Source organism: Dehalobacter restrictus DSM 9455, from assembly GCF_000512895.1.
Lineage (GTDB): Bacteria > Bacillota > Desulfitobacteriia > Desulfitobacteriales > Syntrophobotulaceae > Dehalobacter > Dehalobacter restrictus.
On the sequence record NZ_CP007033.1, the window covers coordinates 511981 to 627323 of the forward strand.

107 protein-coding genes, 2 pseudogenes and 3 other annotated features (2 of these 112 only partly in view) are annotated in these 115343 nt (G+C 46.1%); of the genes and pseudogenes, 91 read left to right on the forward strand and 18 right to left on the reverse strand.

The window, feature by feature from the left end; all coding sequences use genetic code 11:
* The 24 genes from secY to DEHRE_RS02600 form a co-directional block, all read left to right on the forward strand.
* A protein-coding gene (secY, locus tag DEHRE_RS02490) for a preprotein translocase subunit SecY (RefSeq protein ID WP_025205208.1) crosses the window boundary here: on the forward strand, positions 1-289 show its 3' portion. 1001 nt of this gene lie to the left of the window's left edge; 289 of the gene's 1290 nt are visible here — the last part of the coding sequence; the start codon falls outside the window, past its left edge; the stop codon is at positions 287-289.
* Between the two features lie 12 nt (positions 290-301).
* Positions 302-943, forward strand: coding sequence for an adenylate kinase (locus DEHRE_RS02495; protein ID WP_019225215.1), 642 nt, complete (start codon positions 302-304; stop codon positions 941-943).
* A 6-nt stretch (positions 944-949) separates the two neighbouring features.
* Complete coding sequence (map, locus tag DEHRE_RS02500; protein WP_019225216.1) at positions 950-1702, forward strand: type I methionyl aminopeptidase; 753 nt, start codon at positions 950-952, stop codon at positions 1700-1702.
* Between the two features lie 38 nt (positions 1703-1740).
* A complete protein-coding gene (gene infA / locus DEHRE_RS02505) occupies positions 1741-1959 on the forward strand; it encodes a translation initiation factor IF-1 (RefSeq protein WP_015043920.1) in 219 nt (72 codons plus the stop codon).
* 20 nt (positions 1960-1979) lie between these two features.
* Positions 1980-2093, forward strand: a complete 114-nt coding sequence (rpmJ, locus tag DEHRE_RS14300) for a 50S ribosomal protein L36 (RefSeq protein WP_021315208.1) — start codon at positions 1980-1982, stop codon at positions 2091-2093.
* 205 nt (positions 2094-2298) lie between these two features.
* Positions 2299-2670 carry a 30S ribosomal protein S13 gene (gene rpsM / locus DEHRE_RS02510; protein ID WP_015043919.1) on the forward strand — a complete coding sequence of 124 codons (372 nt, stop codon included), beginning with the start codon at positions 2299-2301 and terminating at the stop codon, positions 2668-2670.
* Positions 2671-2686: 16 nt separating this feature from the next.
* Positions 2687-3076, forward strand: a complete 390-nt coding sequence (rpsK, locus tag DEHRE_RS02515) for a 30S ribosomal protein S11 (protein WP_015043918.1) — start codon at positions 2687-2689, stop codon at positions 3074-3076.
* Between the two features lie 12 nt (positions 3077-3088).
* Positions 3089-3718 carry a 30S ribosomal protein S4 gene (rpsD, locus tag DEHRE_RS02520; RefSeq protein WP_019225217.1) on the forward strand — a complete coding sequence of 210 codons (630 nt, stop codon included), beginning with the start codon at positions 3089-3091 and terminating at the stop codon, positions 3716-3718.
* Positions 3719-3748: 30 nt separating this feature from the next.
* Entirely contained in the window at positions 3749-4696 is a 948-nt protein-coding gene (locus DEHRE_RS02525; RefSeq protein WP_019225218.1) for a DNA-directed RNA polymerase subunit alpha, read from the forward strand.
* Between the two features lie 20 nt (positions 4697-4716).
* Entirely contained in the window at positions 4717-5058 is a 342-nt protein-coding gene (gene rplQ / locus DEHRE_RS02530; protein WP_025205209.1) for a 50S ribosomal protein L17, read from the forward strand.
* Positions 5059-5303: 245 nt separating this feature from the next.
* On the forward strand, positions 5304-6080 hold the full coding sequence (truA, locus tag DEHRE_RS02535; RefSeq protein ID WP_242837015.1) for a tRNA pseudouridine(38-40) synthase TruA: 777 nt from the start codon (positions 5304-5306) through the stop codon (positions 6078-6080).
* A 164-nt stretch (positions 6081-6244) separates the two neighbouring features.
* On the forward strand, positions 6245-6679 hold the full coding sequence (gene rplM / locus DEHRE_RS02540; RefSeq protein WP_015043913.1) for a 50S ribosomal protein L13: 435 nt from the start codon (positions 6245-6247) through the stop codon (positions 6677-6679).
* 18 nt (positions 6680-6697) lie between these two features.
* Complete coding sequence (gene rpsI / locus DEHRE_RS02545) at positions 6698-7093, forward strand: 30S ribosomal protein S9 (RefSeq protein WP_015043912.1); 396 nt, start codon at positions 6698-6700, stop codon at positions 7091-7093.
* Positions 7094-7372: 279 nt separating this feature from the next.
* On the forward strand, positions 7373-8152 hold the full coding sequence (locus DEHRE_RS02550; RefSeq protein WP_019225221.1) for an N-acetylmuramoyl-L-alanine amidase: 780 nt from the start codon (positions 7373-7375) through the stop codon (positions 8150-8152).
* Between the two features lie 313 nt (positions 8153-8465).
* Positions 8466-9719, forward strand: a complete 1254-nt coding sequence (locus DEHRE_RS02555) for a hypothetical protein (protein WP_019225222.1) — start codon at positions 8466-8468, stop codon at positions 9717-9719.
* Positions 9720-9855: 136 nt separating this feature from the next.
* Complete coding sequence (locus DEHRE_RS02560) at positions 9856-10581, forward strand: ABC transporter ATP-binding protein (protein WP_019225223.1); 726 nt, start codon at positions 9856-9858, stop codon at positions 10579-10581.
* Entirely contained in the window at positions 10568-11320 is a 753-nt protein-coding gene (locus DEHRE_RS02565; protein WP_019225224.1) for an ABC transporter permease, read from the forward strand. Before DEHRE_RS02560 ends, DEHRE_RS02565 begins: the two co-directional genes overlap by 14 nt.
* Positions 11321-11372: 52 nt before the next feature.
* The gene (locus DEHRE_RS02570) at positions 11373-12821 is read left to right on the forward strand and encodes a sensor histidine kinase (RefSeq protein WP_026071833.1); all 1449 of its coding nucleotides are present in this window, start codon (positions 11373-11375) and stop codon (positions 12819-12821) included.
* A gap of 54 nt (positions 12822-12875) precedes the next feature.
* The gene (locus DEHRE_RS02575; protein ID WP_019225225.1) at positions 12876-13574 is read left to right on the forward strand and encodes a response regulator transcription factor; all 699 of its coding nucleotides are present in this window, start codon (positions 12876-12878) and stop codon (positions 13572-13574) included.
* A gap of 49 nt (positions 13575-13623) precedes the next feature.
* Entirely contained in the window at positions 13624-14316 is a 693-nt protein-coding gene (locus DEHRE_RS02580) for a L,D-transpeptidase (RefSeq protein WP_019225226.1), read from the forward strand.
* Positions 14317-14549: 233 nt separating this feature from the next.
* Entirely contained in the window at positions 14550-15578 is a 1029-nt protein-coding gene (gene argC, locus DEHRE_RS02585; protein ID WP_019225228.1) for an N-acetyl-gamma-glutamyl-phosphate reductase, read from the forward strand.
* Between the two features lie 67 nt (positions 15579-15645).
* Positions 15646-16893 carry a bifunctional glutamate N-acetyltransferase/amino-acid acetyltransferase ArgJ gene (gene argJ, locus DEHRE_RS02590; protein WP_019225229.1) on the forward strand — a complete coding sequence of 416 codons (1248 nt, stop codon included), beginning with the start codon at positions 15646-15648 and terminating at the stop codon, positions 16891-16893.
* A gap of 119 nt (positions 16894-17012) precedes the next feature.
* Entirely contained in the window at positions 17013-17915 is a 903-nt protein-coding gene (gene argB / locus DEHRE_RS02595) for an acetylglutamate kinase (RefSeq protein WP_019225230.1), read from the forward strand.
* Between the two features lie 52 nt (positions 17916-17967).
* On the forward strand, positions 17968-19182 hold the full coding sequence (locus DEHRE_RS02600; protein WP_025205212.1) for an aspartate aminotransferase family protein: 1215 nt from the start codon (positions 17968-17970) through the stop codon (positions 19180-19182).
* A gap of 100 nt (positions 19183-19282) precedes the next feature.
* Here the strand turns inward: DEHRE_RS02600 and amrB are convergent, their stop codons facing one another.
* Positions 19283-20164, reverse strand: coding sequence for an AmmeMemoRadiSam system protein B (gene amrB / locus DEHRE_RS02605; protein WP_019225232.1), 882 nt, complete (start codon positions 20162-20164; stop codon positions 19283-19285).
* 62 nt (positions 20165-20226) lie between these two features.
* Complete coding sequence (locus tag DEHRE_RS02610; protein ID WP_019225233.1) at positions 20227-25194, reverse strand: Ig-like domain-containing alpha-2-macroglobulin family protein; 4968 nt, start codon at positions 25192-25194, stop codon at positions 20227-20229.
* A 349-nt stretch (positions 25195-25543) separates the two neighbouring features.
* On the opposite strand from DEHRE_RS02610, the gene DEHRE_RS02615 reads away from it, so the two are divergent.
* Together DEHRE_RS02615 and DEHRE_RS02620 are read left to right on the forward strand one after the other, a co-directional pair.
* The gene (locus tag DEHRE_RS02615; RefSeq protein ID WP_019225234.1) at positions 25544-25924 is read left to right on the forward strand and encodes an iron-sulfur cluster assembly scaffold protein; all 381 of its coding nucleotides are present in this window, start codon (positions 25544-25546) and stop codon (positions 25922-25924) included.
* Positions 25925-26071: 147 nt separating this feature from the next.
* Positions 26072-27262: a pyridoxal phosphate-dependent aminotransferase gene (locus tag DEHRE_RS02620; RefSeq protein ID WP_019225235.1), complete on the forward strand. Its 1191-nt coding sequence runs from the start codon at positions 26072-26074 to the stop codon at positions 27260-27262.
* A gap of 106 nt (positions 27263-27368) precedes the next feature.
* Here the strand turns inward: DEHRE_RS02620 and DEHRE_RS02625 are convergent, their stop codons facing one another.
* From DEHRE_RS02625 to DEHRE_RS02640, 4 genes are all read right to left on the reverse strand, one after another.
* A complete protein-coding gene (locus tag DEHRE_RS02625; RefSeq protein ID WP_019225236.1) occupies positions 27369-27869 on the reverse strand; it encodes a HyaD/HybD family hydrogenase maturation endopeptidase in 501 nt (166 codons plus the stop codon).
* A 116-nt stretch (positions 27870-27985) separates the two neighbouring features.
* The gene (gene cybH / locus DEHRE_RS02630) at positions 27986-28609 is read right to left on the reverse strand and encodes a Ni/Fe-hydrogenase, b-type cytochrome subunit (protein ID WP_019225237.1); all 624 of its coding nucleotides are present in this window, start codon (positions 28607-28609) and stop codon (positions 27986-27988) included.
* Between the two features lie 20 nt (positions 28610-28629).
* Positions 28630-30195: a nickel-dependent hydrogenase large subunit gene (locus DEHRE_RS02635; RefSeq protein ID WP_025205213.1), complete on the reverse strand. Its 1566-nt coding sequence runs from the start codon at positions 30193-30195 to the stop codon at positions 28630-28632.
* Between the two features lie 3 nt (positions 30196-30198).
* Positions 30199-31278: a hydrogenase small subunit gene (locus DEHRE_RS02640; RefSeq protein ID WP_019225239.1), complete on the reverse strand. Its 1080-nt coding sequence runs from the start codon at positions 31276-31278 to the stop codon at positions 30199-30201.
* Between the two features lie 153 nt (positions 31279-31431).
* Between DEHRE_RS02640 and DEHRE_RS02645 the strand changes: the two genes are divergently transcribed.
* On the forward strand, positions 31432-32421 hold the full coding sequence (locus DEHRE_RS02645; RefSeq protein ID WP_019226936.1) for an IS5 family transposase: 990 nt from the start codon (positions 31432-31434) through the stop codon (positions 32419-32421).
* Positions 32422-32838: 417 nt separating this feature from the next.
* Here the strand turns inward: DEHRE_RS02645 and DEHRE_RS02650 are convergent, their stop codons facing one another.
* Positions 32839-33135 (reverse strand): LiaI-LiaF-like domain-containing protein, encoded by a 297-nt coding sequence (locus DEHRE_RS02650; protein ID WP_019225240.1) that lies wholly within the window; start codon positions 33133-33135, stop codon positions 32839-32841.
* Positions 33132-33548 carry a PspC domain-containing protein gene (locus DEHRE_RS02655; protein ID WP_019225241.1) on the reverse strand — a complete coding sequence of 139 codons (417 nt, stop codon included), beginning with the start codon at positions 33546-33548 and terminating at the stop codon, positions 33132-33134. Before DEHRE_RS02655 ends, DEHRE_RS02650 begins: the two co-directional genes overlap by 4 nt.
* A 529-nt stretch (positions 33549-34077) precedes the next feature.
* Here DEHRE_RS02655 and DEHRE_RS15605 point away from each other — a divergent pair.
* The 9 genes and pseudogenes from DEHRE_RS15605 to DEHRE_RS02700 all read left to right on the forward strand — a co-directional run bounded on the left by DEHRE_RS15605 (position 34078) and on the right by DEHRE_RS02700 (position 47691).
* Positions 34078-35788: pseudogene (locus DEHRE_RS15605) on the forward strand (IS1634 family transposase).
* Between the two features lie 219 nt (positions 35789-36007).
* The gene (locus DEHRE_RS02665; RefSeq protein ID WP_025205214.1) at positions 36008-40282 is read left to right on the forward strand and encodes a 2-hydroxyacyl-CoA dehydratase; all 4275 of its coding nucleotides are present in this window, start codon (positions 36008-36010) and stop codon (positions 40280-40282) included.
* Between the two features lie 132 nt (positions 40283-40414).
* Positions 40415-41032, forward strand: coding sequence for a DUF47 domain-containing protein (locus DEHRE_RS02670; RefSeq protein WP_019226820.1), 618 nt, complete (start codon positions 40415-40417; stop codon positions 41030-41032).
* Positions 41025-42035, forward strand: a complete 1011-nt coding sequence (locus tag DEHRE_RS02675; RefSeq protein ID WP_019226819.1) for an inorganic phosphate transporter — start codon at positions 41025-41027, stop codon at positions 42033-42035. The genes DEHRE_RS02670 and DEHRE_RS02675 overlap by 8 nt, the downstream gene beginning before the upstream one ends.
* A gap of 246 nt (positions 42036-42281) precedes the next feature.
* Positions 42282-43226, forward strand: coding sequence for an ornithine carbamoyltransferase (gene argF, locus DEHRE_RS02680; protein ID WP_019226818.1), 945 nt, complete (start codon positions 42282-42284; stop codon positions 43224-43226).
* Between the two features lie 26 nt (positions 43227-43252).
* On the forward strand, positions 43253-44458 hold the full coding sequence (locus tag DEHRE_RS02685) for an argininosuccinate synthase (protein ID WP_019226817.1): 1206 nt from the start codon (positions 43253-43255) through the stop codon (positions 44456-44458).
* A gap of 144 nt (positions 44459-44602) precedes the next feature.
* Positions 44603-45985 (forward strand): argininosuccinate lyase, encoded by a 1383-nt coding sequence (gene argH / locus DEHRE_RS02690; protein ID WP_019226816.1) that lies wholly within the window; start codon positions 44603-44605, stop codon positions 45983-45985.
* A 353-nt stretch (positions 45986-46338) separates the two neighbouring features.
* Positions 46339-47112 (forward strand): NAD(+) synthase, encoded by a 774-nt coding sequence (nadE, locus tag DEHRE_RS02695; protein WP_019226815.1) that lies wholly within the window; start codon positions 46339-46341, stop codon positions 47110-47112.
* On the forward strand, positions 47113-47691 hold the full coding sequence (locus DEHRE_RS02700) for a 5' nucleotidase, NT5C type (protein WP_015043883.1): 579 nt from the start codon (positions 47113-47115) through the stop codon (positions 47689-47691).
* 59 nt (positions 47692-47750) lie between these two features.
* Here the strand turns inward: DEHRE_RS02700 and DEHRE_RS02705 are convergent, their stop codons facing one another.
* Together DEHRE_RS02705 and murC are read right to left on the reverse strand one after the other, a co-directional pair.
* Positions 47751-48518 carry a M15 family metallopeptidase gene (locus tag DEHRE_RS02705; RefSeq protein ID WP_019226814.1) on the reverse strand — a complete coding sequence of 256 codons (768 nt, stop codon included), beginning with the start codon at positions 48516-48518 and terminating at the stop codon, positions 47751-47753.
* Positions 48519-48569: 51 nt separating this feature from the next.
* Complete coding sequence (murC, locus tag DEHRE_RS02710) at positions 48570-49925, reverse strand: UDP-N-acetylmuramate--L-alanine ligase (protein ID WP_025205215.1); 1356 nt, start codon at positions 49923-49925, stop codon at positions 48570-48572.
* Positions 49926-50206: 281 nt separating this feature from the next.
* Between murC and DEHRE_RS02715 the strand changes: the two genes are divergently transcribed.
* On the forward strand, positions 50207-50572 hold the full coding sequence (locus DEHRE_RS02715; protein WP_019226812.1) for an AMP-binding enzyme: 366 nt from the start codon (positions 50207-50209) through the stop codon (positions 50570-50572).
* 475 nt (positions 50573-51047) lie between these two features.
* Here DEHRE_RS02715 and DEHRE_RS02720 read toward each other — a convergent pair whose 3' ends face one another.
* Positions 51048-52463, reverse strand: coding sequence for an MFS transporter (locus tag DEHRE_RS02720; RefSeq protein ID WP_019226811.1), 1416 nt, complete (start codon positions 52461-52463; stop codon positions 51048-51050).
* A gap of 184 nt (positions 52464-52647) precedes the next feature.
* Between DEHRE_RS02720 and DEHRE_RS02725 the strand changes: the two genes are divergently transcribed.
* Positions 52648-52881, forward strand: coding sequence for a DUF378 domain-containing protein (locus tag DEHRE_RS02725; protein ID WP_019226810.1), 234 nt, complete (start codon positions 52648-52650; stop codon positions 52879-52881).
* 123 nt (positions 52882-53004) lie between these two features.
* On the opposite strand, the gene DEHRE_RS02730 is transcribed toward DEHRE_RS02725, so the two are convergent.
* Complete coding sequence (locus tag DEHRE_RS02730) at positions 53005-53724, reverse strand: PrsW family intramembrane metalloprotease (RefSeq protein WP_019226809.1); 720 nt, start codon at positions 53722-53724, stop codon at positions 53005-53007.
* 445 nt (positions 53725-54169) lie between these two features.
* Entirely contained in the window at positions 54170-55465 is a 1296-nt protein-coding gene (locus DEHRE_RS02735) for a helix-turn-helix domain-containing protein (RefSeq protein WP_025205216.1), read from the reverse strand.
* A gap of 394 nt (positions 55466-55859) precedes the next feature.
* On the opposite strand from DEHRE_RS02735, the gene rplU reads away from it, so the two are divergent.
* The 10 genes from rplU to leuS all read left to right on the forward strand — a co-directional run bounded on the left by rplU (position 55860) and on the right by leuS (position 63848).
* The gene (rplU, locus tag DEHRE_RS02740) at positions 55860-56171 is read left to right on the forward strand and encodes a 50S ribosomal protein L21 (RefSeq protein WP_019226555.1); all 312 of its coding nucleotides are present in this window, start codon (positions 55860-55862) and stop codon (positions 56169-56171) included.
* Between the two features lie 51 nt (positions 56172-56222).
* The gene (rpmA, locus tag DEHRE_RS02745; RefSeq protein WP_015044630.1) at positions 56223-56498 is read left to right on the forward strand and encodes a 50S ribosomal protein L27; all 276 of its coding nucleotides are present in this window, start codon (positions 56223-56225) and stop codon (positions 56496-56498) included.
* Between the two features lie 76 nt (positions 56499-56574).
* Positions 56575-57087, forward strand: a complete 513-nt coding sequence (locus tag DEHRE_RS02750; RefSeq protein ID WP_019226556.1) for a Spo0B domain-containing protein — start codon at positions 56575-56577, stop codon at positions 57085-57087.
* Between the two features lie 98 nt (positions 57088-57185).
* Complete coding sequence (gene obgE, locus DEHRE_RS02755) at positions 57186-58463, forward strand: GTPase ObgE (RefSeq protein WP_019226557.1); 1278 nt, start codon at positions 57186-57188, stop codon at positions 58461-58463.
* 1 nt (position 58464) lies between these two features.
* Positions 58465-58755, forward strand: coding sequence for a ribosome assembly RNA-binding protein YhbY (gene yhbY / locus DEHRE_RS02760; protein ID WP_019226558.1), 291 nt, complete (start codon positions 58465-58467; stop codon positions 58753-58755).
* Between the two features lie 141 nt (positions 58756-58896).
* Positions 58897-59538, forward strand: a complete 642-nt coding sequence (nadD, locus tag DEHRE_RS02765; protein WP_019226559.1) for a nicotinate-nucleotide adenylyltransferase — start codon at positions 58897-58899, stop codon at positions 59536-59538.
* A gap of 81 nt (positions 59539-59619) precedes the next feature.
* Positions 59620-59874, forward strand: a complete 255-nt coding sequence (locus tag DEHRE_RS02770; RefSeq protein WP_019226560.1) for an RNA recognition motif domain-containing protein — start codon at positions 59620-59622, stop codon at positions 59872-59874.
* Between the two features lie 203 nt (positions 59875-60077).
* Positions 60078-60662, forward strand: coding sequence for a bis(5'-nucleosyl)-tetraphosphatase (symmetrical) YqeK (yqeK, locus tag DEHRE_RS02775; protein WP_019226561.1), 585 nt, complete (start codon positions 60078-60080; stop codon positions 60660-60662).
* A gap of 3 nt (positions 60663-60665) precedes the next feature.
* Positions 60666-61013: a ribosome silencing factor gene (rsfS, locus tag DEHRE_RS02780; protein ID WP_019226562.1), complete on the forward strand. Its 348-nt coding sequence runs from the start codon at positions 60666-60668 to the stop codon at positions 61011-61013.
* A 28-nt stretch (positions 61014-61041) separates the two neighbouring features.
* Positions 61042-61236, forward strand: a binding site (T-box leader).
* Between the two features lie 119 nt (positions 61237-61355).
* Positions 61356-63848, forward strand: a complete 2493-nt coding sequence (gene leuS, locus DEHRE_RS02785; RefSeq protein WP_019226563.1) for a leucine--tRNA ligase — start codon at positions 61356-61358, stop codon at positions 63846-63848.
* A gap of 6 nt (positions 63849-63854) precedes the next feature.
* Here leuS and DEHRE_RS02790 read toward each other — a convergent pair whose 3' ends face one another.
* Both DEHRE_RS02790 and DEHRE_RS02795 read right to left on the reverse strand, forming a co-directional pair.
* Complete coding sequence (locus DEHRE_RS02790) at positions 63855-64574, reverse strand: type II toxin-antitoxin system Phd/YefM family antitoxin (protein ID WP_019226564.1); 720 nt, start codon at positions 64572-64574, stop codon at positions 63855-63857.
* A 233-nt stretch (positions 64575-64807) separates the two neighbouring features.
* Complete coding sequence (locus DEHRE_RS02795; RefSeq protein WP_025205217.1) at positions 64808-65104, reverse strand: hypothetical protein; 297 nt, start codon at positions 65102-65104, stop codon at positions 64808-64810.
* Between the two features lie 200 nt (positions 65105-65304).
* Here DEHRE_RS02795 and DEHRE_RS02800 point away from each other — a divergent pair, with 200 nt between their 5' ends.
* From DEHRE_RS02800 to holA, 6 genes are all read left to right on the forward strand, one after another.
* On the forward strand, positions 65305-65877 hold the full coding sequence (locus tag DEHRE_RS02800) for a helix-hairpin-helix domain-containing protein (RefSeq protein ID WP_019226566.1): 573 nt from the start codon (positions 65305-65307) through the stop codon (positions 65875-65877).
* Between the two features lie 189 nt (positions 65878-66066).
* Positions 66067-66672, forward strand: coding sequence for a DUF4131 domain-containing protein (locus DEHRE_RS02805; protein ID WP_242837016.1), 606 nt, complete (start codon positions 66067-66069; stop codon positions 66670-66672).
* A 114-nt stretch (positions 66673-66786) separates the two neighbouring features.
* On the forward strand, positions 66787-68595 hold the full coding sequence (locus tag DEHRE_RS02810; RefSeq protein WP_242837017.1) for a ComEC/Rec2 family competence protein: 1809 nt from the start codon (positions 66787-66789) through the stop codon (positions 68593-68595).
* 86 nt (positions 68596-68681) lie between these two features.
* A complete protein-coding gene (locus tag DEHRE_RS02815; RefSeq protein WP_019226569.1) occupies positions 68682-69200 on the forward strand; it encodes a peptidylprolyl isomerase in 519 nt (172 codons plus the stop codon).
* A 288-nt stretch (positions 69201-69488) separates the two neighbouring features.
* Positions 69489-70349: a methyl-accepting chemotaxis protein gene (locus DEHRE_RS02820; RefSeq protein ID WP_019226570.1), complete on the forward strand. Its 861-nt coding sequence runs from the start codon at positions 69489-69491 to the stop codon at positions 70347-70349.
* A gap of 36 nt (positions 70350-70385) precedes the next feature.
* Positions 70386-71450, forward strand: coding sequence for a DNA polymerase III subunit delta (holA, locus tag DEHRE_RS02825; protein ID WP_019226571.1), 1065 nt, complete (start codon positions 70386-70388; stop codon positions 71448-71450).
* 124 nt (positions 71451-71574) lie between these two features.
* Here the strand turns inward: holA and rpsT are convergent, their stop codons facing one another.
* Entirely contained in the window at positions 71575-71847 is a 273-nt protein-coding gene (gene rpsT / locus DEHRE_RS02830) for a 30S ribosomal protein S20 (protein WP_019226572.1), read from the reverse strand.
* A 269-nt stretch (positions 71848-72116) separates the two neighbouring features.
* Positions 72117-72380 (forward strand) — a binding site (T-box leader).
* Between the two features lie 239 nt (positions 72381-72619).
* Between rpsT and DEHRE_RS02835 the strand changes: the two genes are divergently transcribed.
* The 6 genes from DEHRE_RS02835 to DEHRE_RS14750 all read left to right on the forward strand — a co-directional run bounded on the left by DEHRE_RS02835 (position 72620) and on the right by DEHRE_RS14750 (position 77737).
* Entirely contained in the window at positions 72620-73810 is a 1191-nt protein-coding gene (locus DEHRE_RS02835; protein ID WP_019226573.1) for an ABC transporter substrate-binding protein, read from the forward strand.
* A gap of 34 nt (positions 73811-73844) precedes the next feature.
* Positions 73845-74720, forward strand: coding sequence for a branched-chain amino acid ABC transporter permease (locus DEHRE_RS02840; RefSeq protein WP_019226574.1), 876 nt, complete (start codon positions 73845-73847; stop codon positions 74718-74720).
* 85 nt (positions 74721-74805) lie between these two features.
* Positions 74806-75801, forward strand: coding sequence for a branched-chain amino acid ABC transporter permease (locus DEHRE_RS02845; RefSeq protein WP_025205218.1), 996 nt, complete (start codon positions 74806-74808; stop codon positions 75799-75801).
* A gap of 80 nt (positions 75802-75881) precedes the next feature.
* On the forward strand, positions 75882-76649 hold the full coding sequence (locus tag DEHRE_RS02850) for an ABC transporter ATP-binding protein (RefSeq protein ID WP_019226576.1): 768 nt from the start codon (positions 75882-75884) through the stop codon (positions 76647-76649).
* Positions 76642-77361 carry an ABC transporter ATP-binding protein gene (locus DEHRE_RS02855; protein WP_019226577.1) on the forward strand — a complete coding sequence of 240 codons (720 nt, stop codon included), beginning with the start codon at positions 76642-76644 and terminating at the stop codon, positions 77359-77361. The genes DEHRE_RS02850 and DEHRE_RS02855 overlap by 8 nt, the downstream gene beginning before the upstream one ends.
* A 193-nt stretch (positions 77362-77554) precedes the next feature.
* Complete coding sequence (locus DEHRE_RS14750) at positions 77555-77737, forward strand: hypothetical protein (protein ID WP_156804699.1); 183 nt, start codon at positions 77555-77557, stop codon at positions 77735-77737.
* Positions 77738-77828: 91 nt separating this feature from the next.
* Here the strand turns inward: DEHRE_RS14750 and ileS are convergent, their stop codons facing one another.
* Positions 77829-80930 carry an isoleucine--tRNA ligase gene (gene ileS / locus DEHRE_RS02860; RefSeq protein ID WP_019226578.1) on the reverse strand — a complete coding sequence of 1034 codons (3102 nt, stop codon included), beginning with the start codon at positions 80928-80930 and terminating at the stop codon, positions 77829-77831.
* Between the two features lie 97 nt (positions 80931-81027).
* Positions 81028-81296, reverse strand: a binding site (T-box leader).
* Positions 81297-81598: 302 nt separating this feature from the next.
* Between ileS and spoIIP the strand changes: the two genes are divergently transcribed.
* The 13 genes from spoIIP (at position 81599) to DEHRE_RS02925 (ending at position 97371) form a co-directional block, all read left to right on the forward strand.
* Positions 81599-82498 carry a stage II sporulation protein P gene (spoIIP, locus tag DEHRE_RS02865; protein WP_242837018.1) on the forward strand — a complete coding sequence of 300 codons (900 nt, stop codon included), beginning with the start codon at positions 81599-81601 and terminating at the stop codon, positions 82496-82498.
* A gap of 55 nt (positions 82499-82553) precedes the next feature.
* A complete protein-coding gene (gene murJ / locus DEHRE_RS02870; RefSeq protein ID WP_025205219.1) occupies positions 82554-84113 on the forward strand; it encodes a murein biosynthesis integral membrane protein MurJ in 1560 nt (519 codons plus the stop codon).
* Between the two features lie 123 nt (positions 84114-84236).
* Positions 84237-86042, forward strand: a complete 1806-nt coding sequence (gene lepA, locus DEHRE_RS02875) for a translation elongation factor 4 (RefSeq protein ID WP_019226581.1) — start codon at positions 84237-84239, stop codon at positions 86040-86042.
* A gap of 135 nt (positions 86043-86177) precedes the next feature.
* A complete protein-coding gene (gene hemW, locus DEHRE_RS02880) occupies positions 86178-87515 on the forward strand; it encodes a radical SAM family heme chaperone HemW (protein ID WP_019226582.1) in 1338 nt (445 codons plus the stop codon).
* Between the two features lie 158 nt (positions 87516-87673).
* A complete protein-coding gene (gene hrcA, locus DEHRE_RS02885) occupies positions 87674-88723 on the forward strand; it encodes a heat-inducible transcriptional repressor HrcA (protein ID WP_019226583.1) in 1050 nt (349 codons plus the stop codon).
* Positions 88724-88744: 21 nt separating this feature from the next.
* Complete coding sequence (gene grpE / locus DEHRE_RS02890; RefSeq protein WP_019226584.1) at positions 88745-89320, forward strand: nucleotide exchange factor GrpE; 576 nt, start codon at positions 88745-88747, stop codon at positions 89318-89320.
* Between the two features lie 91 nt (positions 89321-89411).
* Entirely contained in the window at positions 89412-91271 is a 1860-nt protein-coding gene (dnaK, locus tag DEHRE_RS02895; protein ID WP_019226585.1) for a molecular chaperone DnaK, read from the forward strand.
* A gap of 315 nt (positions 91272-91586) precedes the next feature.
* Positions 91587-92729: a molecular chaperone DnaJ gene (gene dnaJ, locus DEHRE_RS02900; RefSeq protein WP_019226586.1), complete on the forward strand. Its 1143-nt coding sequence runs from the start codon at positions 91587-91589 to the stop codon at positions 92727-92729.
* A 44-nt stretch (positions 92730-92773) separates the two neighbouring features.
* Positions 92774-93700 carry a 50S ribosomal protein L11 methyltransferase gene (gene prmA / locus DEHRE_RS02905; RefSeq protein ID WP_019226587.1) on the forward strand — a complete coding sequence of 309 codons (927 nt, stop codon included), beginning with the start codon at positions 92774-92776 and terminating at the stop codon, positions 93698-93700.
* Between the two features lie 22 nt (positions 93701-93722).
* Positions 93723-94460: an RsmE family RNA methyltransferase gene (locus DEHRE_RS02910; protein ID WP_015044595.1), complete on the forward strand. Its 738-nt coding sequence runs from the start codon at positions 93723-93725 to the stop codon at positions 94458-94460.
* A gap of 82 nt (positions 94461-94542) precedes the next feature.
* On the forward strand, positions 94543-95991 hold the full coding sequence (gene mtaB / locus DEHRE_RS02915; protein WP_034362362.1) for a tRNA (N(6)-L-threonylcarbamoyladenosine(37)-C(2))-methylthiotransferase MtaB: 1449 nt from the start codon (positions 94543-94545) through the stop codon (positions 95989-95991).
* An 86-nt stretch (positions 95992-96077) separates the two neighbouring features.
* Entirely contained in the window at positions 96078-96935 is an 858-nt protein-coding gene (locus tag DEHRE_RS02920) for a hypothetical protein (protein WP_019226589.1), read from the forward strand.
* 91 nt (positions 96936-97026) lie between these two features.
* Complete coding sequence (locus tag DEHRE_RS02925) at positions 97027-97371, forward strand: histidine triad nucleotide-binding protein (protein ID WP_019226590.1); 345 nt, start codon at positions 97027-97029, stop codon at positions 97369-97371.
* Positions 97372-97570: 199 nt separating this feature from the next.
* Here the strand turns inward: DEHRE_RS02925 and DEHRE_RS15610 are convergent.
* Positions 97571-99282: pseudogene (locus tag DEHRE_RS15610) on the reverse strand (IS1634 family transposase).
* A 279-nt stretch (positions 99283-99561) separates the two neighbouring features.
* Here DEHRE_RS15610 and rpsU point away from each other — a divergent pair.
* The 18 genes from rpsU to ppdK all read left to right on the forward strand — a co-directional run.
* Positions 99562-99738, forward strand: a complete 177-nt coding sequence (rpsU, locus tag DEHRE_RS02935) for a 30S ribosomal protein S21 (RefSeq protein ID WP_015044591.1) — start codon at positions 99562-99564, stop codon at positions 99736-99738.
* A gap of 15 nt (positions 99739-99753) precedes the next feature.
* Entirely contained in the window at positions 99754-100209 is a 456-nt protein-coding gene (locus DEHRE_RS02940) for a GatB/YqeY domain-containing protein (protein ID WP_015044590.1), read from the forward strand.
* Positions 100210-100427: 218 nt separating this feature from the next.
* The gene (locus tag DEHRE_RS02945) at positions 100428-100700 is read left to right on the forward strand and encodes a YabP/YqfC family sporulation protein (RefSeq protein WP_019225745.1); all 273 of its coding nucleotides are present in this window, start codon (positions 100428-100430) and stop codon (positions 100698-100700) included.
* Positions 100701-100702: 2 nt separating this feature from the next.
* Entirely contained in the window at positions 100703-101905 is a 1203-nt protein-coding gene (gene yqfD / locus DEHRE_RS02950) for a sporulation protein YqfD (protein WP_019225744.1), read from the forward strand.
* A gap of 32 nt (positions 101906-101937) precedes the next feature.
* Complete coding sequence (locus DEHRE_RS02955) at positions 101938-102918, forward strand: PhoH family protein (RefSeq protein WP_019225743.1); 981 nt, start codon at positions 101938-101940, stop codon at positions 102916-102918.
* A 27-nt stretch (positions 102919-102945) separates the two neighbouring features.
* Positions 102946-105180: an HD family phosphohydrolase gene (locus tag DEHRE_RS02960; RefSeq protein WP_242837072.1), complete on the forward strand. Its 2235-nt coding sequence runs from the start codon at positions 102946-102948 to the stop codon at positions 105178-105180.
* A gap of 9 nt (positions 105181-105189) precedes the next feature.
* Entirely contained in the window at positions 105190-105801 is a 612-nt protein-coding gene (gene ybeY / locus DEHRE_RS02965; protein WP_019225741.1) for an rRNA maturation RNase YbeY, read from the forward strand.
* Between the two features lie 15 nt (positions 105802-105816).
* The gene (locus tag DEHRE_RS02970; protein WP_019225740.1) at positions 105817-106182 is read left to right on the forward strand and encodes a diacylglycerol kinase family protein; all 366 of its coding nucleotides are present in this window, start codon (positions 105817-105819) and stop codon (positions 106180-106182) included.
* A gap of 232 nt (positions 106183-106414) precedes the next feature.
* A complete protein-coding gene (locus tag DEHRE_RS02975; RefSeq protein WP_019225739.1) occupies positions 106415-106840 on the forward strand; it encodes a cytidine deaminase in 426 nt (141 codons plus the stop codon).
* Between the two features lie 96 nt (positions 106841-106936).
* A complete protein-coding gene (gene era, locus DEHRE_RS02980; protein ID WP_025205220.1) occupies positions 106937-107854 on the forward strand; it encodes a GTPase Era in 918 nt (305 codons plus the stop codon).
* 96 nt (positions 107855-107950) lie between these two features.
* Positions 107951-108592 (forward strand): deoxyribose-phosphate aldolase, encoded by a 642-nt coding sequence (gene deoC, locus DEHRE_RS02985; RefSeq protein WP_025205221.1) that lies wholly within the window; start codon positions 107951-107953, stop codon positions 108590-108592.
* Between the two features lie 129 nt (positions 108593-108721).
* Positions 108722-109465: a DNA repair protein RecO gene (gene recO, locus DEHRE_RS02990; RefSeq protein ID WP_025205222.1), complete on the forward strand. Its 744-nt coding sequence runs from the start codon at positions 108722-108724 to the stop codon at positions 109463-109465.
* Positions 109466-109572: 107 nt separating this feature from the next.
* Positions 109573-109704 (forward strand): hypothetical protein, encoded by a 132-nt coding sequence (locus tag DEHRE_RS15460; protein WP_282432039.1) that lies wholly within the window; start codon positions 109573-109575, stop codon positions 109702-109704.
* A gap of 105 nt (positions 109705-109809) precedes the next feature.
* On the forward strand, positions 109810-110688 hold the full coding sequence (glyQ, locus tag DEHRE_RS03000; RefSeq protein ID WP_015044578.1) for a glycine--tRNA ligase subunit alpha: 879 nt from the start codon (positions 109810-109812) through the stop codon (positions 110686-110688).
* A gap of 2 nt (positions 110689-110690) precedes the next feature.
* The gene (glyS, locus tag DEHRE_RS03005; RefSeq protein ID WP_025205224.1) at positions 110691-112763 is read left to right on the forward strand and encodes a glycine--tRNA ligase subunit beta; all 2073 of its coding nucleotides are present in this window, start codon (positions 110691-110693) and stop codon (positions 112761-112763) included.
* Between the two features lie 277 nt (positions 112764-113040).
* Positions 113041-113703, forward strand: a complete 663-nt coding sequence (gene ccpN, locus DEHRE_RS03010; protein ID WP_025205225.1) for a transcriptional regulator CcpN — start codon at positions 113041-113043, stop codon at positions 113701-113703.
* Positions 113704-113727: 24 nt separating this feature from the next.
* On the forward strand, positions 113728-114558 hold the full coding sequence (locus DEHRE_RS03015; protein WP_025205226.1) for a pyruvate, water dikinase regulatory protein: 831 nt from the start codon (positions 113728-113730) through the stop codon (positions 114556-114558).
* On the forward strand, positions 114551-115343 hold the start of the coding sequence (ppdK, locus tag DEHRE_RS03020) for a pyruvate, phosphate dikinase (protein WP_025205227.1). Its footprint extends 1871 nt past the window's final position; only the first 793 of its 2664 coding nucleotides appear in the window; the start codon lies at positions 114551-114553; its stop codon lies beyond the right edge, outside the window. The genes DEHRE_RS03015 and ppdK overlap by 8 nt, the downstream gene beginning before the upstream one ends.

Consider the following 115343-nt stretch of genomic DNA (forward strand, 5'->3'; position numbering starts at 1 on the left):
AGATGTCGCGGATAATCTTAAAAAGTACGGCGGTTTTATTCCCGGAATTCGTCCGGGTCGTCCGACTTCAGATTATTTGTTTAAAATCCTGAGCAGAGTGACTTTGGCAGGTGGGATATTCCTGGCACTAATTGCTGTTCTCCCCAGTCTGATCATGGGATTCACCGGAATAGATAACATCTATTTAGGTGGAACATCCCTGCTGATTGTGGTCAGCGTTGCTCTTGATACGATGAAACAGATGGAGAATCAGCTGATGCAGCGTCACTATCAAGGATTTTTAAAGTAGGAGGCTATCGAGATGAGAATGATACTCATGGGTCCTCCTGGAGCAGGAAAAGGAACACAAGCCGATTTGCTCATTGAGCATTATCATATACCCCACATTTCAACTGGGGACATGTTCAGAGCCGCAATCAAGGAACAGACTGCCCTGGGAATGAAGGCCAAAGAATACATGGATGCCGGCGGCCTTGTCCCGGATGAAGTAACGATTGGGATTGTAGCCGACAGATTGGCTCAGGCTGATTGTCAAAATGGTTTCCTTCTGGACGGGTTTCCCCGTACGGCTGCCCAGGCGGATGCATTGGCGAAAATCTTAAGCGACATGAAAATTGCCCTGGATGGAGTTATCAACATTGAACTGGGCGAAGCAGATCTCTTGGAACGGCTCACCGGAAGAAGAGTCTGCAAACAGTGCGGTGCAACCTTCCATACTGTCTTCAACGCTCCTAAACAACAGGACGTTTGTGACAAGTGCGGTGGTGCACTCTACCAGAGAAGCGATGACACACTTGAAACAGCACAAAATCGGCTGAAGGTATATAATACACAGACTGAACCCCTGATTGCATATTATAACAACCAAGGCTTGCTCAAGAGAATTCAAGGGGATAAAGAAATTAAGCAGGTTTTCAGCAATGTTCTCAGCGTGTTGGAGTAAGAAGCCATGATTGAACTGAAGAGTAAGGAACAGCTTGGCCGCATGCGGAAAGCTGGCCGGATCGTGGCAGAAACTCTGGAACTGATGCGGGAAATGGTTGCCCCGGGAGTAACTACGGAACAACTGGACAGAGCAGCGGAAGATTACATTGGCAAATGCAATGCGATTCCTGCCTTCAAAGGGTATAACGGCTTCCCCGCAACACTATGTACTTCGATTAATGAAGAAGTGGTGCATGGGATCCCGGGTTTAAGGGCCCTGAAAACTGGAGATATTATCAGTATTGATTGCGGGGCAATCATTGACGGATACGTCGGTGATTCTGCGATCACACTGCCGGTAGGAGAAATCAGCAGGGAACTTCAGAATCTGCTGGCAGTGACTGAAGAATCTCTCAGGTGTGGAATTGCCCAGGCGCTGAAAGGTAATCGGCTGTTTGATATATCCTACGCTATTCAGACGTATGTAGAAGAGAATACAATGTCGGTCGTTCGGGACTATGTAGGTCACGGAATCGGCAGAAAAATGCATGAAGAACCTCAAGTACCCAATTTTGGCAAACCCGGCAGGGGGCCGAGACTCGAGGTAGGAATGGTCCTGGCGATAGAACCAATGGTCAACTTAGGAGGCTATCAGGTTGAGACTCTTGAGAACCAGTGGACTGTAGTAACGAAAGATCGCCGAGCATCGGCGCATTTTGAACACACAGTGGCCATCACTGAAAATGGCCCGGAAATACTAACTCGAATTGAAGGCTGAAGACCGGTAAATAAATGTCAAAGGAGGGATAGGCGCAAATGTCAAAAGAAGATGTGATTGAGGTCGAAGGCAAAGTACTGGAACCATTGCCGAACGCAATGTTTACGGTAGAATTAAACAATGGTCATAAGGTACTGGCGCATGTCTCCGGCAAGATTCGGATGCATTTTATCAGAATTTTGCCTGGAGATCGGGTCACGGTGGAGCTTTCTCCCTATGACTTGACCAGAGGAAGAATTGTGTACAGATTTAAGTAAGGACAAGGGAGGAATCACAGGTGAAAGTAAGACCTTCTGTGAAACCGATTTGTGAAAAGTGTAAAATTATTAGACGGCACGGAAAAGTAATGGTTATTTGCGAAAATCCGAAACATAAGCAACGCCAGGGCTAAATCGAGGATGAAGTTCGAGGTTCGAAGGTCGATGATTAAGCATCAAAGATCTAGCAGACAATACCGGACAACGAACTTAGAATATCGATTAGCAATATGTGCGGGTTGTCGCCTTTGGACCGGATTAACACTAACAAAGTCGGACGCTAAATATGAAAATCAAGTAACTGGAACTAATTATCGAACATGGGGGTGTGAAATTTAGATGGCACGTATCGCAGGGGTGGATATACCTCGGGACAAACGTGTTGAGGTTGCACTTACCTACATCTATGGTATCGGCAATTCTCAATCCAAAAAAATCCTGACAAAAACACAGATTAACCCTGACACCAGGGTCAAAGATCTTACAGACGACGAAGTCGCCAAGATCAGGGAAACAATTGATAAAGAATACAAGGTCGAAGGCGATCTGCGTCGGGAAGTGTCCCTTAACATTAAAAGACTGATGGAAATCGGCAGTTATCGTGGCCTTCGCCATCGTCGTGGACTACCTGTGCGCGGACAGCGGACCAAAACCAATGCCCGTACACGCAAAGGTCCCGCAAGAGCAATTGGCGGAAAGAAGAAAAAGTAAAGGGGGGCATTGAAGCATGGCTCGTAAAGTTGTTCGTACCAGAAAAAGAGAACGTAAAAATGTTGAAAGCGGCATAGCACATATTAAGTCGACTTTTAATAATACGATTGTCACCATAACAGACACGACCGGAAACGCACTTTCCTGGTCCAGTTCCGGTTCTTTGGGTTTCAAAGGATCACGTAAAAGCACACCTTTTGCTGCGCAGATGGCTGCAGAGACAGCTGCCAAAGCAGCAATGGAGCATGGGCTCAAAATTGTTGAATGTTTTGTCAAAGGTCCAGGATCAGGCCGTGAAGCCGCAATCAGAGCATTGCAGGCGGCAGGTCTGGAAGTGAACCTTATTCGGGACGTAACTCCGGTACCGCATAACGGATGTCGGCCGCCCAAACGCAGAAGAGTATAGGGGGTGTAAAACATGGCTAAATATACAGAATCAGTATGTCGTCTGTGCCGGCGTGAGGGTCAGAAGTTATTCCTGAAGGGGGATCGCTGCTATACCAATAAATGTGCTGTGGACCGTCGGGCGTATGCTCCGGGCATGCACGGACAGGCTAGAGGCAAAAAACCGACTGAGTACGGCATTCAGCTCAGAGAAAAGCAGAAAGTCCGGAGGATCTACGGCGTTCTTGAGAAACAGTTCCGTGGATATTTCGACAAAGCTGCCCGTCAAAAAGGTATGACCGGGGAAAATCTTCTCCGTTTATTGGAACGCCGTTTGGATAATGTTGTTTTCAGACTTGGCTTTGCTTCATCCAGACCCGAAGCACGTCAGCTTGTGACACATGGTCATATCACAATCAATGGCAAACGCGTCGATATTGCATCTTATCTCGTCAGCACTGGCGAAGCAATTTCGATTAAAGAAAGCAGCAAAGACAACAATAGAATCAAGGAAATGGCCGAATCCTTAAAGGATCGTGCTGTTCCTGCATGGTTAAGCCTGGATATCAACAGCATCACAGGGACTGTAATCAACATGCCAACCCGTGAAGATATTCAGATTCCGATTGAAGAACATCTTATCGTAGAGAAATATTCTCGTTAAACTTTTCCGGGAAAGAAGGGGTGCATTCCGATGCTTGAAATCGAAAAGCCCAATATTGAATGTGTTGAGAGATCTGAAGATAATACCTATGCCAAATTCATTATTGAACCCTTAGAGAGAGGCTATGGCATTACCTTGGGGAATTCCCTGCGTCGTATCCTGCTTTCTTCTCTACCCGGGTCCGCGGTTACTTCAGTAAAAATAGAAGGCGTACTACACGAATTCTCAACCATTCCAGGAGTCTTGGAAGACGTAACTGAGATCATTCTCAATATTAAATCCCTCGCTCTCAAAGGCCATACGGATGAACCGCGCGTTCTGCGTTTGGAATGTGAAGGGGAACGGGTTGTTACCGCAAGAGACATTATCACCGGTCCCGATATTGAGATTCTCAATCCAGATTTGAAGATCGCCACGTTGGATAAAGACGGACGTCTCTTCATGGAAATGAACGTCGAACGTTCCCGCGGCTATGTCTCAGCTGAGAAGAATAAAAAAGCAGATCAGGTAATCGGCGTTATTCCTGTCGATTCCATTTTTACCCCAATTTATAAAGTCAACTATGCTGTAGAAGATACCCGGGTCGGTATGATGACTGACTTTGACAAGCTTACCCTGGAAGTATGGTCTAACGGCAGTATTACCCCGAAAGAGGCAACGAGTCTCGCAGCCAAGATTTTGAGCGAACATTTGAGGCTCTTTATCGGACTGAACGATAATCTGGGTAATGTTGAAATCATGGTGGAAAAAGAAGAAGAGGCCAAAGATAAGATTCTGGAAATGACCATTGAAGAACTGGATCTTTCCGTAAGATCTTATAATTGCCTGAAACGCGCCGGCATAAACAGCGTTGAAGAACTGACACAAAGAACTGAAGAAGATATGATTAAAGTACGCAATCTTGGGCGCAAATCTCTGGAAGAAGTCGAACACAAGCTCAGAGAACTTGAGCTGGGATTCCGTACTCCGGAAGATTAAACCTAAAGGGGGGATCACAGTTGGCATACCGTAAGCTTGGAGTTAACATGAGCCGCAGAAGGGCTATGTTAAGAAATATTGTAACTTCCTTGCTGAAGCATGGAAAGATTGAGACAACAGAAGCAAGAGCAAAAGAACTGAATTCCCTGGCAGAGAAAATGATTACCCTAGGCAAAAGGGGTGACCTGGCTGCCAGACGTCAGGCGATGGAATTTTTGCTGGATGAGACGGTAGTAAAAGAGCTTTTTGATACAATAGCTCCGAAATATGCCGATAGGCAGGGTGGCTACACCAGAATCATGAAAAACGGCTATCGTCGTGGAGATGCTGCCGAAATGGTTTTAGTTGAGCTTGTGGACTAAGATGAAGGCCTAATTTCGAAGTTCGAAGTTCGAGGTTCGGTGTTCGATCGCAGATAACGGAAACCGGATACCAGGAATTGATTGATACCGGGTAACGAAACCAAATAAGCTATCGATAACCATTAATCACACACATGAATCGTACCTCTGAACATTGACACATGTTCAGCTTCGAACTTCCTGTTGGCTCTTTTGAAAACAAGCATACCGTCCAGTTCAATATTATAAGATTGCTGGAGAAAAAAATGCGCAACATCCTTCTGCGATTAGCCTATGATGGTACAAACTACCACGGATTCCAGCGCCAGCCAGAGGAACATGGACAAACTATCCAGGGAGAACTGGAAAAGGTCTGGAAGAAGCTTTTTGCCGAAGAAATAAAAATCACAACAGCGGGCAGGACGGATACTGGTGTACACGCTGCCGGCCAAGTGGTTAATTTCTGCTCAGAAGCGCGTATTCCGCAGGAGAAGATTCCTAAGGCCATGAACAGTATTCTGCCGTATGATATCAGAATACGTGAGGCCAGGGATATGCCTGAAGATTTTAGTGCCAGGAAAAGCGCCAAGTGGAAGAGATACGATTACAGAATCGATAACGGACGAATTCCTGACGTATTCAGAAGACTGTATTCTCTCCATGAGCCGTTGCAGCTGAATGTCAGCGCCATGCAAATGGCTGCTTCCCAGCTTGAAGGGAAACATGACTTCAGTGCATTTGCCGCTGCTGGGTCTTCGGCTAAAAGTTTTGTCCGGACACTGTACCGCTGCAAAGTATGTTGGCTGGATGAACAAATCGTTGTTACCTGTATTGGTGACGGGTTTCTATATAACATGGTAAGAATTATTGCCGGTACCTTGATGGATGCGGGTAAAGGCCGAACACAGCCGGAAGAAATCCCTGAAGTACTAGCGTCCAGGGATCGAACCAAAGCAGGTGAAACTGCTCCGGCCAGAGGACTCACCTTGACCTATGTCAATTATGACGCATCCAGTCCCGGTGAAATCTTTCCGGAACTTTAAGAAACAGGAAACCATAGGTTGACGAAAGACGTTATTTTAGTTAAACTTTTTAAGTAGTCTTTTACCGAACGTGAATGAGCCCTTCACGTCCGGTGATGATATAACGAACTCAAAAATCGTACATGAGAACATGATGGACGCGATTAAAAATGGAGGGAACCAACATGACCACCACGCAATTTGCGAAAGCCCATGAGGTGGACCGTAAATGGTTAGTCATTGACGCAGCCGGTGTTTCTTTGGGAAGAGTGGCAGCTGAAGCCGCCCGCTTGCTCAGAGGAAAACATAAGCCGATATTTACCCCGAACGTTGACACAGGTGATTTTGTCATTATCGTCAATGCAGATAAAACATTGATTACCGGCAATAAACTGGATAAGAAAATGTATCGCTGGCACACCGGTTATCCAGGCGGACTGAAAGAAATGACCTACCGAGTGCTGATGAGCAAAGCCCCCGAAAAAGCTATGGAACATGCTGTAAAAGGAATGCTTCCTCACAACAAACTTGGTGCACAGATGTATAAGAAACTTAAAGTATACTCGGGACCGGAACATCCGCATCAGGCCCAAAAAGCAGAAGTATGGAATATGAAATAGTTGGAAGGAGGTAAAAGCATGTCAGCACAGCTTCAGTATCAAGGCACAGGCAGAAGGAAAAATGCAGTTGCCCGGGTCAGACTTCTGGCCGGTAACGGAAAATATACGATTAACGACAGAGACCTAAGTGAATACTTCGGCAAGAAAACTTTAGAGATGATTGTTCAGCAGCCCTTAGAAGTTACTGAAACTTTAGGGAAATACGATTTAATTGCCAGAGTTCACGGCGGCGGTACAACCGGCCAGGCCGGTGCCCTCAGAATGGGTATTGCCAGAGCTTTGCTTAAAGCAGATGAAAGTCTTCGTCCGGCTTTAAAACGCGCAGGTTTTCTTACCCGTGACCCGCGTATGAAAGAGCGCCGCAAATACGGACTCAAAAAGGCCCGCAAAGCGCCTCAATTCTCGAAACGTTAATATCCAAGAAACAGCGAATCCCTCAACTAAAGGTTGGGGGATTTTTCTCTTTTTCTCATTTTTTACCTTTCTATACTTTATTAATTGAATAAAAAAATTGCTGATATCATTTTGACCATAAAAATGCGGGTATTATGTTGAAAACAGGTGAAGTAATTGGCAAAACAAAATCACTGCATGCAGACAGGCAAACCTTATCCGATCAAAGGTCGCTGAAATCATTCCCTTTTGAATAATTCACTGCCCTTCACCATAGATATAGGTGAGAGGGGGAAAACCATGGCCAAACACCTGAATTATTCACGGATCAGTGGACTGATGCACGGACAGATAATGCCAAGACCAAAGATTATACTGGCATCAAGCATTCTCATTCTTCTGGCCGTAACCGGTATTTTTCTCAGCCAGAAAACAGCAGTGCATACCGCCAAGGATGTTCCCGGATGGAGCTGGATACTTGGCGGAGTAACCATTTCGATCGATGCCGGTCATGGCGGGGTTGACCCTGGGGCTGTTGGTGTCAATAAAACCCTGGAGAAGGATGTGAATCTGCAAGTTTCTAAAAGGCTGCAGGTACTTTTCACCCAGGCCGGAAGCAAAGTTGTGATGCTAAGGGAGCAGGACCGGGATTTTGGGACTTCTTTAAGCTTGCTTCAACGCAAAAGAGAGGACTTGGCCTACCGGATTCAGACCGCTATGGAATCCCAGGCTAAAATATATCTGAGTATTCATGCCAATAGTTTTTCCGATCAAAGACAGCATGGCCCGCAAGTGTTTTATCATCCGGAATCCGATGGAGGAAAACTGCTGGCTGAAAGTATCCAGCAAAGTTTGAATAAAGTCGGAACAAAAGAACGGGAAGCAAAGGCAAACCAAAGCTATTTTATCCTCAAGAATACGGATATGGTGGCCGTGACAATTGAAGTCGGGTTCCTGTCCAATCCGGAGGAAGAAAAGAAATTAAACGAAAGTGCTTATCAGCAGCAGCTGGCCATGGCTATTTTCGAAGGAGTGGGCAATTATCTGGCCAAGGAACAGCCGGTGGCGGCAGCCGATTAATTTTGAAATTACCATCCTAGTAATAAATAAAGGAAGATACGCAATTAATCCCGAATATATCAGATAATCCCGAATATATCAGATAATCGCTTTGGAAGCTGCAACGCACCTGACCTTTCAAAGACTCGTGCTTAATTCCATTTCAAATTAATTTCAAAGAGTAAAAAAGAGTAAAAAACTAAAAAGAAGAATTGTCCATTTTGCCCAGAAGCATTGTTTATAAATTGTTTAGATTCTGTTTACAGATATTCAAGATATTGGGAGTAAAATAAGATCAGGAAGCTTTCCAATATTTGAAAAGGAGTAAGTGAAGATGAGAATATCTAAAAAAGCGGCGCTGCCGTTAGTCTTTACTGTCGGGATTCTGTTGTTTGCGACGACTGCACTGGCGGACATTGTCAGCAAGAGCGGCTATGATACGCTTAAGGACGGCTTGAAGCAAAGCGCCGCGAGCTGTTCAGAGAAATTTAACAACTTTACCCTGGATTATTCATTTGCCATAAAGTATAACGGTGAAATCATCAGTTCCCAGAACGATGTCAAAAAGTTTGACCGGCTGAATGGTGCGACCGAAGACAGCTCCCACAGTCTGAGTCAAGACGGAAAAGTTTCCGATTCTTATTACTATACGGATAAGAATACCTGGATCAATGGCACGGATATCGGCACCAGCAATGAAGCTTATTACTATACCGAATATACCCAGGAGCGCGAAACGGATGTATTTGACAATCCTTTTAAACAGGATGAAGCGGAAGATGTTGAGAAGATTGTGGATGCGGTTGTCGGCAGTTTGAAGGACCATGTGGTTGTTCAGGAAAATGCCGATGGCAGCAAAGGGCTTTCGGGTTCCCTGTCTGAAGTACAGATTCCGGCTTTAGTCAACGCGGTGGCTTCCCTTCAGGTCAAACAGGCTTTTTCGGGACAAAACAGCTATCGTGCCAGAATCCCTGTACTAACGCAGGATATCTATGTGAAACAAATTGAAGGGTCGGCCACAGTTAATTCGGACGGTCTCTTGGATTATATTCTGGCGACAGTGATATTATCCGGAAAGGACGCACAGGAACAGGTCCATGAAATTACGATGGAAACGCTTGTAAAATTGACGGATATCAACGAAACGGTTGTTCAGAAGCCGGATCTTAGCGGCAAAGAAGTTCAGAGAACAACAGAAAGAAACAGTGCCGGACCTCAGATCTCCAATCCTGAAAAATTTATCGGGACATTTAAAAACGATATTATCATTGAGCAAGACGGTAAATTTATCAAGATTGGCGAGCGCATTCTGCAAATCGCCCATGTTGAGAGCGCAAATATTGCCGGAAAATATTCCGAGGAATACAGAGAAGGCTTTGAAACGTATGCTCAGAATGCCTTGGCCTTTACGTTTGACGCCACAACTTCCAATCAGGCAAAATCGGATGCCATGTTTGAATTCAGAGATAATGATGGATCGAACCGGTCCGGAAGTATCTATCTGGATGAAGCAAATGCCAAGGTGTATTTCAACTTGAACATGTCTAATGGGTCTTACGATTCCGTCTTCTCGCCTGTCCTGGAATGAACAGATGCTGTTAGATGACAGATAACGAATAACAAGTAACAAAACGAATAACAAATAGCAAATAGCAAATAGCTTAAAATTGGAGCTGCCGGGGTATCCCGGCAGGCTCCTTGCAGTGCGCAATGGGGGCAATTAAATGGAAAAAGTGATTGAAATATGCAGCCTGACCAAACTGTATAAAAATGGCCGGGGCATTGACGATATTAACCTGGAAATTAATCAGGGGGATATTTTTGGTTTTCTTGGGCCAAACGGTGCAGGAAAAACAACGGCAATGAAGATCATGACCGGATTAATCCGGCCGGACCGCGGTGACGTCAGGATTTTCGGGCATAGTATTACCGAATCGTACGAGAAGGCCATGGCGGAAGTTGGCTGTATTATTGAAATTGCTGACTCTTATCCGTTTTTGACCGCTTATGAGAACTTAAGGCAGCGTGCCCGGTATTATCAGGGAGTCGATGACTGCAGAATTGATGAGGTTCTGGAGCTTACCGGTATGATCAAATACAAACAGGAAAAACCTAGGAAGTTTTCCCTGGGCATGAAGCAGCGTTTGGGTTTAGCTGCAGCTATTCTGGCCAGGCCCAAAGTTTTGATCCTGGATGAGCCATTGAACGGACTCGATGTCGAGGGGATGATCGATGTCCGTAATCTCATTAAGCAGATGGCTGAACAGGAAGGAACCACCTTTTTTATTTCAAGCCATCTGATCCATGATGTCGAACTTACCTGCAGCAGGATCGGGGTCATCGTCAATGGAAAGATGCTCAATGTGGACAGCACGGAAGAGATTCTGCAAAATTACGCCACGTTGGAGAATTACTTTGTCAGTGAGGTGGAACGCAATGGCCGCGTATAAAGCTGCTTTGATCAATGAAATTGAAAAGCTGTACAAAAAGAAAAAAGCCCTGGTTGCGCTGATTATTTCACTGGTTGTGATTGTACTGGGGCAGCTGGCTGTCGTTGGTGTCAGAAGCGGCTTTGGCGTAAGAGGCGCCGGCAGCGTAGAATTTCCCGTACTGGTTTTGTCGGTCGTCGTCAATACGATTCTGCCGCTGTTTACAGCGCTCATTGCCATTGACTGTTTTTCCGGGGAGTTCTCCCATAACCTGATGCGCGTCACGCTGACCAGGCCGGTCAGCAGGCTAAAAATCTATACGGCCAAAGTCACAGCTATTGCAGTCTTTATTCTGGCCAACCTGCTGATCTTAATGGTCTTCTCCATGCTTGCCGGTTTTCTGTTTAATGCCAATTCCGCTACGATTACCGCTGTAGCGAGAACCGTGCTCGTTTATGTGATCAGCCTGTTTCCGCTGTTTACATTGGCCCTAGGGATTGTGTTTTTGGCCAATATTCTAAAGAGCGGCACGTCGGTATTTTTTGTTGCAATTATTGTCTTTCTGGCCATCAAGGCTTTTGGTATTTTCTTTTCTGAGTACGCAAGCCTGTTGATTACCACACAGCTCGACTGGTACAATTTGTGGCTGGCCAATTCTTTGCCGCTGGCGAAGATTGGCCGGGAGTTTTGTCTGATGCTTGGCTACGCATTGATGTTTTTTGCAGCGGGGTTTTATTTGTTTGATAAAAAAGAGTTCTAGATTTCAGAATTTGCTTAAAATGATGCTAAATGACTGAATAAGAGGACCGGCAATGAATCTTAAGAAGCGTTTAATTGCAGCAAATGCAGCTACCGTGGCGATTCCGGTACTGATTACAGCACTGGTCGCCATAGCGTATCTGTTTATATACAGCAAACTATATGGCAATATATATTCCTGGGAAAGCTACCAGCGGGCCTCTAAGATTGAAGCAGCACTGATGGATACAGAAAGACTGATCCAGCAGGAGAGCCCCGACGCGATTGCTGATGAAAAGTTTCAGCGGCTGTTGCGCCAGAAAATAGCCGAAATCGGAGGCGAACTGATCATCCTGAAGGATGATAGCGTGATCTATACCTCGCTGGATGCACCGGGAATTGGCAAGATTGAGCTGGCTAAGGCCCTGGAAGCAGGGCAAAACAAGCCTGGCAAGGAAACCATTGTGATCAGCAGTCAGTCCTTTACGGTTCAAATTATTGAGCAGGATCCCGCAGATGCCGCCGGAGGAACCGTGCTGCTGCTCGTTCCGCCGGATCAGGAAGCTAACGGCCTGATTCAATTTCTCATTGTGATCGGCCTGACGTTTCTTTGCACTTTTATTGCTACGAACATCCTGATCTCCTATCAGTTTTCGCGGGCGGTTTTGCAGCCCCTAAATCACCTGCAGCATGCTGCAGATGAGATTCGGACCGGCAACCTGGACTGCCAGATTGCCGAAGAAGGTGACCGGGAGATTGAAGCATTGTGCCGGGACCTCGAGCTTATGCGCCTTAAGCTCAAGGAATCGATCCATACCCAGCTGAAATATGAAGACAACAGAAAAATGCTGATATCCAGCATATCCCATGATTTAAAGACTCCCGTTACGTCGATTAAGGGTTATGTTGAAGGCATTTTGGATGGCGTCGCAAATACCCCGGAAAAAACGGAGAAATATTTAAAAACCATCTATGTAAAGGCTGAGCAGGTTGATAAGATGATTGATGATTTGCTGCTCTACGCCAAACTTGATCTAAACCAGATTCCGTTTAATTTTGAAAGGACCGATGTTCAGGAATTTATTAGAAGCTGTTTGCTGGAAAGTGAACCTGAACTCGAAAACAATAGAATACACACGGAAATGTTCAGTGACCTGACCCAAAAGCGCTGCGTTTTTCTTGATCGGGAACGAATGAAAAGAATTGTAATGAACATTCTGGATAACTCCCGTAAGTATATGGACAAAGATGAGGCAGTGATAAGGGTTCTGCTCAGGGAGACTCCTTCCAGTATTATTATGGAGTTTCAGGACAATGGGTGTGGAGTCAGTGAAAAGGATCTGCCGTATATTTTTGACCGGTTTTACCGTTCCGATCAGGCCAGAACAGGGATTGAGGGAAGCGGCCTCGGACTTGCGATTGCCCAACAGGTTGTCGAGGGGCATCAGGGGATTATCTGGGCAATGTCCCACGGCAAGGAAGGAATGAGTATTCTGATTTCACTGGCCTATCTTAAAGACTAGTACCACGTCAACTCTAAATCTACATGAAGAACACCATCCAAAACGAGGACTGTTATGAAAAAAATTCTGATTATTGAAGATGATCTGAATATTGCGGAACTGCAACAAGATTACCTGGAAGTGGAAGGTTTTGCAGCCGACATTTGTGCGGATGGTTCTGCCGGTCTGAAGCAGTTCCAGGAAAACGGCTATGATCTTCTAATCCTTGATATCATGCTTCCGGGTCTGGATGGTCTGGAGATTCTGCGCAGTCTAAGAGATGAAAAAGAGGTCCCTGTGATTTTGGTATCTGCTAAAAAAGAGGAAATCGACAAAATCAAAGGCTTTAATCTCGGAGCGGATGATTATATCACGAAACCCTTCAGCCCCGGTGAACTTGTCGCCAGGGTCAAAGCTCATCTGCAGAATTATGAAAAACTGAAGAAGAAATTCAGCGAAAAGCAGATAAGCAACAACGCTGTTGTGATCCGTGGACTCAGGATCGAGAAAGAAGCCCGCAGGGTCTATATCCATAACCGGGAAGCAAATCTCGCCCAGAAAGAATTTGAGCTGCTTTTATATCTGGCCAAGCATCCCAACCGGGTATTCGGCAGAGACGAATTATTCGAAAAGGTCTGGGGACTTGAGGCACTCGGTGATTCCGCTACGGTCACGGTTCATATCGCCCGGCTGCGCGATAAAATTGAAAGCGACCCTTCCAACCCGCAATATATCGAAACGGTATGGGGAGCGGGCTATCGGTTCAGGGTTTAATAAGAACATCAGAAATGAACCCATTACGCAGCAAAGGAAGAAGATCATTTTGAAAAGAAAACAATCTAAAATCGCAATTGCCACGGTAGTTATATTATTTATTGTTGCCGGGTTAATGAGCTTTCTGGGCGGATCTGAAGTAGTCAGTGTGTTTTCTCGGTACAATTCTAATCAGGACCAGACAACCCCGCAAGATAACCAGACTTCTTATCATAACCAACAGAATGGAACGGCTGAAAACAGCGGTGGGAATAACCAGGGTACAGAAAACAATCAGAATGCTGAAGTACAACAGCAGGAATCCGCGAATAGACAGCAGGAAACGGCCAACTCTCAGGAAACACAGCAAAGCCACTACCGGATTGATGTTGATGTGACCGAACAAATTGTCCGGATCTATTATCGGGACTCTGAAATCAAACAATTTACAGCGTCGACAGGCGTCAATAATTTGACTCCGCTGGGGGATTTTGAAATTCAAAACCGTGGCGAATGGTTTTTCTCGGAAAAATACCAGCAGGGCGCCAAATACTGGGTCTCTTTCAAAGACTGGGGTGTATACCTTTTCCATTCCGTCCCGATGGATGAACAGAAAAAAATGATTGCCGAAGAAGCGACTAAACTTGGCACACCGGCTTCTCATGGCTGTATCAGGCTCGAAGTGGAAAACGCCAAATGGATTTATGACAACATTCCGCAGGAACGAAGGTGCATATTCATTAATGTTATTAATGATGCCTAAAGACGTGTTGTAAGGTCTCATGAAAAATACTTTTCGCATAACGGAGAGTATTTTTTTTTGGAAAAAGACGGAATGTATAGTAAGATAAACTTTAGAGAACTTGATCAGAATAATTTAAAAGAAGTATTGGAGAAAAGTAAAAATAAATGGCTTAAGTATTGAATAATTATTCGTCCGTGTGTATAATTATTAAATAGACTAAACGCTGCATTACCGTTACAGGAGGGATATAGATGATTAAAGTTGGAATTCTTGGAGCAACCGGCTATACAGGGCAGGAACTGCTTCGTTTATTAAATAACCATCCAGAGGTCACGCTGGCGCATTTGGGCTCTTCTACATCTGCGGGAAAGCGTATTTCAGATATTTGCCCTCACCTTCAGGAAAGTCTGGAGAATGTGCTGGAGACAGAGGAGCTACCTGATGTCGACGTGGTGTTTATGGCGCTTCCGCATGGCATAGCAGCGGCTAGAGCTAGGGAATTGATGGAACACGGCATAAAAATCGTGGATCTTGGAGCCGACTTCAGACTTAAAGACGCCCAGGAGTATGAAAATTGGTATAAGGTTAAGCATGCTGATCCGGCTTTACTGCCAAAGGCTGTTTACGGACTGCCTGAACTATACAGAAATGAAATTGCGGGGAAAGCCCTTGTGGCGAATCCGGGCTGTTATCCCACAGCATCCCAGCTAGCGCTGGTACCGCTACTCCGGGCAGGGCTGCTTGATCCGAACAGTATCATCATCGATGCCAAGTCGGGGGTCTCAGGAGCAGGCCGCGGGATTGTTCAGAACCTTCATTATTCCGAAGTGAATGAGAATTTTAAAGCTTACGGTGTTGGTGTGCATCGCCACACACCGGAGATCGAGCAGCAGTTAAGCGGTGCGGCGGATGCGAAAGTCGTGATTAGTTTTACCCCACATCTCGTACCAATGACCCGAGGCATACTGGCTACCATCTATGCCGGTGTCAAGAGCGGAATAACGGAGCAGGAACTGCGGGATTGCTGGCAGCAAGATTACGAGAAGGAACCGTTTATTCATGTGATGCCGGAAAGAGAGTGGCCCCAGACGAAATATACGAATGGGAGCAACCACGCATTCCTTCAGCTAAGATATGACCAGCGGACCGGCAGGGTCGTCCTGGTTTCCGTTATTGACAATTTGGTCAAAGGAGCATCCGGCCAAGCCATCCAGAATATGAACATCCTGTTTGATCTGCCGGAAACGACTGGGCTTCAAACCACCGCGCTCTGGCCATAGGGAGACAAATGGACGTTTTTTTGTCCCCAAACATACAGACACAGAAACGATCTAAGGAGGAATAGAAATGATGGATAAATTGTATCCCTGGAAAGAAATAAATGGCGGGATTTCCGCGCCGCTTGGATTTTATGCCTGCGGGGTCAAAGCAGGAATCAAATATAAAGACAAATACGATCTGGCGCTGATCTTATCTGAAACCCCGGCCAGTGCGGCAGGGACGTTCACGCGCAATGTCGTGAAGGCCCACCCGCTGGTACTCACCGAGAAACATCTTGCAGACGGCAAAGCGCAGGCTGTTATTGTCAACAGTGGTAATGCCAATGCCTGTATGGGCGAGATTGGTGACAACGCTGCCTCGGAGATGGCCAAGGTGACCGCAGAAGAGCTCGCTCTTGCTCCGGAAGATATCCTGGTATCGTCCACAGGGGTAATCGGACAGGAACTGCCGCTGGCTAAAGTCATCGCAGGAATCAGGACGGCCGCAAAGGAAGTTCAGGCACTTAAGGGAAAAGTCTCCGAAAGTGAAAAAACCGAATACGCCCACCAGGCGGCGTCGGCTATAATGACCACAGACATGGTTTGCAAAGAACTTGCTTTGGAACTGCAGTGCGCCCAGGGCACTATAAAACTTGGTATCATGGCCAAAGGCTCGGGCATGATCCATCCTAATATGGGAACGATGCTTTGTTTTATCACGACGGATGCGCAGGTTGCACAGGATAAGCTGAAAGGACTGCTGAAGGCGGCAACGGATGAAAGCTTTAATATGGTAACCGTGGATGGCGACACCAGTACGAACGATATGGTCGTGATCTTGGCCAACGGATTATCGGGAGTTGCGCCGGAAGGTCAGGAATGGGAGAATTTTTCTGCCATGGTCCGGGAAGCCTGCTGTACGATGGCCAAAGCGATTGCAAGAGACGGCGAAGGGGCCAGCAAGTTCCTGGAAGTGAAAGTTGCAGGGGCCGCATCATTGGAAGCAGCTAGAATGATTGCCCGCAGTGTCTGTTCCTCTAATTTGGTGAAATCGGCTATGTATGGCGAAGATGCCAACTGGGGAAGGATCCTGGCTGCAGCGGGATACTCCGGAGCCAGCTTTGATCCGAATAAAGCGGATATCTACCTGAACGGACTGCAGGTCGCTGCACACGGACAGGGCCTGCCATTTTCCGAGACGGAAGCTTCGGTTTTGCTGAAGAATACAGATATTAAGGTCGACGTCGTTCTGGGTGACGGAAAAGAACAGGCTGTGGCCTGGGGTTGTGATCTTACACATAAGTATATTGACATCAACGCTGATTACCGGACGTAATAATGTCAGCGTAATTGAGTGACTATTAAATATAAGTGTTAGTTACTGGTAATTATCTGTTTAAAACACTTGAGTCTTTTGAGACACCTTATGAAGAGGAGTAAAGGAGGCGCATCAAAATGGAAGATTTCAGTGTGAAGATCAGCAATCTGGATAAGGCCAATATTCTGATCGAAGCCTTGCCGTATATTCAAAAGTTCTCCGGGTCTACCGTTGTGATCAAATACGGCGGGCATGCCATGATTGATCAGGAGCTTAAAGAAAAAGTCATGCTCGATATCCTGCTGCTGCATACGGTTGGTATCCGTCCGGTTATTGTTCACGGCGGAGGACCGGAAATCAATACGATGCTGAAACGTGTCGGTAAAGAAAGCACGTTTGTGCGGGGCTTAAGGGTTACGGATAAAGAGACCATGGAAATTGCAGCGATGGTCCTGGTCGGAAAGCTGAACACGGAGATTGTTTCGATGCTAAACAGCTTTGGAGGAAAGGCAGTAGGGCTGAACGGCCAGGATGCTAAACTGCTCGTCGCCGAGAAGAAACCGATGCAATTGGCAAATGAACAAGGATTGGTCGAGGAAATCGATCTTGGGTATGTCGGTGAGATCAAGAGGGTTACGCCGGGGATCATTACCAGCCTTTTGGATCAGGGATATATTCCGATTATTTCACCGCTGGCCGGTGGAGATGATGGGGAAAGCTATAATGTAAATGCCGATACGGCTGCCGGAACCATCGCCGGATCCTTAAAAGCTGACAAATTCCTGCTTTTGACCGATGTTAAGGGGATTATGAAAGATATCAATGATCCGGAGTCTCTTATTTCCGTTATCCCGAAGGAAGATGTACCGGCAATGATGACGGAAGGGATCTTTAAAGGCGGAATGATACCGAAAGTAGAATGTGCAGTAAACGCGCTGGAACAGGGAACAGGTACCGTTCATATCCTGGACGGCAGACAGCCGCATGCGATTTTGCTGGAGTTGTTTACTGACGGCGGGATCGGGACGATGATTAAATAAACGGAGAATATTCAATAAATTGTATTATAGAGAAGAAAGGTCGATAGTCGATATGAATATAGAGCTGAATACGGAACAAATGATCGCGATGGGCAAAGAAAATGTCATGAATACGTATGGCCGTTTGCCAATGGCGTTAGTCAAAGGATCCGGATCGCTGGTCTGGGACAGTGACGGCAAGCAATATCTGGACTTTGTCGCAGGTCTGGCTGTAACCTCACTGGGGCATGCCAATCCGGAGATCGTGGAAATCATCTGCGAACAGGCCGGAGAGATCCTGCATACCTCAAATCTGTACTGGATCCCTGGGCAGGTCAAACTCGCGAAGCTGCTAACGGACAATTCGTTTGCGAATAAAGTATTCTTCTGCAACAGCGGAGCGGAGGCCAATGAAGCTGCCATCAAACTGGCGAGGAAGTATGCCAAGGAACATTTTGGGGCTGAGAAAATTCAGATCGTATCCCTGAAGAATTCGTTCCATGGCAGGACGCTAGCAACGATAACAGCCACAGGCCAGGCCAAGTACCAGAAGGGATATGAGCCGCTGCCGGAAGGATTCTCCTATACCACGATGAATGATTTGAGTGAACTGGAAGGCGTCATCAATGAGGAGACTGCGGCTGTAATGATCGAACCTGTGCAAGGGGAAGGCGGTGTGCACCCTGTTTCACGTGAGTTTCTGCAAAAAGCCAGAGAATTATGCGACAAGTATGGGGCGCTGCTGATCTTTGACGAAGTCCAGTGTGGGCTGGGCAGGACCGGGAAACTGTTTGCCTACGAGTGGTCCGGCGTAAAGCCGGATATCCTGACGCTGGCCAAAGCGCTGGGCAACGGTGTGCCAATTGGCGCGATGCTAGCAACAGACAACGCAGCAGCTTCTTTCCAGCCGGGAGACCATGCTTCGACTTTCGGAGGCAACCACCTGGTTTCGGCTGTCGGCTGCAAAGTAATGGAGATCATGACTCGGGAAGATTTTCTGACCGGGATTGAGAACAAGGGGTATTATTTCCAGGATAAGCTGCAGAAGTTAGCTGAAAAATTTGATTTGCCCGGTAAGGTCAGGGGACTCGGGCTGATGGTCGGCCTGCCTGTTGAAGAAAACGGCCCCGAGATTGTCAACAACTGCTGTGCAAACGGATTGCTAATTAACTGCGTCGGCGGCAAGACCCTGCGTTTCCTACCGCCGCTTACAGTCACATTTGACGAAATTGACAAGGCAATGGAGATTCTGGAGCAGGCCTTTCAAAGGAGCTTTAACGTAAAGTAAGAACAGATAAGATAATAATAACCAACAGATTAAAATGAATAAAAAGGGAGGGCGTAGCCAAACTCTATCAGAGTGCCGTTACGCCCCCCTTTTATGATTTTCAGATATCAGCGTAGAACACTAGCGTGAAATAGCTGGTTGTCTGAGTCATATCGTTTTGCAGGAGTATACCGGAATTTGTGTTGCCCAAAACGTGAAAAGCCCGGATTCCTTGTTTCTCAGCAAGACGGAAAGATGCAGTGAGCGATGCGGGGGAATCCAGGTAATCATTGCCCAGCCTGAAGAGGGCAGGATAATTAAATTCCTGCATATATTTCAAGGTTTCGCGGTCTTTGCCTTGGGCCTCGACCCGGGTCAGATAATGCGAAAAGTCAACCGACGAGATCAGAACCGTATGTTCATTCAGACAGGGCTCTAGTCCGGCAAGCAGCGTATTGACTTCCTGAAGGGTTACATCATGATGCAGAATGAGCGGTACAATCTTTGCTTTGGGAAGATAATGCTTAAGAAGCGGTGCCAGGGATCCAATGGAATGTTCCAAAGAGAGGGTTTCCTCATCTCTGCTTGCTAGGTTGTTTTTAAGCAGAAGGTTGACGGTCGGCTGATCCGTTTCGACAAGGCCTTCAGGAGTCTCCCAGTTAGCCAGGCCTGTAATGATTCGGTTCCCTTTGTTAAGATGGTTTGGGCCCACCAGGATGATTAGGCCTGGCTCCTGCGCGGCAAGTATTTGCATCAGATTGTTAATTAGGCGGGCGGCTGTCAGATGATGAGGCATCACGGCACTTACGATTCTTTTATCGGCCGTTGATGGTACAGCAAGCTGGTCCGCCAGGATAGCATTTAATTCCTCCCGGGTGATAAAACCGGGATGGGAGGAAACGGATATCCCGCCGTCTTCGCCGGAGGATTTTTCCGTTAGGCTTGTTCCGCCGCATCCGGACAGGAGTAAGAAAGAAAAGCATAATAATAGTAGGACAGTCATGCTTAAGAAGGTTTTACATAAAACGAAGCAGCGATTATTCGTAATAGGTCATGCCCCCATTTTTATTTGATCACAATCCTGGATTGGCTGCCGCTTGTATAAACGATACTGTTCTTAATGTTGCTCAAAACGGGTGCTTCACAGTTAAATTCACCAGGTGAGATGACTCGTGCCAGATACGTAATCGCGCCTTTGTCCTTGCCGACGTGGAAGACCAACTTTTGTCCATTAACCTCTGTCGGATAATCCCAGTGATTTTTGGCAGTCGGGTCTTCATTGTAATTTTCGGGACGAGGGATAAGAGCAAGACCAGCAGGAAGTACATCCACAATTTCATAAAGCCCCTGGGGTGCTTTATCGCCGATGTTATAGCTTAACACGACCTGGACGAGGTCCTGGCGATGGAAGGTATTTGTCTCCGTACTACCGGTGCGATAGGTGCGGCTGATCTTAAGATCTGTATTTTCTGATCCTTCTCCGGCTTGAACCGGAACACTGTAGTAGCTTATTATGCCAACCTTGCCTTTAATCCTGGTAAATGATATTTTCGTCAAATCCTTAGGAAGAATGGTCAGTTTAAAGAAGTCCATATTTTTTAAGGTTTTGGTCTCTTTTTTCCCGTTTAGTTCATAGGTAAAGCTTACCGGCGAAGAGGCCATATACTGAAGATTGTAGCGGAGTATCTCCAGCTGCTCGAGCGTATTCAAGATATCTTTGCCGGGATTCTCAAGCAGGTACTGGTAAAGCTTGTTTTTCTCCGGCTGGTCCAGGCGCGCTGCCAGAAGTGCCATCCGGGTTGTAGCCAGAATCATATCATCCTGATCGCTTCCTACGTTGATTCGCAGCACAGAACCGAGGTCCTGCTGATAAGTGCTGAGCAGTTCCTGATAAACCTGTTTGGCGTAGGCTCCATCCCCGGTTTCCAACAGAGCCAGAGCCAGGTTGATTTTTTCTTCCGCAGACAGATCTTCCTTCTGCATATAGTTGTCAATTTGCAGAAGAACAGGCTCTCCCAGGGAAGCAAGTCCGAGAAGAATCATACTTTCATCGTCTGCTGCAGGTGTCTGACTTCCCTGATTCCCTTGATCTTCCTCTTTTCCTGATTCTCCTGCGTCTTCAGCTTCCAGAATTCTGTAAAAATAGCGGATTAAGGCCTGATCATCAAAGACACCTGGGGCAGCGGAGGCGACCATTGCGGACAAGGCCGGATCACTTTCTCCATAAGAAAGAATGCTGATTCCACCGTCGGACCGCTGGTAAAGGAGCAGAGAATCCCGATCCTCCCTATCTTCAACCAGAGGGATATTAGATTCGGGACTGTCGGAGAAATACTTTTCCAAAAGCCTGGCGGCTTCCTGGGCGGCAAGCTTTTGCTCGAGGCGGCTTCCATTATTCCAGATAAGCTGGTAAAGCCCCCGGAGGTATTGGCTCTTCTCAGAATCACTGAAGATTACTGTCGTTGGTTCTTCAGAAGAACCTTTGAATCCCTGGCCTTCCGTTAAAAGATTTTGGTCCGATATAATCCTTTGCTGAAACGATTTTACTGCGGTAAATTCCTTGGCCAGCGTGTCGGTAAGGCCATTCTGACTGCCGGATACGGTCAGCCGGTAAGTACCTGCTTCGAGGGTCGGAAGTTTCCAATCTGTAGCAGAAAATGCGGCATCGCTTTGACGCCACGTCTGCTCCTTCCCACTGGGACTGGTTAGTTTCACGGTATAAGAAACATTTTGGCTGCTTCTGAGTTTTTCTCCATAAGAACGTGTAAGGACAATCGGAGAGTCTCCTATGAGATAATTGCTGTTTAATGTCACTTCGACAAAGAACGGCAAACGTACCGGAAGCTGCGAGGTGCCACTGCCAGCATGAAGATTCTGAGTAAAAGCCTGATAGGTAACCCGCCAGGATGTCAGATTGTCCGGCAGGGTAAAGTCCGTTGAGGCATTCCCGCCACTGTCGGTTTGCAGCGTGGTGAAGAGTACGGTATCCCGAAAATCACTGCGTTCCGAACCGCCCTCCCCTCCGGACTCAGCAAAACCATAGAAACCAGGGTGATAATGGGACTTTCTGGTTATCAGTGTCAGATACTGATTATCGCCATAGAGGCTGTTCAAAAGATCTACACGCTGGTTTTGCAGGCTGAATAAGGCTTCATCGACAAGATTAAGATTAATCTGAGCCCTTTTAACCGGGGCATTGTTGCTGTCGGTCACCTTAAGGCTTAAGTGAACTTTATCGCCGGGCCGATATTCAGTCTTATCCGATTGTACCGCGACATTCAGTTTTTTTGTTTGGCATGCAAATGGTATCATGACGCTGCTCGCTTCATAGTAGCTGTTCCCGTCGAAGTAGACCCCGCCTACGGTAACATTCGGAATATATAAATCGGTAAACAAAAAGCTGTACTTAGGGGTAGTGCTTACCTGATAGGCATCAATGACTTTTTGACCGTGGTAGAATAAAATATTTCTTCCGGCAGGATTTAAAACTTGGCTATTGACCATCATGGACACCTGAACTTGGTCCCCAGGATTATAACCGTGAATACCAGGTGTTCCCTGCAGGAAGTAATAAGCGTTATCCGGCTGAGGATCCTGTTTGCTGATAGATAATTGTCTTGTAAAGGATCGGCCGTCACTGTCGTGTGCTGTAAGATAGAGATTGTAGGATTCCTTCGGATCAACTTGACCTGTATATTTCAGCGTTCCGTCAGCATCTGTCGTTAGTGTAAACTCACTGACCAGTTTTGTGGCATAGTCATAATTATAAGATTTGACTACTTTTTTACTGATGAAATCATAGTACTGACCTGTTTCGGTTCTTGTAACGACTTCCTGGTAGAGCTTAGCTTTCACCGGGGCATTGGCAACCGGCCCCTGAAGATAGTTCTCTTCAGAAGCAAATTCTCCATTGTTTAGCTTGGTTAAATCAACAGATGACAATTTGGCGGAGAGGGTATAGGTATCTTTCTGGCGGACTGCTTGGCCGTTGATGTAGACTTTGCTTTTAAAGACAAGCAATTCAGCGTAATTGTAGATTTCACCTGCTTCCGGAAGGGTGGCGTTGGCCGCACATGTCTGGAAATCGTAGTCCGTATAATTCTCTGCGTGAGCCTTGCCGGTATAGGAAAGTACCGCCGTTCCTTTTGCATCGGTGGTCAGGTCACCTTCCTGATCAGACAAAAAGTAATGCAAAGACAGATTTGGGACAGGCGTGCTTTCAAAGAAGGAGGCCGAGAACTGAAAATTCACCTTCTCTCCAGCGAAGATGGCTTTCTTATCTTGAGTCAATGTTACTTGATAGGCCGGTTTTTGGTAGTTTTCTACGGAAAAGCTTCGTGAGAGCAGCTGAACATCGCCAGATTTAACCTGCAGTTCATAGTAACCGGGTTTTAGAACGGGAAGTTTGATTTGACCCTGAAAACAATCATCTTTTACTGCGGTCTCCTGGGTCAGGACCGGAGAAATCTCACCCCCCGGGTAGTAGGCGCCGTCATAACCATACACTTCAATCGTGAGATCACGAAGCGATTCAATCTGACTGCCCTGCGCACTGTTCCCGGACCGCGGTGCAGCGATTCCCCAAAAGTTCACCGTATCCCCAGGCTTATAAAGTCCTCGGTCCAAATAGAGATACTTCCAGTAATCCGACGGATTGATCTGGTCGGTATTACTTTCTTCATACCAAGCCTCTATAGGGACAAGGATTTCTTTGCCTCCCTGCCGGATCCAGGCATAGTTTCTCTGCTCGCCGGACAGCTTTTGCTTGATCAGAACCGTACCGGATTTATCCGTACTGGCGGTAATCTTCTTATTTTCAAGACTGACAGTGGCTTCAGCAACGGATGTTTTGGTCTGCAGGTCATTAACCCAAAAGAGGCTTTCATCCTGTCCCTGGGCAAGATAGACGGCAAGATCAGTTACCTGGAACCAGACTTGCCTGACGGATTCGTCTGCCTGGAATTCTGCGGAATAGTACCCTGCTTCCAGGGTTTCTGGTAGCATGATGTATTGATTATAAGGGTCTGTCTTCAGAAATTTGGTGTCATATTCAGCCAGTATGTAGGCTGACGGTAATTTTTCGAGATAATGGTTCAAAGTATAGTACGACCAATCAGGCAGCACATCCCGTTTCGCCAGAGAGGCTTGAAAGATTTGGTGATCCGGATAGCGGTAAAGGTTGATATGAAGCGGAGGTGTGTCTATAATTTGGCCTCCCGAATACGTATTGTTGGTGAAATATACGGAAAATGCAGGCTGCTCACTGGTACTGAATTCGGTCAGACTTGTGTTCAGATCAAACGTAAAAGGAGGATTGTTCTGTTCAACCGTCCCGGTCTCAAAGCTGAAACGATAGTCTTCGAACAGGGTTTCCGTCGTACCGGGGAGTACAAAGCCTTTTTTGAGCGTGACCGTATAGACGGTGGCCGGTTGCAGTGCTTCCGGCGTAAATACCAGCGTTTTTTTGTGCTTTTCGAAAGCCCCCTTCAACTCGGGTGAGATACTGAAATAATCCTTCAGGCTGCTAATTTCATAGTTGTCGGAAGAGAAAGTCAATTCGATTCCCGTGTCTACCGGAACAGAGGTGCTTTTATCTCCAGGAAGGGAACGAAGCACCTGAAAGGCTGATTTGGTCTGGAAGGCCCAGCTAAGGTTTTCCTTTCCCGATGCTTCCGGATCAAAGGCCAAACGATAAATCGTATTCGGTGCTAATTTTTCCTTGGGAATAATTTTATAGCTCTTGCCGTTATTCTGTTTATCCAAGGTGTAGGAAAATTCCGGACGAAGCTTGAGTGATGCTTTCACCATTTTTTCAGTCAGGCTTTCTTTACTGGTCAGTAAAAAAGTTGTCGTAGTATCAATCCCGAGCTGATCCAAGTCAACCGCAGTAATAGCGATATCCGAGGCCAAAATTGTTGTGTCATTTAGACGAAAAAAGTCAAATCCGTAGAAAATGCTGATAGCCATTACAAGAACTAAGGCGATGCCGATTGACTTTTTCCAACTCATCAAGTTCCTGAAATTCTTTGCCATAAATTAACCATCCTTTCGACACAATACGATGGTATTGTCAGTTTAATATTATATTTAGAAGCATCTGATAACAGATTAGCGTGTTTAACAACATATTAGACGTAATTAATCGATAATTCTATACATCTGACAAATATCCTTTTTATGGATGAAGCACTTTGTTCACGGATTTGCAGCTGCGTGTGCCGCTGCACGCCATACTATGTTTATGCAAAAACACTCTTTTTTAGACCACACTGGTTTAGATTTGAGAAAAAAGAATTTTGGTTGTAGACTATTAAAGAGAATAGGTCAAAAGGGTTGGAACGATTCTGGAAAAACAGATTGGGATTAGACCGGAGGAAGAAACGTGGATTATTCGGATAAAGTTATTGAACATTTTATGTGCCCGCAAAATGTGGGCAGCATGCCTGATGCAGATGCCGAGGGAATCTTTGGAGATGTGACCTGCGGAGATTCGCTGACGATCTATCTGAAAGTAAAGGATGGTATCCTGACGGATATCAGTTATCTGGTGTTTGGCTGTGCCGCGGCGGTGGCAGCAAGCAGCATGTTTACGGTTTTAGTGAAAGGGAAAAGTATTGAGGAGGCTTTAAACATAGGCGGCAGAGATGTTTTCGACGCGCTGGATGGCCTGCCGGCAAGTAAAGTTCATTGTTCCGTGCTGGGTCCCCAGGCCCTGAAAAAAGCTATCGAAGATTATGAATCCAAAAGAAAAGATCAGAGCTAAAAGTGTCGAAAATCTTGCCAAAATGGCAGAAATATGATGAAATTTTTGATTATTTACGATATGATAATAAATAGTTTCAATAATAATGCCTGCAATCATGATGTCTGCAACATATACAGAACGCCATAGGTGAAAGGATTTGAAAGTATGAAGCTGTCCCAGCGCATTCTGGGCATGAAGCCGTCTGCTACGTTGGCTGTTGACGCCAAAGCCAAAGAATTAAAGAGCCAGGGAAAGAATGTTATTTCGTTTGGATCCGGGGAACCAGATTTCGTGTCCCCACCGTCCGCTTTCAAGTATGCGGCGGAAGCGATGGAAAAAGGGAAAACTCATTACACATCAACACCTGGGGTTCCTGAACTTCGTCAAGAAATTTGTGCTTATTACCAAAAGGAATTTGGTCTGAAGTTTGATCCGGGACAGGTAGTCGTTGGCCCGGGAGCCAAACCTTGCATATATGAAGCGCTGGCAGCGATCGTTGATCCAGGGGATGAGATTGTCCTGCTTGCGCCGGCTTGGGTAAGCTATATCGAACAGATCCATCTTGTAGATGGGAAACCGATGATCGTGGAAACAGAAGATAGTGGTTTTATACCAAGATTGGACCGCGTGGAAGCCGCAATTACGGACAGAACCATCGCACTTTTGCTGAACTCCCCATCCAATCCGACAGGGGTCCTATTTGACGAGAAGACCGTTAGAGGCCTGGCTGAGATCGCCCAGAAGCATGATCTCTGGCTGATCTGGGATGAGATTTATGAGAAGCTGGTTTACGGTCAGAACAAACATGTTAATCCGCTGCAGCTTATGCCGGAGCTGGCTTCCCGGACAATTATCATTAACGGGGTGAGCAAAGCCTATGCGATGACAGGCTGGCGGATCGGTTATTCGATTGCCCCACTCGAGTTATCTTCCAAGATCAATTCGTTTCAAAGTCATCTTACCTCCAATGCCTGCTCCATTGCCCAATGGGCCGCAGTCGGGGCGATGCGGGAAAGCAGGGAAGATGTGCTGAGAATGAAGGCAGCTTTTAGTGACAGACGGGACCTGATCTGCGGACTTTTGCGTAAAATGCCGCATATCTCCTTTCCGGAACCTGAAGGTGCCTTTTATGTTTTTGTAAACATTAAGAACTGTATCGGCATGTCCTTTGAAGGACAGAAGATCAAGGATGATATCGGATTCTGCAATATGCTGTTGGATTCCGAACTGGTTGCCGTCGTACCCGGCAGTGCCTTCCTGGCGCCGGGGTATTTACGGATTTCTTATGCAAGTTCTCCGGAACAGATAACGGAGGGTATGAGAAGACTGCATTGTTTTCTGGATAAGCTGAAATAGTGAGGTTTGTTGTAAAATCCTAAGTTTACAAAAAGATACTGCCAATAGTATAAAACTATCAGCAGTATCTTTTTAGATTTAAAGTTACGCTTGAAGCACTTTATGCCTATTCGGCATGCGGAATAGCCAGGAAGCTGGATGCGGCATTGATTTGGCCGAATTCCTTAAACATTTGTTCCTTGAGTCGCGGGAAAACCGCCTTAATCTCCTCGGACAGGTCCATGCCCCATTCAAGACTCTTCGGCTGAACACCGTAGATCAGGGTTTGGGGAGTATTTCCCAGAATGTCTGCCAGTGCGAGAACTTCCAGAATGCCCACCTGATGAAACGATACTTGGTACTTCTCCGGGAAAACCCGGATATCTTCTGGACAGAACCGGAAGACACTGCCGGGCTCTGTCTGGGCATTGATTGCATCCACAATGATCAGGAAATCGGTTTCCTTGATCAGATGGACCAGTTCCAGACCGGCTGTTCCGCCTTCTAACAGCTCGACGTTGTCAGGAAGTTCTTCAGGCTTAAATTCATTTAAAAACTGAACGCCTAAGCCTTCGTCACTTAGTAAAACGTTCCCTACGCCCATCAGCATAATTTTTGGTGGAGTCATACGTGAAGTCCTTTCCTAAAAAGTTTCGTAAAGTAAAGCTAGTAATACGATGATACTAGCTTTACTTTCAATATTATACTCAATATGATGGAATTGAATCTTTCAGCCTGTAAATATCAGCTTTTTATGACCGATTGATTTGCTTTGTTAGCGCCACCCTTTTCTTTCTTACCGGTTTTACCGAAGAACATCAGAAAAAACTCATCCTTAGCTTCAGTAAAGACAAGGTAAACATGAACAAGGATGATCGCAATAAACAACCACATCACAACATAGTGGATCCCTCTGACTGCAGCCAGGCTGCCAAGTGCTTGAGCAGCTCCTGAGAACTTCAACGGCAGATATAGAATGATCCCGGTGATGGCCTGAAAGACAGCCAGGACTGGTAATGCAATATAGGCACATTTCTGCAGTCCATTGTATTTGTTGGTCTTTGGATGTTCCTTACTGATAAACAGATAATATTTAATCTGGGGGATAAAAGTCTTCAGATCTAGTTTGTTCAGGAAAAACTCCTTATAATCTTTATTTTTCCCGAAAAAGGAGACATAGAAACGTACAATCCCATTGATCACCAGAATGTACATGAAGATAAAGTGGAGATTTCTGGCGACATTCATATTGGCTCCCTGGAAAGGAGCATGGATGATAAAACCGGTCGAGATCAGGACCGCAAAGGTGATTAAGTTTATCCAGTGAGAGATTCGCTGGGTAAACGGATGATCAGATGCTTTAGCCATTTTTCGTTCCCTCTCTTTCCTTAGAAGCCGATATTGTATTTCTTGATTTCGTTGCTTTGCGGATCGATTAGGTGAATTGCACAAGCCAGACATGGGTCGTAGGAACGGATGACACGGACGACATTGATCGGATTGTCCGGATCTGGTACCGGTACCCCAATCATGGATTTGTCAACCGGGCCTAAAACGCCGTTTCCATCTGTCGGTGAAAAGTTCCAAGTCGAGGGGACGACCATTTGGTAATTTGCTGTTTTATGGTCTTCAACTTTAATCCAGTGGCCAAGCGATCCGCGGGCAACTTCAATCAAGCCTGCGCCCTGACCGCTTGCGGGGATTTCCCAATGATCGGTATCATGGATCTTAAAGTTCGGCTTGCCCATTTCGGCAATGAGGGAATCGACCCATTCGAGCATTTTCTTAGCCATAAGAATGGTTTCCACCGCCCGGGCGGCATGACGGGCGACAGCGCCGGGTTTGATGTTATATTTCGTAATAACGTCCATAAGCACTTTCGGCTGCATGACGAGCATACGGGCGAGCGGTCCGACTTCCATCGGTTTGCCTTCATAGCGCGGTGCTTTGACATAGGTATAGGCGTCCTTCTTATCCAAGTCAATAACTGTGTCTTCCTCATAAGGAGTTCTGCCTTTGTCGCTCTTGTACCAGGCATGCGTGATATCTTCCGTGATTTTGTCGATGCTGAACGGATGAACGGTCGCCAGGTTATTGTCGAGAATGATACCCGATGTAAATAACAAGTCTTTTCCTTCTGCATCTCCGGCAAAGCCACCATAAGACATGTAATTGCCATGACTACCGCCAACGCCGGCCTGAGCCAAAGGCAGAAGCGGCCCGGTCCCGAAGGTCAGGACATCCTGGAGGTAGACATTTTCAACGAAGGCGATCTGCTCCATCAGCATGGAACGGTATTGGAAGACTTGCTCCAAAGTAGGCAGTATCGTGACGCCGCCGACTACGATCGAGGATTGGTGTGGTTGTTTGCCGGCGAATATCGCAGACATTTTCTTGGCTTTTGCTTGCATTTCCAAGGCTTTCAGGTAGTGCGCAACAGCCATCGTAACGAGTTCAGGATCGCTGACACAATATTGATCAGGATTGTAACGTGGCGTCAGAGGCGCTGTATCGTTAGCTGCAACCAGTTTCAAAATTTTGTCCTTAACGCCGTTTAAACCAGCGTCATTGCCTTTGTACTGGGCAATCGCCATGACATCCAGATAGTCCAAGGCAGATAGATGATAAAAATGGAGCGGGTGGTTATGCAAGAGCGTTGCGCCGTAAATCAGATTGCGAATAAGACGGCCGCCATAGGGGACTTCGGCACCAAAAGCAGCGTCCAAAGCCAGCGCGGAAGCTAAACCATGTACTGTCGAGCAGACGCCGCAGGCACGTTCCGTAACATAACTGGCATCTCTGGGATCACGACCGATAACCAAGTTTTCAAGGCCCCTGTACATGGTGCCTATGACACGGGAGTTAGAGACGACACCATTTTCGATCTCTACTTCTATTTTCAAGTGGCCTTCAATACGGGTAATGGGATCAATGACAATTTTCTGTGCAGACATTCCTTACTCCTCCTTATGTCCGTGGTCTTTTTTGCCTAAACGGCCGGTTGCTGCCGTAGCTGCAAGATGAACGGCAAGGCCTGCTACGGCAACGCCTCCGATAATCTTGCCGGTAGCATCGGCATTAATTTGGCCGATGCCGGGAAGTTCAAAGCCTTCTTGTTTGTCATAAAGAGGACTGAAGGTTTTAAAGAATCCTGCCTCTGAACAACCGGAACATGGTGAACCGGCGTTGATACAGAAGTTGGTATTGTCGTTGTACCAAACCTGTGCGCAGTCGGTATACGTCTTCGGGCCTTTGCAGCCTTTCAGGAGCAGACAATAGTCTTTTTGGGTGGGGTCATTCCAGTCTTTCAGATAGTTGCCGGCTTCAAACTGGCCGCGGCGCGGGCAGTTGTCATGAAGCAGCTTACCGTAGAAAACGACCGGGCGGGCCTGATCATCCAAGGGTGGAACCGTGCCATAGGTCAGGTAGTAAACAATCGTTCCGAGCATGGTGGCCGGTTTGACCGGACAGCATGGAAGATTGATGACAGGGGTTGAAATGTTGTTTTGTTTCAACAGTTCACGGACGCCGACAGCGTCAACCTCACAGGCTCCGGGAATTCCGGCGCCATCGGTTGCGCAGCTGCCGACAGCAATAATGGCTTTAGCTTTCTTGGAAGCTTCCAGGACGGTTTCCCGGAAAGGTTTGCCGCCCACCATGCAATACCTGTCTTCCTTTGAGGGAATAGCTCCTTCGACAACGAGCACAAAGTTTTCTTTCAGGGCCTCCTGATAAGCTTCCTCGGCCTTATAGCCGGAAGCCGCCATAATGGTCTCATGATAACGGATCGAAAGCATATCCAGGACCACTTCAGCCGCTGACGGGTTCAGTGTTGCCAAAAGTGACTCAGAACAGCCTGTGCATTCCATTCCATGAAGCCATACGACCGGCGGTTTGTCCAAGGCAGTCTCAACAGCCTGAGTGACCTTGGGAGATACTGCAGCAGGGAGACCCAAAGCTGCCGTAGTCGCAGTCATCAGTTTCAAAAAGCTGCGCCGGGATACTCCTCTTGCTGCCAGAGCATCAAATGTGTTCATTCTGCAATTCCTCCTCCACATGTCCAAAAAAATTAAAATTCTTACTTAATATAAAATAGGATAAAAATTATAAATATTTAGGGAAACACTGATTAAATCGCCCCCCGGACAAAAAAATGGTAAAATTAAAGAAAACAGTAACAGGTGGTAAAAATGGGGCAACAAACCTTTTCGGATATAGAATACTCAAACCGACGGAAGAAAACGAAACGAGAAGAATTTCTTGAAATAATGAACGAGATCATCCCCTGGGACGAATGGGTGGCGCTTATACAGCCGCACTATTTTGACGGTAAGCGCGGTCGTCCACCGCTCGGGATTGAAAAAATGCTGAGAATGTATCTGCTGCAGATATGGTTTAGCCTTTCTGACGAAGGTGTAGAGGATGCCATTTACGACAGTTACGCCATGCGAAAATTTATGGGAATAGACTTCATACATGAGCAGGCGCCGGATGCGACCACCCTGCTCAAATTCCGTCATTTGATTGAGGAAAGCGGCTTAGGGAAGGCATTCTTTGAGGCGATCAACCGTTGTTTGGAACAGTGCGGACATATCATGAAAGGTGGAACCATTGTTGACGCCACACTGATCAGCGCGCCATCCTCAACGAAGAACGCAAGCGGTAGCCGCGATCCGGAGATGCACCAAACAAAGAAGGGTAATCAGTGGTATTTCGGCATGAAATGCCATATCGGTGTGGACGCAGGGACCGGTTATATTCATGGTATAGCGGCAACAGGCGCAAATGTGCATGACATAGCCGAAGCGTCAAAGCTAATGAGGCCGGAAGACGAGGTTTTCTACGGTGACGCCGGATATTTGGGACTAAATAAACGACCGGAAATCACAGAGGACCCTCACAAATCACAAATTGATTACCGTATCGCTGAGCGTCCCGGAAAGAAACGCAGCATGGACAATGGCCCTGCACGGGATTTTTATTGCCATATAGAGTTTCGGAAAGCGTCTGTCCGAGCCAAAGTGGAGCACGCCTTTCATATCATTAAGAACATATTTGGCTTCAAAAAGGTTTGTTATAGAGGAATTGCCAAGAATCTGAATAGACTGTATATGCTGGCCGCCAGCGCAAACCTGCTGATGTGCGCCCGAAGCGGCGGCTGGCGAAGCCAATGCGCGTAATCCGGGGATAAGTACGCCTTTTTTCGAGAATTACTCGGAAAAGGCAGCTGAAATCGGCGGCGATAGGGCCGCTAACTTGGGATTATCCCACTTTATTATTTATTGGGATGATAAAAAACGTTATTAATCAGTGGTTCCTTAGATAATACATTTTCGTAAAAATATATTATTGCAGTGAGCAATATACCGAAAAAAATCATCCAAATATATATAAAGTTTATCTATTTTCCAAATTAATAAATGCAAGAAGCGTGCCAAAACATAAAACAGCTGAAAAAACTTGCAAATAAGCCAACACGAAAAGTCATAGCCAGATCAAAATTATTAAAATAGACAAAATATTTATCTTTCTGATACGGATTGTATCATCTAAAGAGACATAAGACCTTGCAAAAATACAACTTAAGGTCAATGCAATCAGTAAAGATGTTCCTGCAACTTAAATTCCGGGTAATTCAACGTGCCGTTATTCATTCCATAAATACCATAAAACATGATGCAGATGACGATGATGATCCAAACAATTGTTTTCATCATGGAGTTCTTGTTAATCAATAAACTGACACCGGCACCAATCAATAGCAGAGGCCAGAGCTTCCTGAGTGATAGGAAAAAAGTCCCGATGATCGAAAACGAAAAAACGTCAAGATTACTAAGCAGCCAGATTACACCGACCAGAATGATCACCGCACCCAGGGTAATATTTTTTTTCATTGATGATCTCTCCTCGCAAACAATACGTAAACGCCAACGGCAATCAAACCTATGGGTAGCAGGATGTCAATGTCGAACCAGTCGAAGAGTCTGTCTGACAAAAATACAGCACCAACAATGATCAGCGCAATGCCAAATACTTTAAGGCTTTTGTCCTTATTGATGGCCTGATTATGATCATTGTTTGGGATATCTGCCGAGTCGGCATAGTTCTGAGAACTGCCAAATGAGCCAAAAGGTTTTTGAGGAATCACTACCCAGCAGACGAGATAGGCAAGAATTCCAATCCCAGCAAAAAATGCGAGCAGCCAGATAATCCGTACAATCGTAGGATCTATTTCAAAATATTCCGCAATTCCAGAGCAGACCCCTGCAATCACTTTGTTTTGAGACCGATAGATTTGTTTACCCATGACCCATCCCCCTTAATCCAATTCAAAAGGAACTTCCTTGATGATTTAGCTTTTTCACGGAATCGAAAAGTCATTTTTTCATAAATCTATGGATTCTCATCATTTATATTCCAGCGGTTCTATTTTGAGAGCTCCATCTGTTCTGGGTAATAATATTCCATTGTGATTTCATAAGACTATATTAACACGAAGGACAGAATGTGGGTAGAAAAATTTATATTATTTTTCTAATAACTTCAGACGGTAAGGTAGACAATGAATAATAACCCCCTCAGATGGAAAAATAATTCTGCTGAATTTGTTTGAGGGGGAATGTAATCTGGATTCGCATCATCACAGAATTACTGACAAAGAAAAGAATAACCTTCATGTTGGGATAGACGGGTCTTTGACACTTGCATAAATATTAAAATCTTTGAAAGCCTTGAAAACAGGGCTTTTTTTGTTAGAAAATCGTCAAATTATTGCTATTTAGTATTGAGCAATTTGTGGTAATGTGTTATAATATAAGGGTATGGAGGTGTTTGTTATGAAACTTACGCTATCTAAATCTAAAAATGCCACATCGCTTTTATGTTACGAAATCAATTTACGTGAATGGTGTACATACTTCAAAAATGGTCGAAAAACTGGGAACACTTGCTGAACTGGAAAAGAAACTAAACGGTGAAGATCCTATCGAATGGGCAAAAAAGTATATTGCAGATCTGAACCAAAAAGAAAAAGAGGAACAGCGGGATGTCTTAGTCAAATATTCTCCTTCCAAAATCATTGCTAGAGATGAACAGCGTTTCTTTAACGGCGGCTACCTTTTCCTTCAGAAAATATATCACGAGCTCGGGTTACATCGGATCTGCAAAGAACTCTCCACCAAATATAAATTTTCTTTTGATCTTAATTCAATTTTGTCCAGGCTGCTTTATGCCAGGATTATTTTCCCTGCCTCTAAGCTGGCAACCCTTGAGCTGTCCAAAAAATTTATTGAACAGCCCAATTTCGAGCTTCAACACATCTACAGGGCGCTTGAAATCATTGCTAAAGAAATTGATTTTATCCAGTCTTCCCTTTACAATAACAGTCTGAAAATTTCCAAACGCAATACCGGTGTGCTTTATTATGACTGTACGAATTATTCTTTGAAATTGAGGAGGAAGAAGGCCTTAAGCAGTATGGGGCATCAAAAGAACACCGCCCAAATCCCATTGTCCAGATGGGGCTGTTTATGGACGGTGACGGTATTCCCATCGCTATTGATCTTTTTAATGGCAATACTAATGAGCAGCTGACGCTAAGACCTTTGGAGAAAAAAATCCTGGCTGATTTTAAACTTTCCAAGTTTATCGTCTGTACGGATGCCGGTCTCGCTTCTCAAAAGAACCGGGAATTCAATAACGAAGGCGAACGGGCTTTCATTACCACCCAATCAATAAAAACTGAAGAAACACCTCATGGAATGGGCACTGGATTCTACCGGTTGGAAACTTTTCGGTGAACGTAAAAGCTATGATATTACAGAACTTGATGAGAATACGGATAAAGATAAAGTTTTTTATAAAGAGCGCTGGATCAAAGAAAACGATCTGGAGCAGAAGCTTATTGTGACCTTTTCTTTGAAATACCGAAATTATCAAGCGAAAAATCCGTGATTCCCAAATAGAACGTGCCCGAAAAACAATGGCTTCAAACCCGGGGAAGTTAAAGAAATGCAATGCTAATGATTATAAAAGATTTATTGAAAAAGATACTGTACGGATGACGGTGAGGTAGCAGATAATGAATTGTACAGTATTAACACTGACCTGGTTGCCAAAGAAGAGCTGTTTGACGGTTTCTATGCCGTCTGTACTAACCTTGAAGACGAAGCAGCGGCAATCATCAAAGTGAACCAAAGGCGTTGGGAGATTGAAGAGTGTTTCCGAATTATGAAAAGCGAATTCAAAGCCCGACCAGCATACTTAAGCCGTGATGATCGAATAAAAGCACATTTCACCACGTGTTTTATGTCTTTGATCCTCTACCGTTTTCTTGAAAAGAAGCTTGAAGAAAAATATACCTGTAGCGAGATTATTCAAGGATTAAAGGATATGAATTTCTTTGAAGTTAAAGGTGAAGGTTATATTCCGACCTATACCAGAACCGATTTTACAGATGCTTTACACAATATCTTTGGTTTCCGTACCGACTATCAGATCGTCAGTACCAGTCAGATGAAAAAAATTCTCAAAAGTACAAAGTCATAAAAACATTACTCACTTTTTTAAAAATGTAAAAGCCCGGATTTCCCTTGTTTGCAAGGGGTTCCAGGCTTTTTTGCTCTTTAAAGTGTCAAAGATGAGACTATATTAACACGAAGGACAGAATGTGGGTAGAAAAATTTATATTATTTTTCTAATAACTTCAGACGGTAAGGTAGACAATGAATAATAACCCCCTCAGATGGAAAAATAATTCTGCTGAATTTGTTTGAGGGGGAATGTAATCTGGATTCGCATCATCACAGAATTACTGACAAAGAAAAGAATAACCTTCATGTTGGGATAGACATAGGTTCCACCACTGTTAAAATTGCTGTCTTAAATAAGGAAGGCGTTCTGTTGTTCAGCCGGTATACCCGGCATTATTCGAATATCTGGAGCACGTTGCAAAGGCTGGTGGATGAAGCCGGTCAGAAATATGCGGCATTTTCGCTGACGGTAGCAATTACAGGTTCAGGCGGACTGGCTGTGGCTGAACATCTGGACATTTCATTTATTCAGGAGGTCATTGCCGGAAGCAAAGCAGTGGATCGTTATCTGCCAGGAACGGATGTTGTCATTGAGCTTGGCGGAGAAGATGCCAAGATAACCTTTTTTGACAAGGGGTTTGATCAGCGGATGAACGGGATCTGTGCGGGAGGAACCGGTGCTTTTATTGATCAAATGGCTGTCCTGTTAAAGACGGATGCGGCTGGTCTGGATGCGCTGGCTGCCCATAGCCGGGTCATCTATCCGATTGCCGCCCGATGTGGGGTTTTTGCCAAAACCGATATTCAACCTCTCTTAAATGAAGGAGTCCGCAAGGAGGACATTGCAGCTTCGATCTTTCAGGCGGTTGTAAATCAGACCATTGGAGGGCTTGCCTGCGGACATAAAATTAAAGGGAAAGTTGGCTTCCTCGGAGGACCACTTCACTTCCTACCGCAGCTGCGAGTTCGGTTTCAGGAAACGTTGGGGCTGAAGGATGAAGATATGATTGTGCCGGGAAATTCCGAAGTTTATGTAGCTATCGGAGCGGCCCTCGCCTCTGCTCAGGATAAAGATATTACATTTGAACAGCTTGGTCAAAAATTGAGAACAGACAAAAAAAAGCTTCAGTATGAAACAGCCAGACTTGATCCACTTTTTGCAGATGAAGAGGAATACCGCGCGTTTGTAAGGCGGCATGCCCAAAATATTGTCAGCACAAATCAGCTGGAGATGTACCAGGGCCAATGTTTTTTAGGTCTGGATGTAGGATCTACCACGACAAAAGCTGTTTTGATCGATCCGCAAGGCACCCTTCTTTATTCCGCCTATACTAATAATGAAGGCAACCCTTTGGCTTCAGCAGTCAATATTCTGAAAGAACTATACAACAGGCTCCCGGAAAACACAAAAATTGCTTATTCTGCCGTGACTGGCTACGGAGAAAAACTGACTCAGGCAGCTCTTTTTTTTGATATGGGGGAAGTTGAGACCATCGCTCATTACACAGCCGCCAATCATTTCCTGCCTGGAGTCAACCTGATTCTGGACATCGGCGGACAGGATATGAAATGCCTGAAAGTAAAAAACGGTGTGATTGAAAATATTATGTTAAACGAGGCCTGTTCATCCGGCTGCGGTTCTTTTATTGAAACATTTGCGAGGTCACTGGAAATGAATGTGGCGGATTTTGCCCGCAAAGGACTTTTGGCTCAAAATCCTGCCGATTTAGGATCGAGATGTACGGTTTTCATGAATTCCAAAGTAAAACAGGCCCAAAAAGAAGGAATGACCGTCGCGGATATTTCGGCAGGATTATCCTACTCCGTGATCAAAAACGCGCTCTATAAAGTAATTAAGTTAAAAAGCTCTGAGGAATTTGGTGAAAAGGTTATTGTCCAGGGAGGGACTTTCTTGAATGATGCTGTGGTTCGCAGCCTGGAACGGACCATTGGCCGAGAAGTCGTCCGTCCGGACATTGCCGGCCTCATGGGTGCCTTTGGTGCGGCCCTCTTGGCCAGGAACGCCTGGCGGGAGGGAGTGGCTACGTCGCTGCTTTCCCCAGATCAAATTAATAACTTTTCGGTGGAAGTCAGCGCAGCCCGCTGCGAAAACTGTCAGAACCACTGTTTACTTACGGTCAACTGTTTCGGTGACGGGCGTAGGCACATTACAGGAAACCGCTGTGAAAAAGGATCAGAACGCGATCAGACAGATGAAATTCCGAATCTCTATGCCTATAAACTAAACAGGATCTTTCATTATACGCCACTGGCCAAAGAAAAAGCAGTCAGAGGAACCATCGGGATCCCAAGGGTTTTAAATATGTTCGAGAATTATCCTTTTTGGTTTACTTTTTTCACCCGTCTTGGTTTCCGGGTCGAGCTGTCGCCGGTTTCCACCCGAAAGGTTTATGAGGCGGGCATGGAGACAATTTCTTCCGATACCGTTTGTTATCCTGCCAAACTTGTTCACGGTCATATCGTGTCATTGATTAAACAAGGCGTGAAGTTCATATTTTATCCCTGCATACCGAAGGAGAGAAAAGAAATAGCCGGGGCGGACAACTGCTTTAATTGCCCGGTGATCAACGCTTATCCGGAAGTGATCAAAGCCAACATGGACGAGTTGAAGCAAAGCGGTGTCCAATTCTGGAATCCTTTTCTGCCGTATGAAGATAAAAAAAAGCTTAGTAAGAGATTGTATGAAGAACTGAAACATTCAGGCATTACCCTTGCAGAAATCATCCAGGCCGTCGACGCAGCCTGGAATGAAGATCTGAATTTCAAACGGGATATCCGCAAAAAAGGAGAAGAGGTCTTGCAATGGCTTGCAGAAACAGGAAATCGCGGGATTGTCCTTTCCGGCAGGCCTTACCATCTGGATCAGGAAGTTAACCACGGCATACCTAAAGTCATCACGGCCCTCGGAATGGCAGTGCTTACAGAGGATTCGGTAGCCCATCTCGGAAAAGTCACCAGGCCACTTCGGGTTCTGGACCAGTGGATGTATCATTCCCGACTTTACGAAGCAGCAGATTTTGTTGCCGGAAGACCGGAGCTAGAGCTTGTCCAGTTAAACTCATTCGGCTGTGGGCCGGATTCGATTGCTGCGGAACAAGCCCAGGAAATTTTACATAAAGCCGGTAAAATCTATACCATGATTAAAATAGATGAGGTCAGTAATTTGGGTGCAGTCAGAATAAGGCTTCGCTCGCTTAAAGCTGCGATGGATGCCAGAATAAAACATGACCATCTGATAGAGGACCCGGCAAAGGGGCCAAATGCCGTTCAGAGACCAATATTTACCAAGGAAATGCGTAAAACACATACCATTCTTGCTCCACAGATGGCGCCGATCCATTTTGAATTTGCCCAGGAGGTCGCCCGTTCGGAGGGGTACCATTTTGAAGTACTGGCTATAGTTGAAAAAGAAGATATTGAAGAAGGCTTGAAATATGTTAACAATGATTCCTGTTACCCTTCGGTCATTATTATCGGGCAGCTGTTAAGGGCATTGAAATCCGGAAGATACGATCTGAACAACACCTCAGTCATTATAACCCAGACGGGGGGGCCCTGCAGGGCCAGCAATTATTTGGGGCTATTAAAGAAAGCGCTTCAGGTCTCGGGACTGGAACACATTCCGATACTCTCGCTCAATGTCGCAGGCTTGGAGAAAAACCCCGGATTTAAGTTGACGGTCTCCATGGCGGTCAAAGCAATCATGGCCATGCTTTACGGAGACCTGCTGATGAAGGTTTTCTACCGGGTAAGGCCTTATGAAACAAATGCGGGAACAGCGGATCAGCTTCTGAGAAAGTGGATAGATATCTGCAAGATCAATGTTGCCAATGGAGACTGCAGCTTATTTCGTGAAAACCTGAAGGGCATTGTTCGGGATTTTGAAAATATTGAGATTGTTCAGCAGAGAAAACCCCGGGTTGGATTGGTCGGGGAGATCCTCGTAAAATTTCACCCTGCGGCGAATAACAACATGGCCGAGTTTATTGAAAAAGAGGGCGCAGAAATGGTAGTTCCGGGACTGATGGAGTTTTTACTTTACTGCTGCTATGGGAAGGAATTTAACTATAGATATCTTGCCGGTAAGCGATCTTCCAGAGTCATCGGAAATCTGCTGGTCAAGTATATGGAAAGCTATCGTGAAGATTTAAGGGCTGCCTTAAAGAATAGTAAAAGATTCGATATCCCGCCAACGATTCAGGAGATGGCGGAAAGTGTCAAACCATTCCTTTCCCTGGGCAACCAAACCGGAGAGGGTTGGCTGCTGACTGCGGAAATGGTGGAGCTGATCAAAAGTGGCGCCAACAATATTATCTGCATGCAGCCGTTTGCCTGTCTGCCGAATCATATTACCGGCAAAGGAATGATCAAGACCCTGAAAGAGCAGTATCCCCAGACCAATATTGTTGCCGTGGATTATGATCCCGGAGCCAGTGAAGTGAACCAGATCAATCGGATTAAGCTGATGCTGGAGAGAGCTTTTGGCTGAATCTTTCGGTCTATTCTACCCATTGTTTTAAGTGCCTGTTTTTTATAAATTTAAGTATCTTATCCTTGGCTCTTGTGCTAAGATAATGTGGGAAGATTTGACCAGGTTATGATAAAGGAGGAAGTAAAGACTGTGTCAAAAAAAGAAAACGACTTTTTTGTACTTATGAAGGAAAACGCGCAGCTTATTTGCGAAAGCTCGCTGGTATTAAAAGAAGCAGTTAAGGATCCCACCACTTTCCCGGTCAAGATGAAGGAACTCATTGATTTGGAACACCGTGCCGATGATATTACCAACAAGATCATTGACAACCTGAATAAGACACTGGTGACGCCAATGGACAGGGAAGACCTCTACTCATTGGCGACAAACATGGATGATATCATTGATTTTATTCAAGGCGCCTTGGAACGGATGATCATGTATAAAGCGACGCCGCCCCACTCCGGGGTTGAAGAGCTGATTCGGGTTCTAGATGACTGTATTCATATTATTAAAATATCTGTGGACAACCTTCCCAGTATTCGCACCAAATTAAAGCTTATTCTTGAAAACACAGAAAAAATCCATAAACTGGAAAGCGAGGGAGATCGTTTATACCGGAGTGAAGTAGGCAAGCTGTTCGAAAATGAAAGCAATCCGATTGAAATCATTAAATGGAAAGAAATACTGGAACATCTGGAAGACGCCACGGACCGTTGTGAAGATCTCGCGCTTGTAATAAAAGGGGTCGTATTAAAATATGTCTAGTCTGCATATTGCATTATTCGTTGTCGTACTATTTGCGTTGGCATTTGATTTTATCAACGGATTTCATGATACTGCCAATGCCATAGCCACTTCGGTTTCGACAAGAGCGCTTACGCCAAGAACCGCAATCATTATGGCCGCGGTACTTAATTTTATCGGCGCGATGTACAGTACAGGGGTTGCCAAGACCATTGCAAAGGACATTGTCGATGCGAACAGTGTTACTTCCGAAGTGATGATCGCCGCACTGATCGGAGCGATTTTCTGGAATCTTTTGACATGGTATTTTGGTATTCCGAGCAGTTCTTCCCACGCGATTATTGGGGGAATCCTCGGAGCCGGGATCGCGGCAGCGGGACTCGGTGTTGTCCAGGGGGCCGGCATCAAGAAAATTATCTTGGCGCTGCTGTGCTCGCCGCTCGTCGGCATGGGACTCGGTTATCTGATCATGACCATTCTATATTACCTGTTCCGCAATAAAGCGCCGATGAAAACGAACAATATCTTCCGGAGGCTGCAGATGGTTTCAGCCGCACTACTTGCGTTTAACCACGGTTCTAATGACGCACAGAAATCCATGGGTATTATCACGCTGGCGCTTGTCGCCATGGGGGTACAGTCGACGATGGATGTTCCGCTCTGGGTAAAGCTCCTGTGTGGAATAGCCATTGCTTGCGGTACAGCAGTGGGCGGCTGGAGAATCATTCATACCCTCGGTGCCAAAATCTTTAAAATTGAGCCGATCAACGGATTTGCCGCAGATTTGTCATCCTCGATCGTTATCTGGGTAGCGACGGCGTTTCCGGGTCTCCATCTGCCGGTCAGTACCACGCACGTGGTATCCGGTTCCATTATGGGAGTAGGCGCTGCCAAACGTATTTCGGCCGTGCGCTGGGGCGTTGCGCAGCAGATGCTGATTGCCTGGTGTCTGACGATTCCTTCCACGGCAATCGTCGCAGCTCTGTCTTATCATCTGATTACACTCGTGGAGAGAATTCTCTAATCTAATATTCTAACGTAAGATACTGGAATTCTGCATCTTATATCGGATAAATACCAACTGATGCTATAGATGCTTTTATACAATCAGGTAAGCAGATCGTAGATTCAGTCTTCTTTTTTAATCCTCAGGAGGGTAAGGGTTACCCGTCTGGGGATAGCTTCTTTTTCATCAGGGATATTGAATAATTATGCATGATGAGGTATAATAATGCAATATTGCGTATTATTGAGATAAAGGAGAATAATGATGGTTCAATTAAACAAAGGCAAGTTTAAAGGCAGAGATTTTATTACACTGAATGCTTTCACAGCAGAAGAAATCTCATATATGGTTGACGTCGCCATGGAATTGAAGGCTGACAGAAATGCCGGAATTCCCCACCCTGTCCTGCAGGGGAAGGTTTTGGCGATGATCTTTACCAAATCTTCGACGAGAACCAGAGTGGCATTTGAGGCCGGTATTTATCAGCTCGGCGGCTCCGGAATGTTTCTGAGCGCCCGCGATATCCAGCTGGGACGCGGTGAACCGATCCAGGATACAGCAAGGGTCTTGTCCAGGATGGTCGACGGCATTATGATCAGAACGTTCAGCCATCAGGAGGTTCTTGATCTTGCCGAGCATTCCTCTGTGCCGGTCATCAATGGCTTGAGCGATTTTCTGCATCCGACACAGATTCTGGCCGACCTTTTGACCATTAAAGAAACAAAAGGCAAGATTCAGGGATTGAAATTAACCTATATCGGTGACAGCAATAATGTGGCAAATTCCCTGCTGCTTGGCGGCAGCAAGATGGGCATGAACATCGTGATTGCTTCACCTCAGGGATACCAGCCGGTTCCGGAAATTATGGATCTGGCTTGGAAGAATGCATCTCTCAGCAGAAGTACGGTGCAGATCGTCGAAGATCCTGTGGCGGCTGCCAGGGGAGCGGATATTCTTTATACCGATGTTTGGGCCAGTATGGGACAGGAAGAACAAAGCGAAATCAGGAAGAAAATTTTTGCGCCGTATCAGATCAATGACGAAGTGCTTGGGGCAGCTCATCCTGAAGCGATCGTCATGCACTGTTTGCCTGCCCACCGCGGAGAAGAGATCACCGACAAAGTGATCGAAGGTCCTCAATCCGTGGTATTTCAGGAGGCTGAAAACCGGCTTCACGCCCATAAAGCGATTATGGCGCTGGTCATGTAATAAATATAAAATAAAGGAGAAAGCGTATGGCTAAAGTAGTGCTTGCCTATTCAGGCGGACTGGATACATCCATCATTATTCCATGGCTGAAAGAAAACTATGGTTATGAGGTTGTCGCGATGGCGGCAGATTTGGGACAGGGAGAGGAACTGGAACCTCTTCATGAGAAGGCTGCTAAAACCGGAGCCACCAAATTATATATTGAAGATTTGAGAGAAGAATTCATTACGGATTTCATTTACCCGACGCTTCAGGCAGGAGCCGTGTATGAAGGCAAATATCTTCTCGGAACATCCTTTGCTCGTCCGCTTATTGCCAGAAGGCTTGTGGAGATTGCTGAAAAAGAAGGCGCAGTCGCTGTTGCGCATGGCGCGACAGGGAAAGGCAACGATCAGGTTCGCTTTGAACTGGCTGTCAAAGCGCTGAATCCTGATCTGAAAATTATTGCTCCGTGGAGAGAGTGGGACATCAAATCGCGGGATGATGCGATTGATTATGCCAAAGAACGCGGAATCCCTGTCCCGGTTACCAAGGACAGACCGTACAGCATGGACCGTAACTTGTGGCATTTAAGCCATGAAGGCGGTGACCTCGAAGATCCCTGGAATGAACCGAAGGATGATCTTTATCTACTCGGGGTTTCCCCGATGCAGGCGCCGGACCAGGCCGCGTATGTGCTGATCGATTTAGAGAAGGGCATACCAGTAGCTGTCGATGGGGAGAAACTTGCACCGATTCAGCTGATCGAGAAATTGAATGCCCTGGGCGGCAAGAATGGAATCGGGATTGTCGACATGGTGGAAAACAGGCTTGTCGGGATGAAGTCGCGCGGGGTATATGAGACTCCCGGCGGGACAATTCTCTATGCCGCGCATCAGGCGCTGGAACTGTTGACCCTTGACCGTCAGACCCTGCATTATAAGGAACAAATTGCGCTGAAATATGCTGAGATGGTCTACGATGGTGTCTGGTATTCACCGCTGAGAGAAGCACTCGATGCGTTTGTAAAAGTTACACAGAAAAATGTTACCGGAACCGTCAGGATGAGACTATATAAAGGAAACTGTACACCGGTAGGGATAAAATCCCCTTATTCGCTGTATAATGAAGAATTTGCAACGTTTGGCGAAGATGCTGTCTACAACCAGAAAGACGCAGAAGGTTTTATTAATCTGTTTGGACTGCCTCTTAAAGTCCGCGCTTTAATGGAGAGAAAATCAGGCTTACGTTAATCATGATGCGCAACGGTGCGCGAGCATGGATTTGCGGGCATGAACACAAGGATGTCAATTGTCTAAGCACATTGCGCATTCTTGTGTTCTGTCATATTGTTGCGTTATACTATACTTAATTTTGATTCGGAAGGAGTTAAACCAATGAAACTTTGGGGAGGACGTTTTGAGAAAGACACCGATTCCCTGGTCGAAGATTTCCACTCATCGATCTCATTCGACCGGCGCCTTTATAAATTTGATATTATGGGAAGCATTGCTCATGCCGGAATGCTCGGCAGGATAGGTATCCTGTCAGCCGAAGAAACGGAGAAAATAATAGGGGGACTGGAATGCATTCTGGCGGATATTCAGGCGGGAAGGGTTGAATTTGAAGTCGGAGCCGAAGACATCCATATGAACGTTGAGAAACTACTTACGGAAAGAATCGGTGATGCCGGTAAAAAGCTCCATACCGGACGCAGCCGGAATGATCAGGTTGCGCTGGATTTTCGGCTATTCTTAAGAGAAGAAATCGACAACACCAAAGATCTCCTCACTGCGCTGCTGGAAACCCTGCTTGACTTGAGTTCCGAACATCTTAAGACTTGGATGCCCGGATATACCCATCTGCAAAAGGCCCAGCCGATAACCCTGAGCCATCATCTTATGGCCTATGTCCAAATGTTTTTGCGCGATCTGGGACGACTCGGAGATACTCGCAAGAGACTGAACCTCTCCCCGCTCGGATCGGGCGCGCTGGCGGGTACGACCTTTGCTTTGCGTCGGGAAGAAGTAGCTGCTGAACTGAATTTTGACGGCGTCACGCTTAACAGTTTAGACGGCGTTAGCGACAGAGATTTTGCTTTGGAATTTCTGGCAGCTGCATCTATCATGATGATGCATCTGAGCAGGCTGTGTGAAGAACTGATTATCTGGTCGAGCGGTGAATTTTCTTTCGTTTCGATTGATGATGCCTATGCCACCGGATCGAGTATTATGCCGCAGAAGAAAAATCCTGATGTCGCAGAACTCGTCAGAGGGAAAACTGGCAGGGTGTATGGGGATCTCATAACACTGCTCACCGTTATGAAAGGACTTCCCCTGGCTTATAACAAAGACATGCAGGAAGACAAGGAATGTGTGTTTGATGCTGTGGACACCATCCAAAAATCGTTGCTGGTCATCCGGCCGATGCTGGCTACAATGAAAGTGAATGCCGATATTATGGCAAGGGAAGCTAAGAAGGGCTTTACCAATGCCACAGATTTGGCTGATTATCTGGCCAAAAAGAATGTTCCTTTCCGCGAAGCCCATGCAATTGTGGGCAGGCTGGTACTGGAATGTTCCCGCAGGGGCTGTTCGTTGGAGGATCTGACGCTGGAAGAACTGAAAACAGTATCCGAATTCTTCGAGGAAGATCTTTATGAGGCTATTTCTCTTCAAACCTGCGTTCAGAAGAGGAGCGTTACCGGGGGTCCTGCACCGGAGACCGTTCAGACAGCGATACAGTTTAGTAAAGAAACTCTGGATCAACTTAGGTGGTAAAAAACAATTAAGAAAACAATCAAGTGTAAATTTAGCACGAATAATGGTACATTTTACTGCCTTCAGAGTATTAATCAAGAAATTTTAAGAATATGTTAAGAATATGTAATTAGAATGTAAAAAATGTGAAAATAACAAATAGCCGGCGATGCTGAAATGACGGTACATAGCAAAGAATGCTGACAGAATCCAACGGTCATCTTAAAATTTTGTGGATAAAAATGTGGATATTGTGGATTAAGTTAAAAGAATGGATTCTAAAAAAATATAAAATTTAAATTTTATGTCTAAACTTTTGATAAATATTTGAATGATCATAAAACTATTGTGAAATAAAAAAGGAGGCCGTACCGGTGTGGAGTACTGAAGAAATACTGGAACGCCAAAAGCAGGTTGTGGAATGGCTGCGGGGAAAAAACACTGAGGCAAAGACCAAAGGTTTGGTCTGCGGAATTTCCGGCGGTGTAGATTCTGCGGTGGTGGCAGCTTTATGCAAAAAAGCATTTCCTGATTACTGCCTTGGTGTGATCATGCCATGCCAATCAAATCCTGCGGATCGCGAGGATGCCTATTTGATTGCAGAGACCCTTGGGATGGAAGTGATCGAGATTGATCTCGGGGAAGCACATGCAGCCATTTATGACCAGATGAAGACCGCTTTAAAAGCTAATCAGACGCCTCTGAATATTCAGCAAGCAGGACAAGGGAACCTTAAAGCACGGCTCCGTATGTCTACGCTGTATACGGTAGCCAATATTAGGGAGTATCTGGTTGTCGGGACAGACAATGCCCCTGAGAGCTATACAGGATATTTTACGAAATATGGGGATGGCGGCGTGGACCTTCTGCCGATCAGCTCACTTACCAAGACGGAAGTAAGAGCCTGGGCAAGGGCACTGGGCCTGCCGGAAAAAATAGCTTCCAGAACACCGACTGCTGGTCTTTGGCAGGGACAGACCGATGAGGGAGAGATGGGTTTTTCCTATGATCTTATCGATAAATATCTTTTGGGAGAAAAGATTCCTGACGATGTTGTCGCCAAAATCGAAAGACTGCATAAAATGAGTGAGCATAAACGGCAATTGCCCCCAACCATCGAATTAGAAAAACCGGAGAGGCTGGATTAGATGAAACTACGGATCGGATTAGATATAGACGGCGTCGTCGCGGACAGTTTTCCTGTGTTCACAGAAGAACTCAACAGGCAATACGGCAAAAATATTATGGAAATTGACAATTACGATATGTCGAAAATCTACGACGTCGACTGGAATGAACTAGACACCTTTTTTGACAAAAATATGGAAGTTCTCTTCTCAACACCGGAGCCGGTCAAAGGGTCGGTTGAGAGCATTGTTTCCTTAACAGAAGCAGGGCATGAAATCATTTATGTGACAGCCAGAAAGCCGGGAGCTGAGGAACTAATCACAAAAAAATGGCTTGAAGAAAAACAAATCCCCCCGGGTGAAAAGATATTCACAGGGGGGCTCAGCAAGACCATTGCGGTCAAGGAACACGGTATTGATGTGTTCGTCGATGACTTTATTTCCAATTCAGTGGAGATCGTTTCCATGGGCATTCCGGTGCTACTGATGGATGCGCCTTATAACCGCGGAAATCTTCCGGAAGGTGTCATCCGCTGTTATGACTGGAATGACGTTGTATGTCATATTGAGCAATTCAGCAGGAACGGTATTAACCGGTAGAAGAATATTTTTTTACTTAACGCGCGTGCTATATCTATACAAGTTTACGAATAATAAGATCAAATCTTGAAGAACAGGTATTCCTCGTAAGTGAGATGCTGTTCATAGAGTTTCGTGGCCAGGTCTTGTCCGATATAGCGCAGATGCCAAGGTTCGTAGGTATATTCCGTCAGGTATTCTTTGCCCTTCGGGTAGCGGATGATAAAGCCGAAACGATGAGCATTATCTTTCAGCCAGACATATTCGTCCGTATCTCCAAATGTCTCTTCCAGACCGAAGTTAACGCTCTGGCAGGATACATCCATTGCCAGACCGGTTTGGTGTTCACTTTCACCGGGTCTCGCACTGATTTGGTTGGCTTTTTCCTCGGTTCCGTACCGCCGGGTAAAACTCGCAAATAAATCCTGCTGCGTTTGATAGGAGCGGTAGCCTGATACACCATAAAAAATTACACCATTTTCTTTTGCAGCAGAAAATAATTCCTCGAGCTTCGCGGCAGCTTCCTGACGCAGCATTCTTTTCTCAGCTTTTTCCTTAAAAGTAAAAGGAATGTTGACTTCAACCAGATCCGGTGGAACATAATCGGAGGGAAGCTGATTTTGTTTATTCACTAAAACAGCGATGCTGACAACATCGTGATAATTTATCGCTTCCTTACTCGCAGCGCCGATTCTTAGCATAAAGGTATCAACCAGAACGTTTTCTGCAGATGTTTGCGAACCCTGAGAATCAGGGGAAGCATCAGGAATGCTCATTTGAATACAACCGCTTATGAAAAAAATCCCAAATAGAATGACAAGTAAAGAAAAAATCAACTTATTTTTCATCGTTTCTCCTGTATGAATCGTCGAAGTTACTCAGCGGTCAGGAAACAGCGCTCAAGAGACCAAGTTTTGCCCTACTTTGTAAATATCGCCCGCTCCGAGCGTAATAACGAGGTCGCCTTCTTCAAGGGTTTGGTCAAGATAAGAACTGATTTCGTCAAGCGTTGGAAAATAACGGGTGGTAATTCCTTTTTCTTTCATCAAGTCGGCAAGTTTTGCTGAAGAGATCGGGTTGACCCCGGCTTTTTTTTCGCGCGCCGAGGAAAAAATTTCTGCCAGCAAAACCTCATCGGCATCCTGAAAGGCCTGAGAAAACTCATAAAAAAGTTTTTCAGTCCGGCTGAAGGTATGAGGCTGAAATACTGCCCGGATTCTTCTGTCGGGGTAGGAAAGCCTTGCTCCATCCAGGGTCGTTTGGATTTCTGTCGGGTGATGGGCATAATCGTCAACAATAACTGCCCCGTGTTTTGTGCCAAGACGTTCGAATCTTCTTTTGGTACCATTAAAGCCGCTCAGCGCCTGAAGCACGGTATCCATCGATATTCCGAGCCTGGAAGTCAGGGCTATGGCAGCTAGGGCATCCAGAATGTTATGTTTTCCTGAAACAGTCAAATGCAGCTTACCTATATTTTTTTTATTCATCATTACATCAAAACAGCTTCCGTCATTATCGAAAACAACGTTTGCAGCGCTGACATCAGCATCGGCCGAGAAACCAAAAGTTGTAACCGTTGCTTTGGTCTTAATCCTATCTATATTCGGATCGTCATGCCAGATAATCAGATTGCCCTCAGCAGGCAGCTTGCAGGCGAGTTCGGAAAAAGCGCAGACCACATCATCCAAATCCTTAAAATAATCGGGATGATCCAGTTCCATGTTGGTAATAATCAGGTGCTCGGGAGAGTAATTTAAGAAGTGCCTCCGGTATTCGCAGGATTCGGCTAAAAAGAGTTCTCCCTGGCCGGCATGGGCGTTGCCGCCAATACAGGGCACGTCGCTGCCTACGACAATCGTAGGGTCCAAACCTGCATCAAGCAGGATTTTTCCAGCCATGGCAGTTGTCGTAGTCTTGCCGTGAGTCCCGGTTACACAGACTCCTTTTTTCTTGGACATCAGTTTGCTCAGAAATTGAGGGTAAGTCAGTACCGGTATGTTAAGCTCTTTGGCCCGGCTAATCTCCGGGTGACTGTCGCAGTAAGCGGCAGAGGTGACAACCAAATCAGCGCCGACAACATTCTCTGGGTCAAAGTTCAGGACCTCAATGCCTGCCTTCTCTAATACAACGTCTGTAAAAAATCTTTGCGGTACATCGGATCCGGTAATCACGGCATCTTCTATCAACGGTGTAATCTGGGCAAGGGCACTCATCCCGGTTCCTTTTATGCCAACAAAATGAATATGTAATTGCAATGTGCATCTTTCCTTCCGGTATTCTATTCCTATTACATTATACCCAAATATCTTGAAAAAGGTATCTGTCAATACGTAAATCAAAGATATTCTTCCCGAAAACAGTTAACATGAGAATTAGAGCTGTTCAGCCTTCCAACAATGCCATTAACCTCAAATCGGTAGGGAAAAGCCGCATTTAATATTATAATACAAATACGACTAAAATATAAGATTTATACGCATTTTACAGCTTAGTTTATAACTGCAATGTTCTGTCACAAGAAGGGAGGAAAAACGCAATGTCCGGATATGCAGCACTACCTGATTTTGAAATCTTAAATGGCCGGGAGCTTGACGGTCTTATCGTTAATGATAAATTTGTAAGTTATTACCAAGTAGAGTCTGCTCTTTATAATTATCCCAAAGTGTTCGAAGCAGGTGTCATCGTTAACAGCCAGAATGGTGAAAGCGTGATCCTCAAAGTATATCTTGCGCTCGAAGATTCTTTTTCGGCGAAGGAAGAAAGAGAACAGTACTGCTTGAAGGTAGAACAGTATATTAGAAACAGTTTTTCATTTAAAATGCCCATCCGGGTATTGATTCGAGAAAAACTGCCGATGACCAGATCTGGAAAAATCCTGCGCTCTGTTCTTCGTGATTATTAAGATAAAATGTTTATAATTGAATCAAATTTAAACTAAAAAAGGACCTTCTTGTATTGAAGGTCAAAAAATGAAAATCAAGAGTAGAATTAATGAGACTAAATGAGTAAAACGAAGACAATATAATAATAATCATAAAATACACAAAAATCAATAAAAAATATAACCATATTATCCATCTTAAACCATAATTCCCACGGAATTATGGTTTAATTTATAACTGGGTAAAATTAATATTTCAACTTTAAATAAAACAATCGAGAATCAACAAATCAAAATCAACCTGCGAATATTATTGCCTGAAGCTGCAAAAGATAGTACTGGAAAAAGGGAAATACCGTAAGGTAAATAACCTTTTTCGAAGGCTATCCGCCCTGTAGCGGAAACAGATACCCGGTCAGTTAAGCTACCGGGTATCTTCATGATCGCCATGTACGGCCTAATGCCGCAGTGTCATGGATAACAAGGAGCAGCAATCTTATGCCTGATTATTATTGACGTGGATTTTGCCGCGGGAGAAAGAGAAGAAAATACCAACAGCACAAAGGCAGGCTGAGATCAGAAAAGCAAGGTGAATACTCTGTGTAAACTGCGGATAGTATTCAGGCGTAATCTGGTTTTTGCCGACAAATATGGAAATCAGCAGCGTAGCTGTAGCCATACTCAGCATCTGGCCCAGAATCCTCATCACAGATACTGAGGCGGAGGCAACCCCGTAATAATGATTATCTACGGAACTCATGACTGCATTGGTATTCGGAGAAGAGAATAAGGCAAATCCAAGACCCAGCACCATCAAAGCAGCTATGATCAGGAACAGAGAAGTATGCGGGCCGATAAAGGAAAGCAAAAACAAGCCTGCGGCGGTTCCGGCCATGCCCCAAGAAGCAATTCTGGCGGGTTCTTTTTCATCGGATAGGCGTCCGGCCATAGGGGAAATTAAGGACTGGATAATAGGCTGGATAATCAGGATGATTCCGGCATGCTCTGAAGACATGCCCTGGACGTACTGCAGATATAGACTCAGAAGAAAAGTTACGGAGTAGGAACCAGCATAATTGATTAATGCTGCTACGTTGGAAAAGGCAAAAACCCGGTTATTCTGAAAAAGCCTGATTTCTAACACAGGATTTGGGATCTTGAGCTGGCGTTTCACAAAGAAAACAAAACAAACAATGCTGAAGAGGATCAGGATAATCCCGAGAATATCCGGTAAAATGCTCGAACCATAGATAAGCGCAATCAGGGTAACGGCGAAAATCAGACTGCCTGGAATATCCAGTTTATCATTTTTGGCATCGGCCCAATCGCTCTTGACATATGTAATCGTTAAGACCGTGATCAGGACCCCCAAAGGAACCAATACCAAAAAAATGCTTCTCCAACCCCAATGCTCGGTTAAGAATCCGCCTAGAAAAGGTCCGACAGCAAGTCCTACATATATGGCTGAAACATTAAAGCCTAGGGCTTTGCCGCGTTCTTGCGGGGGAAAGGCCGAGGTGATCAGCGCCATTCCCGCAGTTGCGATCATCGATGCACTAATTCCCTGCAGGACTCTCATCACGATTAATAATTCAATATTTGGGACAAAACCTGAGATTAACGTAAATGCAGTAAATGAAATTATCCCCCATTTATAAAGCCTGGTCCGGCCAAGGATGTCGGCGAGTTTGCCGATAGGAAGAAGAAACACAGCCGAAGACAACAAGAAAGATGTCGCAATCCAGCTTAAAACGACAGCATCTGCTGCAAATTCCTTTTGAATTGCAGGCAGCGCGATGTTGATAGATGAAATCATAAACGGAGTCAGAAAAGAACCTGCGGTTGCTATAAACAAAAGGGTGCGCTTAACCATTTTGCTGTCATCTCGGGCGTGGTCATGATGGACGTTCATAAATACTCCTTTTTAGTTGGTTTTTGATCCCTTATTCTTTTTATTAAAACAAAAACATACCCTAAAAGAACAAGTCATAGGTTATTATAAATGATTGTTTATGAGTCGTAAATTAACGTTTTGATGTATAAATTTTACATTTTATTGACATCCTATTAATGATTAACTTTTAAGGAGGTTGCCCATGAATATTTGGCAGAAGATTGCCCTTGCAATTATTATCATCGGGGCCATAAACTGGGGAACGATTGGTTTTTTTCAATTTGATCTTGTCAATGCCCTCCTCGGAGGGATCAGTCCGCTCCCTCCAAGAATCGTCTATGCACTGGTCGGACTCAGCGGCCTGTACTGCATCACGCTCTTATTCGTACCGAATCGCGAATATGAGAGAGAAGGACGGATCCAGCATAATCCTTAACGAGTCGGCAAAATTACTCAATAAGTCCAACAAGAAAAAGGAACCGAGTATATCTCGGTTCCTTTTTCTTGTAGAGCTTTAGCCTGCGTTTACAATGGCGACAGGACATAGGTGTACAGTCTTTTATTCAGCAGGTTGCCGGGCGGGGATTTTTTGGTATTTTTCCCTTGATTCTTTGTAATACCTGTTAAGTTTCCTAAGATTAACCGTCCACAGGTAAATGATATACGGTAAAAACAGCGTAAGCAGAATTGGAATTTCCGACATCAGAATAAAGTCAAAAAAACCGTGAAGCAGGATAGGAACATATAAGGATTTTCTGAGGTAAGCTCTTTCAAGATGAGGATGATTGGAGAACTTTGCCAGGGAAAGGTAGTATCCCATCGTCACACCAAGTAGCACGTGGGTCGGCACTGAGAATATTCCTCTGGAAAGGCCTACATACGGGTTGGCTGAAAAGTTTACAAGGACATACATGATGTTCTCGACTGTTGCGAAACCCAACGCGGCAAATACGGCATAGACAATCCCGTCCAGCTTTTCATTAAATGCCGGATTCCGATAGACTGTCCGCAGGACAACTGCCCTTTTGAAAAATTCTTCGGTCAGTCCGGCAACGACGAAGGCATTGAAAAAAGCTGCCGCTACCCCGGCAAAGATGTTCAGGGACGTCAGGAATTTTTCAAACAGCACGATCGGGATGACTGCCAGCGCACCCAGGATAAACACTTTTATAAGAAGATGCAAAGGCTCTTTATCGAAACGGTCGGTATAATAGACTGCCAGGCCCAGGGCAATTACAGGAGTAAGTGCAATTACCAATATTCGCAGATCGAATAGCAAAAGATCACATCCTTTTCTGTAAGTTTATCTCCTGTGAAGTACATCTTCAACAGCAAGCAGCTTGAATTATGTTAAGCTTTATTATTTGCAGCCGGAGCATCAAACATTCCTTATAAATTTTTTCATTTTTTCATTTTGGCGAGAGACGAATGGAGAGACGATTTTTTCATTTTTTCATTTGGTGAGCGGTCAAAGTAAATGCAACCTTTGACAGAGTAAATATAGTGGGGTTTCATTGAGTCTGTCAAAATACTGGGAATAACAGGTATAGTACCTGTTAAAAATAGCCGATTCAGATTATATGGAGCGAAAATCTGCCAGCCGAGTTCTAAAAAAGAGTATACTAATAAAAGGGGTACCCGGAAACCGTTTTTCGGACAGAGTAACCGCGTCCCCCTGATCAGGATCGGTATGGATGTGTTCTGCGGGTTAAATGATACTGAAATTATTTTTTCAAAAGCGACGGCTTCAGCAGGATTTCATTAGCAGGAATCCTGCTGATTCTCAGCTTTTTAAGGACATCATCGTATCCGTAGATGAAGTTAAACACATCCAACGGCGATTTGTCGCCCAGTTTCTCCCTGGAATAGGAGTTGATATGCGACATCATAAGGTCAATATCCCCTTGGCACAGGGCGTCAAACGATGTGCCTTTGGGCAATATTTTCCTAATGAACTCGTGGTTCAACTCCACGTTGGGCTTCTGGTATGATGCGAATGGGTCGCAGTAGTACAGCCGCGTCCTGCGGCGGCCCTGTGCATCATACTCCAAAGCTTTCGGGTTTGAAAACTCTGAACCGTTGTCAGCGAGGCAAACGGAAAGAAGGCGGCTGAACACCTCTCTGCTAAGAGTTTCGTCTAGGCAGTTGAAGACGTCGATAACGGACTGGGAGGTATTGCGTTCCCTGATGAAGGCCAGCATCAAGTCACAGGACTTGAACATCATCGTGAGCAGGACCTTTCCACCGACACGCCCGATAACTGAATCTATCTCAACGACCGGAGCGTCTGATGCTTCCGTAAAGGCCAGGAAGTCGGCGTAGGTGCGGCCAAGCCTGCAGGTGCTGTCGATTTTATGCTCCACCGTTTTGGTTTTTCTGGGCTTAAGGCGGCAGACCCGGGGCATGTCAATGTTTCTCGCCTTAAAGAGTCCGCCGGAAACATAGCGGTAGATGGATTTCTCACTGACGATAAGCCTGTCGGCATTGTGGACTGCGATGTGATGAACAGATTGCCCACGCTGGATGAGGGGACTGATCCATTCGTCAAGGTAGAGCAGTTCATCCTCGGTAATATTTGCACCGGAGCGGGATTCCACCAGCATCTCTCGGTATGCCTCATGAGCATTTCTGTGGAGGTAATACTTTTTCCGTAGGACACACTGGTAAGCTTCAAGACAACCGTTGCAGACATACGGTGGATCATAAAGCCTGTGGCAGCGTCGCTCCTCGAATTCCTCGCATACGGCATTGCAGTAATTACAGCGGGAACACTTTCTTGTGCAATTAGGCTTGTCGGAGCAGATCTGCATTTTTTGGCAGACATTGAGATTGGCGCAGCGGTTATGGATACGGTATGGCGCATATTTATTGCTTTCAATGGCGCGGGCGCGAATTTCACGGGAAATGGTGGATGCGCTTTTTTCAAGGGTGACGGCAATCCGCTTAAGAGATACGCCCTCTCGCAGTAGCTGCTCAATTTGTAGACGCTCCGAATCAGTGAGATGCTTGTTTTTTGCCATGGTAAATTCTCCTTTGACTCAAAGATTCCCGCAGAACACATCCTAAAGTTCTTGTCGGAATATTGCCAGACTAAATGCAATCACTCCCCCATGGGGGAGTGAAGAAAAAGGAGACTTTCGATTGTAAGACTTAATGCCACTATTCTGTTTGAAGATTTAAATGCAATCACCCAGTAATGTATAGGTTGCATTTACAAAGTCAATTGAGGCGAGAGACGAATGAATTGAACTGTAGGATCAACTGATTGACGAATATAAGGAAAAATGCTAAAATGTTAGAACGTGGTGGCTTCTCACCACAACCGCACTTATTAGGTATGAACTGGTTTCTTGCCGTTTATGCGGCAGCGGGCCGACCTACGCAGGCGAGTCTGGGACTGGGAGGTGTAGAAAAATGTATGTAATTATCGAAACAGGAGGCAAACAGTACAGAGTCAAGGAAGGCGATGTCGTCAATGTTGAAAAACTTGATGCAGCTGTCGGCCAGGTTCTCGACCTGAATCAGGTACTGCTTGTTGAAAAAGATGGTAATGTAACGGTTGGAGCTCCAGTTGTTGCCGGCGTGACAGTTGTCGCAAAAGTTCTGGAACAGGGCAAAGGCGACAAAGTCATTGCATTCCGTTATAAACCCAAAAAACACGTTCGTGTTAAAAAAGGCCATCGTCAGCCTTACACGAAGCTTTCAATTGAAACAATCAATGCTTAATGGTTGAAAATTAGAATACGATCAGCATGTTCTTTTTAGGAGGTGATCTTCATGGCCCACAAGAAAGGTGTAGGAAGTACACGAAACGGCAGAGACAGTAATGCGCAAAGACTCGGAGTCAAACGCTCTGACGGACAGTACGTTTTGGCAGGAAATATTCTTGTTCGCCAACGTGGAACCAAACTCCATCCTGGCAAAAACTGCGGCATTGGCAAAGATGATACGCTGTTCGCGCTCACAGATGGTTACGTAAAGTTCGAACGCAAAGATAAATTCCGCAAGCAGGTAAGTGTTCATGCGGAAAACGGGATTACTCAAGCCCAATAACAGATTACACGTCATACCCCTGGGTTAGCCCGGGGGTATGTTTTATTGTTAATTATCTTTGGTGAGGAGAAGAAAAATGGTCAATCTTGATAAAAAGATCCTTTATGAGCAGTTGGATAATTTCCAGATCCTTCGGCATGATTTTCTGAATTATTTTCAGGTCATCAAGGGGTATTTGCAGCTGAATATGCCGGACAAAGCGTTGGCTTATATTGATGAAGTCTTGGTGGAGATTCGGCCGCAGCAAGATATTTACAAGATTGGCCAAAAAACACTGCTTGGTATTCTCCTGGGATGGTATTTTAAGCTGCGTCTGAAAGGTGCAGAATTTGTGTTGGATTTTCCTCCGGAAATGAAAAATGAAGAATTTTGGCTTGATCATTGGCAGGAAGAATATGCCCTGAGTTTTTCTGGATACACTAAAGACTGTTTAGACCTATTCGTGCAGGGAGATCAGGATGTTGAAACATTAACGGCAAAGATCCAGTTCGGCGTTGTCGGCGGAGGATTTTCCTGCGAATTCAGACTATATAAAGAAGACAATCTTTTTGAGCAGAATGTATATTCCCCAGTCTACCAGAAAGCATGAGTTACTTTCTGATAGGTCTAAGCGCAGCTAAGGCTGACGTCAAAGGCTTGGCGCCAGCCAAGTTTTCTTTAGAAAAATCCGAATGAAGGGGTTAACGAATGTTTTATGATCGCGCAAAAATATATGTAAAAGCTGGGGACGGCGGAGCAGGAGCTGTATCTTTCCGCAGGGAGAAGTATGTCCCGTTGGGAGGGCCTAATGGCGGAGACGGTGGCCGTGGCGGGGATATCATCCTCGAAGCGGATGAGGGCCTGCGGACCCTGGTGGATTTCCGCTATCGCCGCCATTATAAGGCAGACCGCGGCGAACACGGGCAAGGCAAGGATATGCACGGGAAAGGAGCAGAAAACCTGGTGTTGCGTATACCGGCGGGAACGATAATCAAAAATGAAGGTACAGGCGAAATTATGGCTGATCTTACCCGGCATGGGCAAAGGGTCACCATTGCCAAAGGCGGCCGCGGCGGCCGTGGAAATGCCCGTTTTATGAGTAATACAAACAAGGCTCCTACAGTGGCGGAGCGCGGAGAACCAGGGGAAGAGCTTTGGCTTCTGTTTGAACTGAAGCTTCTGGCAGATGTCGGCCTGGTCGGATTCCCAAACGTCGGAAAATCCACACTGATCTCGAGGGTATCGGCTGCCCGTCCGAAAATCGCAGACTATCATTTCACGACCCTGGTACCGAATCTTGGCGTCGTTCAGGTAGAGGATGAGAGTTTTGTCATGGCGGATATCCCGGGAATTATCGAAGGGGCTCATTCCGGCGCAGGACTTGGACATGAATTTCTGCGTCATATCGAGCGTACCAGACTGCTTCTTCATATTCTGGACATTTCGGGTTCCGAGGGCAGAGACCCGCTGGAAGACTTTAAAATCATCAACCAGGAACTCAAACTGCACAGTCCGGCTCTTGCTGAAAGGCCGATGCTGGTTGTTCCGAACAAAATTGATGTTAACGGTTCCGAGGAGAATCTCCGGCGTCTCCGCGAGGAATTTGGGGATGCCTATGAAATCTACCCAATTTCGGCGGTAACCGGAGAGGGAATCGATAAATTACTGCATAAGATGATACAAATTCTTCCTGAGGTACCGCTGATTGGACTTTCAGCTGATCCTGATGAACATCGCATGGTTCAGGTCCAAAGCGAGGACAGATTTGTCATTACGCGTGAAGACGGCATGTATATCATTACAGGCAAAGAGATTGAAAGACATGCGGCGATGGCCTACCTCGATACGGATGACGGTGTCATGCGCTTCCAGAATATCCTTAAAGTGATGGGAGTCGACGATGCACTGAAGGAACAGGGGATCAAAGAAGGCAATAAAGTATCGATCGGAAAGTTGGAGTTGGAATGGTCGGAGGGAGGACAATAGCATGCTGACAGGCAAACAGAAAAGGTTTTTAAGGGCTATGGGGAATGAAATGGAACCTATTTTAATCGTTGGCAAAGATGAAATTACAGATAATATGATTAAACAGGCCGCCGATGCGTTGGAGGCAAGAGAGCTGATTAAAGGACGGGTGCTCCAGAATTGTGCCGATGCCCCGAAAAATATCGCCTCCGGGCTGGCCGAAGCTACCCATTCAGAATTGGTTCAGGTGATCGGGCGGAATTTCCTGCTCTATCGGAAGGCCAGCGAAAAACCAAAAATAGAGCTGCCCTGACATATTTTCTTGGTAAATGAGGACAATTTGCAGGCGGGATATTTCTCAGCATATTTTACTTAAGTATTCTCCTGAGATCAGTCTCCGTTATAGACAGTGTTACGGAGACTTGTCTAATAATAAAAATTTAGGAGATAAATAATGGAACGGAGTGTTCGCGAGTCAATCGCTGGCGGATGCCGGATTGGCATCATGGGAGGAACGTTTAATCCAATTCATTACGGCCATCTGGTGGCTGCGGAGACAGCCAGGGTCGAATTTGCGCTTGATAAGGTCTTATTCATCCCCACAGGCATTCCTCCGCATAAAGTCCATCATCAGATTGCAAATTCGGATCTGCGTTTTGCGATGGTCGAAATGTCTATCCGCGACAATGAGAATTTTATCGCATCCAGAATTGAGATCGACAGAGAAGGCCCTTCATACACCTATGACACTTTAAAAGCCTTGCATCTGTTGTTCCCCGAACAGGAACTTTTTTTTATCACCGGTTCCGATGCGCTCCGGGATATTTTGAGCTGGCGGGAAGCAGAAGGAATTATTGGAATATCCAAAATTATCGGGGCTTCAAGACCGGGGTATGAAATTGGTGGTTTTTTGGGAGAATTATTTGACAGATATCCTTATGCCCAAAACAGAATATTCGAGATGGAAATTCCCGCTCTGGCTATATCTTCGACAGATATCAGAAAAAGGATCTGGAATAACAAGTCTATTCGTTATTTGCTTCCAGAAGAAGTACGGCGTTTCATCATAGAAAATAATATTTACATCAGTAAATAAACATTTGACTTCCGATAGGATTGTATACTATAGTAATAGTTGTTTCATACTATAAACAAAATTATTTTAGAGGTGAATTCCATGACAAAAACCCTGTACGTGGGCAATCTCCCCTGGAGTACGACTTCAGAGGAACTGACTGAGTACTTTGCTCGGTTTGGCAATGTAATCGGCAGCAGAATCATTACCGACAGAGAAACCGGTCGCTCAAGAGGCTTTGGCTTTGTAGAAGTTGCTTCAGAGGATGCCGAGCGCTTAGCAGAAGAACTTAACGGTAGTGAGTTCAATGGCCGTTCATTGACAGTAAACGAAGCGAGACCTCGCCAAACTGTCTAATGTTTTTGGTTGGGGGTTTCTGTTAAGATAAATTCTGATCTTTAATGAGTCGTAGGACTCTATATAAATAGCATGAAGAATCCTGGTTTATCTTACATTCTCAGACCCTGGACCCGAGAGAATACGGTACAGCAAACTGTACCGTATTCTTGTATGACGCCCATGGATGGCAAGGAGCGGTAAAATAAGAGAGGTTGAACGTTGTGAACGACCGGCTGGAATATTTCAGAACTTTAGCCTCACAAAAACTTTCGCTGGAAAGATTTCAGCACACGCTTGGGGTAGAGGCTCTGGCCGTGGAACTTGCCCCGAGGTTCGGTGTAAAAGAGGGAGATGCGGGCTTAGCTGCCCTTACCCATGACCTGGCTAAGGAGTACACTTATTTGGAGCAGCTGAAAAAAGCCCGGGAATGGAACCTTATTCTTTATCCGGAAGATATGGAAATTCCCCAGGTCATTCACGGAAGAGTCGCAGCTTATATGCTGCAGATTCTTTACGCGATAAAAAACGAGGATGTCCTGAATGCGGTTGCGAATCATACCTTGGGGAGACCGGGGATGTCCCCTCTGGAAATGTTGATCTACAGTGTCGATCTCACGGAACCCGGGAGGAATTTCCCCGGTGTAGACAAGCTTCGCCAGAAGTTGTATCATGACCTTAAGACAGGTACACTGGCTTGTGTGGAGCATACCTTGTACTATCTGAAGGAGAACAATAAACCGATTCATCCGCTGACAATTCTGACGTATGAAGATTTGAAAAATGGAAAAGCGTCTAAAGGAGGTTAGAATTTGGAAATAAGTCATGACCAGCTGCAGAAAGTAGTTGACTTTATTGACGATAAAAGAGGCGGAAATATTCTGACCCTTGACTTAAAGGGAATATCCGTCATTGCAGATTATTTTATGATTGCCACGGGAAACAGCACGACTCAGACCAAAGCAATTATCGAGTACCTTGCAGAAAAATTGCCCGAGGTCGGGATTCCGGTTTTAAGGATAGAAGGGCTTCCTGAAGCTCAGTGGGTGCTGATCGACTGTGGTGATCTGGTTATACATATTATGACACCAGATACCAGAGAGTTTTATAGTCTGGAAAGACTGTGGGGCGATGCCCGGGAAGTCGTATTATATAATTAGATTTTAATTTGGATATCCAATCTAATATTTTTACGCTTTGAAGGAAAGCAGTACCTGAAAGGGATGGATCAGAGAGACGGCGGTTGGTGTGAGCCGTTTTCACCAGGCGGGGAACTCGTTCCTGAGCAGTGTCCGGGCAGCAACGGATGCCGGTGAGAACCGTTATAATCTTTAAGCGCACAGAATTAGGGTGGTACCGCGGGAGCAAACTCTCGTCCCTTGGGGATGGGGGTTTTTATCTATTTTTGGACTAGTAATATCTACCAGAAGAATGAACATTTGAAACATAAGGCAGGACAACTAAAGGCTGTTCTGTTGGAAAGAACTTTGGAGGTCGGATCTATGCAGGAAAGATATTTATTCAACGAGATTGAGTCAAAATGGCAGAAAGCCTGGCTGGAGAACAAAGCAGGAAAAACTGAGGAGAATAGCGGTAAAGAAAAGTTCTATGCACTTGCCATGTTTCCATACCCATCTGGAAACTTACATATGGGACATGTCCGCAATTATTCGATCGTTGATGTGATTGCCCGCTTCAAAAGGATGCAGGGCTATGATGTGCTGCACCCGATTGGCTGGGATGCCTTCGGCCTTCCCGCTGAAAACGCCGCGATCAAGCATCAGACACCGCCGGCAGAGTGGACCTGGAAAAATATTGCGAACATGAAGCGACAGCTTCAGGAAATGGGTATTTCTTACGATTGGGATAGAGAAGTTGCAACCTGCCACCCCGAGTATTACCACTGGACGCAATGGATTTTTAATCAGTTCTATCAACATGGTTTGGTCTATAAGAAGAAAGCCGCTGTAAACTGGTGCCCGTCCTGCGCGACAGTGTTGGCTAACGAACAGGTCGTGGACGGTGCCTGCGAGCGTTGCGACACACCTGTTACCAAAAAAGATCTTGAACAATGGTTTTTCAAGATTACGGATTATTCGGAACAGCTCTTAAACGACCTTGATAAGCTCACCGGCTGGCCGGAAAAAGTAAAAACCATGCAGCGCAACTGGATTGGCCGCTCTGAAGGGGCCGAAGCCAATTTTAAAATTGAAGGCACCACAGATATGATCACTGTATTCACAACCAGAGTCGATACGATTTTTGGCGTGAGCTATGTGGTTCTTGCCCCCGAACATCCGCTGGTTACACAGCTCGTCAAAGGAACACAGTATGAACAAGGCGTGCTCACTTTTATCGAGAAGATGAAAGGTTTGAACGAAATTGCGAGAACCTCATCGGAAGCAGAAAAAGAAGGGATGTTTATCGGACACTACTGCATCAACCCATTAAGCGGAGAAAGGATCCCGATCTGGATTGCCAATTACGTTCTTCTCGAATATGGAACCGGGGCTGTTATGGGGGTCCCGGGACATGATGAAAGAGATTTTGCCTTTGCCGGGAAGTACGGTCTGCCGATTGCGAGAGTCATTCTTGATCCTAAAGTTTCCGCTGCAGATAAAGATATGCCGATGAAAGAAGCTTATATTGAAGACGGGACCATGGTCAACTCCCTTGATTTTGACGGACTGGATAACCGGACGGCCTGGGGCAAGATGGCTGCCAAACTGGAAAAGCTGCAGCTTGGTGAGCGTAGAATCAATTACCGCCTTAGGGACTGGCTGATTTCCCGTCAGCGCTATTGGGGTGCGCCAATTCCGATGATTTACTGTGATACGTGCGGCGTTGTGCCTGTGCCGGATGATCAGCTGCCGGTGATGCTGCCCGATGATGTCGTGTTCAAGGCCGGTGAGAATCCGCTGACCACTTCCCAGAGCTTTGTGCAGACAACTTGTACGAAGTGCGGAGGCCCTGCCAGAAGAGAAACCGATACGATGGACACCTTCATGTGCTCTTCGTGGTACTATCTGAGGTATTGTGACCCGCGGAATCCGGATAAGGCTTTTGACGAGAAAAACGCGGCCAAATGGATGAACGTCGACCAGTATGTCGGCGGTGTTGAGCATGCGATCCTGCATCTGCTCTATTCACGCTTTTTTACTAAAGCCCTGAGAGATTTTGGCTACCTCCAGGTGGATGAGCCGTTTGCAAATCTGCTTACCCAGGGAATGGTCTGCATGGACGGTTCCAAGATGTCCAAATCCAAAGGAAATGTCGTCAGCCCTGAGGAGATCATCAGCAAATATGGTGCAGACACGGCCAGAATGTTCATTCTGTTTGCTGCCCCGCCTGAACGGGATCTGGAGTGGAGCGAACAGGGTGTTGAAGGTTGCTACCGCTTTTTAAACCGTGTCTGGCGGCTTATTGTCCAGTATCAAGCTGCCTTGGCTTCTGCAGGAAATGGCAGTACTGCACGTGAATCCTTCACGGAGCTCGATGCCAAAGCCAAACAAATGCGTTTTACCACACACAGTACCATCAGAAAGGTTACCAATGATGTCGGCAGCAGATTTAATTTCAATACCGCGATCAGTTCCATTATGGAATTGGTTAACGCACTTTACCTGTATAAAGAAGAAAAGGATGCCAACCTGGCCGTTGCCAGAGAAGGCATTGAAACACTGCTGAAGATCTTGGCACCGTTTGCCCCGCATATCACCGAAGAGCTCTGGGGAGAACTTGGAAACACCGAAAGCATTCATAAACAGGCCTGGCCCATTGAAGATGAGACGGCGCTGATCGAAGAGGAGATCACGATTATTCTCCAGGTAAACGGAAAAGTTCGCGACAAGGTTCAGGTCCCAGCCGAAATTTCTAAAGAGGAACTGGAAAAGATGATTCTGTCTTCAGAAAAAGTCAAACAGCACCTTAAAGGAAAAACCGTCATCAAAGTGATCACGGTTCTGGGTAAACTGGTGAATATCGTTGTGAGGTAAGACAGTTTAAGAAAATAGCTGTTCAAGAGGGACAGACAAGCCTTCAAAATATAGAGACTTGATCGTATCACTGCTCTGATAAACGCGGTATTCCCTGATGTCCAGTTCGGCAAAGCAGTATAAATAGACTTCTTTGCGCCAGGGATTCACAATCCAATATTCCGATATACCGGCCTGCAGATATAAATTTAGTTTTTTCAGCAGGTCTTTTTTTTGTGTGGAATCGGACAATACTTCAAGAACTAGGGTAGGTACGCCGGTATACCTGCCTTTTTCATTGATATTTTCAGTATCGCAAATCACAATCATATCAGGCTGGACAACATTTTTATTGTCACTGACTGAAAGGGTTACGTCGAACGGAGAAGTCAACGGACGGCATTTCTTGCCTTTGAAATAGTTGTACAGGACATTGGATATTTCCATGATGATGCACTGGTGGTCATAAGTAGGTGAAGCCAAAAGGTAGACCTCTCCGTCAATATACTCGTAGCGGTTTTCACTTGATTCAGAAAGCATTAAAAAGTCTTCATACGTGATCTTCTCTTGGTCCCAGAAATAGATTTCAGCTTTTTCAGCAACGACTGAAACATCTTTTCCGGGCTCCTCATAGCGTCTAACAACTACTGTTTTTTTGCCGTTTTTCGTGATGATAATGTCTTCAAACCAGGCTAGCTTCAGATAGCGGCCAAAATTATTCTGGGCTTCAGTTGAGGTAATTTCCATTAGAGCACCTCCGCGTTAGCTAATATAAAAAATTAGCTAATACAATTGTAACATATTTACCAGTTGTGTCAAATTAAAATAATACAGTTAAAACCAGCCACGATTCGAATAGAGAATCGTGGCTGGTTTGCCACGGACAATGACACGAAGTGCCTGGTGTCAACACGTTAGGGATAACAAAGTGTTCAACTGGCCTAATGCTGCGGTGCAATTCAGAAGATCAGAATGAGGAATCAATAATAAGGGTATGGCCTGTAAGGCCCGTACGGGTAGGGGCCATAAGCAAAACGGGAACCGTAGGCCAGGCCTGCGCCGTAAGCAAAAGGAACACTTAGTGCTAAAGCGGCTATAGCCAGGAACGGAAGAAACAGAAATCCTGGGTTATTGGAATGAAACAGAATACCGTCCTGACGGACTTCAACAATTTGTCCGTGGTAGCTTTTACCGTCAAAGAGACTTACTGTGGCCTGATTCCCTGCATAAGGAGCAACAAGCTCATAATTCAGATGGGTTCCTCTAAATAATGTCATTGGGAGTAAGAGCACCTCCTTGTAAAAATTTGCCAGTTTCGGCTGATATATTCTATGTTTTGGAATAGAAATGGGAACATTCTCATGATCAGGTTTAAAGTTTAAGCGCGCTGATTAACTTGGAAACGGCAAAAAAGTAATCCACACAAAGGAATTTGAAAATAAATGGAGAATAATGGAAAAAGAGGAGGTATGGACGATTGGAGAAAAAGCTGAGGCTGCTTTGGTGGGGCATTTTGGGTGTATTACTGGTTCTGGCCGCTGTGAAACTGTTTTTGCCAGTAAACAGTCCGGTTGAAGTTAATCAGGCAGAAGAAAACAGGGAGATTGTAGTTTATATTTCGGGTGCAGTTGTGCATCCCGGTCTTTTGCACCTCTCTTTGAATGCCAGGTTGGATGATGCGCTGCAGGCAGCGGAACTGACAGCTGAAGCTGACCTTGAAGTATTGAATCCTGCCCAAAAGCTCAAGGATGGACAAAAAATAATTGTGGCCTCAAAGAGTACCGGAACGGGTCAATTAACCGGAAAGACCGAAAACAGCGCAGCTCAGCCGGGTACAACAGGTGGATTATCGACAAAGGTCAATATCAATACCGCAGGTATTAATGAACTGGATACTATTCCGGGGATCGGTCCGGCCTTAGCCCAGCGAATTATTGATTATCGTACGGAAAACGGGTGGTTCTCCGCACCGGAAGAGATTCAAAATGTTTCGGGGATCGGTTCAAAGACCTATGAGAAAATGGAGAAGTATATCTCTGTCGGTTCGTAACGTGATAAAGCAGTATGTTTGAGGCAAGTCTGCGGGCCACAATATCCGCATGCCATGAATGGCACAATCCGCAAATAGCTGCGCTGCGTTATCCTATTCCGCTCATAGCGGAACTGTAGCTCTCGGACTGAGCATAGGGTGTTTGCATACCAAAATGAGAAAAAGGTCATGAAGGGGCATGAAAGCGTCATGAAAGATAAACTGGTCAGTCAGGCTATAGCTGTGCTGACAGGTGGATTGCTGGCCGTTCAAAGTGAAAAAGAAGTAAGAATATTCATATTGGCCATTTGCTTGCTTTTAGCTATAGGAATTGTGGTTATATGGAAACCGCTCGATTTTTTTGGTAGGGCTTCCAAACCTGAAGCGGTACTGCTGGCCTGCGGGCTTTTAACAGGTTTTTTGTATGGGATGCCGGCAGAGAACAATATCGCTTCTCCGCTGCTTATAGAAAGAATTGAGATACAGGGCAGATTATCGGATTGGCGGATTAATGATAAGACCGGCCAGGGTATTTTCATCCTGGAAGATGTCTATCCCGGAACGGAAGAACGCTTGGGGGAAAAATACAATTTTCGTGTTTATCCCGAAAAAGATGGGGTATATATGAAGGGATGGGATCGAGTTAAGCCCGGAGACACCATCTTGGTCACAGCCAGACTGGAACATCCCAAACCTCCGGGAACAGAGGGCGAATTTGACCTTCCGCTTTATTATGCCGTAAGAGGCTTAAGCGGTACGATTACAGCCTTCGGGGAAGCTGATGTACTGGAGGAAGGTGTTCCGGGTTTTACCTGAAGGATACGTCAGCATGTACATGATATTCTGACCGCGTCCTGGCCGGAGCAAGCCGGTATTCTTGAAGGAATTTTGTTTGGGGATTCCAGCGGGATATCTGCGAAAACACTGGAGATGTACAAGGCCGCAGGAGTCATGCATGTTTTTGCGGCTTCGGGATCTAATGTGGCCTTTGTGATGGCCCTGGCATGGCTGTTTCTGTTTGGCCTGCCCCGGAAAGCCAGGATTGTCGCAACGATTGGAGTTATCTTGTGTTATGCAGTCTTATGCAACGGTAATCCGCCTATCTTACGGGCAACCATTTTAGGAACCTCAGTCTTAATCGGCCGCTTAGGCAGTGGAAAGATGTCGCCGCTTAGATGGCTTCTCTTTGCTGCGTTGATTCTTTATTTATGGAATCCTTTATTTTTGCGTGATATAGGTTTTCAGCTTTCCTTTGCTGCTACTTGGGGAATGCTGGTTCTATCACCCCAGTTGATGAAAAATGCCTGGTTCGGCAGGCTGCCTGAATTACTGAGACTGCCTGCAGCAGTATCATTTGGGGCTCAGATTGCCGTGATACCCATTATGATGAATGTTTTTCACAAACTGTCTCTGGCTGGGCTGGTCACCAATATATTTATCCTTTTTATGCTCGGCGCAGTTCTGCAGATCGGGCTTATTGGAACGGTACTGATTTTTGTTCCGGGTATCCCATCCGTTTTTTTTCAAGCTGCAGTATGGCTGCTTGAGATCTCTGACCGTATATTGACGCTGATTGCATCTTTCCCTTGGGCCTATTTCTGGGTATTAAACCCCGGCCTGGCCTTTTGGATAGCCTGGTATGGATTTTTGGCAGCGATGCTATTCGGTACAGAAAGAATACAATTCATTTCGAACGTACAGGTCAGAAGACTCAGAACGACAGCGAAGAGATTACAATTTCTGCCCTACCTGTACAGAATGGTTGACACGCTCAAACTTGGAAAGAACGAAAATAAGCCACACCATATGGGATATTCTAATCTGTGGTCTGCAAAGTTCCTAGATTCTGCCAAACAACTAATTCCTGCGAAACTGTTAAGTTTTATCAAATTTAGACATGTCTTTGCTTTGCTTATGATGCTGCTGCTCTGGCACCCCTGGTCGGCCGGCAATGCCCTGGAAATTTCGTTTATTGATGTGGGCCAGGGGGACTGTATCCTAATTCAGACAGCCCGAGAGAACCTGCTTGTCGATACCGGTCCCCGTAGGGAGAACTACAATGCAGCGGAAAAAATTGTGCTTCCTTATTTGATGGAAAAAAGGATAGGTCAACTGGATTTTCTTTTTATCACGCACGAGGATGCTGATCATTTGGGAGGGGCGCAATATCTGCTGGCCAATTTGCCTGTGGCAAAAGTCGCAGTACCCGAAGCGGGTGATAGAATAACAAATGAAGAATGGCAGTCGGGAATTCCAGCGGAATACTACCGGAACGAAGAAAAGTTTGTAACGCTCAAGGCAGGGGATTATATCCATTTTTCTTCCGGTTTGCAGATTGAGATTATGGCCCCGGTCGAAGAAATGAACAACACCGGCGCTGATTCGAATAATAATTCTCTGGTGATACAGATGGAATATCTGGGAAAGAAAATCCTATTGACGGGAGATATGGAAGCAGAAGAAATGGAATCCATCTCAGACAGAGGAACTGACTGGAATTCGAATTTTATAAAAGTTCCACATCATGGCGGAAAAGGCTCTCTGGATACAGCTTGGTTTGACAGTACCAATCCCCGGGCGGTGTTTGTTTCTGTAGGCAAAAACAGCTTTGGTCATCCTTCCCGGGAGGTTATCAACTACTGGGAAGAAAGAGGTGTACCTATATATCGGACAGATATGGACGGGACAATACAATTGATGATCAATAAAAAGGGCTGTCAGATAACGACAGGCAGGTGACAGCTGCAAATTTCTTTTTTATCCAAATTTATGCTATAATCAACAACTGAACGAATAATTCACACGTTGAAAAGGAGTTATCGATCATGGAAAAACCGATTGTAACAATTGAAATGGCCAACGGGGATGTCATTAAGGCCGAGCTTTATCCTGAAATAGCCCCAAATACTGTCAATAATTTTATTTCATTAATTAAAAAGGGCTTCTATAACGGTCTGATTTTTCACAGAGTCATTCCTGGTTTTATGATTCAGGGAGGATGCCCGCAGGGTTCGGGAATGGGCAATCCAGGCTACAGTATTAAAGGGGAATTCTCCGGTAACGGCTTCAAGAATGATCTGAAACATAGCCGTGGAGTCCTGTCTATGGCCCGCTCCAGAATGGAAGATTCAGCCGGTTCTCAGTTTTTTGTCATGGTTAATGATGCACCTCATCTTGACGGTCAATATGCAGCTTTTGGCAAGGTGATCGAAGGCATGGAATCTGTTGATCATATTGTTTCTGTCGAAAGTAACTATCAGGACAGGCCCAATCAGGAACAGGTAATGAAAAGCGTAACCGTCGACACCAAAGGTGTAGATTACGCTGAACCAGAAACCGTCTAAATATTTTGGTCTGAAACATCAAATTAGTCCAGTAAAGACTAATTTTATACGGAAATACAAAAAATATCAAAGAACATGAATAAAAAGAGGAAGTGCATGGAAATAATACCAAATGAACATCTCTTTTCTCCTCCTCTTTCTTTCCCCTTCATCCGTTGAGGGGGACTTTTTTTGTTGTAAGATCCCAATGATCTTTGGTTGAAAAGTTATTTGTTCTGCGTTATAGTAGAGATAATTCAAAATAATTACTAAATAGGTCATTTTGGGAAGAGAGAGGAAGATATTTTAATGGATTTTGCAGAAAATCATGTAAAAAGCTATGAAGAAATCTTGGAAGCCTACGTGATGGTATTAGCCGATTTAAAAGAAATAATGCAGGAAGACATCATGGTGCTGATAACAAATAGGACGGACGCGCTCTGTCATTACTCCGGCTATAAACTTCATACGAAGGTGGATCAAAGTTTTAAGGTTAGTGATCACGCTCACCTTGTTGAAGCGATGAGAACAGGTAAAACCAGATCGGATATTATGTCCAAAGAGAGATACGGTATTCCGTTTGCGTCATTCACATACCCAATTAAAGCACCCGATGGAGAAATCATCGGCTGTGTCGGAATCGGTAAAAGCCTAGAAAAAGAGGGTAGAGTTGAAGAAATTTCTCAAGGTTTAGCAGCAACGCTTCAGCAAGCAAACGCTGGATTGCAGGAAGTTGCCTCAGGATCACAAGGGCTTTCTTTCAAAATCAGCAATGTGGTAAAATCCGCAAATGAATCCGCCGTGAAAATTAAAGAAATTAATAAGGTCATTAGCGCTATTTCGGATATATCCTCACATTCCAACCTGCTGGGTTTGAATGCTGCAATTGAAGCGGCTCGCGCCGGTGAACAAGGTCGCGGCTTTGCAGTGGTTGCAGAAGAAATGCGCAAACTTGCTGCCCAAAGTAACGACTCAGCTAAAATGGTTACCGAAATACTTACCCAGATGAGAGAATCTATTGAAGGCATTATTATGGAAATCAACCAAATTGGCGGTATTGCTGAAAATCAGGCCGCAGCGACTCAGGAAATCACCGCTGCAATTGAGGAAGTAAGTGAAAATTCACAAAACCTGGTTGAATTATCAAAAATCACATTGGGTGGCAAGTAAGAGAGTTTCTTCTTAACTTCAAGGAGAAAATAGGATATGACATTAGATATCATCAAACTGGATATAAAGAACCGCGATATCCCCTCCGTTTATCTCTGGTACGGCGAGGACCGCTATTCTCTAACCGAGGCTTTAAAACTGCTAAAAAACTATTATTTGCTGGATGATCCTTCCGGCAGCAATACAGAACTTCTTAACGGAAAAGAACAAACCCGGGAAGAAATGATCCAGGCTGCCAATATGACAGCCTTTTTTTCCGGAAAACTCGTGGTTGTTGATGATCTTCCATATTTCAGTACGGGCAGGAGCAAAGGCACTTCCGAATCGGAAAACAGCGCCGAAGAAACAGAACGATCCGATTCAGGGAGAGGCAGCGACCCGGATATCCTGCTGGAATACTGTCTGAACCCCAATCCGTCCACCTGCCTGGTCCTGATATCGGAAAAAGTGAACAGAGGCAGAAAACTGTTTAAGGAAATTAATAAAAATGGAAAAGCAGTGGAATTTGCATTTCCGAAGGGCCAGTCGGAATGGACGGCCTGGTTGCAAAAAGAAGCGCTTCAAAACGGAAAGAACCTGAGTGTTCCCGCCGCTTTGTTTCTTCTGGAATGGGCTGGCCATCAGACGGGGGTACTCAGTCAGGAACTGGCCAAATTAGCTTTATATACTGGAGAAAAACAAAACATAGAAATTGAAGATATCCGGAAGATATGTCTGCCGATGATCGAGACGACGGTCTTTGCGATGCTGGATGCCATCGCGGCAGAGAATACCAAAGATGCCCTGACCAGGCTTTGTGAAGTGCTCAGTCAGGAACATTACCTCAAGGTGCATACTATGATCGTCCGCCATATCCGGCTGTTGCTGGTAGCGAGCATTTGGCGGGCCCGCAGGGGCACAGTCAATGATTTTATGGACACTGCAGGGATCAGGACGTTCTTTGAAGGGAATAAGCTTTTTCAGCAAGCGGACTCTTTTTCAGCCAACAGATTGGCTGAAGCCATGGAAGATTGTCTTCAGACTGAACTGGCGTTAAAGAGCAGCGGAGGGAGCCCTCAGCTGCTGCTGGAAATAATGGTTATACGATTATGTAAGAAATAACGTAATTATAAAAAGAGGATGCCTCAGGGTTCTGAGATATCCTCTTCAATGTCTATGGAGCGTGAAGCGTTTAAATAGCCTTCACGGATGCTGCGACGTCCATGGAGGGACTAGTGCAGCGTTGTTAGCTGGCTTTATTATTCAAAGCCTGAAATTTTTTGGCCATTCTGGATTTTTTGCGAGCTGCTTTGTTTTTGTGGATCAAACCTTTGGCAGCAGCTTTATCAAGTGCACGGGAAGCTTTTTGCAGAGCTTCAACAGCATTTTCAGGATTATTGTTTACAACTTCCTCAAAACGACGAATAGCGGTTCGTAAGGAAGATCTGGCAGCAGTATTCTTGGCATTCTGTAATTTGCTTAGTTGGACCCTCTTAATTGCTGATTTAATATTTGGCATACAGTCACCCCCTTCGAAACATCTAACTACCGCACGTTTTTTAGACAAAAGTTATTTTATCATATTTTAGCAAGACTATGCAACTAAATTCTAAAAAAAGAATACCTTGCCTTTACTATTGCCATGTCAATCCTAAATCTTATACCATCCTGAAATATATTTTTACTTTTACTATAGTGATACAGAACAAATATATTTCTAATGATATTTCTAATTGACGAATCTCAAAGCCCTGTGATAATATAGATTCAAATCAACACCATTATTGTATAAAAGTAATGATGGGGTAAAGTAAACGGTATGAGCTTTCCAGGGAGGAAACGTCTTAGACTGAAAGCGTTTCTATCGCATTGATCGTTGAAGGTTCACCCCTGAACTTCCGGACTGAAACCTTTGGGTAAGTAGGTCTGGACGGAGGCTCCCGCCGTTAAAAGGGAGGGGGTATAAGGAAGAATAAAGTCCTGTACCTATTGAAAAGTGGGGTCTGCTTAGACCCAAATAGGGTGGTACCGCGAAGCACTTTCGTCCCTTCAGGGATGAGAAGTGCTTTTTTAATTGGCTGCAAGGAGCGGCTAGCAAGGCCACGGATGGCCACGGACCACACTAAGTTTCAGTAGGGAAAGATTTCTTTATTCGTACTCTTAAGAGAGGGTTGGAGTGATCCAGCTAACTGGGGTGGTACCGCGGAAGGCCACAGCTTTCGTCCCGGCGAAGGCTGTGGCTTGTTATTTTCTGGTGTATCAGAAAAATATGAATGTAGGAGTGAAGGATGATGAAAAGAAAGTTCAAAGGTTTCACAGGGAGTATGGTAGTAGCTTTATTATTGGCGGTCAGCCTGATATTGGGGGGGTGCAGCTCCGGGAAAAGCAGTAAGGCAGGCAGTGAGACAGCAGAACCTTACAAAGTGGGTGCGGTTCTCGATATCAGCGGGACTTCCTCTTCTTTGGGCACACCTGAACGCGATACGCTGCTAATGATGGTGGACAAAATCAATGCCGAAGGCGGTATTCAAGGCCATCCGATTGAACTGATCATTGAGGATAATAAAAGTGATGAGATGGAGGCTGTACTTGCTGCAAATAAGCTAATAGAAAAAGGCGTCCTTGCAGTTTTGGGCGGCAGCTCCAGCGGGACCTCGATGGCCATCATGAAAACTGTCCAGGACGCGCAAATTCCGATGATTTCTCTGGCAGCAGCCAGCAGCATAGTTGAGCCGGCGGCTGAAAGACAATGGGTATTTAAAACAGCCCAGAGCGATATCGTCATGATCAATAAAATCATTGAATATCTCAAGAAGAATAACATGACGAAGATTGCCTTTATGTATATGAACAATGCTTATGGCGACAATGGCAAGAAAGCCATCAGCGCAGCAGCTCCCCAAAATGGGATCACCATCGTCGCCGAAGAAAAATTTGATGCGACAGACAATGATATGACACCGCAATTAACGAATGTTAAGAGCAGCGGGGCTCAGGCAGTCGTCGTATGGGCGATTCCGCCTTCGGCCTCCATCCTGACGAAGAACTATAAGGATCTTGGACTGACGATTCCGCTCATTCACAGCCATGGCGTCGGCAATCAGAAATTTATTGAACTTGCCCAGGACGCCGCTGACGGAGTGATCCTTCCAATCGGCAAGCTTCCAGTGACCGATCAGATTGCGGATTCTGATCCGCAGAAAGCAGTGCTTACAAGTTATATCAATGATTACCAAAACAAATACAATACCGCGCCCAATTCATTCGGCGGTTATGCGGCAGATGCTTTAAGTCTCCTGGTCAAGGCGATCGAAAAAGCTGGTCCGGATCGCAGCGTCATTCGGAATGAACTGGAAAAAACGCAGGGACTTGTCGGTGTATCCGGGGTATTTAATATGTCCGAACAGGATCATAATGGCTTAAGCGAAGATTCCGCCGTTTTGGTGCAGATCGAAGACGGCAAATGGAAAATATTACAGTAACGAGGGCAAAATTACAGTAACGGAGTGAAACCTGATGGGAGAACAACTACTGCAGCTATTATTCAGCGGGCTTACGCTTGGAAGTATTTATTCTATTATTGCCCTTATCCTGGTCATTACCTATAAAGTAACAGGCATATTAAATCTAGCCCTTGGGGAATTCCTGGTTATCGGGGCACTTTTGACGGTTAGTTTCAAATCGATGGGGATGCCGCTAATAGCGGCCTCCCTTCTTGCCATCATTATTGTCGCCTTGTTGGCGGGGGTACTCGAAAGGCTGACGGTCAACAAAGCCAGGGGAGCCAGCAGCCTGACGATGCTGATCATTACAATTGGTATTTCGATATCCTTAAGGGGACTGGCCCTTCTGATCTGGGGAACGGATACCTACTCTCTGCCCTCCTTTACGGCTAGTGGACCAATCATGGCAGGCGGGGCGGCACTCAATCCTCAGAGTATCTGGGTATTTTTGCTGGCAGCGGCAACACTGATCTGTGTCAACACTTTTTTTGGACGGACGTACTGGGGAAAAGCAGTTAAAGCTTCCGTCCTCAGTCCCATCGGAGCCCAGCTGCAGGGGATCAATCTGAGTACGATTTCCCTAGCCGCATTTGTTTTTTCAGGGGCTTTGGCTACCGCCGCAGGAATCTGCATTGGACCGGTGACGATGGTCACGTATGATATGGGTTTTATGTTAGGCGTCAAAGGTTTTATCGCGGCAACAATTGGCGGATTGGGCAGTATATCCGGAGCTGTTCTGGGGGGATTAATCCTGGGGCTTTTGGAAGCCTACAGTTCAGGACTGATTTCCTCCGGGTTGAATGATGCGATCTCTATTGTGATTCTTCTTGCAGTCCTTTTAATCAGGCCGGAAGGGATCCTGGGTGCAATCAGCGAGCGTAAAATTTAATCTTAAAACAGGGTTTCCTTTTGGTATAGATTTGATTTCTTTTGAGTAAGATTTACAGCGTCATATGGTAAGGAGCGTATCTTTGGTGAAAAAGATTATATTTAAATTCAGCGGAGCTGTCATCATGCTGGTATTGTTGATTATCCCGCTCCTGCTTAACAGCAATTATCTTTATGGATCACTGATTGTTATCGGCCTGTATGCGATCGTTGTCCAGGGCTTGGGAATGCTGATGGGTTATGCGGGGCAGGTGTCGTTCGGTCATGCGGCGTTTTTTGGTTTAGGCGCTTATACGGCCGCGATATTAACCACGCGTTTTCATTGGCCGTCACTGTTAGCCCTTCTGGCAGCAATTCTTCTTCCCGGAATTGTTGCGGCCCTAATTGGCCGACAGACCCTTAAGTTACGCGAGCTATACCTTGCCCTCGCGACGCTCGGCTTTGGGATTTTAGTCCATATATTATTTACCGAAGGCGGAGAAATAACCGGAGGGCCATCCGGGATCAGCGGTATTCCGCATCTGGGCATTGGCAGTCTTATTTTAAACAGTGACAGGAAATTTTATATCCTGATCTGGATCATTCTGGTCCTGATACTGCTGGGAATACGAAATTTAGTCCGTTCCAGAACAGGCAGGGCCTTATGTGCGATCCGAGAGAGTGAGTATGCGGCAGAAAATGCCGGTATTGACTGTATTAGGCTTAAGCTGCAGGCCTTTATTTTCAGTGCGCTGCTTACGGGTTTGGCAGGGGGCCTTTATGCTTTTTATGTGACCTTTATCAGTCCGTCACCATTTACTTTTCATGCTTCCGTCCAGTTTGTACTGATGGCAGTGATTGGCGGCCTGGGTACCTTTTGGGGGCCTTTGCTTGGGGCTGTGGTCGTCGTGGCCTTAAACGAGATCTTAAAAGAGTTGATACCGCTCATCGTTCCCGGAGCCGGCGGTGAATACCAGATCATTATTTACGGAATCATCCTGGTTGCACTCATGATATACCGTCCGCAGGGGTTAAGCAGTATCGGGGAATTCTTTCAAAGTTCAAAAAAGAGTCTGGTTCAAGATGGAAATGAAGTCAATTAACCTATATACAGAACGATGATTCAAATATGAAATAAGAATTATAGATTGAGTATCAATCCTATAGAAGGAGGGAAAAGGCCATGCTTCTGGAGTTACACAGAATTACAAAACATTTTGGCGGCATTATGGCTGTCAAACATGTGTGCTTTGGGGTTGAAGAAGCAAAAATTACAGCGCTTATAGGACCTAACGGGGCAGGAAAAACGACGATTTTTAACTTGATTACCGGAACGTATCAACCGGATGAAGGTGAAGTGTTATTGGAAGGAAAAACGATCACTGGAATGAAGCCGTATAAGACAGCTCAGGCTGGAGTAACCAGAACTTTTCAGAACCTGCAGCTTTTCGGCAGCATGACCGTGCTGGAAAATGTTATGACTGGTGCTTACCTGCAGGGGAAAAAGGGCTTTGTCAAGTCGTTTCTTTCTTCCCCTGAACGGTCTACCGAAGAAAAAAAAATCAGGGCTGAATCCCTGAAACTGCTTGAAGAGGTTGGTTTAGCGGAGTCAGCTGGTTTGCCGGCAGCAGTTTTGCCGTTCGGACAGCAAAGACTGTTGGAAATTGCCAGAGCCCTTGCTTCTCAGCCCAAACTGATCCTGCTTGATGAACCGGCTGCAGGATTAAATGCTGCTGAATCTGAAATCCTGACAGAATATTTGAAAAAACTTCGCAGTCAGGGTATGACCATGATAATGATTGAACATGATATGGAAACGGTCATGGAAGCTGCTGATGAGATTGTTGTCCTAAATTTCGGGGAGGTGATCACCCAGGGAACCCCGGCAGAAATTCAGGCTCACCCGGAAGTGATCAAAGCCTATCTCGGAGAGGATGAGCAAATTGCTTAGTGTAAATGGTCTCGATGTTTATCATGGCTATGTGCATGCGCTCAAAAATGTATCCCTGAATGTCAGGCAGGGAGAATTGCTGGCGGTTCTTGGAGCCAATGGTGCAGGCAAAAGTACCCTGCTAGGGACTCTCGCGGGGTTATACAAGCCTGCTGCAGGAGAAATCATTTTTCAGAACAAAAAAATAGCCGGCCAGTCACCGGAAAAAATCGTCAGAGCCGGTATTGCTCTTATACCGGAGAAAAGAGAGATATTCAGCGGGCTAAGCGTGATGGATAACCTGATGATGGGGGCTTTTCACCGTTATCGTCAGGACAAGGCGGATATCCCAAACGATGTGGAGGAAGTCTTGGAATTATTCCCTCTGCTGCAGGGAAGAGAAAAGGATTTGGCCGGTTCTTTAAGCGGTGGTCTACAGCAGATGCTGGCAATAGGCAGGGCCCTTATGGCCAGGCCCTCACTGCTGCTGCTCGACGAACCTTCCATCGGGCTGGCCCCGCTTGTCGTACGCGAGATCATGGCGATCCTGGTCGGGATGAAAGAGTCCGGCGTCACAGTCGTACTGGTCGAACAAAATACAAAAGCCGCCTTGAGAGTGGCGGACAGTGTACTCGTCATGGAGCGGGGTAAAATTGTTCACCACGGAAGCTCCAAAGAAGCAATCTCGGATTCTCTGCTTCAGGAAGCTTATCTGGGCCGGACCCGGATGTGACCAGCCAATAATGCGGGATCTCGATCTTCTTTGACGATTCGTTTTTGTCGCCCCGAAACGTAAAATATGTCAGACTGGACTACGTTGATCTCGTATAAGATTCTGAAAAATATTCGTCTGGTTTTTCCTACACTGAAGAAGCGGTGTTTTAAGTGCGTAAATGACATCTGCCAGTATATAGCGGTACTTATAAATGATAGCAGAAAAATTAGATCTCAAATTCTTTACAGGATTGCTTAATGGACGAGATATTAACGGCATGGTGCTGTCCGCGCCAAGTGGAGCTGGATGCGGAACGCGGCTGTTTGTGCCATGGATGGCACAACAGCTGAAAAGCGGATGGCACCACGCCGTTAGCCTCAGCTTAAAAAAATAATGCTAATGATGGTCTGTGTTAACTATTATCAGCATTATTTCAGTTCAAGGTTACTTATTTTAAAAAATTCAGCTTAACGGAGCCAAAGCATTTAGATCCGTTCTACCCTGACGCCGGTATCGTGGTCATTCAGGTTCACCTTAGTCAGGTCTGCGGTACTCGGTGTTTTTTCGATGCTTTCAGCGAGCGTTTCTACTTTGATGTATTCTTGATAGCTTTGAATCGCACTCGTGACTTGGTCATCCCCATCGAAATAGATCCGGATGCGGTCCATCATTTCAAAATCATTGCTCTTGCGCATCTGCTGGACTTTGGAAACGAGCTCTCTGGCCAGACCTTCATCGATAAGCTCTCTGGTCAGCGTGGTATCAAGAATAACGAACAGGTTGTTTTCCATTGTGACCGTGAACCCTTCTTTGGCGGAAATCGACACGATGACATAGTCCTTGACGATATCTAGCTGTTCTCCATCCACATCCACTGAGAGCGATTCTCCAGCCTCCAGGGCAGCCACAGCCGTTGAAGCCTCCAGGCTTTCCAGTGCTTTGCCAAGGAGTTTGATTTTCGAGCCGAAGACGGGTCCAGCAGTTTTGAAGTTTGGCTTCAGAATGAAATTCATAAAATCGCTTAAGTTATTCGCAAAAATAACTTCCTTTACATTGAGCTCTTCCTGAATCAGTGGAATTAAATCGGCGATCAGGACTTCATATTTCCCGTCAACTAGGATTTGCTGGATCGGCTGACGGACTTTGATCCTGACCTGTTCCCGGGCAGATCTGCCGAGGGTGACTAAATTCCTGACCAAATCCATTCTGTTTTCGACGTTCTGATCGATCATAGTCGAGACATATTCCGGATAATCTGCCAGGTGGACCGAAGTCTCACCGGTCAGGTTACGGTAGATTTCTTCCGCCAGATAAGGTGCGAACGGTGCTGAGATTTTGGCGATGCCGACCAGGATTTCATACGTGGTGTTATAGACGGCCTTCTTGTCGTCCGATAGGCCGGAATCCCAGAATCTGCGGCGGGATCGCCGGATATACCAGTTGGAGAGGTCCTCGCTGACAAATTCTTGTATTTTTCGGACCGCTTTAGTCAGATCATAGACAGCGAGATTGGTTTCAACGTCATTGAGCAGGGCGTGATATTTGGAGAGGATCCACCTGTCGAGCTCCGGCCGCTTTTTGTATTCGATAAAGAAATCTCTCGGGTCGACCTCATCGGTATTCGCATAGAGCGCAAAAAAGGTATAGACGTTGCGGAGTGTCCCGAAGAACTTGCTCTGGACTTCCTTAAGGCCTTCGATGTCAAAGCGTTTAGGTGTCCAGGCCGGAGACACATAAAGCAAATACCATCTGAGCGTGTCGGCACCGTACTGGTCAAACAGTTCAAACGGGTCTACCGTGTTGCCTTTGGATTTGGACATTTTCTGTCCCTGCTTGTCTAAAACCAGATCGTTGACCAGAACCCGCTTATACGGGGAACGGCCCATCACAAAGGTCGAGATCGCGAGCAGGGAGTAGAACCAGCCGCGGGTCTGATCGATCCCTTCACAGATAAAATCAGCCGGGAACAGTTCATGGAAGTTCTCTTTGTTTTCAAACGGATAATGATGCTGAGCATAGGGCATCGCGCCGCTGTCAAACCAGCAGTCAATGACTTCACTGACCCGGGTCATCGGTTTGCCGCACTTTTCACAGCGGATATGAACATCATCGACGTAAGGTCGGTGCAGTTCGATGGTTTCATCAATCTTTTCGATTGCTTTTTCCACAAGTTCTTTGCGGGAGCCGACCGAAGCAGTATGGCCGCATCCGCAGCGCCAGATATTCAGCGGAGTCCCCCAGTAGCGGTTACGGGACAATGCCCAGTCATTGACATTTTCAAGCCAGTTGCCAAAACGTTTTTCACCGACAAAGTCGGGATACCATTCAACTGTTTTGTTATTGGCGACAAGCTGATCTTTTAGTTTGGTCATCGCAATGTACCAGCTTGGTTTGGCGTAGTACAGCAGAGGGGTCTGACAGCGCCAGCAGTGCGGGTAATTATGCTCCAATTTTTCCTTTTTAAACAGTTTGCCCTCGGCATGCAGCCACTTGATGATATCCAGGTCGGCATCCATCACAAAGCTATCCTTCCAAGGCGTTGCGATAAATTTGCCCGATTCGTCCACCGGTTGAAAAACCGGCAGGTTGTAGCGCTTTCCGGTGTTATAATCGTCTTCACCAAAAGCGGGTGCGGTATGGACGATCCCGGTACCGTCCTCTGTCGTGACATAATCGGCAGTCGTCACAAAAAAAGCCTTTTTGTCGGCGGTTAAGAACGGCATCAGCTGCTCATACTCCATATATTCAAGCTCAGTGCCTTTTAATTCCTGCAGGACTTCATAATCGTCGCCGAGTACTTTCGGTGCAAGCGTCTTCGATAGATAATAAATCTCATCATTGCTGCGGACTTTGACGTAGGTTTCGGTCGGGCTTACCGTCAGTGCAGCATTGGAGGGCAAGGTCCATGGTGTGGTCGTCCAGGCCAGAAAATACTCGTCATATTCTTGGCGTTTGAATTTGACAATGACTGTATTCGTTTTAATTTCTTTATAGCCCAGCGCGACTTCGTGGGAAGCAAGTCCGGTTCCACATCTGGAGCAGTACGGAAGAATCTTGTGACCTTCGTACATATATCCTTCTCTGAAAAATTTGTCCAGAATCCACCAGACACTTTCAATATAATTGTTATCCAGGGTAATATACGGATGATCCAGATCAATCGAATAACCCATCCGGATCGTCATTTCGCGCCACTGTTTTTCATACGTAAACACAGAGTCGCGGCATTTTTCATTGAACTGGGCGATCCCATACGCTTCTATACCTTGTTTGTCGGAAAGATTCAACTGTTTTTCAACTTCGATTTCCACCGGCAGTCCGTGCGTATCCCATCCCGCCTTCCGTTTGACCTGAAAACCTTTCATGTTCTGATACCGGCAGACGGAATCCTTCAGTGTTCTCGCCATGACATGGTGAATACCCGGCTTGCCGTTGGCTGTAGGCGGACCCTCATAAAACACGAACGGTTCCGCGCCTTCGCGGTTTTCGATTGTCTTCTGCAGAATATCAATCGAATCCCAGTAATCTGATATTTGTTTTTCCCGTCCAGCAACGGGGTTTTCAGCTAAAGATTTAAATTTTTTCATAGAGATTCTCCTTTATCAATTCATTAATGACTAATTAGTTCCTCGTCAACCCTCAAGTTATCATATGAAAAAAGTAAAAATCCCTAAGTATGAATAACTTAGGGACGACTAAACCGCGGTACCACCCTGATTATATGTCTGAGGTACATGAAATTACGTCAAACACATCACTCTTACCCGTTAACGCAGGGCAGGCGAAACTTCTTACTGGAACCCTGTTAATTGATCACTTGACAGTGACAAGGTACATATTTCTGAAGTTCAGCTCCCGGGTGATTTTCACTTGAAAGTCGGACGCAATCTCTCAGCATTTGATTGCTTTCTGTGGACTTCCTTTTAAGCTACTGTCCCATTCCTTGCTGTTTGATACTTGAATTGTCTTCAAATTATATCTATTATATGACATCCCATGCAAAAATGCCAAGTACATCTTAAAAATTCTGCACTGTATAAATTCAGCGTTAATGCAGGTGTAAAATATTAAGGATATTTCAATGTTCTAAGACAGGTTTGTCCTTCATATTCCTAATTATGGAAAGGAGGAGATTATCCTGTTTTTTTGGAATACCCGTCTGAAAGCTGTTGGGGTCATACTACTCTTGGCGCTGCTTGCATTTTCTGTTTACTTTTGCATTTCCAACGATAGTTTTCAGTATACCATAAAAATATTGTCTGAAAAAAGTTTTCCGTTTGAGCTTATACTTCTGGAAGGCGCCCCGGGGATGTCTTATCCACAACGAACCTATATCAGTGATACACGGAATGCTGCTGCAGGGATCGGAATGTATTTGCTGACCGGAGTCAACATATCCGACGCTCGGACGTATTTTTTAAGTTTCTATGCACCTCCTTCCGAAGGGCCGACCTGGCTGGGCTGGGCCTATTATCCCAATGATCCTGAAATGGAGGGACCACTGCTCGAACCCCTCGATAATCCGTTTTATCATGATCCTGAACCGATTAAAAGTGCGCAGGATGTCCTGGTAAGCATCTATCACACCCACAGTGCAGAGTCCTATTCGGGGGATGGCGGTGCAGACCGGTCAGCTGGAGGTGAAAACGGAGATATTGTGGAGATTGGACAGCTATTGACTGAAAAATTGAACCAGGCAGGAATCAATACGGCACATTCCGAGGAGGTTAATGATGCTGTCTATATCCAGGCCTACAATCATTCCTATCTCGCAGCAAAAAAAATGCTCGAGAAAAACCCAACAACCCGTTTGCTGATCGATCTTCACCGGGACGGACTTCCTTCCCAGGTGGGCAAAGATACTGCAAAGATTAACGGACAGGAGTGTGCCAGAGTCATGATTGTGATCGGTCAGAAAAATCAAAACTGGGAAAAGAATGATGCAATTGCGCGTGAAATTATTAAGATTGCGGAAAAAAAATACCCGGGACTGTTTTTCCCGAAAATCCGCTATGCCTCAGAAGCACGCTATAACCAGTATCTCACGGACGGAGCAATCCTGCTGGAAATTGGCAGTCAGCTAAACACGTTGGAGGAAGCACAGGCTGCAGCCGGACCGATAGCCGAAGTATTGAAGGAATATCTCGGTAAATGATATAATTTGCAGTGAGTGCATTTCTTTGTATATAGAAAGGTCCTTCAGCATCATTATGACAAACAATCAAAAAATGATGAAAGCGGCAGGCTTCATGATGGCTGCCAACCTTGTTTCCAGGCTTCTCGGTTTTGTCAGGGAATCCCTGATGGCAGGCCTGTTTGGGAAAACGGCGGCTACAGATGCGTATAATACGGCTTTTATTCTTCCGGACCTGCTCTACTGGCTGTTGGTCGGAGGGGTGTTGAGTGCTGCCTTTATCCCTGTCCTATCCGAATATATTGCCAAAGAAAAGGAAAAAGAAGGATGGAAAGTCGTCAGCTCGGTAACCAATGCGACATTTCTTCTGCTCTGTATCCTGGTTATCGCAGGCATGCTGCTGACTCCGAAGTTTATTGAGATGCAGGTACCCGGATTCAGTCCGGCGAATAAGGAACTTACCATCTATCTTACCCGCATCTTACTGCTGCAGCCGGTCATTCTGGCTTTGAGCGGGATTACGATGGGTATCCTGAACTCGTACAAAATATTTTGGCCGTCCGCGCTGGGGACGGTCCTTTACAATGCCAGCGTCATCCTATTTGGGGCGCTTTTTGCTAATTCCGGTGAGGCCCGGAGTATCTCCGGTTTTGCGTTTGGGGTCGTGATCGGCGCTACGGTAAATTTTCTTGTCCAGGTCCCTTCCCTGCGCAGGGTTGGCTTCCGCTACTATCCAATGATCGATTTGAAACATCCCGGGGTCCGGAAGATCATGGTCTTGGCTGTCCCGATGATTATCATGTACACCTTGAATCAATTCCAGGTCATTGTGAATTCCAACCTCGGTTCTGCGCTTGATCCGGGAAGCTTGACTGCGATCTGGTACTCTTACCGTCTTTTCCAGGTCCCGGTCGGCATCTTCGCGCTGGCCATCGGTGTCGCTGTTTTTCCGACCTTAACAGAGCAGGCTGCTCTGAAAAAGGCCAAAGACTTTCTGGAGACGATCTCGAGTGCAATTCGTCTGATTATCTTTATTACGGTTCCGATATCCATTGGGATGGTCGTCCTGCGCTTCCCTTTGATTCGGGTTCTGTTCCAGCATGGTGAATTCAGTGCAGGGGATACGGATATCATGGCTGTGCCGCTGCTGTATTTTTCGCTGGGGATCACTGCTCAGGCTATTATTCAGATTCTGCCGCGTGCTTTTTATGCGATGCAGAACACCTGGATTCCGGTTATTCTTGGTCTTATCGCCATGGCTGCCAGCATAATCTGGATGTACATTTTAGTCGGGCCTTTGGCTTGCGGCGGCTTGGCCCTGGCTGTAACCCTCGGAGCCATTATGCAGATGCTCCTGCTGTTTATCGTACTGCGCCGCAAACTCGGCAAAATTGACGGGCGCAGAATCGCAGCCGTGTTTAGTAAAACACTGGCAGCCGCTTTGGCCATGGCAGCTGTCGTCATGATTTGGGCGAATCTGCTGACCCTTTGGGTCGGAATTGGCAAAATGGGATCGACGATTGTTTTAATCAGCGGAGCACTCGTAGGCATGCTCGTGTTTTTTATAGTTGCCCGTCTGCTGAAGATGGAAGAGTACCAAATGGCCATCGAGATGCTGATCAAACGACGCAAATAAGGAGGGCTGGGGGGCAAAAGGACTCCCCCTGTCCCCCCGGCATTCCGGAGCCGCCTTGCTTTTCAAGGCGGTAGTTTGGTATAATGATATGCTGGCATTATATTCGGGGAGAGAAGAATATCCATGGCAAACGCTTCATCTAAAATCAGAAATTTTTCGATCATTGCCCATATCGATCACGGCAAATCTACTCTTGCCGATCGGCTGATTGAGTATACCGGAACCATGTCCACCCGGGAACTCAAGGAGCAGGTTCTCGACTCCATGGATTTGGAACGGGAGCGTGGTATTACCATCAAATTGCAGGCAGTTCGTTTGCGCTACAAGGCAAAAAACGGAGAGGTCTATGAGCTGAATCTGATCGATACTCCCGGACATGTTGACTTTTCTTACGAAGTTTCCCGGAGTCTGGCTGCCTGCGAAGGGGCTTTGTTGGTGGTCGATGCGGCCCAGGGTATTGAGGCGCAGACTCTTGCCAACGTCTATCTTGCTTTGGAAAATGACCTGGAGATCATTCCGGTTATTAATAAAATAGATCTGCCAAGCGCAGAACCTGACAGAGTCAAACAGGAGATTGAAGATGTGATTGGGATTGACGCGAGTGAGGCGATCCTCGCATCGGCCAAAGTGGGGATTGGGGTCGAAGAGATCCTGGAAGCCATTGTCCAGAGGATTCCTCCGCCTAAGGGCGATGATGAAGAACCTTTAAAGTCATTGATTTTTGACTCAAAGTTTGATTCCTACAAAGGTGCGATCCCTTATATTCGATTATTTGACGGTAAAGTCTCCAAAGGAACGAACATCAGGATGATGTCCACCGGAAAAATGTTTGAAATCACCGAAGTTGGTGTTTTTACCCCAGGAATGACGATTGTCGATGAGCTGAGGGCAGGCCAGGTTGGCTATATCGCGGGCAGTATCAAGAATGTCGGGGATACCCGGGTCGGGGATACCGTGACGGATAACGACCATGCGGCGGCGGAACCGCTGTCGGGCTACCGCAAAGCGGTATCGATGGTTTTTTGCGGCCTTTATCCGGTTGAAACTTCCGACTTTGACAGGCTGAAGGATGCGCTGGAGAAACTTCAGTTGAATGATGCGAGTTTAATGTATGAAAATGAAACGTCCGCAGCGCTGGGTTTTGGTTTTCGCTGTGGTTTCCTGGGTCTCCTGCACATGGAAATTATCCAGGAGAGACTCGAGAGGGAATTTGGCCTCAGTATTATTACGACCGCACCGAGCGTTGTTTATAAAGTAAATACCACAGCCAAGGAACAGGTCTTTATCGATAACCCTGCGCTTCTGCCGCCTGAAGGAAAGATCGAATCGATTGAAGAGCCTGTGGTCAAGGCTACGATTATGGTACCCTCCGAGTACGTAGGCACCATCATGGAACTGAACCAGGAGAAAAGGGGTACGTTCCTGAACATGGATTACATCACCGCTTCGCGCGTAAGTCTCTATTATGAGCTTCCGTTAAGCGAAATTGTATATGATTATTTTGATCAGCTTAAATCCCGGACCAAAGGGTATGCGTCTCTGGACTATGAACTGATCGGATACAAGGAAGCGGATCTTGTGAAACTCGATATCATGCTGAACGCTGAAATTGTTGATGCACTCTCCTTCATTGTCCATAAAGACAAAGCATATTCTCGTGGACGCAAACTTGTTGAAAAGCTGCGCAGCCTGATTCCGCGGCAGATGTTTGAGATACCTGTTCAGGCCGTGATCGGTGCCAAGGTCATTGCCAGGGAGAATATCCGGGCTATGCGCAAAGATGTTCTGGCCAAATGCTACGGTGGTGACATTTCCCGGAAACGCAAACTGCTGGAAAAGCAAAAAGAAGGCAAGAAACGCATGAAACAAGTCGGCAGTGTGGAAATACCCCAGGACGCTTTCATGGCAGTGCTCAAGATGGACGATTAATTTTACTTTGCTCGGGTTAGACCCAAGGCAGCACCTCCTGCGCTGTGCTCCGCTTGGCGCTGGACATCCATTACGGTGACTTAGTCTGCAGCTTGGGAACGTAAATATTAAAAATCGCTGTATTAGGTGATTCGTATGACTTCTTTATATGTTCATGTTCCGTTTTGTGTAAAAAAATGTTCCTACTGCGCATTCTATTCGGTACCTTATACTGCTCCCATTATCGCAGACAGTAAAATATTCGGTAGCGTAGATGGGGCTGACCATATGTTATTATCAGACCCGGCCTCCGATTTGGTCTTCGTCTATTTGCGCGGACTGGAGCGGGAGCTTGAGTTGCGAGCTAAGGAAGCCTCCCAGGGGGTTTCTTCTCTTTTTATTGGGGGCGGAACGCCCACAGTTCTGAATGCCAGTCAGCTTGATCGGCTGCTGAATCTGATTTACCGGTATTATTTTAAGGCCCTGAGCCGGACAGACTCGACAGAACTATCTGATCCGATAAGGGATCCCCGTATCCATACTTCCAGAACCGGTCAGGTCCTAGAAAAAACAATTGAGTGTAATCCCGGCACACTTGACCGGGAGAAATTGATGCTCTGCCGGACGTACGGGATCAACCGGATATCGCTCGGCGCTCAGAGCTTTGATGACCGTCTGCTGAAAAGCATCGACAGAATCCATACCGTGGAGGATATTCACAGGAGCGTCACCCTTATCAGACAATCGGGGATAGATAACCTGAACCTTGACCTGATTTTTGGACTTCCGGGACAGAGAATGGGAGATTGGCAGGATACGCTTCGCCAGGCCATCGCATTGTCGCCTGAACACCTTTCACTCTATGCACTTACGCTTGAGGAAGATACCCCGCTGCATAAAGAATATGCATACAGTCAGGCAGGCAGTCCGGACTGCAAGGAAACCTTGGATGGCTTGAACAGCCGGAATCGCCTGGATCGTCTGCCGGATGACGACTTGCAGGCCGATATGTACGAATGGGCGGTTTCTTATCTTCAAAGCTGCGGCTATGGCCGCTATGAAGTTTCCAACTTTGCGAGGCCCGGTTTTGAATGCAAACATAACCGGTCTTATTGGCGAGGGCAGGATTATATAGGTCTTGGACCGGGGGCAGTCTCATGTCTGAACAACGTTAGAACCAGGAATCCAGAGGATATTGCCGGTTATACCCGGATATTGGAATCTGGACAAAGACCTTTGGACCCTTCGGCAACCGAAGTACTGACCAGAGAGCAGCAGATCTCTGAATTTATGATGCTGGGGCTGCGTACGGCAGATGGAATCGACACCGCAGAATTTTCTGCAAAATTTCAAACGGAAATTCAGGATATTTATGGACAAATTTTGCAAAACTATATTGATAGAGATATTTTCCGACTTGCCGAAGGCAGGTTGAAAATTAACCCTGCCTGCTTTTTCGTGCTCAATGCGGTTCTGGTGGATTTCATTTTGTAGCTAAATTTAACGATGATCTAAGCTGAATTGCAGCTACATTGTACACGATTCGATGATTATTCCTCTTGACATTATTTTACCATCATGCTAAATTATGTTCAGATGATTAGCACTCACCTTAGTAGAGTGCTAACAAATCAATCGGAGGTGGCACTTTGATGGAAATGGATGAAAGAAAACACAAGATTTTAAAAGCGATTGTGCAGGATTATATTGCCACCGCGGAGCCTGTCGGTTCCAGAACCGTTTCCAAAAAGTTTGAGCTGGGGGTGTCTCCGGCGACGATCCGCAATGAGATGGCAGATCTCGAAGAGTTGGGACTTATTGAACAGCCCCATACATCTGCAGGAAGGATTCCTTCCGACTCAGGCTATCGCTATTATGTCGATTATCTGATGGACCCTTTGAGCCTGAACCATGATGAAAAGAAAAATATCAACCAGGAGATCACCAGCAGACTCAGCGAAGTGCAGGAAGTCATCGAATACACCGGAAAGCTTATTTCCCAGGTGACGAACCTGACCAGTATTGTACTTGGACCAAAAAGCCGAAACGGTATTCTAAAGAATTTGTATTTTCTCCCCTACGAGCAGGGGAAGGCCATCATGGTGACCGTGAAAGAGAATGGTTCGGTAGAGAATAATATTGTCGATATCGGTTCGGATACAAGCCCGGAGGAACTTCAGATTCTGGCGAATATTTTCAACCAGAAAATGAGCGGAACCAGGGTACAGGATTTGAAAAAAGGCCTGATCAACGAAATATACAGCGAGCTTTCCAGAAAACGCCGCATTATTGATGGAATGATGGGTATTTTGGAAAGAATGTTTGATGATAAGGATGGAGAGTCCGAAGAACGGGTCTACCTTGGCGGGACATTAAATATGCTTGATCAGCCTGAATTCAGGGATATCAATAAAGTTCGAAGTCTCTTTTCCGTATTTGAGGAGAACAATAAGCTGAAGGAGCTTCTAAGTCATGACCAAAAGGGATTAAGTATCATGATCGGAGCGGAAAATGCTGATCAGGTATTTAAAAATTGCAGTATCATATCTGCAACCTACCAGATTAACGGGAAACAGATTGGTTCAGTGGGAGTTTTGGGTCCGACCAGAATGGATTACGGCAAAGCGATTGCGATTGTAGATTATATGACAAACAGCTTGACCGAATTGCTGACAGAGAGGCACCGGAGGACCCGGACTTAGATCAAGAAGGGAGGCAACTGCGTGAACAAAGAAAAAACAAATCAAGCGTCTGCAAACGCTCAGGAAGATAAAGAAAACCAGAACATTGGGCAGGAGAATGAAGAATGCCTGACTGAGGAGATTGATCCTGTCGATCATTTGCAGCGCCTGCGTGAGGAAATTGAAGAGCATAAGTTCAAAGCGGAAGACTATTATGCCCAGATGCAAAGACTGAAAGCTGAATTTGACAATTTCCGCAAAAGAACTCAGAAGGAAAAAGAAGACACTGCCCGATATGCTTCGGAAAGGGTCATTCAGTCCCTGCTGCCGGTCCTGGATAATTTTGAAAGAGCGATTGCTTCCAGTCGAAAAAACAAAGATTTTGAAGCATTATCCCAGGGTGTGGAAATGATCGAAAGAATGTTTGTGAAAGTTCTGGAAGATGAGGGGCTCAGAATCATTGAAACCGTCGGCCAGGAATTTGATCCGAATCTCCACGAAGCCCTGCTGAAAGAAGAATCCGACCAGCCGGAGAATATGATTCTGGAAGAACTTCAAAAGGGATATTATCTGAAGGATAAAGTGATCAGGCCTAGCCGGGTCAAAGTTTCAGGCTGATAGTATTAAGCTAAATCTCAGTCTGATCAAAGAGTATATGAGTTGAAAGAAACGAAAAATACGATATGAGAATTTGCAAGGAGGAAATCAAATGGGTAAAGTAATTGGTATTGACTTAGGAACCACCAACTCTTGTGTTGCAGTACTTGAAGGTGGTGAACCTGTTGTAATCCCTAATCCTGAAGGAGCACGTATTACACCTTCAGTCGTCGGCTTCTCCAAGAACGGCGAGAAACTGGTAGGTCAGGTGGCTAAACGCCAGGCTGTTTCCAATCCGGACAACACGGTTAGTTCAATTAAGCGTCATATGGGCACTAACTATAAAGTGACTTTGATGGATAAATCCTATACACCGCAGGAAGTATCTGCAATGATCCTGCAGAAGCTCAAAGCTGATGCGGAAGCTTATCTGGGGTCTTCAGTCACTCAGGCTGTCATCACCGTTCCGGCGTATTTTACCGACGCCCAGCGTCAGGCTACCAAAGATGCCGGCACGATCGCCGGTCTTGAAGTTCTGCGTATTATCAACGAACCTACTGCAGCAGCACTGGCTTATGGACTTGACAAAGAACATGACCAGACCGTACTCGTTTACGACCTTGGCGGCGGAACATTTGACGTCTCGATCCTCGAACTGAGTCAGGGAATGGTCGAAGTTAAAGCGACAAATGGGAACAACCTTCTCGGCGGTGACGACTTTGACCAGCGTTTAATGGATTACATTGTTGCCGAATTTAAAAAGAGCAACGGTGTTGATCTTGCCAAAGACCGGATGGCCCTGCAGCGTCTGAAGGAAGCTGCTGAAAAAGCCAAAATTGAGCTTTCCGGCGTTGCCCAGACTAATATTAACCTGCCGTTTATCACAATGTCTGCTGAAGGGCCGCTTCATCTGGATATGAATATCACCCGCGCCAAATTTGAAGAGCTTGTAGCAGATTTGATCGAAAAAACAATGGGACCTACCCGTCAAGCGATGGAAGATGCCAAACTTTCCTTCAACGAAATCGATCAGGTGATTCTTGTCGGGGGATCTAGCAGAATCCCTGCAGTCCAGGAAGCCATTAAGAGAATTAGTGGCAAGGAACCACATAAAGGTGTTAACCCGGATGAAGTCGTTGCGCTCGGCGCGGCTATCCAGGGCGGGGTTCTGGCCGGTGAAATGAAAGATATTGTTCTGGTTGACGTTGCCCCGCTTTCCCTCGGGATTGAGACCCTGGGCGGTGTATTCACCAGGATCATTGACCGGAACACGACCATTCCGACCACCAAATCTCAAGTCTTCTCGACTGCAGCCGACAGCCAGACTTCGGTAGATATCCATGTGCTTCAGGGTGAGCGCGAGATGGCTGCTTACAATAAGACACTCGGCCGCTTCCAGCTTACCGGAATTCCGCCTGCCCCAAGAGGTGTGCCGCAGATCGAAGTCAAATTTGATATTGACGTAAACGGTATTGTACACGTTTCGGCGAAAGATATGGCAACCGGTAACGAACAGAAAGTAACCATCACGGCTTCAACCGGCTTAAGCAAAGACGAAATTGAAAAGATGCGTCAGGATGCCGAGGCCAATGCTGAGAAAGACAAACAGGCCAGAGAACTGATTGATGCCAGAAATCAAGCAGATTCACTGGCATACCAGGCTGAAAAGACCCTGAAGGACTTTGAAGGCAAAGGCGACGACACCGAGCGGGATGCGGTCAAGAAGGCTGCTGAAGAACTCAGAGCCACGGCCGGCAGCGATAATGTCCAGGAAATTAATGCAAAATCGGAAGCGCTGACCAAAATCCTCTATCCGTTTGTGGAAAAAATGTATCAACAGCAGGGAGCACCCGGTGCAGGTTCGCAGGGACCTGACGCAGGACCAAATCCAGGACAGCAGGATACCGGAGCCGGCAAGGAAGATGACAATGTTGTCGATGCTGAATATACCGAAGTGGACAAGGATAAATAAACAGAATCAGTATTAATCAGATCATTTGTTTAATCGATTAATCATGAAGAGTCTGCAGATAATAACGATGTTGAAACACAAAAAGTACCGGTATTTAGCCTCAAAGCTAAATACCGGTACAACGCGCCTTAAATCTTAACATATTAATGATAATGGTAGTATAATGATACATTAGAAAGAGTCTATAGGTAATCAAAAGGGTCTAAGGGTGCAGTAGTATCTTTGGACCTGCTTCGGCATTCGGAGGAATGCAGGTCTTATTTATGTCTTATGCGGTCTTGTATTGATATTTAGGGAGGAGTTTCGGCTTAAATTATGAAACGCGACTACTATGAAGTTCTGGGTGTCAGCAAATCTTCCAGCGTGGATGAAATTAAAAAAGCTTACAGGAAGATAGCAAAGGAAAACCATCCCGATGTCAAACCGGGAGATAAGCAAGCGGAAGAACGCTTTAAGGAAGCTACCGAGGCTTATGCGGTATTGAGCGATCCGGATAAGAAAGCAAAATATGACCAATATGGCCACTCCGGGGTGGACTTTAACGGACAGGGCTTTGGAGGATTTGGCGATTTCTCTGATTTTGCTGATTTCGGCCTTGGAGATGTTTTTGAAATGTTTTTCGGCGGTGGTATGGGCGGAGGTTCCAGAAGAAAAGGCCCGGTGAAAGGCGCCGATTTGAGATATGATCTGTCCATCACGCTGCATGAAGCTGCCTTTGGCATGAAGAAGCAGATCGAAGTTCCGGTCTCAGTATACTGTACCGAGTGCGGAGGAAGCGGCGCGGCTCCCGGCACGAATCCGACCACATGTTCACAATGCGGCGGTACTGGGCAAATCAGGGCAACTCAGCGTACACCGTTTGGGCAGATCGCTACGACCAAGACTTGTGTTGCTTGTGGCGGAAAAGGGACAATGATCAGCTCTCCGTGCAGCAAATGCAACGGCAAGGGTAAAGTGAAAGAAGTTAAAAAGATCGAAGTCAATATCCCGGCAGGCACTGAGGATGGATTAAGTCTGCGTTACAGCGGTTATGGCGAGGCTGGAGAAAGAGGAGGACCGTCCGGAGACCTATATGTTGTTCTGCTCGTTAAGAAGGATGAATTCTTCCAGAGAAACGGCAATGATATCTACGTTGAAATTCCGATCACTTTTGTTCAGGCCGCCCTGGGTGATGAAATCGACGTGCCTACCCTTCACGGAGATGTCAAAATAAAGATACCCGAAGGAACCCAGACATCGAAAGTCTTCAGAGTCAAAGGAATGGGTGTTCCTTACCGGAGGGGCAGCGGGTGCGGTGACCAGCATGTCAGGGTGATTGTAGCAACGCCTACCAAACTCACGGAACGTCAGAAAGAGCTGCTCAGCGAATTTGGAAAAATAACGACCGAAGGTCAGCAGCTTGGAAAAAAATCGCTTTGGGACAAGGTGAAGGATAATGTCCGGGATGCTATCGGTTAATTGCAGTTTAACGGTGAATAAGATCTGAGAAAAGGGAGTTTGCAATGAATTGGACTGAGATAGCGGTAACAGTATCATCTGAGGGAGAGGAGGCTGTTACCGATCTTTTTTATCGGATAGGCAGCAAGGGTGTGGTTGTCGAATCGCCTGAGCTGATTAAAGGGTATGTTGAATCCGGGATCTGGGATTATCACATCTATGCGGATTTAGAAGTAACAGGAAAGTGTGTGGTCAAGGGTTATTTCCCGGAGGATGAAAGCTTAAGTCCCAGGATCGCCTCCTTACGGGAAGAACTTCTGCTTTTCAAGGAATTATTTCCGGACTGGATGGTGGAGACGAATTCCGTGATGGTGAAGGAAGAAGACTGGGAGAATGAATGGAAGCAATACTTTAAACCAGTCCGAATCGGCAAACGCTTCCTGATCAAACCGACCTGGGAACAGGCGGACACGCAGGATCAGGTGGTCATCATTGAGATTGATCCCGGGATGGCTTTTGGGACGGGTACCCATCCGACAACCGCTCTCTGCCTGGAGGCGCTGGAAGACTATATTCAGGAAGGTTCGGACGTCTTTGATATTGGCACCGGCTCCGGGATCCTGGCTGTGGCGGCCGCCAAGCTCGGGGCAAACGTCCAGGCCGGAGACATTGACTCCCTGGCTGTGCGGATTGCGCGGCAAAATGCAGCGCTGAATCACATGGAAGATAAAATTAAGGTTAAAACGGGAAACCTCGGTGAGGTCTTTACGGGGAAAGCTGATGTCGTCATCGCTAATATCATCGCGGATATAATCATTGAACTCCTGCCTTCCCTGCCTCAGCTGATGAAACCGGAGGGTATCCTTCTTGCTTCCGGCATCATTGATACCCGGGAAAACAATGTTCTGGAAAAAATGAATGCGGCAGGCCTCCACTGTATTGGAAGGCTTGAAGATGCAGGCTGGGTACTGCTGAAAGCTACGTTTACTTGAGTGTATCGAGAGAGGGAATCCTATGCACCGTTTTAAAATCTCGTCCCGCGAAAAGGACACTTTTAACATAACCGGAGAAGAACTTCATCACCTGACTCATGTGGTGCGGCTTGAATGCGGCGCTAAAGTCATGGGCTTTGATAATTCCGGCGGTCAGTGGGTCGGGGTCATTGAAGAACTAGCCAGGGACTCAGCCTGCTGCAGAATTGTTGAAGAGGAATTCCCTGACGTGGAAGCAAAGGCAAGGGTATACCTTGTCATGGGACTGGCCAAGGGAGAAAAGATGGAGTGGGTCATCCAAAAAGGGACTGAGCTCGGAATGGCCGGACTTATCCCTTTAAGGACGAAACGGTCTGTCCTGCAACTGGAAGGAGCTAAAGCACGGGACAGGGTGGTCCGTTGGCAAAGAATCGCGGCTGAGGCTGTGAAACAATCTCACCGGGTTATCGAACCGGAAATTATGGAAGTAGCCGATTGGACGCAACTGAAGGGACTGCTGCCGGCAGAGACGCAGTGGCTGATTCCTTATGAAGATGAAAAGACGCACTCCTTAAAGGAAGTGCTTCAGGGATATGAACCCAGATACCCGATTGCCGTGCTTATCGGGGCCGAAGGGGGCTTTGCGCCGGAAGAGGTGGCCTGGGCCGAGGAAAAACTCCAGGCCAGGAGTGTCTCTTTGGGACCACGTATTCTGCGGACAGAGACGGCAGCTCTGGCAGCCCTTGTAATGGCTCTCGCTTACTTCGGCGATCTTGGATAGATGCTTTGATCATATGGTCATTTATGTTAGTTCATAAGCCAGAAGAATTTTTATATTTTCTATTTGGGCAGTTATTTGATGGATGTTGTATTTGTTAAGAGGAAAAGAAGCCAAGCGTATGAATAAAGAAGATAAGCAGATGATAACCGAAAACATGAAAAACGCAGAAGGCTTGAAGGTAAGTTTTCTGACGCTTGGCTGCAAGGTCAACCAGACTGAAAGCGAAGCACTTTCTCAGCTGCTGGCCGGTGAAGGTTATAAGACCGTCCAGGAGGCTGATTCTGCCGACGTGATCATTATTAATACCTGCACCGTAACCGGTACAGGGAGCATGAAATCCCGCAAGCTCATCCGTAAGATGGTCAAGGATCATCCGGGGGCGATCATCGCTGTCATGGGCTGCTATGCCCAGCTAAGTCCTGATGAGGTTGCAGGGATCGATGGAGTTGGTCTGATCATGGGAACTCAGGACCGGAGTTCCCTGCTTCAGTTTTTACGCGATATTCAGGACGAACGTACTGCTGGTGCTTCAGCAAAGAAGCCGGCCGAATCTTTAAAACCTCTCCGAAAGGTCAAAAGTTTTGAGGAAAGCGTGAAATATGAAGAGCTTCCGCTGATCAAAAGTGAGAGCCGGACACGGGCCATGCTGAAGATTCAGGATGGCTGCAGCCAGTTTTGTACATACTGCATCGTACCCTATACCAGGGGGCCGTCACGTAGCCGTGATCCTGAAAATGTCTACCGGGAGGCCAGGGAACTTCTGAAGGCAGGATACAAGGAAATTGTACTGACCGGTATTCATATCGGCGCCTTTGGCAGGGACTTTGCCGATAAGAATATGAATCTGGGACTTCTGGTCAGTGAGCTGGTGAAACTTCCGGGGATGAAGAGACTCCGGCTTGGCTCGATTGAACCGATGGAGTTTTCGCTGGAATTACTGGAGGTTATTGCTGCCAATGCAGCAGTATGCCCCCATTTCCATATTCCGCTTCAGAGCGGTTCCAACAAGATCCTGGGAAAAATGAACAGACCTTATACGATAGAGGATTATGCTGCTTTGCTGAAGCAGATAAGGGCCAGAGTTCCAGACGCGGCAATCGCCACCGATATTATGGTCGGCTTTCCCGGAGAAACAGATCAGGATTATCAGGACGGCCTGCGTTTTATTGAGAGCTGCGAATTTTCCGGTATTCATGTTTTCCCTTATTCCCGGAGGCCCGGTACGCCCGCGGCGGATATGCCGGAGCAGATACCCAACCGTATCAAAACAGCCAGGGTCAGGGAACTGATTCAGATCGGTCAAAAGAGCCGAAGAAAATACGAGAGAAAATTTATTGGAAAACAGCTTGAAGTACTTTTGGAGAATGTGGATCAAGACGGAAGAGCCCGCGGACATACCCGAAATTATCTGGAACTTCGAATTCCGTCCATCCTGGCTGAGAGCAATCTCATCACTTATACTGTCCGTGAGGAGGATCTGGTTTCTGTCCCGGGAAACGCTGCTAGCAGAGAAATCAATGAAGCTGAATAAAGCACAATTTGTCAAATGGTGTTTAATCTTCTAATATTTTATAATATAATAATTAACAAATAATCCTCTAAATACAAGGAGCCACAATGAAGAAGATCGGGAATTGGAAGAAGCCCCTTATTATTGTTTTAATTGTAGTCATTGCGCTGGGTGTATTATTATTAAAAGCACCATTGTACGCACAAGTCCGAAGCTATGCGGTGATGTGGGCTTACACCAAATATGAAAATTCCAAGAGCCTGATGGATAAACAGCAAGTCTCTGTTCAGATCCCGGGCGGTTCCAGTACGGAAGAAAAAGACTGGTACCCGTTTGTCATGGTATTTAACGATAATAAAGGTTTTTCGCAGTACACCGGAAGAGACCTTTCCCTGTCGATACTCTATAATTTTGGCGCGTTCAGCTGGAATTACGGTTCGTCCACGCTTTACAAGGATGACTCGCCTTATTATGCGAGCTTTTATGGCGGATATCTGATCAAGGACAACTCCGGGCAAAGCAAGTATGGTTTTTCGGTGGATGGGAAGCTGAATAACAACGAAATAATGGCTGTAGCGAAATATGATTATCAGAAGCTGATCCTGGACGGCCTGGGATGCCCTGCCAAGCAGCAGAAAATGAACGTTCTTTCTTCCGAGGTTAAGAGCGGGGTTACGTATGCAGGTTATGAAGGCTGGGAACAAATCGATGCAATCATCTTGGTAAACAGTCCGGCCCACAAATATGAGGGCAGCCGGCGGGCTTACATTCAGTACGGTAATCCGCTCAAAAAAACCAGTCTGGAGGATTTCCCACTGATTGAATCCCGTGCAAGAATTTATGCGAGATATTTTAAGGAGTTTGACAGTACAGTCTTTTTGTATATTTTGACTCCTTTTGCAGATACGCTGGAGCAATGCGACCAACAAATTCTCAGTAAGACAGTGATTGCAAAAAGCGAATAACCCGGAAGCAAAGGACATTAATCTAACCAGTAGGAACATGTAGGTTTAGAGTTGATAGGGTATTAAGGATACAAAATTGGAGGTTCGGTTCGTGGACAATTGTATTTTTTGCAAAATCGTGAACAAGGAAATTCCTTCAGCAATCGTCTTTGAAAACGAAGATATCCTGTGCTTTAAGGATATTAACCCCGTGGCGCCTGTTCACATTCTGGTTATTCCGAAAAAGCACTTAACCAGTCTGAATGATCTGACAGAAGATGACATGGCTGTGACCGGCAGGATTTTTGTCCTGATCAAGCAGCTTGCAGCAGAATCCGGGGTCGCGGAATCGGGCTACAGGGTTGTTGTGAACTGCGGACCTGACGGAGGTCAGGAAGTCGGACATCTGCACTATCATCTGATCGGCGGCAAGCCGCTGGGCAAGAAAATCGGCTAAACATCTTTTGGAAAAACCGTCAGATTAGGACTGAGTTGTGTTTTGATATGCCAAAAAAGCAGGCTCCTTCCAGCTTGACGTGTCCATATTCATCCTTTATAATCTCATCTTTGACACTTTAAAGAGCAAAAAAGCCTGGAACCCCTTGCAAACAAGGGAAATCCGGGCTTTTACATTTTTAAAAAAGTGAGTAATGTTTTTATGACTTTGTACTTTTGAGAATTTTTTTCATCTGACTGGTACTGACGATCTGATAGTCGGTACGGAAACCAAAGATATTGTGTAAAGCATCTGTAAAATCGGTTCTGGTATAGGTCGGAATATAACCTTCACCTTTAACTTCAAAGAAATTCATATCCTTTAATCCTTGAATAATCTCGCTACAGGTATATTTTTCTTCAAGCTTCTTTTCAAGAAAACGGTAGAGGATCAAAGACATAAAACACGTGGTGAAATGTGCTTTTATTCGATCATCACGGCTTAAGTATGCTGGTCGGGCTTTGAATTCGCTTTTCATAATTCGGAAACACTCTTCAATCTCCCAACGCCTTTGGTTCACTTTGATGATTGCCGCTGCTTCGTCTTCAAGGTTAGTACAGACGGCATAGAAACCGTCAAACAGCTCTTCTTTGGCAACCAGGTCAGTGTTAATACTGTACAATTCATTATCTGCTACCTCACCGTCATCCGTACAGTATCTTTTTTCAATAAATCTTTTATAATCATTAGCATTGCATTTCTTTAACTTCCCCGGGTTTGAAGCCATTGTTTTTCGGGCACGTTCTATTTGGGAATCACGGATTTTTCGCTGATAATTTCGGTATTTCAAAGAAAAGGTCACAATAAGCTTCTGCTCCAGATCGTTTTCTTTGATCCAGCGCTCTTTATAAAAAACTTTATCTTTATCCGTATTCTCATCAAGTTCTGTAATATCATAGCTTTTACGTTCACCGAAAAGTTTCCAACCGGTAGAATCCAGTGCCCATTCCATGAGGTGTTTCTTCAGTTTTTTATTGATTGGGTGGTAATGAAAGCCCGTTCGCCTTCGTTATTGAATTCCCGGTTCTTTTGAGAAGCGAGACCGGCATCCGTACAGACGATAAACTTGGAAAGTTTAAAATCAGCCAGGATTTTTTTCTCCAAAGGTCTTAGCGTCAGCTGCTCATTAGTATTGCCATTAAAAAGATCAATAGCGATGGGAATACCGTCACCGTCCATAAACAGCCCCATCTGGACAATGGGATTTGGGCGGTGTTCTTTTGATGCCCCATACTGCTTAAGGCCTTCTTCCTCCTCAATTTCAAAGAAATAATTCGTACAGTCATAATAAAGCACACCGGTATTGCGTTTGGAAATTTTCAGACTGTTATTGTAAAGGGAAGACTGGATAAAATCAATTTCTTTAGCAATGATTTCAAGCGCCCTGTAGATGTGTTGAAGCTCGAAATTGGGCTGTTCAATAAATTTTTTGGACAGCTCAAGGGTTGCCAGCTTAGAGGCAGGGAAAATAATCCTGGCATAAAGCAGCCTGGACAAAATTGAATTAAGATCAAAAGAAAATTTATATTTGGTGGAGAGTTCTTTGCAGATCCGATGTAACCCGAGCTCGTGATATATTTTCTGAAGGAAAAGGTAGCCGCCGTTAAAGAAACGCTGTTCATCTCTAGCAATGATTTTGGAAGGAGAATATTTGACTAAGACATCCCGCTGTTCCTCTTTTTCTTTTTGGTTCAGATCTGCAATATACTTTTTTGCCCATTCGATAGGATCTTCACCGTTTAGTTTCTTTTCCAGTTCAGCAAGTGTTCCCAGTTTTTCGACCATTTTTGAAGTATGTACACCATTCACGTAAATTGATTTCGTAACATAAAGCGATGTGGCATTTTTAGATTTAGATAGCGTAAGTTTCATAACAAACACCTCCATACCCTTATATTATAACACATTACCACAAATTGCTCAATACTAAATAGCAATAATTTGACGATTTTCTAACAAAAAAAGCCCTGTTTTCAAGGCTTTCAAAGATTTTAATATTTATGCAAGTGTCAAAGACCCGGAAAAACCGTCAGATTAGGACTGAGTTGTGTTTTGATATGCCAAAAAAGCAGGCTCCTTCCAGCTTGACGTGTCCATATTCATCCTTTATAATTATTTCGTATCATTTACCAGTGGAGGGAGGGATAAAAAATGAGTGAAGTCAGAGTCGGTAAAAATGAATCCCTGGATTCCGCACTCCGCCGGTTCAAGCGAAATTGTCAACGTTCGGGGGTATTATCGGAAGCTCGCAAACACGAGCATTACGAGAAGCCAAGCGTTAAGAGAAAAAAGAAATCTGAGGCTGCGCGGAAACGTAAATTCAAATAAGGGAGTTGGCTCCAATTGTCCCTGAAGGATCGTCTGATTGAGGATATGAAGACAGCTATGAAGGCCAAAGAGGAGGGGAAGGTTAGACTTTCTGTTATCCGAATGGTACGGGCTGCCATCAAATACGCTGAGATAGACAAGAAAATGGAGTTCAACGATGATAATCAGGTTATCGAGGTTCTTGCCCGCGAGTTAAAAATGCGGCGGGATGCGATGGAACAGTTTGCCAACGCGAACAGGCCCGACAAAGTTCAGGAGCTCGAAGAGGAAGTCGCCATCCTAATGGAATACTTACCTCAGCAGCTCACTGAAGGGGAAATCCGCGAAATAGCTAAAGAAATCATCGCTGAAACCGGTGCCCAAGGCCCCAAAGATCTGGGGAAAGTCATGGGAATTATTACGCCGAAGATAAAAGGAAGAGCCGAAGGGAAGCTTGTGAATCAAGTCGTGAGAGGACTCCTGGGTTCCTAAAAAAGAGTAGTGAAAAACTGCCGCTAAAACATAAGCGGCAGTTTTTTTGTTTTAATTGGCGTTAAATTTTGCGTCCATTAAGCTATCATATTAAAAGTGAGCGAGCATCTGCTCTTTTATTTTCCTTTGCTCTCCTTTGTTCCTCTGGTTCTCCCGCTAACTGCTTGGACTATTCTCTGCTCCTGATGCATAGACATGCTATGAAGGGAGTGGTAAGCGTGCTGAAAAGGCTTCAAAAACATGCTGGTGAGATCCTGGAATTTCCGACGGATGTCCTGAATAACGGACCTAAAATAACCATTATCGGACGCAGTGAGATCATCATAGAATATTTTGATGAAGTGGTCGGATTTTCGGATCAGGAGATTACTTTGCAGACTTCCGAGGGTAAACTCTGTCTTAACGGAGATAAATTTATCCTTACCACTGTGCAGGATCATGAGATCAATATCCGCGGCCGGTTAACCGGACTAAGCTTTGGGGAGGGCTGAAGGTGTTCGGAAAATTTGGCAGGTACCTGCACGGAAGGGTAACCATTCAAGCGCAGGGTAAGAATTTAGCCGGATTTATTAATGAGGCGCTTAAAGACAGGATTGAATTTTATAATGGAAAAAAATTGACGGATAGCTTTTTGGCCGAAATCAATGCTGCAGATTTCAGGCGTTTGCGTAAGGCAGCCAAAAAAGCAGGAATCAAAATCAATATCCGGAACAGGTACGGATTTCCGTTTGTAGCGCTACGCTGGCAAAAACGCAAGGGCCTGATTTTTGGTGTTTTTATCATCATTGCAGCACTCACGGTTCTTTCTCAGTATGTGCTTTCCATTAGTGTGGAAGGAAACAGCAGGGTGTCAGCGGATCAGATTATTGCCGAAGCCGGGAAAGCCGGCTTAAATAAATGGGTGCTGAAAAGTTCTCTTGACCTTGATCAGATGAGCAAACAAGTTCAGGAGAGCATGCCTGACCTGGTCTGGATGACGATGGAAGAGCGCGGAACGAATATTAAAATCAGAGTCGTCGAAAAAACCCTGCCGCAAACCGTTTTATTCCGGGGAGATCTCCTGGCAGCCAAAACAGGTTATGTGGAAGATGTGATCGTCATTCAGGGGCAGGCGCTAATCGCTGAAGGACAGCTGGTTACCGCCGGACAGGTTTTGATCAAGGCTGCAGGAGGAATGACGGAATACAGCTTTGACGTATCTGGTCAGAACAGAACCAAACAAAACGCGACCGATGCGCCGGCGGCCAAAGGGTTTGTCCGGGCAAAGGTCTGGTACAGCGCGGATAAGATTATTCCCATGGAAGAGGATAGGACGGAAAAGACGGCAAATAGGACCAATGGCTGGGGAATAAAAATAAATAATCGTGTAATAATGATAATGAATCAGGATAGCCCCTATTCCGATTCGATCCAAGAAACCTGCACATATGCATTGCCCAGTTGGAGGAATTGGCGTTTTCCTGTCGAATTGTTAAAAGTACATTATGAAGAAACTCAAAAAGTACATGTAAGCCGTGCGGCAGCAGAAGCAAGGAAGCTTGCCGAGACCCTGGCCAGGGAGGAATTGAAACAAAAACTGCCTTCAGGGGTCAAAGTACTGCATGATAAGGTCCGGATCCTTTCATCCCAAAAAGGAACGGAACATGTCAGGGTTGAAGTTGAGACCTTTGAAGATATAGCGGTATATAAAAAATAAGCAAATATCTTTGCATTTGGAGGAACTCACATTTGCGTAATGAATCAAAACTCAACCTGAAAGATAAAGAAGAAGCATTAAACCTGTTTGGTCTCGAGGACGTCAACTTAAGATTTCTGGAAGAACGTCTCGGCTGTCAGATTGTTTTTCGCAGTGAAGAGATGACGATTTCAGGCGAAGAACAGCAGGTCAAGCTTGCCGAAGCAGTCCTCAAACAGCTTCTGGACTTAATTCGGAAAGGCAATACACTGACCCTGGCAGATGTAACTTATGTTGTTTCCCAGGTGGAAGAGGGCAGCGCGAAGGATATGGCTCAAAACCTCACCCATATCATCGCGACGACGCAAAGGGGGCGTCCGATCAAACCTAAGACGCTCGGACAGGCCAAGTATGTTAAAGCCATTGCTAAGGATTCACTCGTCTTTGGCATCGGACCCGCCGGCACAGGAAAGACCTATCTGGCGGTGGTCATGGCGGTCAAGGCGCTGAGGGCCAAAGAAGTGAACAGGATTGTTCTCACCCGGCCTGCGGTGGAAGCCGGAGAAAAACTCGGTTTTTTGCCCGGGGATTTGCAGGAGAAGGTCAATCCGTACCTCAGGCCGCTCTATGATGCGCTCTATGATCTTCTTGGACCGGAAACGACCGCGCGGTATATTGAGAAAGGTACGATTGAGATTGCTCCGCTGGCCTATATGCGCGGGCGTACGCTAGACGATTCCTTTATTATTCTGGATGAGGCCCAAAATACATCCCCGGAGCAAATGAAAATGTTTTTGACCAGACTCGGGTTTGCCTCGAAAGCAGTGGTTACCGGCGACATTACCCAGGTTGACCTTCCCCGCGGTAATTATTCAGGGCTGATTGAAGTACAACATATCCTGAAAGGTATCGGAGATATTTCCTTCCATTACTTTACTTTGGACGATATTGTACGTAACCCGCTTGTACAAAGCATTATTCACGCTTACGATGCGCAAGATATAAAAGAGGACAAGCAGTCCGGTAAGGATTGATGGGACTTGAATAAAAAATTGAAAACAATGCTTTTGCCTAAAGAGACCAAGAATGCTATGACAAAATACCAGATAGCATTATTTCTGCTGTTCTTTATTCTTTTAACCGCGATATTGGCCTCGGATCTTTTTCAGTCTAAATTAAATATTGAATCCGGTGAACCCAGTCCGGAATTGATTACGGCACCTTATGAAAAGAAAGTGACGGATCTTGCCAAGTTCCAGGAGGAACAGAAAGCAGCAGCGAATGCGGTCGAACCTGTTTATATGGCCGATGACGGTCAAATCTCCAACTTGTCAAAAGATTTGGATCGGACATTCGAGATTCTGGCGGATCAGAAAGATTCTAAGGACAGTCTTACTGAAAAAATGGACGAGCTCCGCAAGAGAGTCCCTTTCAGCGAATTATTGGACAGCACGCTTGGAGCGCTGCTGAATTTGTCTGATCACGAGATTGTAACTGCCTCTGGAACTGGTTCAGTTGTCATCCTTGGGATAGCAAGCAATGCCGAAAGCGGAGCGAGATCTCAGGCAGAAGTATCACTCTTGCAGGACCGAATGATTGAACAGATCAATAAATCTAGCATGACTGAACCTGTGAAAGAACTTATAAATGAATTTATCGAGCAGTGTGTGATCAAACCGACACTGACCATTGATAAAGAAGCGACAAAGAAAATGCAGGATATTGCCATTTCCGACGTTAAACCATCCATCCGGACCTATCGAGAAAATGAAAAAATTATCGGACCGGGGGAAATTGTTGATGATCAGGTTTATCAGGCCTTGCAGGCGTATGGATTGATCAAAGTAAAATCTCCGTGGAAGCCGGCTTCCGGAATTGCAATTATTGTCTTGGTTTCAATGATCATTTTGATTTTGTTCGCCTACCAGTTCAGTCCAGACACGTTTACCCACTGGCAAAGGATGGTGCTGATCGGACTCCTCATGATTGTTGCATTGGCCATGGGTAAAGCCTTTATGGCGATCAGTCTTGGGGACAATGAATTAAATACTTTGACGGCTATCCTGATACCTGCGGCCTGGGTTACGATGACGGTGACACTCCTGCTTGGCGTTAAGATTGCAGTTCTGGTAGGCGTCATTCTGGCTATTTTCACCGGAATGATGGCAGATCCAGGGAATATGGGAGCAGCAGGTTCGCTGGCAGCCTTATTTTCTTTGCTTAGCGGTATTGTCGGTATACAGGGTGTTGCCAAACTGGACCGCCGTTCTGAGCTGGCCAGGGCAGGATTGTTTGTGGCTTTGGTAAACATTGCCCTTGTAAGCGGTGTTGCCTTGATCCTTCAGATCAGCCCAACCGATTGGCTGATCGGCTGCATACTGAGTGTTGCCAACGGATTTTTGTCGTCTGTTCTTACCATGGGTATTTTGCCCTGGCTGGAACAGGGCTTCAACATTACATCGGCTGTAAGACTGTTGGAATTATCCAACCCGAATGCGCCACTATTGAAAAGCTTATTGATCGAAGCGCCAGGGACCTACCATCACAGCGTCCTGGTCGGGAATCTAGCCGAAACTGCCGCTGAGGAAATTAAAGCCGACCCTGTGCTGGTCAGAGTCGGCGCACTCTATCATGATATCGGCAAGCTGAAAAGACCGTACTTCTTTATAGAAAACCAGTTTTCCAAGGATAATCCCCACGAGAAGATTGCCCCGACGCTTAGTTCGCTGATTATCATTTCCCATATCAAAGACGGGCTAGAAATGGCCAAAGCGCATAAGCTTCCATCCAATATTCAGGATATTATTGCGCAGCACCACGGGGACAGCACGGCATCGTTCTTTTACCATAAAGCACTCGAAGAGAATCCGGATATTTCGGAAGAAGCTTTCAGGTATGACGGGCAGCGTCCCCAGTCTAAAGAGGCGGCGTTGGTTCTTCTGGCGGATAATGTTGAAGCAGCCGTTCGTTCCCAGAAGGACAGTTCGCCGGGAAAAATTGAAGGATTGGTGCGTAAGATTATTAAGGAGAAATTTGATGAGGGCCTGCTTGATCAATGTGACTTAACCTTTAAGGATCTGGATAAGATATCTATAGCTTTTGTTAAGGTTCTAAGCGGAATATTCCATTCCAGGATCGAGTACCCTGAATTGCCGTCCGCCAAGACCAAAGTGGCAGAGGAAGCGGGCACTGATCAGAAACAGGAGGAACCCAAAACGCAAAAAGAGAATGAGTCTCCGGCTAAGCAGGACAGCGAGCCTGGTTCGCCGTCTGAAAAAAATAATTCTCACGAATAGGGGGAGAAAATGGAACTAGATATCAGTTGGGAAGAGGATTCTGTTGCAGAAGATGAACAAAATAAAATAGCAAAACTGCTTCGTACGGGCATTCAGAAAGCGCTTCTTGAGGGAGGCGGCCAGGATGACGCTGAGATCGGACTTGTCCTGACCAATGATGAATCCATTCATCTCCTGAATAAGACGTACCGCGGAATTGACAGCCCCACGGACGTCCTGTCTTTTGCCCTTCGGGAAAAGGGGGAAGGAGAGCCGGAGATTTATTTTAGTCCTCAGTCGGACAAAGATAAGAAAGAACGGGTTGAGTATTCTCTCGAAGAAATTATCGACGAAGAAGATCAAGACCTCGACGAATACGAAGCAGATAATTTTGAGGAGTACGAAGAGGATGACGATGATTTGAGCTACTGCGATACAACTCTCGGTGATATCGTGATTTCTGTCGAAAGAGCCCGTTCTCAGGCCATTGCGTATGGGCATTCCTTTGCCAGAGAGATTGTTTACCTGGCAGTGCACGGAACACTGCACCTTCTGGGGTACGATCATGGCAGTGAGGAGGATTCCAGTGTCATGAGGCGTCTGGAGGAACAGGTTATGGATCAGCTGAGCCTGCTGCGCTGACAAGGGGGAAGAATAATGCCGGATATCCATAAGCCTGCTGGTTTTATTGGCAGCTGCAGACGGTCTTTGCAAGGGATTGCTTACTCGCTGAGAACAGAAAAACACCTCAGATTTCATTTTTTTGTCGCTGCGGTTGTTGTTTTGGCCAGCGCTTACTTTCGTCTTTCAGGCGTTCACTGGCTATTTATTATTTATGCCATTGGCAGCGTTCTGGTGGCGGAATTGTTCAATACCGCGTTGGAAAGCGCGATTGATTTGGCTGAACCCGGGTACCATCCCCTTGCCGGCCTCGGCAAGGATGTTGCTTCCGGTGCCGTACTGGTTGCCGCCATACAGGCCGTGATTATCGGAATCATTATATTCGGATCTTATATTTTTTAGAGTAGACCTGTGGGACAAATACCGCTTTTCGGCTGTTGCGCCATCCTTGACTTGTCGCTCCTTGCCCTCCATGGCACCGCGACATTAGGCCATCCGTGGCCGTCAAAAGGCCGCGCTTTGCACTCTATGCTCCGCTCACAGCGGAACTGTAGCCCTCAGACTGATCTTAAGATTGTTTAAGGAAGTCTGCAAGTCGTAGCGTTGTTATTATCTAAGACGGGGGCGGAATGAGATGAAGAACGAACAGGTTTTGGACATCAACCAGGCTGCGGAGCTGATTCGCCAGGCGCATCAGGCTTGTGAAGATGCTTATGCCCCTTACTCCTGCTACAAGGTTGGAGCCGCCGTTCTCTGGGAATCCGGAAGAATTACTTCCGGTGTCAATGTCGAGAATGCTTCCTATGGCCTGACTGTCTGTGCGGAACGTAATGCTGTGTTCCATGGGATCGGTTTGGGGGAAAGGCGGATCAAAGCGGTTGCTGTCGCAGTTCCGCTCGAGGAAATACCGTCCCCATGCGGTGCCTGCCGACAGGTGATCCGGGAATTCGCATCGGATTGCCTTGTTTTGCTCAGCAATGGCAGCGGAGAAATCAGGAAAACCCGTTTGAAGGATCTTCTTCCTGATTCGTTTGGCCCGGAGTTTTTAAAAAGCATTTAGGTTAAGAGACCACATGTTATACAGCTATAGGATATATAACGATAGGATACACAATTTTATGATACGAGACTTTATGATACAAGGAAGGTAAAGCATTTGAACAAGCAGGATAAAAAAGGTTTTCGATCGGGTTTTGTTGCGGTGATCGGACGGCCCAATGCGGGGAAATCGACCTTGCTGAATACGCTTTTGGGTCAGAAAGTGCTGATTATATCTGATAAGCCGCAGGCAACCAGAAACAGAATCCGGTGTATCCTTACCGAAGAACGCGGGCAGATCATCTTTTTTGACACGCCCGGTATCCATAAACCGAAGCACCGTCTGGGTGAATACATGGTCGCGGCCGCCAAAAGCACTTTGCAGGGCGTCGATTTTGCGATATGCGTCGTCGATGCCTCTGTACCGTTTGGATCGGGGGATGAATACGTGCTTCAGGTCATTAAGGACAGCGGAGTCCCGTGCATTTTGGCCTTAAATAAAATTGACCTGATCTCCAAGGATCAGCTGCTGGAGAAAATAGCCGGCTTTGCCAAAATAGCAGATTTTAAAGAAATTGTTCCAATTTCAGCTTTACAGTCCGAGAATACCATAAAGTTAATGGATCTGATTTTTGAAGCGCTTCTGCCTGGCCCAATGTATTTTCCGGATGATGTCGTCATTGACCAGCCGGAAAAGTTTGTCGTTGCAGAACTAATCAGAGAAAAGCTGATGAACCTGACCAGAGAAGAAGTCCCGCACTCCGTCGCGGTCGTGGTCGATAAGATGGAAGAGAAAAAATCCCTGATTAAGATAGAGGCTGTGATCCTCGTCGAGCGTGATTCCCAGAAAGGAATTGTGATTGGCAAGGAAGGAAATGTCTTAAAAGAAGTCGGAAGGCTCGCCCGGGAAGAAATTGAAACGCTGCTTGGCAGCAAGGTATTCCTTGAACTTTGGGTCAAAGTCAAGAAGGACTGGCGCAACCAGAATAACCAGCTCAGGGATCTGGGATATAATCTGAAGGACCTGAAAGAATAAATGTCGCGGGGTACATTAGGTTTACAAAAAATAGGGTATCTTAGCATATTAGCGATACGGGAAAGTATAAAAGAACGCTGAAGGGAAGGTAGATTTATGAATATCGCCGGAAGAATTGACCATACGCTTCTGAAACCTGAAGCGACGGAGAAGGATATCGTTGATCTTTGCCATGAGGCTGTCAAACACGGTTTTGCTTCCGTTTGTGTAAATCCCGTGTATATTTGTACCGCCGCACGCCTGCTGCACGGAACCAGTGTCATACCGTGCACGGTCATAGGTTTTCCACTTGGAGCTGCGTTTATCGAAATAAAGATGCAGGAGATTCTGGCAGCAAAAGCCCATGGTGCGCGGGAAGTTGATGCCGTGATGTGCATCGGCAAAGCCAAATCCGGCGATTGGAAGGCCGTACAGCGTGATGTGAATTTGATGGTTCAGACGGCACAGGGCTGCGGTCTAAAAATAAAAATAATTATTGAAACCGGGCTTTTAAACGAGGACGAAAAACAAAAAGCAGCTGAGATTGTCCGGGAAGCCGGAGCAGACTATATCAAAACATCGACCGGTTATTTTGGTGGCGCAACAGTTGAAGACGTCAAGAACCTGAAAAACTGGGCAGGCCCTGGTGTTAAAGTCAAAGCATCCGGCGGAATCAAGACGAAAGAGTTTGCCTTGGAACTGATCAAAGCAGGTGCCGACAGACTCGGAACCAGTTCCGGGATCGTAATAATCCAGTAGTATTTAGTTCTTAGATGTATTAACTGTTTAGTCAATAGAAATTACATAAATAGGAATGCTACCCAAATAGATAGCATCTATTGAAGATATAATAGGGAATAAAGACACGACCGGGGATGATGTTGGGAGATGGCAGTCTATCAGGCGGATGCGATTGTGATCCGCAGCAGGGAGTATGGTGAGTCGGACAGGCTTATCACGCTTTTTTCAAGGGAAAAAGGAAAACTGGAGGCTGTGGCCAAGGGGGTTCGGAAACCCAAAAGCACCCAGAGGGGCGGGACGCAGCTTTTCACGTATGCCGATTTTTTGCTGTACAGGGGGAAAACACTGGATACGGTGAATCAGGCTCAGCCCCGAGAAAACTTCATCCATCTCTGGGACGATTTTGATCGGACGATCACTGCGTCGGCAATGGTCGAACTGCTGGATATTTCTACTGTCAGGGAACAGCCTGATCCGGAACTGTTCACCCTTACCTTAAGCTTTCTTTTTTTGCTCAAACATCTTGACCCGTATATGGCTCAGGCCGCTTATGCGCTCAGGCTCATGCACCTACAGGGGTATCTGCCGTCAATGGAGGGTTGTACCGAATGCGGCGGAGACCTTTCCGGCGAGCAGGTCTATTTAAGTGCGGAGGCCGGAGGTTTTCTTTGTGCGGCCTGTAAAAACAACCGGATCGTCATAGCGCTGAACCCGGGAAGCCTGGCCCTGATGCGCCAGCTGTACCAGGCCGATTTCGTGAAGATTGATCGACTGCGCTGGAACAAAAAAATGCGGCAGGAAATCCTCGAAAGCCTTTGCCATTACTGTGAACAGAAATTTGAACGCAAACTCCTAGCCTGGAGACAAGGCAGTGAGTTCTGGAACAAGTGAGTTCTGGAAGAATTGACAGTGAAGCTTTATTGGCATATAATATCTCAGATAAAGGTTATACTGCATATAAGTAGCTTCCTTTTTATGAAAATATTTTGTCCGCATAGATGGAAAAGATGCCTGCAATAGCCGCTAAGAGAGTCCGGGAGGGTGAGAGCCGGACAGGTGAAAACAGGTTGGGCAGTCTGGAGCGGATCAGGTTCAAAGAGGATTCCAAGTTATCTGACAAAGTTACGTAAGTATATTGGAATCAAGCAGGGTGGAACCGCGGGAAATACTCTCGTCCCTGCAGCAATTATTTGCTGTATGGATGGGGGTTTTTATTTTTGAACGGAGGAAATCATATGAAATTTCAAGATCTTATTCTGGCCCTTAACCAGTTTTGGGGGGAGCAGGGATGTATTATTGCTCAGCCCTATGATATTGAAAAAGGTGCAGGAACGATGAACCCGGCCACTTTTTTACGGGCGCTGGGACCGGAACCCTGGAATGTGGCTTATGTGGAGCCGTCCAGACGTCCGACCGACGGCAGATACGGTGAAAACCCGAATCGTCTACAGCACTATTTTCAGTACCAGGTCATTCTGAAGCCTTCGCCGGATAATGTTCAGGAGCTTTATTTGGAAAGCCTGGAGCGGCTCGGAATTAATCCGGCCGACCATGATATCCGGTTTGTGGAAGACAACTGGGAATCCCCTACACTGGGGGCCTGGGGCCTTGGTTGGGAAGTTTGGCTGGACGGCATGGAAGTCACGCAGTTCACCTACTTTCAGCAGTGCGGCGGCATTGACTGCAAACCCGTCTGCGCAGAAATTACGTATGGGATAGAAAGACTGGCGACCTTTATTCAGGGCAAGGACAGCGTCTTTGATATTGAGTGGGTCGGAGACATTAGCTACGGTGATATTTATCTGCAGAATGAAATTGATTTTTCACGCTACAACTTTGAAGTGGCTGACATCGATGCGCTGCGGCAGTGGTTTGATATGTACGAGAAGGAATCAGAGCGGACCGTCCAGGCAGGCCTGGTCGTGCCGGCCTACGATTATGTACTGAAATGCTCTCACGCGTTTAACCTTCTGGAAGCCCGGGGGGCGATCAGTGTGACGGAAAGAACCGGGTACATTGCCAGAGTAAGACACCTGGCCCGTCTGTGTGCCCAGGCCTATGTCACCCAGAGGGAAACACTTGGGTTTCCTTTACTGAAAAAAAGGGGGGAATAAAAATGAGCAAGGACTTTTTACTGGAAATCGGCATGGAAGAAATGCCCGCCAAATTTGCACCAGGTGCAGTGGCCCAGCTGGAGAACAATGCCCGAAAAATGCTGGCGGAACTGCGTTTAGCGTATAAGAATCTGCAGTGCTATGTGACACCGAGGCGCCTGGCGCTCTATGTAGAAGCTCTGGCTGAGAAACAGCAGGATATCAGTGAGGAAGTCAAAGGACCTGCCCAGAAGGCAGCGTTTGATGCTGAAGGCAAACCGACCAAAGCTGCTGAAGGATTTGCGCGCGGACAGGGCGTCAAGACCGAAGACTTTTTTTTGAAAGAAATCAATGGCGTGCCCTATGTGTATGTTGTAAAATACCAAAAAGGCGAAGAAACCGAAAAGCTGCTGTCACAGGTCTCGCTGAATCTTGTTACGAGCCTCAACTTCCCGAAACCGATGCGCTGGGGAGATTATGAGATCCGTTTTGCACGCCCGATCCGCTGGCTTATCTCCTTGTTTGGCGACGAGGTAATCCCTTTCAGCTATGCCGGAATTCAGGCCGGAAGAACCTCACGTGGACACCGTACGCTTGGCAGCTATATCCGGATTGTTCAGCCGGCTGAATATCTGAATGCGCTGGAATCGGTTTTTGTGCTGGCTGACCAGGAGAAAAGAAAACAGAATATCTGGAGCCAGATCCAACTGTTGGCCGCTAAGGTCGGCGGCAAAGTCGACCAGGACGAGAACCTGCTGACTGAGATCTGCCATCTGGTGGAATATCCGACCGCTCTTCTGGGCGAAGTCGATGTCAAATATATGGTCCTGCCGGGAGAAGTCATCACCACGCCGATGAAGGAACATCAGCGTTATTTTCCGGTCAAGGCGGAAGACGGCAAGCTGCTGCCGTACTTTATTACGGTACGGAACGGCGACAGAACCTCACTCGATATCGTGAAAGAAGGTAATAAGAAAGTGCTCAAAGCCCGTTTGGAAGATGCCGCTTTCTATTACCGGGAAGATCTGAAAAGTCCGCTGCATACCCTGATTCCGAAACTGGACAGGGTTGTGTATCACGAGAAACTTGGTACTGTCGGACAAAGGGTCGCCCGTCTTCAGAAACTGGCTGTTGCGATTGCGAACGAAATGGGTCTCGATACAAAAGAAACAGAACTGGTTGACCGGACGGCCTATCTGGCTAAAGCAGATCTTGTGTCGCACATGGTTTACGATTTTCCTGAACTTCAGGGAATCATGGGTGCGTACTATGCCGGAAGCAATGGCGAAGCCCCGGCCGTTTGTGCTGGAATCCTTGAACATTACCGGCCGCGTCATGCCGGAGACGCGTTCCCTTCCTCTGTAACCGGGAAAGTGGTCAGTCTCGCTGATAAACTTGATGCGATCGTCGGTTCTTTCGGGATCGGCATCCAGCCGACCGGTTCGCAGGACCCCTATGCGCTAAGGCGTCAGGCGCTTGGAATTGTCGGACTGATGGTTCAAGACGAACTGGACCTGTCTCTTCTGCGGCTAATCGAAGAGTCCTACAGTATATTCACCGTGCAGGGAATCACGCTGGAACCGCTGGAGAAGATCAGACCGGCCCTTCTGGACTTCTTCGTCCAAAGGGTCCGCTACCTGCTCCAGGAATCCGGACTGCGCTATGATACGATTGACGCTGTCATGGCCCACGAAACAGAAAAGCCTGCTCATCTGATGAAAAAGGCCGTAGTACTCGCCCAAGTCAGGGATGAAGCTGACTTTGTCTCCTACAGCAACGCCTATGTCCGTTGCGTGAACCTCTGCAAGAAAGCAGCTGCCGCTGCATGGCAGGTTTCCGATTTACAAGTAAGCTCGGAGCTGGCGCTCGCCGAATGTTTGCACGAAAAAGCTCCACTGATTCGGACGGCTGTGAACGATGCGGATTTCAGGAAAGCCTACGCGTTTGCTACTGAGATCGTACCATTGATCGAAAAACTGTTTGAAGATGTCATGATCATGGTCGAAGATGAAGAGCTCAGAAATGCTCGTCTGGGATTGTTGAAGAGCTGTGTGGAAGCCCTGGGCTGTCTCGGAGACCTGACACTTCTTGCGTAGGTTCACCCTCGTTTTCAGAGGGATGACATTGATCGTCTGTATGTCTCTGTATGTCTGATTCTTCTGAGGGTTGATTTAGATTATTTCTGGAGGTATTTTGGATATTTTTCTAAAATGTATTTTTAATGTATTTTTTGTTTTTCTTTTTTAATGATAAGGCTTTCCTTTTTTTGAATATGTTATATAATATAGAAATATGACATACTATATCATTGGATTACCGTCAATGTGCTACGATATTTGAACTTTAGTTTCTATTTTCCGGAGGGTGAGAAAAATGCAGCTTTCCGAGCGCCAGGAGAAGATCCTCGAACTTGTGAAAAAATCCAGCCCGATGACGGGAGAACAAATAGCCAGTCAGCTGAATTTGAACAGGGCGACCTTAAGACCTGATCTGACAATTCTGACCATGGCGGGTGTATTGGAGGCGCGTCCCCGAGTCGGTTATTTTTATAATGGAAATGCGGGACCTTCACCTATCGCCCAAAGGTTCAGGCAGCTCAGAGTCGGTGATTTCAAATCAATTGCAGCTGCGGTCAAGGAGAGCGTCTCGATTTACGATGCAGTCGTATCCATGTTTACCAACAATGTCGGCAGCCTGATCGTGATTAATGATGAACGTGAGCTTAAGGGGATGGTTTCCTGCAAGGATATTCTGAAGGCTTCACTTGGCAATATGGATCTGCACGGGATGCCGATCAGTGTCATCATGACCAGGATGCCGAATATTATCATGGCTGCATCCGATGAATCCGTACTCGAGGCCGCCAGAAAGCTGGTACAGCACCAAATTGATACGCTTCCGGTCGTCGAAAGCTATATCAATGAGGGAGGTCGCGAAAGTTTTGAGGTAGTTGGCAGATTTACAAAGACCAATGTAACCAGCCTGTTTGTAGAACTGGGCCAGGATAAATTTCCAAATACCGCAAAGTGGTTTTAGAGGAGAAAGCGAGGGGGTGTTTTGGTGACCGATCAAATCCCGGTAATTTATGTAATTTCCGATGCGCTGGGAGAGACGGCAGAGTTTGTCAGCAGAGCGGCAGCAGCACAGTTTAACGGAATAAAGACAAAAATTCGCCGGGTGCCTTATGTTCTGGATGAAACGCATATCGATGACATCTTGGAAGAAGCGGTAGAGGAACAGGCAATTCTCGTTTACACGCTGGTCCTGACAAATTTGAGGCTCTACATAGAACGACGGGCCAAGGAAAAAAATCTAATCACCATCGATATTTTGAGTCCGCTGATTTCGGCATTGGCTGATAAAACCGGACTTGATCCCAAAAATATACCCAATGTTACGCACCGACTGGATGAACAGTACTTCCGGAAGGTAGAGGCTGTGGAGTTTGCAGTTAAATATGACGATGGCAAGGACCCGCGAGGGCTGCTGTATGCTGATGTCGTCCTAATAGGCGTGTCCCGGACCTCAAAAACACCGCTAAGCATGTACCTTGCCCATAAAGGGATTAAGGCTGCGAATATCCCGCTGGTGCCGGAAGTGACACCGCCCCGGGAACTGTATGAAGTTCCCCGAAATAAGGTCTTCGGGCTGATCTTAGGCCCGGAAAAACTGAACCAAATACGCAGTGAACGGCTGAAAACGCTGGGACTTGGAGCATCTGCCGATTATGCCAATCTGAACAGGATTATGGAAGAGCTCGACTATGCCAAACAGATCATGAAGAAGATTGGCTGTGTAATCATAGATACCACCAATAAAGCGGTCGAAGAAACCGCAAGTGTGATTCTGCAGAAAGTAACAATAAACGGGGAGTTGAGAAAAGATGGTTGACAAAAAATATGTGTACTTGTTTCGTGAAGGCAGTGCCGACATGAAAAACCTTCTTGGAGGCAAGGGAGCAAACCTGGCTGAAATGACCAACATCGGACTGAATGTCCCGCAAGGCTTTACGATTACCACGGAAGCCTGCCTCGAATACTATGACTGCGGCGAGCAGCTGCCCGGAGGATTATGGGAACAGATCCTTCCCGCGATCCAGGATGTCGAGAGGGCAAGCGGCAAGAGATTTGGCGATCCCGAAAATCCGCTTCTGGTTTCGGTCCGTTCCGGTGCGAGGGTTTCCATGCCTGGGATGATGGATACAATCCTGAACCTCGGTTTGAACGAAGGAACAGCCAGCGGCGTCAGCAAGGCAACAGGCAATGAGAGATTTGCTTTTGACTGCTACAGACGCTTTATCCAGATGTTTGGCGATGTCGTACTTGGAATTGCCAGCCACAAATTTGAGAATATCTTGGAAGAAGTCAAAGAAAAGCAGGGTGTGACGTTCGATTCCGAGCTTTCTCCGGAAAGCCTGAAAGGACTTGTGGTCAAGTTTAAAGCGCTTGTTAAGCAGGAGACCGGTGTACCATTCCCTGATGATCCGTATGAACAGCTTAAGGAAGCGATCACCGCCGTTTTCAAATCCTGGAACAACCACCGGGCGATCGTGTACCGGAAAGCCAATGGTATTCCGGACAGCTACGGCACCGCCGTCAACGTCCAGTCGATGGTATTTGGCAACATGGGTAATGACTCCGGTACGGGCGTGGCCTTTACCCGGAACCCGTCAACCG

Coding starts and splice junctions, on each gene's coding strand:
- deoC (WP_025205221.1), top strand. CDS start 107,951: ATGAATATCGCCGGAAGAATTGACCATACGCTTCTGAAACCTGAAGCG.
- argH (WP_019226816.1), top strand. CDS start 44,603: ATGAAACTTTGGGGAGGACGTTTTGAGAAAGACACCGATTCCCTGGTC.
- DEHRE_RS02700 (WP_015043883.1), top strand. CDS start 47,113: ATGAAACTACGGATCGGATTAGATATAGACGGCGTCGTCGCGGACAGT.
- DEHRE_RS02920 (WP_019226589.1), top strand. CDS start 96,078: ATGAAGAAGATCGGGAATTGGAAGAAGCCCCTTATTATTGTTTTAATT.
- mtaB (WP_034362362.1), top strand. CDS start 94,543: ATGTTGTATTTGTTAAGAGGAAAAGAAGCCAAGCGTATGAATAAAGAA.
- cybH (WP_019225237.1), bottom strand. CDS start 28,609: ATGGCTAAAGCATCTGATCATCCGTTTACCCAGCGAATCTCTCACTGG.
- ccpN (WP_025205225.1), top strand. CDS start 113,041: ATGCAGCTTTCCGAGCGCCAGGAGAAGATCCTCGAACTTGTGAAAAAA.
- DEHRE_RS02565 (WP_019225224.1), top strand. CDS start 10,568: ATGGCCGCGTATAAAGCTGCTTTGATCAATGAAATTGAAAAGCTGTAC.
- dnaJ (WP_019226586.1), top strand. CDS start 91,587: ATGAAACGCGACTACTATGAAGTTCTGGGTGTCAGCAAATCTTCCAGC.
- argC (WP_019225228.1), top strand. CDS start 14,550: ATGATTAAAGTTGGAATTCTTGGAGCAACCGGCTATACAGGGCAGGAA.
- DEHRE_RS02640 (WP_019225239.1), bottom strand. CDS start 31,278: ATGAACACATTTGATGCTCTGGCAGCAAGAGGAGTATCCCGGCGCAGC.
- DEHRE_RS02570 (WP_026071833.1), top strand. CDS start 11,373: ATGAATCTTAAGAAGCGTTTAATTGCAGCAAATGCAGCTACCGTGGCG.
- rpmA (WP_015044630.1), top strand. CDS start 56,223: ATGGCCCACAAGAAAGGTGTAGGAAGTACACGAAACGGCAGAGACAGT.
- leuS (WP_019226563.1), top strand. CDS start 61,356: ATGCAGGAAAGATATTTATTCAACGAGATTGAGTCAAAATGGCAGAAA.
- dnaK (WP_019226585.1), top strand. CDS start 89,412: ATGGGTAAAGTAATTGGTATTGACTTAGGAACCACCAACTCTTGTGTT.
- rpsI (WP_015043912.1), top strand. CDS start 6,698: ATGTCAGCACAGCTTCAGTATCAAGGCACAGGCAGAAGGAAAAATGCA.
- DEHRE_RS14750 (WP_156804699.1), top strand. CDS start 77,555: ATGATAGCAGAAAAATTAGATCTCAAATTCTTTACAGGATTGCTTAAT.
- lepA (WP_019226581.1), top strand. CDS start 84,237: ATGGCAAACGCTTCATCTAAAATCAGAAATTTTTCGATCATTGCCCAT.
- DEHRE_RS02750 (WP_019226556.1), top strand. CDS start 56,575: ATGGTCAATCTTGATAAAAAGATCCTTTATGAGCAGTTGGATAATTTC.
- rplU (WP_019226555.1), top strand. CDS start 55,860: ATGTATGTAATTATCGAAACAGGAGGCAAACAGTACAGAGTCAAGGAA.
- rpsU (WP_015044591.1), top strand. CDS start 99,562: ATGAGTGAAGTCAGAGTCGGTAAAAATGAATCCCTGGATTCCGCACTC.
- DEHRE_RS02840 (WP_019226574.1), top strand. CDS start 73,845: ATGGGAGAACAACTACTGCAGCTATTATTCAGCGGGCTTACGCTTGGA.
- DEHRE_RS02960 (WP_242837072.1), top strand. CDS start 102,946: ATGCTTTTGCCTAAAGAGACCAAGAATGCTATGACAAAATACCAGATA.
- map (WP_019225216.1), top strand. CDS start 950: ATGATTGAACTGAAGAGTAAGGAACAGCTTGGCCGCATGCGGAAAGCT.
- DEHRE_RS02635 (WP_025205213.1), bottom strand. CDS start 30,195: ATGTCTGCACAGAAAATTGTCATTGATCCCATTACCCGTATTGAAGGC.
- DEHRE_RS02550 (WP_019225221.1), top strand. CDS start 7,373: ATGGCCAAACACCTGAATTATTCACGGATCAGTGGACTGATGCACGGA.
- DEHRE_RS02610 (WP_019225233.1), bottom strand. CDS start 25,194: ATGGCAAAGAATTTCAGGAACTTGATGAGTTGGAAAAAGTCAATCGGC.
- obgE (WP_019226557.1), top strand. CDS start 57,186: ATGTTTTATGATCGCGCAAAAATATATGTAAAAGCTGGGGACGGCGGA.
- DEHRE_RS02655 (WP_019225241.1), bottom strand. CDS start 33,548: ATGGGTAAACAAATCTATCGGTCTCAAAACAAAGTGATTGCAGGGGTC.
- DEHRE_RS02675 (WP_019226819.1), top strand. CDS start 41,025: ATGTCTAGTCTGCATATTGCATTATTCGTTGTCGTACTATTTGCGTTG.
- DEHRE_RS02620 (WP_019225235.1), top strand. CDS start 26,072: ATGAAGCTGTCCCAGCGCATTCTGGGCATGAAGCCGTCTGCTACGTTG.
- DEHRE_RS02815 (WP_019226569.1), top strand. CDS start 68,682: ATGGAAAAACCGATTGTAACAATTGAAATGGCCAACGGGGATGTCATT.
- DEHRE_RS02645 (WP_019226936.1), top strand. CDS start 31,432: ATGGGGCAACAAACCTTTTCGGATATAGAATACTCAAACCGACGGAAG.
- DEHRE_RS02525 (WP_019225218.1), top strand. CDS start 3,749: ATGCTTGAAATCGAAAAGCCCAATATTGAATGTGTTGAGAGATCTGAA.
- amrB (WP_019225232.1), bottom strand. CDS start 20,164: ATGACTGTCCTACTATTATTATGCTTTTCTTTCTTACTCCTGTCCGGA.
- infA (WP_015043920.1), top strand. CDS start 1,741: ATGTCAAAAGAAGATGTGATTGAGGTCGAAGGCAAAGTACTGGAACCA.
- hrcA (WP_019226583.1), top strand. CDS start 87,674: ATGGAAATGGATGAAAGAAAACACAAGATTTTAAAAGCGATTGTGCAG.
- DEHRE_RS02820 (WP_019226570.1), top strand. CDS start 69,489: ATGGATTTTGCAGAAAATCATGTAAAAAGCTATGAAGAAATCTTGGAA.
- rpsK (WP_015043918.1), top strand. CDS start 2,687: ATGGCTCGTAAAGTTGTTCGTACCAGAAAAAGAGAACGTAAAAATGTT.
- DEHRE_RS02685 (WP_019226817.1), top strand. CDS start 43,253: ATGGCTAAAGTAGTGCTTGCCTATTCAGGCGGACTGGATACATCCATC.
- DEHRE_RS02735 (WP_025205216.1), bottom strand. CDS start 55,465: ATGGCAAAAAACAAGCATCTCACTGATTCGGAGCGTCTACAAATTGAG.
- DEHRE_RS02805 (WP_242837016.1), top strand. CDS start 66,067: ATGAAAGATAAACTGGTCAGTCAGGCTATAGCTGTGCTGACAGGTGGA.
- DEHRE_RS02770 (WP_019226560.1), top strand. CDS start 59,620: ATGACAAAAACCCTGTACGTGGGCAATCTCCCCTGGAGTACGACTTCA.
- nadD (WP_019226559.1), top strand. CDS start 58,897: ATGGAACGGAGTGTTCGCGAGTCAATCGCTGGCGGATGCCGGATTGGC.
- recO (WP_025205222.1), top strand. CDS start 108,722: ATGGCAGTCTATCAGGCGGATGCGATTGTGATCCGCAGCAGGGAGTAT.
- DEHRE_RS02850 (WP_019226576.1), top strand. CDS start 75,882: ATGCTTCTGGAGTTACACAGAATTACAAAACATTTTGGCGGCATTATG.
- DEHRE_RS02575 (WP_019225225.1), top strand. CDS start 12,876: ATGAAAAAAATTCTGATTATTGAAGATGATCTGAATATTGCGGAACTG.
- murJ (WP_025205219.1), top strand. CDS start 82,554: ATGACAAACAATCAAAAAATGATGAAAGCGGCAGGCTTCATGATGGCT.
- DEHRE_RS02910 (WP_015044595.1), top strand. CDS start 93,723: ATGCACCGTTTTAAAATCTCGTCCCGCGAAAAGGACACTTTTAACATA.
- DEHRE_RS02650 (WP_019225240.1), bottom strand. CDS start 33,135: ATGAAAAAAAATATTACCCTGGGTGCGGTGATCATTCTGGTCGGTGTA.
- DEHRE_RS02835 (WP_019226573.1), top strand. CDS start 72,620: ATGAAAAGAAAGTTCAAAGGTTTCACAGGGAGTATGGTAGTAGCTTTA.
- DEHRE_RS02790 (WP_019226564.1), bottom strand. CDS start 64,574: ATGGAAATTACCTCAACTGAAGCCCAGAATAATTTTGGCCGCTATCTG.
- DEHRE_RS02810 (WP_242837017.1), top strand. CDS start 66,787: ATGTACAAGGCCGCAGGAGTCATGCATGTTTTTGCGGCTTCGGGATCT.
- DEHRE_RS02600 (WP_025205212.1), top strand. CDS start 17,968: ATGAATATAGAGCTGAATACGGAACAAATGATCGCGATGGGCAAAGAA.
- holA (WP_019226571.1), top strand. CDS start 70,386: ATGACATTAGATATCATCAAACTGGATATAAAGAACCGCGATATCCCC.
- rpsM (WP_015043919.1), top strand. CDS start 2,299: ATGGCACGTATCGCAGGGGTGGATATACCTCGGGACAAACGTGTTGAG.
- DEHRE_RS02975 (WP_019225739.1), top strand. CDS start 106,415: ATGAAGAACGAACAGGTTTTGGACATCAACCAGGCTGCGGAGCTGATT.
- DEHRE_RS02795 (WP_025205217.1), bottom strand. CDS start 65,104: ATGACATTATTTAGAGGAACCCATCTGAATTATGAGCTTGTTGCTCCT.
- DEHRE_RS02625 (WP_019225236.1), bottom strand. CDS start 27,869: ATGACTCCACCAAAAATTATGCTGATGGGCGTAGGGAACGTTTTACTA.
- hemW (WP_019226582.1), top strand. CDS start 86,178: ATGACTTCTTTATATGTTCATGTTCCGTTTTGTGTAAAAAAATGTTCC.
- truA (WP_242837015.1), top strand. CDS start 5,304: ATGCGCAACATCCTTCTGCGATTAGCCTATGATGGTACAAACTACCAC.
- DEHRE_RS02560 (WP_019225223.1), top strand. CDS start 9,856: ATGGAAAAAGTGATTGAAATATGCAGCCTGACCAAACTGTATAAAAAT.
- glyQ (WP_015044578.1), top strand. CDS start 109,810: ATGAAATTTCAAGATCTTATTCTGGCCCTTAACCAGTTTTGGGGGGAG.
- argB (WP_019225230.1), top strand. CDS start 17,013: ATGGAAGATTTCAGTGTGAAGATCAGCAATCTGGATAAGGCCAATATT.
- prmA (WP_019226587.1), top strand. CDS start 92,774: ATGAATTGGACTGAGATAGCGGTAACAGTATCATCTGAGGGAGAGGAG.
- argF (WP_019226818.1), top strand. CDS start 42,282: ATGGTTCAATTAAACAAAGGCAAGTTTAAAGGCAGAGATTTTATTACA.
- DEHRE_RS02725 (WP_019226810.1), top strand. CDS start 52,648: ATGAATATTTGGCAGAAGATTGCCCTTGCAATTATTATCATCGGGGCC.
- DEHRE_RS02495 (WP_019225215.1), top strand. CDS start 302: ATGAGAATGATACTCATGGGTCCTCCTGGAGCAGGAAAAGGAACACAA.
- ileS (WP_019226578.1), bottom strand. CDS start 80,930: ATGAAAAAATTTAAATCTTTAGCTGAAAACCCCGTTGCTGGACGGGAA.
- glyS (WP_025205224.1), top strand. CDS start 110,691: ATGAGCAAGGACTTTTTACTGGAAATCGGCATGGAAGAAATGCCCGCC.
- DEHRE_RS02555 (WP_019225222.1), top strand. CDS start 8,466: ATGAGAATATCTAAAAAAGCGGCGCTGCCGTTAGTCTTTACTGTCGGG.
- argJ (WP_019225229.1), top strand. CDS start 15,646: ATGATGGATAAATTGTATCCCTGGAAAGAAATAAATGGCGGGATTTCC.
- DEHRE_RS02715 (WP_019226812.1), top strand. CDS start 50,207: ATGTCCGGATATGCAGCACTACCTGATTTTGAAATCTTAAATGGCCGG.
- rpsT (WP_019226572.1), bottom strand. CDS start 71,847: ATGCCAAATATTAAATCAGCAATTAAGAGGGTCCAACTAAGCAAATTA.
- DEHRE_RS02705 (WP_019226814.1), bottom strand. CDS start 48,518: ATGAAAAATAAGTTGATTTTTTCTTTACTTGTCATTCTATTTGGGATT.
- ybeY (WP_019225741.1), top strand. CDS start 105,190: ATGGAACTAGATATCAGTTGGGAAGAGGATTCTGTTGCAGAAGATGAA.
- yhbY (WP_019226558.1), top strand. CDS start 58,465: ATGCTGACAGGCAAACAGAAAAGGTTTTTAAGGGCTATGGGGAATGAA.
- DEHRE_RS02970 (WP_019225740.1), top strand. CDS start 105,817: ATGCCGGATATCCATAAGCCTGCTGGTTTTATTGGCAGCTGCAGACGG.
- DEHRE_RS02720 (WP_019226811.1), bottom strand. CDS start 52,463: ATGAACGTCCATCATGACCACGCCCGAGATGACAGCAAAATGGTTAAG.
- rplM (WP_015043913.1), top strand. CDS start 6,245: ATGACCACCACGCAATTTGCGAAAGCCCATGAGGTGGACCGTAAATGG.
- rpsD (WP_019225217.1), top strand. CDS start 3,089: ATGGCTAAATATACAGAATCAGTATGTCGTCTGTGCCGGCGTGAGGGT.
- DEHRE_RS15460 (WP_282432039.1), top strand. CDS start 109,573: ATGGAAAAGATGCCTGCAATAGCCGCTAAGAGAGTCCGGGAGGGTGAG.